The 110,452-nt window shown below is 74.5% G+C and carries 89 protein-coding genes and 2 pseudogenes; 53 read left to right on the top strand and 38 right to left on the bottom strand.

Annotated elements, in window-relative coordinates; translation table 11 throughout:
- Both ACFPZN_RS13000 and ACFPZN_RS12995 read left to right on the top strand, forming a co-directional pair.
- Positions 1 to 370, top strand: a pseudogene (locus tag ACFPZN_RS13000) (hypothetical protein); the annotation flags it as partial.
- 3 nt (positions 371 to 373) lie between these two features.
- A complete protein-coding gene (locus ACFPZN_RS12995) occupies positions 374 to 2,161 on the top strand; it encodes a TRAFAC clade GTPase domain-containing protein (protein ID WP_378282148.1) in 1,788 nt (595 codons plus the stop codon).
- Positions 2,162 to 2,182: 21 nt separating this feature from the next.
- On the opposite strand, the gene ACFPZN_RS12990 is transcribed toward ACFPZN_RS12995, so the two are convergent.
- Together ACFPZN_RS12990 and ACFPZN_RS12985 are read right to left on the bottom strand one after the other, a co-directional pair.
- Positions 2,183 to 3,001: an SAM-dependent methyltransferase gene (locus tag ACFPZN_RS12990; RefSeq protein ID WP_378282154.1), complete on the bottom strand. Its 819-nt coding sequence runs from the start codon at positions 2,999 to 3,001 to the stop codon at positions 2,183 to 2,185.
- A 5-nt stretch (positions 3,002 to 3,006) separates the two neighbouring features.
- Positions 3,007 to 4,335, bottom strand: coding sequence for a cytochrome P450 (locus ACFPZN_RS12985; RefSeq protein WP_378282147.1), 1,329 nt, complete (start codon positions 4,333 to 4,335; stop codon positions 3,007 to 3,009).
- Positions 4,336 to 4,602: 267 nt separating this feature from the next.
- On the opposite strand from ACFPZN_RS12985, the gene ACFPZN_RS12980 reads away from it, so the two are divergent.
- Genes ACFPZN_RS12980 through ACFPZN_RS12970 form a run of 3 tightly spaced genes read left to right on the top strand, consistent with a single transcriptional unit; the run spans position 4,603 to position 7,478 of the window.
- A complete protein-coding gene (locus ACFPZN_RS12980) occupies positions 4,603 to 5,229 on the top strand; it encodes a malonic semialdehyde reductase (RefSeq protein ID WP_378282146.1) in 627 nt (208 codons plus the stop codon).
- Positions 5,230 to 5,289: 60 nt separating this feature from the next.
- Entirely contained in the window at positions 5,290 to 6,549 is a 1,260-nt protein-coding gene (locus ACFPZN_RS12975; protein WP_465252305.1) for a multidrug effflux MFS transporter, read from the top strand.
- Between the two features lie 20 nt (positions 6,550 to 6,569).
- Complete coding sequence (locus ACFPZN_RS12970) at positions 6,570 to 7,478, top strand: LLM class flavin-dependent oxidoreductase (RefSeq protein WP_378282145.1); 909 nt, start codon at positions 6,570 to 6,572, stop codon at positions 7,476 to 7,478.
- Here the strand turns inward: ACFPZN_RS12970 and ACFPZN_RS12965 are convergent.
- Positions 7,475 to 8,086, bottom strand: a complete 612-nt coding sequence (locus tag ACFPZN_RS12965) for a TetR/AcrR family transcriptional regulator (protein ID WP_378282144.1) — start codon at positions 8,084 to 8,086, stop codon at positions 7,475 to 7,477. The genes ACFPZN_RS12970 and ACFPZN_RS12965 overlap by 4 nt on opposite strands.
- 103 nt (positions 8,087 to 8,189) lie before the next feature.
- On the opposite strand from ACFPZN_RS12965, the gene ACFPZN_RS12960 reads away from it, so the two are divergent.
- Together ACFPZN_RS12960 and ACFPZN_RS12955 are read left to right on the top strand one after the other, a co-directional pair.
- Positions 8,190 to 9,167, top strand: coding sequence for a phosphotriesterase family protein (locus tag ACFPZN_RS12960; RefSeq protein ID WP_378282143.1), 978 nt, complete (start codon positions 8,190 to 8,192; stop codon positions 9,165 to 9,167).
- 84 nt (positions 9,168 to 9,251) lie between these two features.
- Entirely contained in the window at positions 9,252 to 10,391 is a 1,140-nt protein-coding gene (locus ACFPZN_RS12955) for a S1C family serine protease (RefSeq protein WP_378282142.1), read from the top strand.
- A gap of 3 nt (positions 10,392 to 10,394) precedes the next feature.
- Here ACFPZN_RS12955 and ACFPZN_RS12950 read toward each other — a convergent pair whose 3' ends face one another.
- Genes ACFPZN_RS12950 through ACFPZN_RS12935 form a run of 4 tightly spaced genes read right to left on the bottom strand, consistent with a single transcriptional unit; the run spans position 10,395 to position 14,189 of the window.
- The gene (locus ACFPZN_RS12950) at positions 10,395 to 11,204 is read right to left on the bottom strand and encodes an SDR family NAD(P)-dependent oxidoreductase (RefSeq protein WP_378282141.1); all 810 of its coding nucleotides are present in this window, start codon (positions 11,202 to 11,204) and stop codon (positions 10,395 to 10,397) included.
- A complete protein-coding gene (locus tag ACFPZN_RS12945; RefSeq protein ID WP_378282140.1) occupies positions 11,201 to 12,430 on the bottom strand; it encodes a cytochrome P450 in 1,230 nt (409 codons plus the stop codon). Before ACFPZN_RS12945 ends, ACFPZN_RS12950 begins: the two co-directional genes overlap by 4 nt.
- The gene (locus ACFPZN_RS12940; RefSeq protein ID WP_378282139.1) at positions 12,427 to 13,395 is read right to left on the bottom strand and encodes a phosphotriesterase family protein; all 969 of its coding nucleotides are present in this window, start codon (positions 13,393 to 13,395) and stop codon (positions 12,427 to 12,429) included. The genes ACFPZN_RS12945 and ACFPZN_RS12940 overlap by 4 nt, the downstream gene beginning before the upstream one ends.
- Positions 13,392 to 14,189: a phytanoyl-CoA dioxygenase family protein gene (locus tag ACFPZN_RS12935; RefSeq protein ID WP_378282138.1), complete on the bottom strand. Its 798-nt coding sequence runs from the start codon at positions 14,187 to 14,189 to the stop codon at positions 13,392 to 13,394. The genes ACFPZN_RS12940 and ACFPZN_RS12935 overlap by 4 nt, the downstream gene beginning before the upstream one ends.
- A 153-nt stretch (positions 14,190 to 14,342) precedes the next feature.
- On the opposite strand from ACFPZN_RS12935, the gene ACFPZN_RS12930 reads away from it, so the two are divergent.
- Complete coding sequence (locus ACFPZN_RS12930; RefSeq protein WP_378282137.1) at positions 14,343 to 16,628, top strand: FdhF/YdeP family oxidoreductase; 2,286 nt, start codon at positions 14,343 to 14,345, stop codon at positions 16,626 to 16,628.
- Between the two features lie 40 nt (positions 16,629 to 16,668).
- Positions 16,669 to 17,349, top strand: a complete 681-nt coding sequence (locus tag ACFPZN_RS12925; RefSeq protein WP_378282136.1) for a DUF1707 SHOCT-like domain-containing protein — start codon at positions 16,669 to 16,671, stop codon at positions 17,347 to 17,349.
- 6 nt (positions 17,350 to 17,355) lie between these two features.
- On the opposite strand, the gene ACFPZN_RS12920 is transcribed toward ACFPZN_RS12925, so the two are convergent.
- The 3 genes from ACFPZN_RS12920 to ACFPZN_RS12910 all read right to left on the bottom strand — a co-directional run bounded on the left by ACFPZN_RS12920 (position 17,356) and on the right by ACFPZN_RS12910 (position 20,691).
- Positions 17,356 to 18,123: a hypothetical protein gene (locus tag ACFPZN_RS12920; protein WP_378282135.1), complete on the bottom strand. Its 768-nt coding sequence runs from the start codon at positions 18,121 to 18,123 to the stop codon at positions 17,356 to 17,358.
- An 89-nt stretch (positions 18,124 to 18,212) separates the two neighbouring features.
- Positions 18,213 to 19,646 carry an amidase gene (locus ACFPZN_RS12915; protein WP_378282134.1) on the bottom strand — a complete coding sequence of 478 codons (1,434 nt, stop codon included), beginning with the start codon at positions 19,644 to 19,646 and terminating at the stop codon, positions 18,213 to 18,215.
- 40 nt (positions 19,647 to 19,686) lie between these two features.
- The gene (locus ACFPZN_RS12910) at positions 19,687 to 20,691 is read right to left on the bottom strand and encodes a D-2-hydroxyacid dehydrogenase (protein WP_378282133.1); all 1,005 of its coding nucleotides are present in this window, start codon (positions 20,689 to 20,691) and stop codon (positions 19,687 to 19,689) included.
- 271 nt (positions 20,692 to 20,962) lie between these two features.
- On the opposite strand from ACFPZN_RS12910, the gene ACFPZN_RS12905 reads away from it, so the two are divergent.
- The 6 genes from ACFPZN_RS12905 to ACFPZN_RS12880 all read left to right on the top strand — a co-directional run bounded on the left by ACFPZN_RS12905 (position 20,963) and on the right by ACFPZN_RS12880 (position 26,406).
- On the top strand, positions 20,963 to 21,445 hold the full coding sequence (locus tag ACFPZN_RS12905) for a DUF3830 family protein (RefSeq protein WP_378282152.1): 483 nt from the start codon (positions 20,963 to 20,965) through the stop codon (positions 21,443 to 21,445).
- Between the two features lie 13 nt (positions 21,446 to 21,458).
- Complete coding sequence (locus ACFPZN_RS12900) at positions 21,459 to 22,220, top strand: maleate cis-trans isomerase family protein (RefSeq protein WP_378282132.1); 762 nt, start codon at positions 21,459 to 21,461, stop codon at positions 22,218 to 22,220.
- 180 nt (positions 22,221 to 22,400) lie between these two features.
- Positions 22,401 to 23,174 (top strand): maleate cis-trans isomerase family protein, encoded by a 774-nt coding sequence (locus tag ACFPZN_RS12895; RefSeq protein ID WP_378282131.1) that lies wholly within the window; start codon positions 22,401 to 22,403, stop codon positions 23,172 to 23,174.
- Positions 23,175 to 23,190: 16 nt separating this feature from the next.
- On the top strand, positions 23,191 to 23,844 hold the full coding sequence (locus ACFPZN_RS12890) for a GntR family transcriptional regulator (RefSeq protein ID WP_378282130.1): 654 nt from the start codon (positions 23,191 to 23,193) through the stop codon (positions 23,842 to 23,844).
- Positions 23,845 to 23,936: 92 nt separating this feature from the next.
- Entirely contained in the window at positions 23,937 to 25,190 is a 1,254-nt protein-coding gene (locus ACFPZN_RS12885) for an aspartate aminotransferase family protein (protein ID WP_378282129.1), read from the top strand.
- Positions 25,191 to 25,266: 76 nt separating this feature from the next.
- The gene (locus ACFPZN_RS12880) at positions 25,267 to 26,406 is read left to right on the top strand and encodes an acyl-CoA dehydrogenase family protein (RefSeq protein ID WP_378282128.1); all 1,140 of its coding nucleotides are present in this window, start codon (positions 25,267 to 25,269) and stop codon (positions 26,404 to 26,406) included.
- On the opposite strand, the gene ACFPZN_RS12875 is transcribed toward ACFPZN_RS12880, so the two are convergent.
- The 4 genes from ACFPZN_RS12875 to ACFPZN_RS12860 all read right to left on the bottom strand — a co-directional run bounded on the left by ACFPZN_RS12875 (position 26,403) and on the right by ACFPZN_RS12860 (position 36,103).
- Positions 26,403 to 31,160, bottom strand: a complete 4,758-nt coding sequence (locus ACFPZN_RS12875) for an HAD-IC family P-type ATPase (RefSeq protein WP_378282127.1) — start codon at positions 31,158 to 31,160, stop codon at positions 26,403 to 26,405. The genes ACFPZN_RS12880 and ACFPZN_RS12875 overlap by 4 nt on opposite strands.
- 194 nt (positions 31,161 to 31,354) lie before the next feature.
- Positions 31,355 to 32,512, bottom strand: coding sequence for a CaiB/BaiF CoA transferase family protein (locus ACFPZN_RS12870; RefSeq protein WP_378282126.1), 1,158 nt, complete (start codon positions 32,510 to 32,512; stop codon positions 31,355 to 31,357).
- 112 nt (positions 32,513 to 32,624) lie between these two features.
- Positions 32,625 to 34,541 (bottom strand): hypothetical protein, encoded by a 1,917-nt coding sequence (locus tag ACFPZN_RS12865; protein ID WP_378282125.1) that lies wholly within the window; start codon positions 34,539 to 34,541, stop codon positions 32,625 to 32,627.
- Positions 34,542 to 34,642: 101 nt separating this feature from the next.
- On the bottom strand, positions 34,643 to 36,103 hold the full coding sequence (locus ACFPZN_RS12860) for a carotenoid oxygenase family protein (protein WP_378282124.1): 1,461 nt from the start codon (positions 36,101 to 36,103) through the stop codon (positions 34,643 to 34,645).
- 235 nt (positions 36,104 to 36,338) lie between these two features.
- Between ACFPZN_RS12860 and ACFPZN_RS12855 the strand changes: the two genes are divergently transcribed.
- Positions 36,339 to 38,066, top strand: coding sequence for a serine/threonine-protein kinase (locus ACFPZN_RS12855; protein WP_378282123.1), 1,728 nt, complete (start codon positions 36,339 to 36,341; stop codon positions 38,064 to 38,066).
- On the opposite strand, the gene ACFPZN_RS12850 is transcribed toward ACFPZN_RS12855, so the two are convergent.
- Positions 38,056 to 38,244: a hypothetical protein gene (locus ACFPZN_RS12850; protein ID WP_378282155.1), complete on the bottom strand. Its 189-nt coding sequence runs from the start codon at positions 38,242 to 38,244 to the stop codon at positions 38,056 to 38,058. The genes ACFPZN_RS12855 and ACFPZN_RS12850 overlap by 11 nt on opposite strands.
- 18 nt (positions 38,245 to 38,262) lie before the next feature.
- Between ACFPZN_RS12850 and ACFPZN_RS12845 the strand changes: the two genes are divergently transcribed.
- Together ACFPZN_RS12845 and ACFPZN_RS12840 are read left to right on the top strand one after the other, a co-directional pair.
- Positions 38,263 to 38,904, top strand: a complete 642-nt coding sequence (locus tag ACFPZN_RS12845) for a C40 family peptidase (protein WP_378282122.1) — start codon at positions 38,263 to 38,265, stop codon at positions 38,902 to 38,904.
- Positions 38,905 to 38,999: 95 nt separating this feature from the next.
- Positions 39,000 to 39,938 carry a DUF5996 family protein gene (locus ACFPZN_RS12840; protein WP_378282121.1) on the top strand — a complete coding sequence of 313 codons (939 nt, stop codon included), beginning with the start codon at positions 39,000 to 39,002 and terminating at the stop codon, positions 39,936 to 39,938.
- Between the two features lie 22 nt (positions 39,939 to 39,960).
- Here the strand turns inward: ACFPZN_RS12840 and ACFPZN_RS12835 are convergent, their stop codons facing one another.
- From ACFPZN_RS12835 to ACFPZN_RS12820, 4 genes are read right to left on the bottom strand one after another with little or no spacing between them, the layout of a single operon-like run.
- Entirely contained in the window at positions 39,961 to 42,192 is a 2,232-nt protein-coding gene (locus tag ACFPZN_RS12835) for a transglutaminase TgpA family protein (protein ID WP_378282120.1), read from the bottom strand.
- Positions 42,153 to 43,298 (bottom strand): DUF58 domain-containing protein, encoded by a 1,146-nt coding sequence (locus ACFPZN_RS12830; protein WP_378282119.1) that lies wholly within the window; start codon positions 43,296 to 43,298, stop codon positions 42,153 to 42,155. The genes ACFPZN_RS12835 and ACFPZN_RS12830 overlap by 40 nt, the downstream gene beginning before the upstream one ends.
- Positions 43,299 to 43,311: 13 nt before the next feature.
- Positions 43,312 to 44,313 carry an AAA family ATPase gene (locus tag ACFPZN_RS12825; protein ID WP_378282118.1) on the bottom strand — a complete coding sequence of 334 codons (1,002 nt, stop codon included), beginning with the start codon at positions 44,311 to 44,313 and terminating at the stop codon, positions 43,312 to 43,314.
- A gap of 3 nt (positions 44,314 to 44,316) precedes the next feature.
- Positions 44,317 to 46,296 carry a hypothetical protein gene (locus tag ACFPZN_RS12820; RefSeq protein WP_378282117.1) on the bottom strand — a complete coding sequence of 660 codons (1,980 nt, stop codon included), beginning with the start codon at positions 46,294 to 46,296 and terminating at the stop codon, positions 44,317 to 44,319.
- A 411-nt stretch (positions 46,297 to 46,707) separates the two neighbouring features.
- Here ACFPZN_RS12820 and ACFPZN_RS12815 point away from each other — a divergent pair, with 411 nt between their 5' ends.
- The 6 genes from ACFPZN_RS12815 to ACFPZN_RS12790 all read left to right on the top strand — a co-directional run bounded on the left by ACFPZN_RS12815 (position 46,708) and on the right by ACFPZN_RS12790 (position 55,278).
- Positions 46,708 to 47,472 (top strand): M50 family metallopeptidase, encoded by a 765-nt coding sequence (locus tag ACFPZN_RS12815; RefSeq protein ID WP_378282116.1) that lies wholly within the window; start codon positions 46,708 to 46,710, stop codon positions 47,470 to 47,472.
- Positions 47,473 to 47,719: 247 nt separating this feature from the next.
- A complete protein-coding gene (locus ACFPZN_RS12810; protein WP_378282115.1) occupies positions 47,720 to 49,015 on the top strand; it encodes an SWIM zinc finger family protein in 1,296 nt (431 codons plus the stop codon).
- On the top strand, positions 49,012 to 50,610 hold the full coding sequence (locus ACFPZN_RS12805) for a DUF5691 domain-containing protein (protein ID WP_378282114.1): 1,599 nt from the start codon (positions 49,012 to 49,014) through the stop codon (positions 50,608 to 50,610). Before ACFPZN_RS12810 ends, ACFPZN_RS12805 begins: the two co-directional genes overlap by 4 nt.
- Entirely contained in the window at positions 50,607 to 51,719 is a 1,113-nt protein-coding gene (locus ACFPZN_RS12800; protein ID WP_378282113.1) for an ATP-binding protein, read from the top strand. The genes ACFPZN_RS12805 and ACFPZN_RS12800 overlap by 4 nt, the downstream gene beginning before the upstream one ends.
- Positions 51,716 to 54,091: a DUF5682 family protein gene (locus ACFPZN_RS12795; RefSeq protein ID WP_378282112.1), complete on the top strand. Its 2,376-nt coding sequence runs from the start codon at positions 51,716 to 51,718 to the stop codon at positions 54,089 to 54,091. The genes ACFPZN_RS12800 and ACFPZN_RS12795 overlap by 4 nt, the downstream gene beginning before the upstream one ends.
- A complete protein-coding gene (locus tag ACFPZN_RS12790; RefSeq protein ID WP_378282111.1) occupies positions 54,088 to 55,278 on the top strand; it encodes a VWA domain-containing protein in 1,191 nt (396 codons plus the stop codon). Before ACFPZN_RS12795 ends, ACFPZN_RS12790 begins: the two co-directional genes overlap by 4 nt.
- An 8-nt stretch (positions 55,279 to 55,286) precedes the next feature.
- Here the strand turns inward: ACFPZN_RS12790 and ACFPZN_RS12785 are convergent, their stop codons facing one another.
- Complete coding sequence (locus tag ACFPZN_RS12785) at positions 55,287 to 57,026, bottom strand: serine/threonine-protein kinase (RefSeq protein WP_378282110.1); 1,740 nt, start codon at positions 57,024 to 57,026, stop codon at positions 55,287 to 55,289.
- Positions 57,027 to 57,188: 162 nt separating this feature from the next.
- On the opposite strand from ACFPZN_RS12785, the gene ACFPZN_RS12780 reads away from it, so the two are divergent.
- Genes ACFPZN_RS12780 through ACFPZN_RS12770 form a run of 3 tightly spaced genes read left to right on the top strand, consistent with a single transcriptional unit; the run spans position 57,189 to position 59,627 of the window.
- Positions 57,189 to 58,205 (top strand): DUF6777 domain-containing protein, encoded by a 1,017-nt coding sequence (locus tag ACFPZN_RS12780; protein ID WP_378282109.1) that lies wholly within the window; start codon positions 57,189 to 57,191, stop codon positions 58,203 to 58,205.
- Between the two features lie 28 nt (positions 58,206 to 58,233).
- Positions 58,234 to 58,644 carry an ArsR/SmtB family transcription factor gene (locus ACFPZN_RS12775; RefSeq protein WP_378282108.1) on the top strand — a complete coding sequence of 137 codons (411 nt, stop codon included), beginning with the start codon at positions 58,234 to 58,236 and terminating at the stop codon, positions 58,642 to 58,644.
- Complete coding sequence (locus tag ACFPZN_RS12770; RefSeq protein ID WP_378282107.1) at positions 58,641 to 59,627, top strand: cation diffusion facilitator family transporter; 987 nt, start codon at positions 58,641 to 58,643, stop codon at positions 59,625 to 59,627. The genes ACFPZN_RS12775 and ACFPZN_RS12770 overlap by 4 nt, the downstream gene beginning before the upstream one ends.
- Before the next feature lie 57 nt (positions 59,628 to 59,684).
- On the opposite strand, the gene ACFPZN_RS12765 is transcribed toward ACFPZN_RS12770, so the two are convergent.
- Together ACFPZN_RS12765 and ACFPZN_RS12760 are read right to left on the bottom strand one after the other, a co-directional pair.
- Positions 59,685 to 60,605: an amidohydrolase family protein gene (locus ACFPZN_RS12765; protein WP_378282106.1), complete on the bottom strand. Its 921-nt coding sequence runs from the start codon at positions 60,603 to 60,605 to the stop codon at positions 59,685 to 59,687.
- 70 nt (positions 60,606 to 60,675) lie between these two features.
- The gene (locus ACFPZN_RS12760) at positions 60,676 to 61,689 is read right to left on the bottom strand and encodes an alpha/beta hydrolase (protein ID WP_378282151.1); all 1,014 of its coding nucleotides are present in this window, start codon (positions 61,687 to 61,689) and stop codon (positions 60,676 to 60,678) included.
- Positions 61,690 to 61,852: 163 nt separating this feature from the next.
- Between ACFPZN_RS12760 and ACFPZN_RS12755 the strand changes: the two genes are divergently transcribed.
- Positions 61,853 to 62,887 carry a diacylglycerol/lipid kinase family protein gene (locus tag ACFPZN_RS12755; protein ID WP_378282105.1) on the top strand — a complete coding sequence of 345 codons (1,035 nt, stop codon included), beginning with the start codon at positions 61,853 to 61,855 and terminating at the stop codon, positions 62,885 to 62,887.
- A 64-nt stretch (positions 62,888 to 62,951) separates the two neighbouring features.
- Entirely contained in the window at positions 62,952 to 63,656 is a 705-nt protein-coding gene (locus ACFPZN_RS12750; RefSeq protein ID WP_378282104.1) for a maleylpyruvate isomerase family mycothiol-dependent enzyme, read from the top strand.
- Positions 63,657 to 63,669: 13 nt separating this feature from the next.
- Here the strand turns inward: ACFPZN_RS12750 and ACFPZN_RS12745 are convergent, their stop codons facing one another.
- Together ACFPZN_RS12745 and ACFPZN_RS12740 are read right to left on the bottom strand one after the other, a co-directional pair.
- Positions 63,670 to 64,281: a PadR family transcriptional regulator gene (locus tag ACFPZN_RS12745; RefSeq protein ID WP_378282103.1), complete on the bottom strand. Its 612-nt coding sequence runs from the start codon at positions 64,279 to 64,281 to the stop codon at positions 63,670 to 63,672.
- 55 nt (positions 64,282 to 64,336) lie between these two features.
- A complete protein-coding gene (locus ACFPZN_RS12740; protein ID WP_378282102.1) occupies positions 64,337 to 65,224 on the bottom strand; it encodes an oxidoreductase in 888 nt (295 codons plus the stop codon).
- A gap of 108 nt (positions 65,225 to 65,332) precedes the next feature.
- Here ACFPZN_RS12740 and ACFPZN_RS12735 point away from each other — a divergent pair, with 108 nt between their 5' ends.
- Positions 65,333 to 66,001 (top strand): helix-turn-helix transcriptional regulator, encoded by a 669-nt coding sequence (locus tag ACFPZN_RS12735; RefSeq protein ID WP_378282101.1) that lies wholly within the window; start codon positions 65,333 to 65,335, stop codon positions 65,999 to 66,001.
- Between the two features lie 21 nt (positions 66,002 to 66,022).
- On the opposite strand, the gene ACFPZN_RS12730 is transcribed toward ACFPZN_RS12735, so the two are convergent.
- The 3 genes from ACFPZN_RS12730 to ACFPZN_RS12720 are packed head-to-tail and all read right to left on the bottom strand — an operon-like array spanning position 66,023 to position 70,514.
- A complete protein-coding gene (locus ACFPZN_RS12730; RefSeq protein ID WP_378282100.1) occupies positions 66,023 to 66,415 on the bottom strand; it encodes a hypothetical protein in 393 nt (130 codons plus the stop codon).
- Between the two features lie 29 nt (positions 66,416 to 66,444).
- Positions 66,445 to 68,655, bottom strand: a complete 2,211-nt coding sequence (locus tag ACFPZN_RS12725; protein ID WP_378282099.1) for a DUF4132 domain-containing protein — start codon at positions 68,653 to 68,655, stop codon at positions 66,445 to 66,447.
- Positions 68,652 to 70,514, bottom strand: a complete 1,863-nt coding sequence (locus tag ACFPZN_RS12720) for a DUF4132 domain-containing protein (protein WP_378282098.1) — start codon at positions 70,512 to 70,514, stop codon at positions 68,652 to 68,654. Before ACFPZN_RS12720 ends, ACFPZN_RS12725 begins: the two co-directional genes overlap by 4 nt.
- Positions 70,515 to 70,645: 131 nt before the next feature.
- On the opposite strand from ACFPZN_RS12720, the gene ACFPZN_RS12715 reads away from it, so the two are divergent.
- The 6 genes from ACFPZN_RS12715 to ACFPZN_RS12690 all read left to right on the top strand — a co-directional run bounded on the left by ACFPZN_RS12715 (position 70,646) and on the right by ACFPZN_RS12690 (position 76,136).
- Complete coding sequence (locus ACFPZN_RS12715) at positions 70,646 to 72,115, top strand: flavin-containing monooxygenase (RefSeq protein ID WP_378282097.1); 1,470 nt, start codon at positions 70,646 to 70,648, stop codon at positions 72,113 to 72,115.
- 21 nt (positions 72,116 to 72,136) lie between these two features.
- Positions 72,137 to 72,916, top strand: coding sequence for an SDR family NAD(P)-dependent oxidoreductase (locus ACFPZN_RS12710; RefSeq protein WP_378282096.1), 780 nt, complete (start codon positions 72,137 to 72,139; stop codon positions 72,914 to 72,916).
- A gap of 91 nt (positions 72,917 to 73,007) precedes the next feature.
- Positions 73,008 to 73,970 (top strand): DMT family transporter, encoded by a 963-nt coding sequence (locus tag ACFPZN_RS12705; protein WP_378282095.1) that lies wholly within the window; start codon positions 73,008 to 73,010, stop codon positions 73,968 to 73,970.
- Positions 73,971 to 74,000: 30 nt separating this feature from the next.
- A complete protein-coding gene (locus ACFPZN_RS12700) occupies positions 74,001 to 74,939 on the top strand; it encodes an NAD-dependent epimerase/dehydratase family protein (RefSeq protein ID WP_378282094.1) in 939 nt (312 codons plus the stop codon).
- Positions 74,940 to 74,948: 9 nt separating this feature from the next.
- Positions 74,949 to 75,269 carry a GroES family chaperonin gene (locus tag ACFPZN_RS12695; protein ID WP_378282093.1) on the top strand — a complete coding sequence of 107 codons (321 nt, stop codon included), beginning with the start codon at positions 74,949 to 74,951 and terminating at the stop codon, positions 75,267 to 75,269.
- A gap of 81 nt (positions 75,270 to 75,350) precedes the next feature.
- On the top strand, positions 75,351 to 76,136 hold the full coding sequence (locus ACFPZN_RS12690) for an SAM-dependent methyltransferase (protein ID WP_378282092.1): 786 nt from the start codon (positions 75,351 to 75,353) through the stop codon (positions 76,134 to 76,136).
- A gap of 20 nt (positions 76,137 to 76,156) precedes the next feature.
- Here the strand turns inward: ACFPZN_RS12690 and ACFPZN_RS12685 are convergent, their stop codons facing one another.
- Both ACFPZN_RS12685 and ACFPZN_RS12680 read right to left on the bottom strand, forming a co-directional pair.
- Positions 76,157 to 79,198: an AAA family ATPase gene (locus tag ACFPZN_RS12685; RefSeq protein ID WP_378282091.1), complete on the bottom strand. Its 3,042-nt coding sequence runs from the start codon at positions 79,196 to 79,198 to the stop codon at positions 76,157 to 76,159.
- Positions 79,195 to 80,346, bottom strand: coding sequence for an exonuclease SbcCD subunit D (locus ACFPZN_RS12680; RefSeq protein WP_378282090.1), 1,152 nt, complete (start codon positions 80,344 to 80,346; stop codon positions 79,195 to 79,197). The genes ACFPZN_RS12685 and ACFPZN_RS12680 overlap by 4 nt, the downstream gene beginning before the upstream one ends.
- Before the next feature lie 106 nt (positions 80,347 to 80,452).
- Between ACFPZN_RS12680 and ACFPZN_RS12675 the strand changes: the two genes are divergently transcribed.
- Both ACFPZN_RS12675 and ACFPZN_RS12670 read left to right on the top strand, forming a co-directional pair.
- Complete coding sequence (locus tag ACFPZN_RS12675) at positions 80,453 to 81,142, top strand: RibD family protein (protein WP_378282089.1); 690 nt, start codon at positions 80,453 to 80,455, stop codon at positions 81,140 to 81,142.
- Positions 81,135 to 81,620, top strand: a complete 486-nt coding sequence (locus ACFPZN_RS12670; RefSeq protein WP_378282088.1) for a cytidine/deoxycytidylate deaminase family protein — start codon at positions 81,135 to 81,137, stop codon at positions 81,618 to 81,620. The genes ACFPZN_RS12675 and ACFPZN_RS12670 overlap by 8 nt, the downstream gene beginning before the upstream one ends.
- Before the next feature lie 22 nt (positions 81,621 to 81,642).
- Here the strand turns inward: ACFPZN_RS12670 and ACFPZN_RS12665 are convergent, their stop codons facing one another.
- Positions 81,643 to 82,275 (bottom strand): mycothiol-dependent nitroreductase Rv2466c family protein, encoded by a 633-nt coding sequence (locus ACFPZN_RS12665; RefSeq protein ID WP_378282087.1) that lies wholly within the window; start codon positions 82,273 to 82,275, stop codon positions 81,643 to 81,645.
- 151 nt (positions 82,276 to 82,426) lie between these two features.
- Between ACFPZN_RS12665 and ACFPZN_RS12660 the strand changes: the two genes are divergently transcribed.
- Entirely contained in the window at positions 82,427 to 83,860 is a 1,434-nt protein-coding gene (locus tag ACFPZN_RS12660) for an aldehyde dehydrogenase (protein ID WP_378282086.1), read from the top strand.
- Between the two features lie 15 nt (positions 83,861 to 83,875).
- On the opposite strand, the gene ACFPZN_RS12655 is transcribed toward ACFPZN_RS12660, so the two are convergent.
- Complete coding sequence (locus ACFPZN_RS12655; RefSeq protein ID WP_378282085.1) at positions 83,876 to 84,814, bottom strand: AMP-binding protein; 939 nt, start codon at positions 84,812 to 84,814, stop codon at positions 83,876 to 83,878.
- A gap of 64 nt (positions 84,815 to 84,878) precedes the next feature.
- Positions 84,879 to 87,356, bottom strand: coding sequence for an ATP-binding protein (locus ACFPZN_RS12650; RefSeq protein WP_378282084.1), 2,478 nt, complete (start codon positions 87,354 to 87,356; stop codon positions 84,879 to 84,881).
- Positions 87,357 to 87,525: 169 nt separating this feature from the next.
- Here ACFPZN_RS12650 and ACFPZN_RS12645 point away from each other — a divergent pair, with 169 nt between their 5' ends.
- From ACFPZN_RS12645 to ACFPZN_RS12615, 7 genes are read left to right on the top strand one after another with little or no spacing between them, the layout of a single operon-like run.
- The gene (locus tag ACFPZN_RS12645) at positions 87,526 to 88,752 is read left to right on the top strand and encodes a hypothetical protein (protein ID WP_378282083.1); all 1,227 of its coding nucleotides are present in this window, start codon (positions 87,526 to 87,528) and stop codon (positions 88,750 to 88,752) included.
- Positions 88,749 to 89,303, top strand: coding sequence for a hypothetical protein (locus ACFPZN_RS12640; protein ID WP_378282082.1), 555 nt, complete (start codon positions 88,749 to 88,751; stop codon positions 89,301 to 89,303). The genes ACFPZN_RS12645 and ACFPZN_RS12640 overlap by 4 nt, the downstream gene beginning before the upstream one ends.
- Positions 89,300 to 90,001 (top strand): hypothetical protein, encoded by a 702-nt coding sequence (locus ACFPZN_RS12635; protein ID WP_378282081.1) that lies wholly within the window; start codon positions 89,300 to 89,302, stop codon positions 89,999 to 90,001. Before ACFPZN_RS12640 ends, ACFPZN_RS12635 begins: the two co-directional genes overlap by 4 nt.
- On the top strand, positions 89,998 to 93,141 hold the full coding sequence (locus tag ACFPZN_RS12630) for a coiled-coil domain-containing protein (protein ID WP_378282080.1): 3,144 nt from the start codon (positions 89,998 to 90,000) through the stop codon (positions 93,139 to 93,141). Before ACFPZN_RS12635 ends, ACFPZN_RS12630 begins: the two co-directional genes overlap by 4 nt.
- 26 nt (positions 93,142 to 93,167) lie before the next feature.
- Entirely contained in the window at positions 93,168 to 96,557 is a 3,390-nt protein-coding gene (locus ACFPZN_RS12625) for a hypothetical protein (protein WP_378282079.1), read from the top strand.
- Positions 96,558 to 96,610: 53 nt separating this feature from the next.
- Positions 96,611 to 98,176, top strand: a complete 1,566-nt coding sequence (locus ACFPZN_RS12620; protein WP_378282078.1) for a serine/threonine-protein kinase — start codon at positions 96,611 to 96,613, stop codon at positions 98,174 to 98,176.
- Between the two features lie 14 nt (positions 98,177 to 98,190).
- A complete protein-coding gene (locus ACFPZN_RS12615) occupies positions 98,191 to 99,756 on the top strand; it encodes a serine/threonine-protein kinase (protein WP_378282077.1) in 1,566 nt (521 codons plus the stop codon).
- A gap of 10 nt (positions 99,757 to 99,766) precedes the next feature.
- On the opposite strand, the gene ACFPZN_RS12610 is transcribed toward ACFPZN_RS12615, so the two are convergent.
- Positions 99,767 to 100,420: a TetR/AcrR family transcriptional regulator gene (locus ACFPZN_RS12610; RefSeq protein ID WP_378282076.1), complete on the bottom strand. Its 654-nt coding sequence runs from the start codon at positions 100,418 to 100,420 to the stop codon at positions 99,767 to 99,769.
- A gap of 96 nt (positions 100,421 to 100,516) precedes the next feature.
- On the opposite strand from ACFPZN_RS12610, the gene ACFPZN_RS12605 reads away from it, so the two are divergent.
- Together ACFPZN_RS12605 and ACFPZN_RS12600 are read left to right on the top strand one after the other, a co-directional pair.
- Positions 100,517 to 101,326 carry a TauD/TfdA dioxygenase family protein gene (locus tag ACFPZN_RS12605; RefSeq protein ID WP_378282075.1) on the top strand — a complete coding sequence of 270 codons (810 nt, stop codon included), beginning with the start codon at positions 100,517 to 100,519 and terminating at the stop codon, positions 101,324 to 101,326.
- Positions 101,327 to 101,401: 75 nt separating this feature from the next.
- The gene (locus ACFPZN_RS12600; RefSeq protein WP_378282074.1) at positions 101,402 to 101,755 is read left to right on the top strand and encodes a hypothetical protein; all 354 of its coding nucleotides are present in this window, start codon (positions 101,402 to 101,404) and stop codon (positions 101,753 to 101,755) included.
- A gap of 38 nt (positions 101,756 to 101,793) precedes the next feature.
- Here ACFPZN_RS12600 and ACFPZN_RS12595 read toward each other — a convergent pair whose 3' ends face one another.
- Positions 101,794 to 102,729 carry a phosphotransferase gene (locus ACFPZN_RS12595; protein WP_378282073.1) on the bottom strand — a complete coding sequence of 312 codons (936 nt, stop codon included), beginning with the start codon at positions 102,727 to 102,729 and terminating at the stop codon, positions 101,794 to 101,796.
- Positions 102,730 to 102,907: 178 nt separating this feature from the next.
- On the opposite strand from ACFPZN_RS12595, the gene ACFPZN_RS12590 reads away from it, so the two are divergent.
- Positions 102,908 to 103,507 carry a hypothetical protein gene (locus ACFPZN_RS12590; RefSeq protein ID WP_378282072.1) on the top strand — a complete coding sequence of 200 codons (600 nt, stop codon included), beginning with the start codon at positions 102,908 to 102,910 and terminating at the stop codon, positions 103,505 to 103,507.
- A 330-nt stretch (positions 103,508 to 103,837) separates the two neighbouring features.
- Here the strand turns inward: ACFPZN_RS12590 and ACFPZN_RS12585 are convergent, their stop codons facing one another.
- Positions 103,838 to 104,221 (bottom strand): ATP-binding protein, encoded by a 384-nt coding sequence (locus ACFPZN_RS12585; protein ID WP_378282150.1) that lies wholly within the window; start codon positions 104,219 to 104,221, stop codon positions 103,838 to 103,840.
- Positions 104,222 to 104,359: 138 nt separating this feature from the next.
- Here ACFPZN_RS12585 and ACFPZN_RS12580 point away from each other — a divergent pair, with 138 nt between their 5' ends.
- The 3 genes from ACFPZN_RS12580 to ACFPZN_RS12570 all read left to right on the top strand — a co-directional run bounded on the left by ACFPZN_RS12580 (position 104,360) and on the right by ACFPZN_RS12570 (position 105,721).
- Complete coding sequence (locus ACFPZN_RS12580; RefSeq protein ID WP_378282071.1) at positions 104,360 to 105,172, top strand: helix-turn-helix domain-containing protein; 813 nt, start codon at positions 104,360 to 104,362, stop codon at positions 105,170 to 105,172.
- Positions 105,172 to 105,363, top strand: a complete 192-nt coding sequence (locus tag ACFPZN_RS12575) for a DUF397 domain-containing protein (RefSeq protein WP_378282070.1) — start codon at positions 105,172 to 105,174, stop codon at positions 105,361 to 105,363. Before ACFPZN_RS12580 ends, ACFPZN_RS12575 begins: the two co-directional genes overlap by 1 nt.
- Positions 105,364 to 105,442: 79 nt before the next feature.
- Entirely contained in the window at positions 105,443 to 105,721 is a 279-nt protein-coding gene (locus ACFPZN_RS12570) for a DUF397 domain-containing protein (RefSeq protein ID WP_378282069.1), read from the top strand.
- Positions 105,722 to 106,073: 352 nt separating this feature from the next.
- Here the strand turns inward: ACFPZN_RS12570 and ACFPZN_RS12565 are convergent.
- Positions 106,074 to 107,137: pseudogene (locus ACFPZN_RS12565) on the bottom strand (IS701 family transposase); the annotation flags it as partial.
- Positions 107,138 to 107,215: 78 nt separating this feature from the next.
- The gene (locus tag ACFPZN_RS12560) at positions 107,216 to 108,034 is read right to left on the bottom strand and encodes an NmrA family NAD(P)-binding protein (protein ID WP_378282068.1); all 819 of its coding nucleotides are present in this window, start codon (positions 108,032 to 108,034) and stop codon (positions 107,216 to 107,218) included.
- Between ACFPZN_RS12560 and ACFPZN_RS12555 the strand changes: the two genes are divergently transcribed.
- Complete coding sequence (locus ACFPZN_RS12555; protein ID WP_378282067.1) at positions 107,990 to 109,441, top strand: serine/threonine-protein kinase; 1,452 nt, start codon at positions 107,990 to 107,992, stop codon at positions 109,439 to 109,441. The two genes, ACFPZN_RS12560 and ACFPZN_RS12555, sit on opposite strands and share 45 nt — an antisense overlap.
- A gap of 4 nt (positions 109,442 to 109,445) precedes the next feature.
- Here the strand turns inward: ACFPZN_RS12555 and sigJ are convergent, their stop codons facing one another.
- Complete coding sequence (sigJ, locus tag ACFPZN_RS12550; protein ID WP_378282066.1) at positions 109,446 to 110,348, bottom strand: RNA polymerase sigma factor SigJ; 903 nt, start codon at positions 110,346 to 110,348, stop codon at positions 109,446 to 109,448.
- Positions 110,349 to 110,452 lie beyond the last annotated feature (104 nt).

Below are 110,452 nucleotides of genomic sequence, written 5' to 3'. Positions count from 1 at the left end.
GCTGCTGGCCGCCGCCGCGGACCGGCTCACCCGCCGCGGCCCGCGGTTCCGGGCGGCGCTCCTGGCCGGGCTGGCCGGCCCGGAGCGGTCCCGGCTGGCCGGCCTGTGGACGGCGGCGCTGCCCGGCCGCGCCCGGTCCGGCCGCTCCCCGGTGCGCGGCGCGGAGATCGCGCGGCGCAACGAGCTGATCGAGGTGGTGCTGCTGCTGCGGCGTCGCGGCGTCGCCGAACCCGCGCTGGAGACCTGGGCGCGGGCGGCGGCCGCGCGCTGGCTGTCGGCGCGGCAGCTGGACGCGCACTTCGCGGGCGACCGGGAGCTGCGCGCCGCCCTCAAGGACCTGGTCGCCGAGGCGCGGGGACGGGGTGAGTGAGGGATGCATCCCGTCGTCCTGCTGCTCCTGGCCGCCGCCTGGGTGGGCGCCATGTGGCTGGGGTTCGCGGTCGTGTTCCCCGTGCTGTTCCCCGCCACGCTCGTCATCGCGGGCGCCGCCGCGCTCGGCCTGTACTACCTGCACGCGTGCCGCACCCTGGGGCCGTCCACCGCGAAGGGCCCCTCGCCCGTGGCCGAGCCCGAGATCTCCTACCGGCACTACCTCCTCTCCCAGGTGTGGTGGGACTGGTGGGCCATCGCCCGTACGGTGGTCCCCCGCGTCTGGAAGACCGCCTCCGGCATCGTGGTGACCCTGACCAAGACGCTGATGGGCGGGCCCTGGGGGTTCTTCGCCCTCCCCATATGGCTGGCCCTCTGCGCGGGCATAGCCGCGGCCGCGATACCGGCCGCCGCCATAGGCGCGGCCCTCACCGTCCTGTACGGGGCGGTCGCCGCCGTGGGCCTGGCCACATGGCTGGTGTGCGTGTTCGTGCTCGCCGCGGTGGAACGCCTCTCGATGGCCTACGCGCGCATCCTGCAGACCTGCCCGCACCCGTTCTGCTACGAGAAGATCGCCCTGCCCGTGTACGAGTGCCCGGGGTGCGGGGCGCGGCATCCCCGCCTCACCCCCGGCCCGGCGGGCGCGTTCCGGCACGTGTGCCGCTGCGGCGCCCGCCTGCCCACGACCGTGTTCCTGGGGCGCTTCCGCCTGGCCGCGTACTGCCCGCACTGCAACGGCCGCCTCCCGGAACGGATCGGGCGCGTACGGGTGGAGCCGCTCCCCTTCGTGGGCGGCCCCGCCGCGGGCAAGACGACGTTCATGATCCTCGGCATCCGCGCCCTGCACGTCCGTGCCCAGGCCCTGGACGGGCGGCTGGCGTTCGTCGAGCAGCGCCACGCCCAGGCGTACGCGATCGCGATCGAGGAGTTCCAGCGCGGCGGCCGTCCCGCCAAGACCGGGCCCGAGCTGCCCCTGGCCACCATGGTCGACATCGACCTGCCGGGCCGCGCCCGCAGGATCCTCTACCTGTTCGACCCGGCCGGGGAGCACTACACCGGCGCCACCGAGGTCGAGTCGCTGCGCTACCTCGACCACGGCGAGGCCCTGCTGTTCGTCGTCGACCCGTTCGCGCTGCCCCAGGTCCGCGCCGCCCTCACCGCCGAGGAGCGTGACCGCGTCGACCGTTCGGCGGCCTCCTCCGACGAGGACCCCGCCGACACGCTGCAGCGCGTCCTGAACGGCCTGCGCTCCCGCCCCGACCGGGGCCGCCAGAAGCGGGTGGCGGTCATCGTCACCAAGACCGACCTGCTGGCCGCCACCGAGATCGGCCGCGTCCCCGGCCGCGACGACGCCCCGGAGGGCGAGAGACTCGACGGGGACGGGGCGCTGCGCGCCTGGCTCGACCACGTCGGCCTCGGCAACACCGTCCGCGCCCTCGACCAGGTCGCGGGCGAGGTCCGCTACTTCGGCTCCGGGCTGGCCACCGACCCCGACGGCGTGGCCGACCTGCTGGCCTGGGCCTCCGGCCTGCCCGCCGACCGGAGGCAGCCCGCCGGCGCGGACTCCGCCGCGGATCGGGGCGCGGATCCCGGCGGCGAGCTCCCCGGCACCGCGCCGCTGCGAGCGCCCTGGCCGGTGCGCGGCCGCGACGCCACCCGCGTGCCCGCCGGATACCAGGCGGGCCGCTGGGCCGTCCTGGTGGGGCTGTCGGTCCTCACCGTCGCCACGCTGACCGGCGCGGTCGTCGCCGCCGCCGAACGCTTCCCGTTCCCGTACTGGGCGCCCTTCTGAGGCCCTCCCGGCGGGACGGGTTCAGCGGCGGCCGACGGCGGCGAACAGGAACGTCCCGGCCGGGTCGACCGCGTGCGCCGGATCGTCCGGGCCGCCGTCCGGCCACCACTCCGGCGCGTACACCAGGCCCGGCTCCTCCAGCTCGAAGCCGTCCATCAGCACGGCGATCTCCGGGCGGGAGCGCAGCGCGATCGACGCCGTGGACGCGTCGTACACGGTCCGGGCCGTCCCGGCGGCCTCGGGCCGGTTGCCCTCGCTGGTGACGTGGCTGAACACCAGCGCGCTGCCGGGCGCCATGCGCGCCCGCAGCAGCCGCACCACGCCCGCCGGGTCCTGCTCGTCGGTCACGAAGTGCAGCACCGCCAGCAGCAGCACCGCCACCGGCTGGGAGAGGTCGATCAGCTCGCGCGTCGCCGGGTCGTCCAGGATCGCCTCGGGATCGCGCACGTCGCCCTGCACGACGGTCACGCCCGGCGCCGAGGCCAGCAGCGCCCGCCCGTGCGTCACCACCACGGGATCGTTGTCGGAGTAGACGACCCGCGCGCCGGGGTCGACCTCCTGCGCGACCTCGTGCACGTTGGGCCGGGTCGGCAGCCCCGACCCGAAGTCGACGAACTGGCGGATGCCCGCCTGGGCCAGCCGCCGCACCGCGCGCCGCAGGAACGCCCGGTTCTCCCGGACGGTGATGAGGGTCTCCGGCGCGGCGGCCAGCAGCCGCTCGGCGGCCTCCCGGTCGGCGGCGTAGTGGTCCTTGCCGCCGAGCAGGTAGTCGTAGATGCGGGCGACGTTGGGGACGCTCGCGTCGACGCCCGCGATCGTCCCGCCGCCCCGCTCCTCCATCGCCGTCACCGGACCGCCGCCCCGCCGGCGTCGACCGGGACCTCCACGGGCCGGTGGATGACCGCCTCGCCGATCCACGGGACGGCCGTGGCCGGGCCCGCCAGGCGCAGCCCCGGCAGCCGGGTCGCCAGCGCCCCGAACGCCTCCTGCAGCTCCATCCGGGCGAGGTTGGCGCCCAGGCAGTAGTGCGGGCCGTGGCCGAAGCTGAGGTGGTGCCGGCGCGCACCGTCCAGGCCGCCGTCGGCGTCGCGCTCGCCGGCGAACCGCGTCACGTCGAAGCGCTCGGGCTCGGGGAAGATCTCGGGGTCCAGGTTGCCCGCGGGCAGCAGCAGGAACACCGCCTCGCCGGCCTCGACCACCCCGGCGCCGAGCTCGACGCGCTCGGTCATCCGGCGCAGCACCCCGTAGCCGCCGGGGCCGTCGTAGCGCAGGATCTCCTCGACCGCCGCCGGGACCAGGCCGGGGTCGGCGGCCAGCGCCGCCCACCGCTCGGGGTGGCTCAGCAGCCGCAGCGCGCCCCGGGAGATCTGCGCGGCTGTGGTCTCGTGCCCGGCCAGGATCAGCCCGAACACCAGGCCGACCAGTTCGTCCTCGCTGAGCCGGTCGCCCTCGTCGCGGGCCTGCACCAGGACGTCGATCAGGTCCTCGGGGCCGTCGCCGGAGCGCCCGCGGTGGTCCGCGACCAGCTCCGCCGCGTACCCGGCGAACTCCATCGCGGCGACCATGCGGTCCTCGGCCGAGGCGTCGGCGGTGGACAGGAACAGCTCCGTCCAGCGCCGGAACCGCGGCTGGTCCTCGGCCGCCACGCCCATCAGCTCGCAGATGACCAGGCTGGGCAGCGGGAAGGCGAAGGCCTCCACCAGGTCGACGGGGGCGGGCCCGGCGGCGATCCGGTCGACCAGCTCCGCGGTGATCTCGCGGACCCGGGGCCGCCAGCCCTCGATCTGGCGGGGCGTGAACGTCCCCGACAGGATCCGCCGCAGCCGGGTGTGCTCGGGCGGGTCCTGGTTGAGGATGGAGGTCGGGTTGTCCTCCAGGCTCATGCCCTTGGTCAGCCGCGGGGCGCCCTCGTAGCGCAGGTTGCGGCTGGCCGCCGAGTGCGCCAGCACGGTGCGGATGTCGTCGTGCCGGGCGATCGCGCGGATCCGGTCGCCGCTGGGCAGGGTGAGCGGCGCCAGCGGGGCGGTCGCGTGCCGCTCGGCGAAGCGCGGGGACGGCGGTCCCAGCTCGCCCGGCGGCAGCTCCGGCCAGGCCCAGCCCAGCCGGCCCGCGGCGGGGATCGTCGCGTGCGGGTGGTGCGCCTGCTCCGGCACGCCCTCTGACTGCGGGGGCATCGCGTTCCTTTCACCGTCGGTCAGCCAGGATCCTATGACGATCACCATGCCCCCCGTCCCGGCCGAACCGAACGGCGCTCGCGTGGTTTTGGCCACTTGAGGACGCCTTGCTCGATGTCCGAGATGCCCCGGATGTGACGCACCCCACTCCCTGACGAGGCAGATAACGGACCGTCATCCGGTTTCACCCCAGTGGGACCTGGACCGACGCGGAACGGCGCGTCCTGCCCCGGCCCGGTCCCGGGAACGCGACAGAGAGGTGACGACATGGCGACCGCGCCCGACGAGACCCGGCCGGCCTCCCCCCACCCGATCCTCGACGAGGCGGCGCAGGACCTGCTGTTCCGCGAGGCCCGCACCGCCAACAGCTTCACCGCCGAGCCGGTGACCGACGAGCAGGTGCGCGCCATCTACGAGCTGGTCAAGTGGGGTCCGACCGCGATGAACAGCCAGCCGCTGCGGCTGGTGCTGGTCCGTTCCGCCGGGGCCCGCGAGCGGCTCCTCCCGCTGATGTCCGAGGGCAACCGCGCCAAGACCGCCTCCGCCCCGCTGACGCTGATCGTCGCGGCGGACGGCGACTTCCACGAGCACCTGCCGGCCACCTTCCCGCACCGGGCGGACGCGCGGGAGTCGCTGGCCGCGCACCCGGGACGGGAGCGGATCGCGCACTTCAACGCCAGCATCCAGCTCGGGTACCTGATCCTCGGCATCCGCGCGCTCGGCCTGGCCGCCGGGCCGATGGCCGGGTTCGACGCGGTCGGCGTGAAGAAGGAGTTCCTGGGCGACACCAACCAGGAGCCCGTCGCCGTGGTGAACATCGGCCGTCCCGGGCCCGACGCCTGGTTCCAGCGCAACCCGCGCCTGGACTACGAGCAGGTCGTCACCACCATCTGACCGGTCCTCCCGGTCCCTCCCCCGACGCTGCCCCCTCCCCGACGCTCGACGGAGTTGCCCATGTCGCAGGCGGTCTCGCGCCCCGGTCCCCCGGCGACGCGCCCGGACCAGACCGCGGACGCCACGCCGGGCCGGCCGCTGCGGATGATCTTCATCCTGGGCGCGCTGACCGCGGTCGCGCCGCTGTCGATCGACATGTACCTGCCCGCGCTGCCGCAGCTGACCGAGGACCTGTCCACCGACGCCGTGCGGACCCAGCTCACCCTGACCGCCTGCGTGGTGGGCCTGGCCGTGGGGCAGGCGATCGCCGGGCCGCTCAGCGACGCCTTCGGCCGCCGCCGCCCGCTGCTGATCGGCGTCGCCGCGTACGCGGTGGCGTCCCTGCTGTGCGCGCTGGCGCCCACCGTGGAGACGCTGATCGCGCTGCGGCTGGTGCAGGGCGCCACCGGCGCCGCCGGGATCGTGATCGCCCGCGCGATCGTCCGGGACCGCTACGACGGCGCCGCCGCGGCCCGGTTCTTCTCCACGCTGATGCTGGTCAACGGGCTGGCGCCGATCCTGGCGCCGGTGCTGGGCGGCCAGCTGCTGCGCGTCACGCCGTGGCCCGGCGTGTTCGCCGTGCTCTCCGGGATCGGGGTGGCGCTGTTCCTGGCCGCCCTGGCGGGGCTCCCGGAGACCCTGCCGGCCGGGTCGCGCGCAGGCGGGGGCGTGCGCGCGACCCTGGCCACCTTCCGCGGGCTGCTGGCCGACCGGGTCTTCGCCGGGTACGCGCTGGCGCTCGGGCTGTCCTTCGCCTCGATGTTCGTCTACATCTCCGGCTCGCCGTTCGTGCTGCAGGACCTGTACGGGCTCTCCCCGCAGGCGTTCAGCCTGGCGTTCGGGATCAACGCGGTCGGCATCGTCGCCGCGGGCCAGGTCGGCGGGCGGCTGGCCGGGCGCGTCCCGCTGCGGCGGCTGCTGGGCTGCGGGGTGGCGGTGGCCGCCGCGGCCGCCGCCGCGCTGCTCGCCGCCGTGCTCGCCGGGGCCGGGCTCGCGATCGTGCTGCCCGCGCTGTTCCTGGTGGTCGCCGCACAGGGGATGGTCCTGCCGAACGCCACGGCCCTCGGCCTGACCGGACGGCCGCCGCGGGTGGCCGGCAGCGCCTCCGCGCTCCTCGGCGTCGCCCAGTTCGCCATCGGCGGCGCGGCGGCGCCGCTGGCCGGGCTCGGCGGCACGGGCACCGCGGTCCCCATGGCCGCCGCGATCGCCGCGCTGGTCGCCGGCGCCGCCCTGGCGGCCGGGATCGTCGCCCGTCCCGCAACGGTTGCGTCACAGGACTGACCGGTCGTACGGTCGGTAGGGTGATCGTCAGAATCGGCTTCATGCCCGCGCCCGCCCCGCCCGACCGGGACGACCTCACCGCCTTGGTCCTGGGACTGGAGCGCGAGGGGTTCGACTCGCTGTGGGTCTCCGAGCGGCCCACCGGCCCCGCCGGCGACCCGGTCGTCGCCCTCACCTACGCGGCGGCGCTCACCACCCGGATCAAGCTCGGCACCGCGGTGATGGCGCTGCCCGGCCGCCCGCCCGCGCTGGTGGCGCAGGAACTGGCCTCCCTCGACCTGCTCTCCGGGGGACGGCTGCTGCCCGCCTTCGGGCTCGGCGTCCGCGGCACCGCCGAGCAGCAGGCGTTCGGCGTCCGGCGCGAGGACCGCGCCGCGATGCTGGAGGAGGCGCTGCCGCTGCTGCGCCGCTTCTGGGCCGAGGACGAGGTCACCCACCACGGCGCCTTCTACGACTACGACGGGCTCCGCCTCACCCCCAAACCGGCCGCGCGGGGCTTCGACGTGTGGCTGGGCGGCGCGTCCGACGCCGAGCTGCGCCGCACCGGGCGGCTGTCGGACGGCTGGCTCGCCTCGTTCACCACCCCCGCCGAGGGGGAACGCGGGCGGCTGCTGATCCGGCGGACCGCCGCCGAGGCCGGACGGGAGGTCGAGGAGGAGCACTTCGGCGCGGTGATCCCCTACCGCCGCGGGCCCGTCACCCCCGAACTGGAGCGGCGGCTGTCGGGCGCCGCGCGCCGCGTCCACGGCCCCGCCTCGCCCGACGACGTCGCCCCCGCCCTGGAGGACCTGGAGCCCCACCTCAAGCGGATGGTGGAGGCCGGGCTGTCGAAGTTCGTGCTGTTCCCGCTGGCCCCGGTGCGGGACTGGGACGCCGAACTGGCGGACGTGCGCGACGCCGTCCTGCACCTCCAGACCCGCAAGCCCTAATCGCCGGCCGGGCGGAGCGCGGCGAGCACGAACGCCGAGACCTCCTCGGCCAGCTCGGCCGCGCTCTTGGGGCCGTCCGCGCGGTACCAGTGCGGCAGCTGGTTCACCATGCCCAGGGCGACGATCGTGACCGTGTCGGCCGACGCCCCCGCCGCGAACACCCCGTCCCGCTGGGCACGTTCCACCAGCTCCCGGAACCGCACGTGGTAGCGGCGCCGGTCGGCCCGCACCGCGTGCATCCGGTCGTGGTCGAGCCGGTGCATCTCGCGGGCGAACACCTTCGCCTCGTCGACGTGCTCGGCGGTGCTCTCGATCAGCTCGATGATGATCGCCCGCACCGTCTCCGCGGGCGGCCGGCCCGCCGCCAGCGCCCGGTCCAGATCGGCCAGCTGCCGGGAGATCAGCGAGTGGTAGATCTCGTAGAGCAGGTCGTCCTTGGAGTCGAAGTAGTGGTAGAGCGCGCCCTTGGTGACCTCGGCCGCCGCCACGACCTCCTGCACGGAGGTGCCGTCGAAGCCGCGCTCGGCGAACAGCCGGACGGCGGCGTCCAGGATCCGCCGCTCGACCGCGCTCCGCCGGACGGCGGCGGCGCGCTCCGGTCCCGCCATGCTCTCGTGTCCCTCCATTGACGACCGCCGCGGCCCGGTCTTAGCTTGCCAGGAAAACCGACCGGTCGGTACGGCCCCGCCGTCCCCGAGGAGGCCCCGCCCCATGCCCTCAGTCGAGACCGCCCGCGGACCCGTCGACACCGGCTCCCTCGGCCGCACCCTGATGCACGAGCACGTCTTCGTCCTGTCCGCCGAGCACGTCGCCAACTACGGGGCGGGCTCCTGGTGGGACGAGGAGGAACGGGTCGCCGACGCGATCGCCAAGCTCCGCGAGCTGACCGGCCGGGGCATCACCACCATCGCCGACCCCACCGTGTGGGGACTGGGCCGCTACATCCCGCGCATCAAGCGGATCGCCGAGCAGGTCCCCGGCCTCAACATCATCGTCGCGACCGGCCTCTACACCTACAACGACGTGCCGTTCCAGCTGCTCTACCGCGGCCCCGGCACCCTGCTCGGCGGCCCCGACCCGCTGGTCGCCGACTTCGTCCGCGACCTGACCGAGGGCATCGGCGACACCGGCGTGCGGGCCGCCTTCCTCAAGTGCGCCGTCGACACCCCCGGCATGGTCCCGGGCGTGGAACGGGTGCTGCGGGCCGTCGCCGCCGCGCACCGCGAGACCGGCGCGCCCGTCACCGTCCACACCGCGAGCTCCGCCGGGACGGGCCGGCCCGTCGTCGACCTGCTCGGCAAGGAGGGCGTCGACCTGGGCAAGGTCGTCATCGGCCACGCCGGCGACTCCAACGACCTCGACTACCTCAAGGCGCTCGCCGACACCGGCGCCCTCCTGGGCATGGACCGCTTCGGCCTGGACGCCTACAACTCCACCGCCGAGCGCGCCGGAACCGTCGCCGCCCTGTGCGCGCAGGGCTACGCCGACCGGATGGTGCTCAGCCACGACGCCAGCTGCTACATCGACTGGTTCGGCCCCGACCCCGACGGCCTGCGCGGCATGGCCCCCAACTGGAACTACCGGCACATCAGCGACGACGTCCTGCCCGCGCTGCGGTCGCTGGGCGTCACCGAGGCCCAGCTCGACCAGATGCTGGTGGAGAACCCCCGGCGCTACTTCTCCCCGTAGAAGATCGGGAGCGCCCGGCGCGGGTAGATCGTTCAATGTGACGACCACCTGAGGTGTCACCGGCACGGCCGGAGGAGGCACGGAGTGGACCAGACCCCCGAGCGCCGGGGACCGGGCGGCTGCGCCGGATGCCTGCTGATCCTGGCCGTCCTCGCCGCGATCGTGGCCGTGCTCGCCGGCCGCCCGCTGCTGGAGGGCGGCCCGGAGGAGGCCGCGCCGCCGATGCTGACCGCGCCGGCCTCGCCGTCCCCGGCCCGGACGGGCGACGCCAGGCCCTCAGGCCGGCGGCCCGGCGTCGTCAACATCGACACCGAGCAGGGCCTGCGCATGACCCGCGCCGCCGGGACCGGCATCCTGCTGGACGGCTCCGGACTCGTCCTCACCAACAACCACGTCATCCAGGGCGCGACCCGGATCCGCGGCACCGTCACCGACAACGGCCGCCGCTTCACCGCCGACGTCCTCGGCTACGACAAGTCCGGCGACATCGCGGTGATCCGGCTGCGCGGCGCCGCCGGGCTGCGCCCCGCCGCCTTCGGCGACTCCACCCGCGCCGTCCCGGGCGACCCCGTCACCGCGGTCGGGAACGCGGGCGGCAAGGGCGGCTCCCCCCGCGCCGTCACCGGGACGATCATCGCGCTGGGCCGGCAGATCACCGCCACCGACCAGAGCGACGGCAGCGCCGAACGGCTCACCGAGATGATCGAGACCGACGCGCCCATCCGCCCCGGCGACTCCGGCGGCCCGCTGCTCAACTCCACCGGGGAGGTCATCGGCGTGAACACCGCCGCCTCCGCCGGGTTCCAGATGGAGCAGAACGGCGCGCAGCGCGGCTTCGCGATCCCGTCCAACCGCGCGCTGACCGTGGCCCGCCAGATCCAGCGCGGCGAATCCTCCCCGACCGTCCACATCGGCAAGACCCCCATGCTCGGGGTCGAGGTCCGTTCCGTGGGCCCGCGCTCGACCGGCAACCCCACCCCGGCCCCCGCCGCCTCCGGCGCCCTGATCTCCGGCCTCATCCCCGGCGGCCCCGCCGAGGCCGCCGGCCTCCGCCGGGGCGCCGTCATCGTCGCCCTCAACGGGCGCCCGGTCGTCTCGCCCAGCGCCCTGACCGACCTGCTCCTGCTGCACCGGCCCGGCGACACCGTCCAGGTGGCCTGGACCGACACCGACGGCCGCAGCTACACGACCCCCGTCCTCCTCGCCGAAGGCCCTCCCCAGTAGGGATCAGCGGGTGAGGCGAGGGAGGGCGGCGGCCTGGCGGATGGCGTGTTCGGGGCGGTGGGCGGTGGTGCCGCCGTCGATGACGATGGTCTGGCCGGTGATGCAGCGGGCCTCGGCGGAGGCCAGGAAGGCGACCAGGGCGGCCACGTCCTCGGGCTCGCAGGCGTCGGGCAGCAGCCGTTCGGCGGCCTTCTCCGCGAGCCGGGCGGGGGTCATGGCGCGGCGCGCCGCCTCGGTGAGGACCAGGGCGGGGGCGACGGCGTTGCAGCGGATGCCGCGCGCCCCGTACATCGTGGCGACGTAGCGGGTGAAGGAGACGAGGCCCGCCTTGGCGGCGCCGTAGGCGGCGTGGTCGGTGTCGCCGACCAGGGCGGACACCGAGGTGGTGTTGACCACGGCCGCGCCCGCCTCCATGTGCGGGACGGCGTGCTTGACGCACAGCATCGCGCCGCGCAGGTCGACGGCGAAGGTGCGGTCCCAGACCTCCACGTCCATCTCGGTGAGGTCGAGGTCGCGGCCGTAGACGTCCGGTGACAGGACGGCGGCGTTGTTGTGCAGGACGTCCAGCCGGCCGTGCGCCGCCAGGGCCGTGGCGACCATGGCGCGGACGTCGTCCTCGTCGCCGACGTCGGCGGTGGCGGCGCGGGCCGTGCCGCCGTCCTTCACGATCAGCGCGGCGGTCTCGGCGGCGGTGTCGGGGTCGACGTCGGCGGCGGTGACGGCGGCGCCCTCGGCGGCCAGGCGCAGGGCGCAGGCGCGTCCGATGCCGGAGCCTGCCCCGGTGACCAGCGCGGCGCGGCCGGCGAACCTCATCGCTCGTCCCACTCGACGGGGAGGGACTCCAGGCCCCGGCCGACCATGCTCCTGCGGTAGGCGGGGGCGGCGCCCGGGGCGAGGCGGAGGGTGGGGAGGCGGGTGGTGAGGCGTTCGAAGGCGATCTCCATCTTGAGGCGGCTCAGCGCGGCGCCCACGCAGTGGTGGACGCCGTAACCGAACACCATGTGCTCGCGGGCGTTGGGACGGCGGACGTCGAAGCGCTCGGGGTCGGGGAAGACGGTCTCGTCGTGCCCGGCCGAGTCGGCGTGCAGGAGCACCTGGACGCCGGCGGGGATCACCGTGCCGTGCAGGGTCACCTCGCGGGTGGTGGTGCGGAAGCTGCCCAGGCTGGCGCCGTCGGCGCGCAGGCTCTCCTCGATCATGCCGGGGATCAGCGCCGGGTCCGCGAGGAGCTCCTCCCACACGTGGCGCTCGCGGAGCAGCCGGTGGACGGCGTTGGACAGCCCGTTGGGCACGGTGTCGTTGCCGCCCAGCAGCAGCGCGCTGATCGTCTCGACCACCTCGCGGTGCGAGAGGTCGGTGCCGATGAGCCCGGCCATGAGGGAGACGAAGTCGTCGCGGGGCTCGGCGCGGCGCTCGCTGACCAGGCGGTCGACGTAGTCGAGGTACTTGAGGAAGTCCTGGGCGAGCTCGCGCTGGCGCTCGGGCGGCTGCGGCGACAGGAACAGCTGGAACCAGGACGTCACCCAGTGCTTGACGCGCTCCTCGTCCTCGGGCGGGACGCCGATGAAGACGGCGGCGAGGCGGGCCGAGGGCAGGTGGGCGATCGCGGCGGTGAAGTCGGCGCCGCCCTCGGGGACGACGGCGTCGAGGACGGCGTCGAACTCGGCGCGGAACCGGTCCCCGAGGCGGGCGACGGCGCGGGGCGTGAACGCGCGGGAGATGGCCCGCCGCATGCGGGTGTGCTTGGGCGGGTCGACGTTGGCGGCGAAGTCGTCCAGGAACGAGCGGTGCTCCCCCAGGGACTCCTTGACCTCGTCGGTGAGAGTGCGGGAGATGGTGAGGGAGCCGATGCTGGAGTAGGTCTCGTGGTCGCGGTAGGCGGCGCGCACGTCCGGGTGGCGGGTCAGCACCCACATCCGCAGGTGGTCGCTCCAGAAGACGGGATGGTCGTGGCGGAGGCGCCGCAGGAACGGGTAGGGGTTCGCGACGTGCCACTCGGCGGTGACGTCGAAGTCGGCGGCGGTCTCGGGGACGGTCACGGACGGCCTCCGGTGAGGATCGCTCGGGGGTTGGCGACGAGCATCTGGTGGATCTGGTCCTCGGTGACGCCCGCGGCGCGCAGGGCGGGCAGGACGTCCCGGGAGATGTGCAGCAGGTGGTAGTTCGGGTGGCGCCGTTTCACGACCTCGACGTCGAAGCGGTCGTTGAAGCAGTAGGAGTCGTGGGAGAGGACCATGCGCCCGGCGTGGCCGCGCTCGCACATGGCGGCGACGGTGGCGACCCGGTCCTCGAACGAGGTGAACTCGATACCGAAGCGGTCCATGCCGAGGTAGGAGCCGCCCGCGGCCAGTTCTTCGAGGTAGCCCAGGTCGGTGGAGTCGCCGGCGTGCCCGATCACGACGCGGGACAGGTCGACGCCCTCTTCGGCGAGGAGTTTCTGCTGGTCCAGGCCGTTGCGGGTGGCGGACTCGCTGTGCGTGGTGATCGGCACCCCGGTCTCGCGGTGGGCGCGGGCGACGGCGCGGATGACCCGTTCGACGCCGGGCGTGATGCCCTGGCGGCCGGTGGCGCACTTGAGCATGCCCGCCTTGACGCCGGTGCGGCCGATGCCCTCGGTGATGTCGCGGACGAAGAACTCGGCGAGCCGGTCGGGGCCGCCGAAGAGGGTGCCGGGGCCGCGGTTGCCGAAGTAGGGCGGCAGCGCGTCGTAGGTGTAGAGGCCGGTGGCGGCGACGATGTTCAGGCCGGTCTGCTCGGCGACGCGCTGCACGGCGGGGAGGTACCGGCCGAGCCCGATCACGGTGAGGTCGACGATCGTGTCGATCCCGGCGGCCTTGAGCTCGTCGAGCCTGGCGGCGGCCTCGCGGGCGCGGGCCTCCAGGTCCCAGCCCTCGGGGATGTCGGGCCAGTTCCACAGGATCTCCGGGCTGAGCCCGAAGATGTGCTCGTGCATCAGGGTGGCGCCGGGGTCGGCGATCGGCCCGCGGACGGTCTCGACGCTCATGACGCCTCCACGACGGGGAAGAGCGGATGGTCGAACGGCTCGTTGACCGTGAGCCCGAGGCCGTCGGTCTGCCCGTACGGGGCGCCGGTGTAGAGGGCGGCGGCGTCGAAGTAGGTCGCGGTGAACGACAGCCGAGGCCGGTCGCGGCCGTTGGCGGGGGCGCCGTGGATCACCAGGCTGCTGTGCACGGTGGCGTCGCCCGCCGCCATGTCGAAGGGCGCGGACAGCTCCAGGTCGGCCAGCCAGGGGTGCTGGCCGAGGGCGTCGTCCCCCTCGCGGACGAAGCTGCGGCCCAGCGGCCCGTAGAGGTGGGAGCGCTCGTAGAAGCGCAGGGCGCCCATGTCGGCGGGCACCTCGTCGAGGGCGAGCCAGACGGTGAGCATCGCCGAGCGGTCCATGGGCATCCAGGGGAAGTCCTGGTGGAAGACCGTCGCGCCGTGCCCGTCGGCGCCCGCCGGCTCCTTGATCAGGAGGTTGGTGACCTGGAGGCGCACCGCGTCCACGCCGACCAGCAGCCGGGTGACGTTGCGGGCCAGCGCCGGCGCCGTGGCCAGGGCGCCGAACGCCTCGTCGTGCCGGGCGATGTCGCGGTCCTGGCCGAACGCCCGGTCGACGAAGCCGTTGCGGAAGGCGCCGCGGCGGGCGGCGAGCCGTTCCAGGGCGCGCTCACGCAGGCCGGCGACGAAGCCGGGGTCGACCAGGCCGGGCAGCCGGGCCCAGCCGCGTTCTCGGAAAGCGGCGACCTCCGCGCCGGTCACCTCGCGTACGGGGGCCTGCAGAACCGGTACACCCATGGGCGCCGTCCCTCACACCGAGTCCCTGTCCTGTCGGGACGGTAACGCCACACCACCATGGCGAGCAAGCGCTTGGTATCAGTGTCGGCGTGCCGAGCACGGCACAACGGATGCGACAGTGGAGGACGCGCACGACCACGGAGGGTGGGTGACATGAGCCGGAAGGCCCCTCAGGAGGACTTCGACGACAGCGGCCTGCAGGTGACCGGGCCCAAGGACTGGGCGGCCGGGGTCCCCGGCGTCACGGCCGCGCTGCGGCAGTCCTACGACCAGATGGGCGCCGCCCGCACCGCGCTGGCCCTGCTGCGCGTCAACCAGAAGCAGGGCTTCGACTGCCCCGGCTGCGCCTGGCCCGAGGGCGACAAGCGGCACCTCGCCGAGTTCTGCGAGAACGGTGCCAAGGCCGTCGCCGAGGAGGCCACCACCCGGCGGATCACCCGCGAGTTCTTCGCCCGCCACAGCATCACCGAGCTGGCCGGGCGCAGCGACCTGTGGCTCGGGCAGCAGGGGCGGCTGACCGAGCCGATGCTCAAGCGCGCCGGGTCCGACCACTACGAGCCGGTGGCCTGGGACGAGGCGTTCGACCTGCTCGCCTCCGAGCTGAACGCCCTCGCCTCCCCCGACGAGGCCGTCTTCTACACCTCGGGCCGCACCAGCAACGAGGCCGCCTTCGCCTACCAGCTGTTCGTGCGCGCGTTCGGAACCAACAACCTCCCCGACTGCAGCAACATGTGCCACGAGTCGTCCGGCTCGGCACTGAACGAGACGATCGGGATCGGCAAGGGCTCGGTGCTGCTGGAGGACCTCCACAAGTCCGACCTGATCTTCGTCGTCGGGCAGAACCCCGGCACCAACCACCCCCGGATGCTGTCGGCGCTGGAGGAGGCCAAGAAGGCGGGCGCGCGGATCGTCGCCGTCAACCCGCTGCCCGAGGCCGGGCTGATGCGCTTCAAGAACCCGCAGCGCCCCTCCGGGGTCACCGGGCGGGGCACCGCGCTGGCCGACCGCTACCTCCAGATCCGGCTGAACGGCGACCTCGCCCTGTTCCAGTCGCTCAACCGGCTGCTGGTGGAGAAGGACGCGATCGACCACGCGTTCATCGCCGAACACACCGCCGGCTTCGAGGCCCTCAAGGAGCACCTGACCGGCCTGGACTGGGAGGAGGTCCTGGAGGCCACCGGCCTGACCAGGGCCGACATCGACGCCGTCCTCGGCGACGTCCTGGGGGCCGAGCGGATCGTGGTGTGCTGGGCGATGGGCCTCACCCAGCACCGCAACGCCGTCCCCACCATCCGCGAGGTCGTCAACTTCCTGCTGCTGCGCGGCAACATCGGCCGTCCCGGCGCGGGCGTGTGCCCGGTGCGCGGGCACTCCAACGTGCAGGGCGACCGGACCATGGGCATCTTCGAGCGCCCGGCCGCCGCGTTCCTGGACGCCCTGGCCGCGGAGTTCTCCTTCGAGCCGCCGCGCGAGCACGGCCTCGACACCGTCGAGGCGATCCGGGCCATGCGGGACGGCCGGGCCGGGGTGTTCCTCGGCATGGGCGGCAACTTCGTCCGCGCCACCCCCGACTCCGCCGTCACCGAGGCGGCGATGCGCCGGCTCCGGCTCACCGCGCACGTGTCGACCAAGCTGAACCGCTCCCACACCGTGACCGGGGAGCGGGCGCTGATCCTGCCGACGCTGGGCCGCACCGAACGCGACGAGCAGGCGGCCGGCGCGCAGTTCGTGTCGGTCGAGGACTCCATGGGCATGGTGCACGCCTCCCGCGGCCGCCTCGCCCCGGCCGGGCCGAAGCTGCTGTCGGAGGTCGCGATCGTCTGCCGCCTCGCCCGCGCCGCGCTCCCGGCCTCGGGCATCGACTGGGCCGCGATGGAGCACGACTACGACGTGATCCGCGACCACGTGTCGCGGGTCGTGCCCGGCTTCGAGCGCTTCAACGAGCGGATCCGCGAGCCCGGCGGGTTCACGCTGCCGCACGCGCCGCGCGACGACCGCCGCTTCCCCACCGCCACCGGCAAGGCCAACCTCACGGTGAACGGGCTGGAGGTGCTGCGCGTCCCGGAGGGGCGGCTGCTGCTCCAGACCGTCCGCAGCCACGACCAGTACAACACCACCGTCTACGGCATGGACGACCGCTACCGGGGCGTCAAGGCCGGCCGCCGCGTCGTGTTCGTCAACCCCGATGACCTGGCGGCGCTGGGCCTGGCCGACGGCGCGACCGTCGACCTGGTGTCGGAGTGGTCCGACGGCGTGGAGCGGCGGGCGACCGCCTTCCGGATCATCTCCTACCCGACGGCGAAGGGCTGCGCGGCGGCCTACTTCCCCGAGACCAACGTGCTCGTCCCGCTCGACAGCACCGCCGACATCAGCAACACCCCCACCTCCAAGTCGATCGTCGTGCGGCTCGAACCGGCGGAGGCGGCGGGCACGGCCTGACCGGTCGTCGCGGGGCCGGACGCTGTTCTAGGCTCGGGCCATGACAGCGTCCCAGTCCCCGGCCGAGCCCGAAGGCGCCGGCTCCCCGTCCCACTTGCCAGAGCTGCGCGCCTCCGACGCCGACCGGGACCGCGTGGCCAACGTGCTGCGCGACGCGGCGGGCGAGGGGCGCCTCACCCTGGAGGAACTCGACGAGCGGCTGAACGCGGTCTACTCGGCCAGGACCTACGCCGAGCTGGAGCCGATCACCCGCGACCTGCCCGTCCCGGACGGCGCCCCCGCCGCCCCGGTCGCCGCCCACCGGGCCGCCGGACCCGCGGCCGACGCCCCCAGCTGGAAGACCGGCTTCGGAATCCTGGCCGCGTTCCAGCGCCAGGGCGTGTGGACGGTCCCGAAGAACTTCACCGCGTTCGCGTTCTGGGGCGGCGGCAAGATCGACCTGCGCGAGGCCCGGTTCGCCGAGGGCGAGGTCCGGATCCGGGCCTTCGCGATCATGGGCGGGATCGAGGTGATCGTGCCCGACGACCTGACCGTCCACGTCAAGGGCCTGGCCATCATGGGCGGCTTCGACCAGCGCGCCAGCGGCCCCGGCACCCCCGGCTCCCCCAAGGTCATCGTGTCCGGCCTGTCCTTCTGGGGCGGCGTCGACGTCAAGCGCAAGGCCCGCCGCGAGCAGAAGAAACTCCGCAAGGAGCAGCGGCAGCAGGGCGAGATCGAGTAGTCCGTCTCATCGCGGGGGCGCGAGCTTGCTGCCGGGGTAGGGGCTGAGGAGGGTCTCGCGCCAGGGGCCCTCCAGGTACTGGCGGGCCGTCTTGCGCCAGCTGATCAGGCGGTGGTCGGGGTCGGTCTCGTCGTCCATGCCGAGCGCGGCGTCCCGGGCGCGCTGGAGTTCCAGGTGGGCGTCGATGTCGGTGCCCCAGAGGGTCACGGCCTCGGTGTCGCAGAACTGCACCTCGTACGAGCCGACCAGGCGGTGGCCGTGATCGGCCAGGATCGGGGCGCGTTCGCGGCGGACGGCGTCCAGGTAGTCCAGCGCGGCGCCGGGGCGCACCTGGGCGCTCTCGAAGAGGTAGAGCGGGGCGGCGTAACCCTCCGCGAGCAGGTCGGCGACGGCGGGCGAGCCGGGGGCCGCGCCCAGCGGACGGGAGAACGCGCCGTGCCGCAGGTCGTCGATGTCGGACAGGAACAGGTTCTTCTGGACGTCGTCGTAGATCTCCAGCATCTGCCGCCAGCCGCCGTCCCAGCCGCCGTGGCAGTCCCACAGGGTCACCACCTTGAACTGCGGGTGGCCGGTGATGCCGACCGCGTAGAAGGCGCCGACCAGGTCGATCTCGCGGGAGCGGATCGACATGCCCGCGGTGAGCTCGTGCGCGCCCGCCTCCAGCCGGTCGTCCTCGCGCTTGTACTCGGTGAGCCAGCGCAGGTACTCCAGCGGCCTGCGCGAGTTCATCGGGTGGAACTCGACCTCTTCGAGCAGGTAGATGCCGCGGCGCATGAAGCCTCCCAGACCCGACCCAAGCGGTTGCTTGGTCGGGACACTAGCCGCCCCGGCGCGCCGCTACAAGACCGAGTCACACGGGCCGGCTACACGGGCAGCGGCGGCCGGCGGCCCTGCCAGGGGCGGGCCCGCTCGAAGGCCAGGCAGGCGTCCAGCACCGGCCCGTCGGCGTGCCGCGGGCCCACGACCTGCAGCCCGACCGGCAGCCCGTCGGCGGTGAACCCGCACGGGACGCTGGCCGCGGGCTGCTGGGTCATGTTGAACGGGTAGGTGAACGGCGTCCACCCCGTCCAGCGCTCCTTCCCGGCCCAGGGCCCCTCCGGCGGCGCCACGCGGCCGGCCTCGAACGCCGCGATCGGCATCGTCGGGGTGAGCAGCAGGTCGTACTGCTCGTGGAAGCGGCCCATGATCCGCCCCAGCTCCATCCGCCGGGCCGTCGCGTCCAGGTAGTCGGACGCCGAGTACCCCGCGCCGAGGTCGCAGACCTCGCGCAGGCCCGGGTCGAGGGCGGCGCGCTCCTGCGGCCCGAGGTGCTCGACCACCTTCGCCGCGCCCGCGAACCACAGCACCTCGAACTCGGCCACCGGGTCGTCGAAGCCCGGATCGACCTGCTCCACCTTGGCGCCCAGCTCGGCGAAGACCTCCACCGCCGCCTCCACCAGCTCGGCGACCTCGGGGTCCACCCGCGCGAACCCCAGGGTCGGGCTGTAGGCGACGCGCAGCCCGGACACGTCCCCGCGCAGCGGCGAGAACGGCGCGTGCGGCGGCGCCAGCGCCGACCAGTCCCGGCTGTCGAACCCGGAGATCACGTCCATGAGCAGCGCCGCGTCCTCGACCGTCCAGGTCATCGGGCCGACGTGGGCGAGCGTCCCGAACGGGCTGGCCGGGAAGTGCGGCACCCGGCCGTAGGTCGGCTTGAGCGCGAACGTCCCGGTGAACGAGGCCGGGATGCGCACCGAGCCACCGCCGTCGGTGCCCAGCGCCAGCGGGGCCATCCCCGCCGCCACGGCCGCCCCCGCGCCGCCGCTGGAGCCGCCCGGGGTGCGGGAGAGGTCCCACGGGTTGCGGGTGATCCCGGTGAGCGGGGAGTCGGTGACGCCCTTCCACGCGAACTCCGGCGTGGTCGTCTTGCCGACCGGGACCGCGCCGTGCTCGTACAGGCGGGCCACCGAGGGCGCGTCGTCGGGCCACCGCTGGCCGGGGCTGATCGAACGGGAGCCGCGCAGCGTCGGCCGCCCCCGGGTGAGCAGCACGTCCTTGATCGACACCGGTACCCCGTCGAGCAGCCCCGACGGCTCCCCGCGCCGCCACCGCTCGGCGGACGCGCGCGCCGCCTCCAGCGTCCACTCGGGCTCGACCAGGCAGAAGGCGTTCAGCTCGGGATCGGCCCGCTCGATCCGGGCCAGCACGGCCTCGGCGGCCTCGACCGGGGACAGCGCGCCGGTGCGGTAGGCGGCCAGCAGCTCGGTCGCGGTCAGGTTCGCCGGGTCCGCGGTCCCGGTGCCCTCGGTGCCGGTCATCGATTCCCCCCAGGGGTAGCGGCGGTGGTCAGCGCGGTGGTCAGGAGGAGGCCGGGGCGCCCGAGCCGACGTAGCCGAGGCGCTTGTCGACGACGTTGCGCAGCGGCCGGCCGTGGACGCGGCGGTCGAGGTTGTCGGCGAACAGCCGGACCAGTTCGTCCCGCCAGCCGACGATGTCGCCCGACATGTGCGGGGACACGATCACGTTGGGCAGCTCCCAGAGGGGGGACGGGGACGGCAGCGGCTCGTCCACGAAGACGTCCAGCGCGGCGCCCGCGATCTCGCCCGTGCGCAGCGCGCCGACCAGGTCGTCCTCCACCACCAGCGGCCCCCGGCCGATGTTGATCAGCCGTGCGGTGGGGCGCATCGCCCGCAGCGCGGCCCGGTCGATCATGCCGCGGGTGCGGTCGGTGAGGGGTGCGGCGAGCACGGCGTAGTCGGCCTCGGCCAGCGCCTCGTGCAGCCGGTCGTCGGGCAGCACCTCCCCCAGGTCGGGATCGCCGGACCGGGCCGTGCGCCCGATCCCGCTCACCCGCAGTCCCGCCGCCGTCAGCGTGCGGGCGATGGCCCGCCCGATCGGGCCGGTGCCGACGACGACCGCGCGGGCGCCGGCGATCGGCTCGGTCTCGCGGTGCCGCCACACGCCCTCGGCCTGCAGCCGCAGGGTGGTGTGCAGGTCCTTGGCGAAGCAGAGCACCAGTCCGAGGACATATTCTGCGATGGGCCGGTCGAAGACCCCTCGCGAGTTGGTGACGATGGTCTCACTGTCGACCAGGGCAGGGAACAGCAACCGGTCCACCCCGGCACTGGCGATGTGCACCCAGGGCGGGGCGTCCTCGGCGGGCCAGGCGGCGGCGACCGCCTCGGTCCAGAAGTCGTACACGAACAGCACGTCGGCCCCCGGGAGCGCCTCCGCCAGGCCGTCCTCGCGGACGTAGCGCACGTCGGCGGCCCGCTCGACCGGCTCCATCCCCGGCGGCCGCGCGTCCCCCCGGAGCACCACCACCTGGGGCGGCCGGGAGGTAAGTGGCTGGGCAGGCTCCATCGGCTCACTCTCTGGGGTCGCTCAATTAACTAGAACGCAACGTGGGGAGGCATTGACACGCTAGGAAGCCTTCGTAGGATTGTCAACAATCAGCGCGGGGCATCAAACCACCGGGTCACTCGCCAGGCGGCCCGCGTTGATCGTGCTGCAAGACCGTCGCAACCGTTCCAAGGCCAGGGCGGATCCCAAGGCGCTCTAATCGAAAGAGTCCTCTCGGGTGAGCGACGCGTCGCCCACCCCTGTGCCCGGGGAGGCCGGCATGCCCAAGCTCATGACCATCACGCTCGAGCGCCGTGGCGTCTCCTGCGTCGCGGAACTGCTCGAGAAAGACGCCCCCAGGACGTGCGAGGCGGTCTGGGAGTCCCTCCCCCTCGGGGGCGAGGCCTACCACGCCAAGTACGCCCGCAACGAGGTCTACACGATGGTCGAGCGGTTCACCGACGAGGCGGTGGGCCAGGAGAACCCGACCGTGACCCCGATCCCCGGCGACGTGGTGTTCTTCGACTTCCACGGCGGCATGCTCGACCGCGGCTTCAAGGAGGAGAAGAACATCCACGAGCTGCCCGGCGTGATCGACCTCGCCATCTTCTACGGGCGCAACAACCTGCTGCTCAACGGGGACGTGGGCTGGGTGCCCGGCAACGTCTACGCCACCATCGTCGAGGGCCTCGACCGCATGGCCGAGGCGTGCAACGACGTGTGGCGCTCCGGCGGTGTCGGCGAGCGCCTGGTGTACGCACGGCACGGCGGCTGAGCGGCGGCCGGGGATGGCATTCGACCCCCAGCTGATCGTCGGGCCCGAGCTGACCGCCCAGCACGGCATCGGCGTGGTGGCCCCGTTCGACTTCGCGCTCGACCGGGAGCTGTGGCGCTGGACGCCCGACGACGTTTCGCTGTTCATGACCCGGCTCCCGTACGTCCCGGTGCCGGTCACGGTGGAGATGGCCTCCGCCCTGTCCGACCACTCGATCGTGCGGCAGGCCGTCCGCGACGTGCTGGCGCCCGAGCCGCTGGCGGTGGCCTACGCGTGCGCGTCCGGCAGCTTCATCCGGGGCGCGCGGGGCGAGCGGGAGCTGACCCAGGCGATGCTGACGGCGGGCGCGCCCGCCGCCACGACCAGCTCGGGCGCCCTGGTGGAGTCGCTGCGGCTGCTGGACGTCGACCGGATCGCGGTGGTGACGCCCTACATCGACAGCGTCACCGACCGGCTGGTGTCCTTCCTCGGCTCGCACGGAGTCGGGGTGGTGTCGTCGGTCGGCATGGGCCTGCTCAACCACATCTGGAAGGTCGGCTACGGCGAGGTCGTCGAGGCGGTCTCGGCGGTCGACCGCCCCGAGGCGGAGGCGGTCTTCATCAGCTGCACCAACGTGCCGACCTACGACATCATCGCCCCGCTGGAGCGGATGATCGGCAAGCCGGTCCTCACCGCCAACCAGGTGACCATGTGCTCCGCGCTGCGGGCCATGGGCTGCCAGGCGGCCGGCGAGGGCCAGTGGCTGGTGCAGCTGGGCCGGGCCACGGCGGCCTGACCCCCTGACCAGGGCCTGAACAGGGCCCGGGCGGGGCCCCGCGCGGATGGGCAGGGGGACGGCCCGGCCGGTGCCCGCACCGGCCGGGCCGTCAACGCGAGCCCAACCGCGGGCAAAAGATCGGAAATGTTAGGATTGTCAACAATCTGAATCTGCACCCGGATTCGGAGCGGAGGACGGATGGCACCCACGGCGCCCGCGATCGGATTCCTCTACCCCGGCTACTCGGCCGAGGACGACTATCCGGTCATCGAGAAGATGCTCGGCGACGTGCGCCTGCCGGTCGTGCACACCCTGATGCGCGAGGACGCGCACCGCGTCGACGCCCTGCTGGACGTGGGCGGCGCCGACGTGCTCTCGGAAGGGGCGCGCGCGCTGGCGGGGCTGGACGTGCGAGCGGCCGTCTGGGCCTGCACCAGCGGCAGCTTCGTGTTCGGCTGGGACGGCGCCGCGGGCCAGGTCGAGGGCGTGCGGGAGGCCGCCGGCGCACCCGCGTCCAGCACCTCCTTCGCCTTCGTCAACGCGGCCCGCCATCTCGGCCTGCGCCGGGTGGCGGTCGCGGCCACCTACCCGGCCGACGTGGCCGAACGGTTCGTGGACTTCCTGGGACGCGCGGGCATCGACGTCGTCGCGCTGTCGTGCCGCGGCATCATCACCGCCGCCGAGGTCGGCACGCTCGGCCGGGACGAGGTGCTCGACTTCGTCGCGGCCAACGACCATCCCGACGCCGAGGCCGTGCTGGTGCCCGACACCGCGCCCGCCAACCAGGTGAGCGTCTGGGAGGGCCTGCGGCTCGCGGCCGGAAGCGGCGACGGCGCCGCGTCCGCGCTGCGCCCCCGCACGGGCCTGGGCCGGCTGTTCGCGGCCGGGCTCGACGCGGGCTCCGCGGCCGCCACCGCCGTCCCCTGGGAGGCCGGGCCTCCGGTGCCGGGTGCGCACCGTCCCACGCTATGAGAGAGGGGCCTTGCGCATGGGCCGATTGGGCGAGCTGGAACCCGTCCCCCGCAAGTCCACCGTCGAGATCGTCTACGACGAGCTGCGCTCGGCGATCCTGTACGGCCACCTGGCGCCCGGCGAGCAGCTCGGCGAGGCCGAGCTGGCGGGCCGGCTGGGCATCAGCCGCGGCCCGCTGCGCGAGGCCATGCAGCGGCTCGTCCAGGAGGGCCTGCTGCACAGCGAGCCGCACCGCGGGCTCTTCGTGATCACGTTGGACGAGGGGGACGTCGAGGACGTCTATCTGGCCCGGCTGGCCATCGAGCGGGCCGCCTGCACCCTCGTCATGGACCGCAACCGCGGCGAGGCGGTGGCCCGGCTCACCGAAGCGCTGGAGCACCTCGTCGAGGCCGCCCGCGAGCGCGACCGGGTGAAGATGAGCGACGCCGACCAGGCGTTCCACGAGGTCCTGGTCAGCTCCTCCGGCAGCGCCCGGCTGGAGCGCATGTCCCAGACCCTGCTGGTCGAGACCCGGATGTGCCTGAACGCCCTGCAGGACACCTACCCCGAGCCCGGAGAACTGGTCGATGAGCACCGGCGCCTGGTCGACGCCATCTCCGACGGCGAGGAGGAGCGCCTGCTGCGCCTCATCGAAGACCACATGACCGACTCGATCAAACGCCTGGCGTGACGAGAACACAGCTCATGGTGAGGGTGGACAAGGCGGGGCCCCGCGTGTTGCCATAGGCTGCAGATTGTCGACAATCCTACTGGGAGGACCGGATGGCTCAGCTGTCTCCCGTGCTCAAGCAGGCCACGCCCGTCCTGGCGGAGCGCGGCGAGGGCGTGTACCTGTACGACGAGGCGGGGCGCCGCCACCTCGACTTCACGGCGGGGATCGGCGTCACGAGCACCGGCCACTGCCATCCGCGGGTCGTCGCGGCCGCCCAGGAGCAGGTCGCCACGCTGATCCACGGCCAGTACACGACGGTGATGCACAAGCCCCTGCTGCGCCTGACCGAGCGGCTGGGCGAGGTGCTCCCCGAGGGCGTCGACTCGCTGTTCTACATGAACAGCGGCAGCGAGGCGGTGGAGGCGTCGGTGCGGCTGGCCCGGCACGTCACCGGGCGGCAGAACATCCTGGTCTTCCAGGGCGGCTTCCACGGCCGGACGATGGGCGCCGCCGCGCTCACCACGGCGGGCACCAAGTTCCGCGCGGGGATCGGGCCGCTGATGCCGGGCGCCGTGGTGGCGCCGTTCCCGCAGGCCTACCGGTACGGCTGGAGCGAGGAGGAGGCGACCAGGTTCGCGCTGCGCGAACTGGACTACGTCCTGGCCACCTCGGGTGCGCCGCAGGACACGGCGGCGTTCCTGGTCGAGGCGGTCCTGGGCGAGGGCGGGTACATCCCGGCGCCGCCCGCGTTCCTGCAGGGGCTGCGCGAGCGCGCCGACCGGCACGGGATCCTGCTCATCCTCGACGAGGTCCAGACCGGCTTCGGGCGCACCGGGAAGTTCTGGGGCCACGAGCACGCGGGCGTCCGGCCCGACGTGGTCGTCACGGCCAAGGGGCTGGCCAGCGGGTTCCCGCTGTCGGCGATCGCGGCGCCGGCGGCGCTGATGGAGAAGGCCTGGCCCGGCTCGCAGGGCGGCACCTACGGCGGCAACGCGGTGGCGTGCGCGGCCGCCCTGGCGACGCTGGACGTCATCCAGGAGGAGGGCCTGGTGGAGAACGCGGCCGAGATGGGCGCCCGCCTCCAGGACGGCCTCCGCAAGATCGCGGCCGAGCACCCGGCGATCGGCGACGTGCGCGGGCTCGGGCTGATGCAGGCCAGCGAGTTCACCGCGCCCGGCGGGGAGCCGGACGCGGGCGCCGCGCAGCGGGCGCACAAGGCCGCCGTCGACCGCGGCCTGCTGCTGCTCACCTGCGGCGCGCACGGCAACGTGGTCCGCATGATCCCGCCGCTGGTGGTCAACGGCGACCAGGTCGACGACGCGCTGGCGCTGTGGAGCGAGGCGGTGGCCGAGGCCACCGCCTGAGCGGGCGAGCGGGCGCGGGGCTCCTCTGTTAGATTCCGAACCCCGTTCTGGTTTCCAGGTCCGGAGGAGCCCCACCATGAGCCCGTGGAACACGCCCGAACGCGTCGCGCTGCGCCGGCTGGTGCGCGACTTCACCGTCCGGGAGATCGTGCCGCACCTGGCCGCCTGGGAGGACGCCGGGGAACTGCCGCGGGAGCTGCACCGGAAGGCGGCGGCGGCCGGGCTGCTGGGCGCGGGGTTCCCGGAGGAGGCCGGCGGCGGGGGCGGCGACCTGTTCGACGCGATGACCGTCGCCGAGGAGCTGATCCAGGCGGGCGGGTCGGGCGGGGTGGTGGCCTCGCTGTTCACCCACGGGATCGCGCTGCCCCACATCATCGCCTCGGGTGACGAGGACCTGGTCGAGCGGTTCGCGCGGCCCACGCTGGCCGGGGAGAGGATCGGGGCGCTGGGCGTCACCGAGCCCGAGGCCGGGTCGGACGTGGCGGGCCTGCGCACCACCGCCGTGCGGGACGGCGACTCCTACGTCGTCAACGGCGCCAAGCTGTTCATCACCTCGGGCGTGCGGGCCGACTTCGTGACCACGGCGGTGCGGACCGGCGAGCCCGGGTACGGCGGGATCTCGCTGCTGGTGATCGAGAAGGGCGCCCCCGGGTTCGCGGTGTCCAGGTCGCTGAGCAAGATGGGCTGGCTGTGCTCCGACACCGCCGAGCTCGCGTTCACCGACGTGCGGGTGCCCGCCGCCAACCTGGTCGGCGAGGAGGGCTCCGGCTTCGTGCAGATCATGCGGAACTTCGTGACCGAGCGGCTGTCGCTGGCCGTCCAGGCGTACGCGACGGCGCAGCGGTGCCTGGACCTGACGCTGGAGTGGGTGCGGGCCCGGGAGACGTTCGGGCGGCCGCTGTCGTCCCGGCAGGTGGTCCGGCACAAGCTCGCCGAGATGGCCCGGCAGGTGGACGTGGCGCGCGCCTACACCCGCGGCGTGGCCGAGCGGCACGCCGCCGGCGAGGACGTGCTGACCGAGACCGCCTACGCCAAGAACACCGCCGTGTACGCGGTGGAGCACGTGGTGCACGAGGCCGTCCAGCTGCACGGCGGGATGGGCTACATGCGCGAGTCGGAGGTGGAGCGGCACTACCGGGACGCGCGCATCCTGGGCATCGGCGGCGGCACCAGCGAGATCATGAACGAGATCGTCGGCAGGCGCCTGGGCCTCTAGGAGCCGGGCCTCCAGGAGACGCCGGCCCGGTCGGCGAGCGCCTTCAGCGGGGCGCCCAGCAGCGGGGCGGTGGCGGCGGCCGCCGCGGAGCCCAGGACGATCGACCAGGCCACCGGCCCCAGCGGGGTGCTGCCGAAGAAGTGGCTGACCCCCGGCGTCTCGATCACCGCGGCCAGCACCAGCAGCGAGGCGGCGCAGGTGGCCAGCACCGCCGGGCTGCGCCATCCGGACTGCAGGGTCTGCGCGAGCTGGGTGATGACCAGCGCGGCCAGGCCCATCGTCCCGGCCCGCCGGCGCCGTCCGGTGAACCGGCCGAGCTGCCAGGCCAGCACGGCGCCCAGCGCGGTCACCACGCCGCGGGCCGCGATCGCGTCGTACATCGGGTCGCCGAGCGCGCCGGCCTTGGGCGGGGCCGCCGGATCGCCGGCCGCCGGGTCGCCGTCGCCGTCGGGCGGGGCCAGCGCCACGGCCAGCGCGGGCATCATGTCGGTGAGCATGTTGACCAGCAGCAGCTGCCGGGTGGTGAGCGGCGCCCGCCCGCCCAGCGCGGTCCCGTAGATCGTGAAGGCGACCTCGCCGGCGTTCCCGCCGACCAGGATCGAGACGGCGTTGCGGACGCTCTGCCACAGCGCGCGGCCCTCCAGCAGCGCCGCCACGATTCCGGGCAGGTCGCCGCCGCGCAGGATCAGGTCGGCCGCGAACGGCGCGGCCCGCGAGTCGCCGCTGGACAGCCCGATGCCCACGTCGGCGAGCCGGATCGCGGCGGCGTCGTTGGCGCCGTCGCCGGTCATCGCCACCACCCGCCCGGCGCGCTGCAGCGCCTGCACGATGCGGACCTTGTGCTCGGGGGTGACGCGGGCGAACACCGAGGTCGCGGCGATCCGCGCGGTCCGCTCGCGGTCGCTGAGCCGGTCCAGCTCGGCGCCGGTCAGGGTGCGCTCGGGATGCGGGACGCCCAGTTCGGCGGCCACCGCGCGGGCGGTGTCGGGATGGTCGCCGGTGATCATCGTGACCCGGATCCCGGCCGCGGTGAGCGTGCCGATCGCCTCGGCCGCGTCCGGGCGGGTCGGGTCGGCGATGCCGACGAACCCGACCAGCACCAGGTCGGCGGTCTCCGGCAGCTTCTCGGCGTCCTCCAGCCCGCCGGGACGGGCCTCGGCGACCGCCAGCACGCGCAGCCCGCGGCCCGCCAGGCGGTGCACGGTCCGTTCGACGGACGCGCGCCGCCGCGCCGTCATGGGCTCGGTGTCGCGCCCGGCCCCGGCGCGGGCGCGGGCGACCAGGCGGTGGCAGCGCGGCAGGACGACCTCGGGGGCGCCCTTCACCGCCAGGTACGCCTCGCCGCCGTCGCGGCCGGTGGCGGCCGAGTAGCCGCGGCTGGGCTCGAACGGAGTCCGGTGCAGCGGCTCCCACTCCGGGTCCCCGCCGAGCCGGGTCTCGGCGGCGTCCAGGACGGCCCGGTCGGTGGCGTGCTTGACGCTCCCGGCCGCGGGGTCGGGGCAGGCGCGGGCCGCGACGGTCAGGACGCGGCGGCCGAGCGGGCCGTCCAGTCCGGTGCCGCGCAGCGGGCCGCTGGCGCGGGTGACGCGCAGCCGCCCCTCGGTGAGCGTCCCGGTCTTGTCGAAGCACAGGGTGTCGGCGCGGCCCAGCGTGCCGAGCGTCCGGGACGAGCGCACCAGCACGTCGCGGCGGGACAGCCGGCGGGCGGCGGCCAGCTGCGCGACCGTCGCCACCAGCGTGAGCCCCTCGGGCACGGCGGCGACCGCGACCGCGACCCCCGAGGAGATCGCCTGCCGGGCGGAGACGCCGCGCAGCAGGCCCAGCACGCTGACCAGGCCGCCGCTGAGCCCGGTCACCGGCAGCGAGATCCGGGTCAGCTCGTTCAGCTGTGCCTGCACGCCGGTGGGGGCGGCGCCGCGGCCGGCCAGCGCGGCGGCCCGGCCCGCCTGGGTGGCCTCGCCGGTGGCGACCACGACCGCGTAGCCGCGGCCGGCGAGCACGGTGGTCTGCTCGTACAGCATGCAGCCGCGCTCGTCGAGGTCGGCGCCGGGCACGGCGGCGAGCGACTTGGACACCGGCAGCGACTCGCCGGTCAGGCTCGCCTCGTCGACCTCCAGGTCCTCCTCGGCCAGCAGGCGGGCGTCGGCGGGCACCACGTCGGAGGGGCCGACCGCGATGACGTCGCCGGGGCGCAGCTCGGCGGCCGGGATGACGTCGTACGGGGCCCATCCGGTCCGGCCGTCGAGGGTGAAGTCCCAGGCGCGGGGGTCGTCCGCGTGGTCACCGGTGCGCACCCGGCGGGCGGGGGCGCGCTGGCCGAGCAGCAGGCCGCGCAGGGCGCGCTCGGCGCGGGCCCGCTGCACGCCGCTGATCAGCGCGTTCCCGGCCATGACGCCGCCGACCAGCGCGGCGTCGACACCGGACCCGACGACGGCGGACGCGGCGGCGCCCAGGACCAGGACGGGCGTCAGCGGGTCGCTCAGCTCGTGCCGGACGGAGGCGGCGACCTCGCCGAGCGCCCTGACCGGCGGCGCGGCGCGCAGCGGCGCCGGCAGCGGTCCCGGCAGCAGCCGGGTGCGGGGAGGGGCCTCCTCGGCGGCCATGGCGCCGCGCAGGCGCAGCGCCTGCTCCGCGGCGGTGACCGGGTCGAGCGCGTGCCACTGGATGCGGGGCAGCGGCCTCGGCGCGGGCCGGGTCGCCAGCCTGCGGGCCGACAGCAGCCCGCCGAGCATCGCGACCAGTGCCGCGCTGTAGACGGGGGCCAGGTCGAACGCCGAGGTCGCGCGGCGCCCGGTCAGCACCAGCAGGACGCCGAGGGACGAGCCGCCGAGGGCCAGCCGCACCGCGCGCCGGCTGCCCTCCCTGGCCGCGCCGACCGCGATCAGCACCCGCCAGGCCTGGTCGAGCCCGCCCGTGCAGATCAGGTCGGCGCCCCAGCAGGCCGGGGTGCCGCCGTCCACCGGACCGGCGGCGGAGACCCCGACGGACACGTCGGCGGCCAGCGCGGCGCCCTGGTCGGAGGCGGTGACGACCAGCACGCCCTCGCCGTCGCGCTGCAGCGCGCGGACGTGGTCCAGCAGCGGGGTGGCGGCGTCCAGCGCGTCGTCGGCCAGGGGCAGCAGATCGGCGGTGGAGACGTGCTCGGTCAGCAGGACGCGGGCGCCGCCGTCCCGCGCCGCGACCAGCAGGGACTCGGCCAGCGGGGCGAGCCTGCGCCCCACCAGCGCCTCCCCCAGCACGCCGCCCTCGGGTCCGAGCACGCGCAGCCGGAGGCCGCCGGGATCGGCCGGGGTCCCGACGGTGCCGCGGGTGCGCTCCAGCCGCCAGCCGTCCGTGTCGGGGACGCCCTCCAGCCCGGGGTCGACCTCCAGCAGCCGGGACGCGGCCCGCCACACCGCGGCCCCGTCGGCGGAGATGATCTCCGGTTCGGGGCCGCACAGCGCGGCCGAGTCCAGGACCACGGCGGTCATCCGGTCGAGCCGCCGGTAGCAGCGGCCGTCCATCGGGACGATGCCCTGGCGGGCCAGCGCGCGGCCGAGACCGGAGGCGAACGCGCGCCGGCCGCTGTGGGCGGCGCGCGGCACCATCGCCAGCAGCACGTCGGCGGCGGCGCCGGGGTCGCGGCCGAAGCCCGCCACGCCCGCCGCTCCGACCAGCGCGGCGATCGCGGAGCGGTCGGCGCAGGTCTCCACCGGTCCGGGCGGCAGCGGCTCGGGCCGGGCGGGCCGGTGCGGGGCCTCGGTGGGCAGGCCGCCCCCGGACAGGCTCTCCTCCCAGCGGCTCCAGGCGGCCCGCTGGGCGTTCGCCTCGGCCAGCTGGACGCCGTGCTGCAGCGCGGCCACGGCCAGCGAGGACGGCTCCTGGGTGAGGGCGTGCAGCGCGGCGTTCGTCACGGCGAGGACCAGGTCGGTGCCGTGCGGCCCGAGCCGGTGCTCCAGCCGCCTGCGCAGCCGCGGCTGGCCGTCCAGCCAGACCACGGCGACCCGGGTGGCGCGCGGCCACCGGGGCAGCCAGACGAACCGTCCGGCGATGGCCAGCGCGAACGCGGCGCAGTCGGAGGCCAGCGCGATCGTCTCGACGGTGGCCGGCGCGAGGTCGCCGGGATGGCTCTCCATGGGGAGGGTCGTGTCGGAGACCTGGTGCTCCTGCTCCACGGCGTCGATGGCGTCGAGCACTTCCTCCAGGGTGATCTGGTCCTCGTCGAACGCGGTGAGGACCTCGCCGGTGACCGCGTTGACCTCCGCCCAGTGGACGCCCTTGAGCCGGCGCACCGCCTTGGTGGTAGCGGCGCGCAGCTCGGCGCCGGCGGGGGTACGGGTCGCCGGGTGGCCGCGCAGCTCGATGTAGGCCCTGCCCTTGCGGGCCCAGACCCGCCGCCGGGTCCGGGGGCCGATCAGGTTCGCCAGCTCGGCGCGCTCCACCAGCTCACTGAGCGCGGACGGAAGGGGCGGATGCGGTACGCGGGGGCGGGGCACATGGGGGCGTGGCACGCGGGAGAGCCCGGCGGAGGCCAGCCCGGCGGTCCGGGAGGCGGCGCCGCCGACCAGCCCGGCCGTTCCGGAGACGGGCCCGGACGCCGGCCCCGTCGCCAGCCCCGTCGCCAGCCCTGTCGCCAGGCCGGCGGCCAGTCCGGTGGCCAGCGCGGTCGCTTCTGAGGCCGTCTCGGCGGTCAGGCGCGCGGTACCGGAGGCCAGGCCGGCGGCATGGGCCGTCGCACGGGGCACGAGACGCGCCGCCGACCGGAGCACTCCCACCGCGTCACCCTCTCACCGCGCCGCCCGTTCGCAGCGTCGCCTGCTCGCAGCGCCGCCCCACGATCACGGGGCGATGCTGACGGCCCGTACCCCGGGCGGGCGGGACGACACCGGCGGGGAGCGGAATTTACCGAGTGGCGGCAATGCCCCGGCGGGCGGGCGGCGGCCGGGGCGCGGACCGGCCGCCGGGCCGGTCAGCTCTGCACGACCGCGCCGCTCGCCAGCAGGCCGTCCACGTCGTCGAAGCCGAGGTCGGTGAGCACGTCCCGGGTCTGCCCGCCCGGCAGTGCCGGGACCCCGTCGGTCTCGGCCGCCGTGCGGGAGAACCGCGGCGCCGGGGCGGGCTGGTGCGTCCCGCCGCTCTCCAGGAACACGCCCCGCTCGGTGTTGTACGGGTGCTCGGCCGCCTCCTTGAGGGACAGCACGGGGGCCACGCAGGCGTCGCTGGGCAGGAAGATCTTCGCCCACTCGTCCCGGGTCCTGGTCTTGAAGACGGCGGCGAACCGCTCCCGCATCTCGGGCCAGCGCTCCTGGTCGAACTGGCCGGGCAGGTCCGCGGCGCCCTCCCGGTCCTCCAGGCCGAGCAGCCGGACGAACTCGGCGTAGAACTGCGGCTCGATCGCGCCGACCGCCACGTGCTTGCCGTCGGCGGTCTCGTACACGTCGTACCAGGGCGTGCCGGTGTCGAGCATGTTGACGCCGCGCCGGTCCTGCCAGAGGCCGCCGGCCAGCATCCCGTGGATGAAGGTGGACAGGTGGGCGGTGCCGTCGACGATGGCGGCGTCGACCACCTGGCCCTGACCGCTGGTGCGCGACTCCAGCAGCGCCGACAGCACGCCGACGACCAGGTACATGCTGCCGCCGGCGAAGTCGCCCAGGAGGTTCAGCGGCACCTGGGGCGGGCCGCCCGCGCGGCCGATGGCGTGCAGCGACCCGGTGATGGCGATGTAGCCGATGTCGTGCCCGGCGCTCCTGGAGAGCGCGCCCTGCTGGCCCCAGCCGGTCATGCGGCCGTACACGAGCCGGGGGTTGCGGGCCAGGCAGTCGTCGGGGCCGATGCCGAGCCGCTCGGTGACGCCGGGCCGGAAGCCCTCGATCAGGACGTCGGACTTCTCGATCAGGCCGAGCACGACCTCCCTGCCCCGCTCGCTCTTGAGGTCGACGGCGATCGAGCGCTTGCCGCGGTTGCTGAACTCGGTGCCGCCGGTGGTCTGGCCCTCCCTGACCGCGGAGGGGCGGTCGACCTGGATCACGTCGGCGCCCAGGTCGGCCAGCAACATCGCGGCGAACGGACCCGGCCCGATCCCGGCCAGCTCGATCACCCGTACTCCGGACAGCGGCCCCTTGCCCATCCCAGACCCCTTTCACCGGGCCCCACGGCCCGGCTGAATCCTATTCGGTGCCTCCTCAGTGTGCACGATGGGCGTAAGCGGCCCCTGACCGGGCGCCCGGTTCAGCGCCGGCTCACGGCGCGGGCCGGGCGGTGAGGGTGACGGGCCTGGCCGGACGGCGCTCGGGGTCGGGCGGGACGGCGTACAGGAGCCGCGACTCCACCCGGCTCATCTGGAACGGCCCCTTCGCCTGAGGCGTGAGCCCGCGGGCCGCGGCGGCGACGTAGTGCCACTCGCCCAGGGCGGACCGCCGCCAGGTTCCGGCGACCGGCCGCCGCGGGTCGCAGGCTCCGGTGGGCTGGACGGTCTTCTGGACCAGGAGGGCAGCCTGCCCCGTCGCCCCGCCCCCTCCGGGGCCCCCGCTCCCGGAGGAGACCATGCTCGTGCAGACCCACTGAGCCCGCCCGCCTTCAGGGGGCAGCGGGCCCGACCAGAACTCCCAGGCCGTCGCCTCCGGCACGGGCCGCCGGGGATCGGGCGCCGTCAGGCACGCCACGCGCTCCCAGACGCTCAGCCCCTCCTCCGACAGCCGCGCGGGCTTCACCGGCTTGGCGGGCATCGCGGCGGCGGTGCCCTTCTTCGGGGGCGCGGGAACGGCGTACTTGGGCGAGCGGTGCGCGAGCACGACCGGGCGGGGACCGCCGAACTCACCGATGGTCCGGGACGCGCCGTCGCTCTCCAGGTTCAGCACCGGGCCGCGGCCGCAGCGCGGCCGGGACGGGAGCGGCGGGGTGAGGCCCTCGTACGTGACCACCCTGACCCCCGCGAGCGTCTCGGCCCTGTCCCAGGGGGCGAGCAGGTACCGGCCCCCGCCGACCGCCATCGGGCTCGACGGCTCCCTGCCGGCGACCGAGACGGCGAGCCGGTCGTCCGCCCCGGTGTAGCGGCCGACCCGGTCGCCGTGCCGCAGCAGCGCCACCGGACGGCCGTCGACGTGGCCCGCGAAGAGCAGTTGCGGATCGCCGCCGCCCGGTCCGGTGCGCCCGGCCTTGGCGGCGGCGGCCCAGGCGCGCAGGGCCCGGTCGGTGAACTTCCTGTCGCGGACCAGGCCGCCCCGCGCGGGCCAGACGTCCAGGCTGTGCGGGGCCCGCCGCCAGGCGTCCGCCGCCGCGAACCGCAGGCTCAGGTCGTGGGCGTCCGCCGAGGAGGTGCCGCCCAGGAGCCGTCCCGCGGCGCCGGTCTCGCTCAGCACCAGCGCGCCGACCAGCACCGCCGTCAGCGCCACCGCGACGCCGATCGGGATCGGCGTCCGGCCGCGGGCGGAACCCGCCCGGGGCGGGGCGAACGGATCGGTCCCCCGCCGCCGCGGGGCGGCCGAGGGCGGCAGGCCGCGTTCCGGGGCCGGCCGCCCGGTCCCGCGTCCGGGCACCGCCGTCAGGGCCGCCTCCCGGGACCGCTCCTCGGCCGCCCGGATCACCGTCCAGGGGTCGGGGACGCGGAGCTCGGCGAGCTGGTCGCGCACCTCGTACCGGGGCCGCTCCGCCACGTACAGCAGCACGTAGGCGAGCCGGACCCGCGGCTCCAGCGTCGAGAGCATGGCGGTGAGGGACGGGTCGGGCAGCCGGGCCGGCATCGAGCGCAGCCAGGGGCCGAGGCCGATCTGCCGGCGGCGGGACGGGCGCATCGCCTGCCGCAGCACCCGGGTGCGGCGCCGCGCCCGGCCCCGCTCGCGGCCGAGCCCGCGGCCCGGCCCCCATCCGGCGGTGCGCTCGACGATCCGGCGGGCCAGCGCCAGCCGGTAGATCCGCTTGCCCTTGCCCGGGAGGACGAAGTACACCAGCCGGACCAGCTCGCGGTACTCCGCCTCCGCGTGCGCCCTGGCGCCGGTCCCGGAGCCCTGGCCCCGGCCGGCGCCCGGTGCGGCCCGCCGGGCGCGCCTCCGGCCGGTGCCGCGGCCGGCTCGGCCGCCGGCGCCGGGCTTCGGGCCCGGCTCCGGACCCGGCTCCGGGCCCGGCTCGGTGCCGGGCTTCTCCTTCGCATCGTTGCGCATCGCGTCCGCTCCCCGAATAACCGGCAGATGCGAACCAGACATTAAGCAGCGCAACGGCCGCCCAGCACCGGAATTGACGGAACGATTAACCAGGCCGGGCGTTATTTCCCACTATGGGCGACGCGTTCGGTGAACGCGCCATGGAATCCCATGGGAATGTGATGACGCAGGCCGAGCACCGCCACCGGATCGGCCTCCACGTCCCGGGCGTCGAGGACGAGCAGCCGCGAGCGGTGCCCGCCCGGGTCGTAGGCGAGGGCGAGCAGCCAGCCGTCGCCCTCCGGCGCGTCCGGTGCGCGCGGCGCGAACACGGGCTCGCCGGGCATGTGCCCGGCCGGCAGTTCATGGACCTTGCGCTCGCCGGTGACGTGGTCGAAGGCGTGGATCCCGATCCGGTCGTCCGGCGAGCCCGGGCGGGTGCGGCCCGCGAAGTAGGTGTAGCGGTGGGGACTCCCGGCCTGGCGGACGTCGGCGTGCGGCAGCTCCAGCGGCAGGGCGCACAGCTCCTCGCCCTCCACGCGCCCGCTCTCCGGCGACACGCGGTACCGCATCAGCGCGCACCCCCACGGGAAATCGCGGGTGCGGAAATCGCGGAACGCGGTGGCCACCCCGTCCCAGTCGGCGAAACGCACGAATTCCACCACGATGTCGTCGCCGTCCTCGAACGCGTTGACGAAATGGAATCCCAGCAGCGCCTCGTGCTCGATCACGCGCGCCCTCCCGCCGTCGCGCGGGACGATCGTGAAACAGGTGGGGCGGTGCGGCTCGTACCGCAGCGCTTCGCTGATCGATTTCGTCCCCAGCAGGATCCCGGCCGCCTTGGGGACCACCGGGTTGATGACGAAGACCAGGTGGCGGCGGGTGAGGGCGAAGTCGTGGTTCCACGGCGTGTACGGCAGCGGGACGCGCGGCAGGTGGTGCAGGGCCCCGTCCGGGTCGACCCGGTAGCAGCGCAGGCTGCGCGCACGGGTGAAGTCCATGCCGAAGTTGAACAGCTCCCCGGTGTCCGGGCAGCGGGAGGGGTGGGCGGAGAAGGCGGCGGGCACCTTCAGCCGGCCGCCGAAGGAGTACTCCCCCAGCGTCTCCAGGCTGTCGGGGTCGAGCCTGAACGGACGGCCACCTTCCCAGAGCGCGAGCAGCTTCCCGCCGTGCAGGACGACCCCGGTGTTGGCGACGTTGGAGGGAGGCCGGAACATGTTGGCGAGCATCCCGCCGGGGCGCTGCGTCCCGATCCCCCTCAGGCCGACCCTGCCCTTCTCCTGCCCGTACCGGTAGTGGCGGGTCCGCACGTAGCGGTTGCGGTAGCGGACGCGGCCGTCGCCGGGGAAGGCGAACATCGACAGCATCCCGTCGCCGTCGAAGATGTGGTCCAGGAGGCTCTCGCCGACCTGCCACCGCCCCGGGCCGTTGCGGTAGAGGGTGCCCCTCAGGCCGTCGGGGAGGGCGCCTCCGATGTCGTCGATCTCGTAGTCGTGCTCGTCCTCCAGCGCCTCGTACACCCGGTGCCACGGGTGGTGCCCGCCGTGGCCGGTGGCGCCGGACTGCCCGGCGGGTGCCGTCACGGTCCCTCCTGGTTCCTGCGGAGACGGGTGCCGTCGTTTGAACGGCTGCTTGCTCGGTAGCGGCAGCGTGACACGCGCGGCGCCCGTATTCAATATCAGGTCCAATAAGTTCCCGGGCGCCCCGTACTACCCTGGTGCCCCTGGGGAACCGCCGCCGGCGGGCCCGCGTCGAAACCGGCGGACCACCCCGAATCCCCCCGAACGCCCCTCCCGCCCGCGAAGGATCCGCGCCGCCATGACCGAGGACGTCCCCGGCTACCGGGTGCTCGAACAGGTCGGCGAGGGCGGCTTCAGCGTGGTCTACCGCGCCCGGCAGGAGCGGCTGGACCGGATGGTGGCGCTCAAGGTCCTGTCGATCAGCTCGGTCGACGACGGCGCCATGCGCCGCTTCCAGCGCGAGTGCAAGATCACCGGTCGGCTGTCCGGGCATCCCAACGTGGTGACCGTGCTCGACACCGGCACCACCCGCTCGGGCCGCTCCTACATCGCGATGGAGTACTTCGAGCAGGGCGCGCTCAGCGACCGGCTCGCCCGCGAGGGGCCGCTGCCGCTCGCCGAGGTGCTGCGGATCGGCGTGAAGATGGCCGGGGCGCTGGCCGCGACGCACGAGACCGACGTGCTGCACCGCGACGTCAAACCGCAGAACATCCTGGTGTCCCGGTACGGGGAGCCCGCGCTGGCCGACTTCGGCATCGCCCGGCTGGTCGACTCCTTCGACGCCTCCCACACCCAGGCGTTCACCCCGCACCACGCCGCCCCCGAGGTGCTGGAGGGCCGGCCGCCCGCCGTCGGCGCCGACATCTACTCCCTCGGCTCCACGCTGTACCAGCTGCTGGCCGGGCGCCCCGCGTTCAAGGGCCCGGCGGGCGAGGGCATCGCGCAGCTGATGCTGCGGATCCTGAACGAGCCTCCGCCGCCGATCGGGCGTCCCGACGTGCCGCCGCCGGTGGAGGAGGTCATCGGCCGCGCGATGGCCAAGGCGGCCGAGCACCGCTTCACCGACGCGGTGGAGTTCGCGCGGGCCCTGCAGTGGCTGCAGAACGAGCTGGGGCTGCCCGTCACCGACGTGACGCACAGCGGGTCCGGGACGGGCGCCGCCGGGCCGCCGCGGCCTCCCGGATCCGGGTCCGGGTCCACGTCCGGGTCCACGTCCGGGTCCCTGTCCGGATCGCTGTCGGGATCGGTGTCCGGGTTCGGGTCCGGGTCCGGGGAGGCGCCGCAGGCGTTCACCCATCCCCGCCCTCCGGCCGTGCCCGACTGGGCGCCGACGATGCCGGGCCGCGCGCCGTCCACCGTCGAGCCCGCCGCGCCGCTCTCCCCCTGGCACCCCGCCGCGTCGGCCCAGCCCGCCCTGCCGCAGCCCGCACCGGCGGACGCCCCGCCGCCCGACCCGCACAACTGGCCGCCGCCTCCCCAGCGCGAGACCGGCGACAAAGACACCGGCGGGAGCGGCGACGGGCCGCGCCGCGGGCTCGTCATCGCCGCCGCCGTCGCGCTCGTCGGCGGTGTGGCGCTGGGCGTCGGCGCCCTGGCCCTGCGCGGCGGCCCCCCGCAGGACCCGCAGACCGGGGCCCAGGCCCCGCAGCCGTCCACCGGCCCCGGCGCGCCCACCGGCGGCGCGCAGCCAGGGGACGGCCAGGAGCCGATCTCGGCGGCGCAGCTCCAGGCGACCCGGCCGCGCGGCGTCAGGGTCAAGGGGCTCGGCAGCCGGGCCGTCCTGACCTGGACCGTGCCTCCCGCCGCCCGGCAGCTCCCGATCATCGTCCAGACGATCCCGGCCGGGAGCACGACCACCGTGTCCGCCGGGAAGGGCGCGCGGACGGCCACCGTCACCGGTCTCGACCCGAGGACCGGCTACTGCTTCCGGGTCGGTGCGCTGCTGAGGCTGAACCAGGGCAAGCCCGCGACCATGTCGTGGTCCAAACCGCCGGTCTGCCTCCGCGACGCCCGCGTCACGAACTGACCGGTCGGTCCTTCCCGGCCCCGGTCGTGCCGTCTCCCTCGGCGACCCGCTGATGCAGGCGTTCCCTGATCTCCTCCGGGGTATAGGCACGGCGGCGCCGCTCCGCCCGGGCGATCACCGCCCCGGTCGCGGCGACACCCACGAATCCGGCCACTCCCAGCACCTTCCACCACCGCATCCGCCTAGGGTAGCGATCATGTCCGGTACGAGCATCGGCCTCGAGCAGGCCGCCGACCTGACCCGCACCGGCGACGTCTGGCTCTTCCGCGGGCGCGCCCCGGCGGATCGGGCGATCCAGATGACCACCAACAGCCCCGTCAACCACGTCGGGATGGCGATCGTCATCGACGACCTGCCCCCGCTGATGTGGCACGCCGAGCTGGGCCGGTCGCTGCGCGACCTGTGGACCGGCGGCCACCACCGCGGGGCGCAGCTGCACGACCTGCGCGAGGCGGTGGTCGTCTGGGGGAACCGGTACGGCCAGCGGGCCTGGCTGCGGCAGCTCGACCCGCCGCCGACCCGGGAGATGGAGAACGCGGCGCTGAAGGCGGTGGCGCGGCTGGACGGCACCCCGTTCCCGTCCACCTCGCGGCTGGCCACGCGCTGGCTGCGCGGCCGGGTCCCGTTCCGCCGCCCGGCCGAGCGCGATCCGAACCTGGAGACCGCGTTCTGCGCGGAGATCGTGGCGGTGACGTACCAGGCGATGGGGCTGCTGCCCGGCGGGCGCCGCCCCAACTGGTTCGATCCGGGCCGGTTCTGGAGCGGCGACGACCTCGACCTGGAGATGGGCGCGCGGCTGGGCGGCGAGATCGGCGTCGTCGTCCCGCCCTCCCGCTGACCCCGGGCGACCGCGCAGGGCAAGAACCCTCAAAGGGGGCATCGAGGCCGGACCAACTCCCCTGCAACCGGCGGCGGCGTGGGTAGGGGCACGGCATGAGCGACGCGCTGCCGGCCCTGCCCTTGGAGGCATGGGAGCCGACCAAGAACACCCTGCACCTGTGGACGCAGATCGTCGGGAAGATCCAGCTCGCCTCGGCGCCGCCCACCAACCACTGGTGGCACGCCACCTTCCGCGTCGACGAGCACGGGTACCGCACCGGCCGGATGGTCCATGACGGCGTCGCCCTCACCATCTCGTTCGACCTGGTCAGACATCGCCTGCTGGTACGGACGGCGGACGGCGAGCACTCCCTGCCGCTGTACGACGGGCTGTCGGTGGCCCGCTTCCACGACGACCTGTTCGCGCTGCTGCGGGAGCTGGGCGTGCACGTCAGGATCAGGGCCAGGCCGTACGGGGTGCCGATGACGACGCCGTTCCCCGAGGACACCGAGCACGCCTCCTACGACCCGGCCCGCGTCGAGGACTTCCGGCGGGCGCTGGAATGGGCGGACGAGATGTTCCTGGAGTTCCGCGGCTGGTTCGGCGGCAAGGCCAGCCCGGTCCAGCTGTTCTGGCACAGCTTCGACCTGGCGACCGCCCGCTTCTCCGGCCGCCGGGCGCCCGAACTGGAGGACGCGGACGCGGTGGCCCGCGAGGCCTACCGCGACGAGGTCATCAGCTTCGGGTGGTGGCCGGGCGACCCGTCCACGCCCGCTCCGGCGTTCTACTCCTACACCCACCCCGAGCCCGCGGGGCTCACCGGCCGCCCGCTGCGGCCCGCGGCGGCGCGCTGGGACGCCATGGGCGAGACGCACCAGGCGCGGCTGGACTGGGACGTCGTGCGCGGGTCCGCCGACCCGCGCGGCACGCTGCTGGAGTTCCTGCAGAGCGCGTACGAGGCCGGCGCGGTCACCGCGGGCTGGCCCCACGAGCTGCTCCAGTCGAGCTGGTGTCCCGAGCGGGGCCGCGTCCAGCACGCCCACGCGGGCTGACCCGGACGAAGCGAAAGAGGCGTCAGAGCGGTTCGGGGCGGTCGCGGCGGAGCGAGCGCGGGTGCAGGCGGCGCCGCAGGCGGCGGAGCCTGCCCGCCTTGGCGGTGACGAGGCGTCCGAGCCGGTCGGTGTGCTCCCATGCCTGGTCCGCGGCGTACGGCTCGGGTGGGGACGGGGCGAAACGGGTGCGGTTCACCAGGTCCGCGAGGGGGCGCAGGTGGTCGAGCGCGGCGTCGCCCAGGCGGCCCGCGCCGAACCGGGCGACCTCGTGCGCCGTGAGGGTGCGGGTGGCGGCCAGGCCCACATCACCGAGATGCTCCAGGGCCTGGCGCCAGGCGCCCGCGATGCGCGCGGCCGGGGGGCCGTTGCGGCGGCGGCGCCGGCGCAACACCGGGACCAGCAGCACCGCGAGGACGTAGGCGGCGGCGAGCAGCCCCGCGAGGGACGCCGCGTACACCCACCAGGGCAGGGGCGGCTCACTCGCGGCAGGAGCCGCCGGGGCCGGGGTCTGCGGTGTCTTGCCCGGACCCCCTCCGCGTTGCTGCGCGGCGGCGTTCTGCTGGAGCCGCTCCAGCTTCTGCTGGGTCTCCCCCGCCGCGACCGCGTCGGAGTCCTTGGACTGGCCGGAGCGCTGCGGCGTGGGGTTGAACGGCACCCAGCCGAGCCCGTCGAACTTGACCTCGGGCCACACCATCACGTCCCCGGCCCGCATGTCCCGCGCGTTGCCGGAGGGGCGTCCGCCGCTGAATCCCACCATGATGCGCGTGGGCAGGCCGAGCGTGCGGGCCAGCACGGCGTAGGAGGCCGCGAAGTGCTCCGGGGTGCCGCGGCGGCCCTCGGAGAGGAAGTAGTCGAGCTGGCGGTAGCTGTGCCCGGGCGGGGCGGTCACGTCGTACTTGGCGTAGGACTTCAGGTGGACGGCCAGCATCGCGGCCCGCTGGATGGGCGAGACCGCGCCCGCCGTGGCGCCCTGTGCGAAACGGCGGAACTCCTCCAGTTGCACGGGCGGTTTCGTCGCGCCGGGCCCCCAGGGGAGCTGGAGCGCCGCGCGCGCCTCCGCGTCCTGCGCGATCCCGGCCGCCGCCAGGTCACCGGCGTCCCATTCGCGGATCTCGGAGGTGACACGGTAGGACTGCCCGTTCCGCAGCGGCCGCGCGGCGGCCAGCGCGCCGCTGGCCGGATCGACGACGACGCCGAGCCCCTCCACGCGGCGGGGCCGGTCGGCGGCGGGCACCCACACGCCGGGCAGGTCCCGGATGGTGATCCGCTGCGGCGCCGTGCGGACCGTCCCGTCCCCCGCGTCGCCGCCCGCGTCCGGCGCGGCCGGGACCCGGCTCCCCGTCGGGGCGAACCGGGCGGTGGACGACCAGGTCACCCCGTCGAAGCGGTCCAGCACCGCCAGCCGCACGTTCTCCCGCCGGGACGCCTCCACGCTGAACAGCACCTGGTCGGGGGTCAGCAGCCAGCCGCCGACCCGGTCGAGGGGGCTGATCCCGTCCCGCTGCTGCGGCGGAGGCGCCTGGACCTGCTCGCGCGGGTCGTACGGGTCGGCGCTGACCGGCACGTACGGCGCGGCCAGGAACGCCACGGCGCCCAGGGCCGCGGCCGCCGGGACACCGACCAACAGCGGGCGCCACCCGGCCCCTCCGCCCTCGTCCGACCGGATCAGCGCCAGGACGGCGATCAGCACGACGGCCGCCGCGGCCGGTCCCAGGTTGGAGCCCGGACCGTCCACGCCCAGCAGCAGCGCGGCGCCGAACACGGCGAGCGCGGGCAGGCAGGGCGCGGCGCGCAGCGAGGTCCGCAGCGCCAGCTCCGCCGACCCGAACGCGGCCAGCCAGACCAGCACGTGCACCAGCAGCAGGAACTCGGGCTCGGCGGGCGCGGGCAGCAGCGTGGTCAGGATCGACTTCCACGACCGCAGCACGCCCTCGCGCATGGCCTGCGGCAGCGTCCCGTCCGACAGCGCGGGCCGCAGCACGGTGACGGCGGCCGTCCCGGCCCAGGCCGCCACCGTCAGCACCAGCGCGATCCACAGCGGCCACGGCCTCCCCGACTTGCGCGGCCCCGACAGCAGCCCGGACAGCAGCGTCGGGACGGCCGCCGCGACCCCCGCCACCGGCAGCACCGGCCCGAGACCGAACACCCGGTGGAACGCCAGCCCCGCCACCGCCGCCAGCAGGGCGGTCACCACCAGGGACAGGTAGCGCCGGATCATCGCCCGCGCCCCGCCGCCCGTCCCAGGGTGTTCCACGCCGACGCCAGGCCGTCCAGGTCGCCGAAGTCGACCAGGTGGACGCCGGGCGGCGCGGACGCCGCCTCCCCAGGCCGCACCCGCAGCACCACCACCCGATCGAACCGGCCCCGCACGGCCGCGATCCGCCCCAGGTCCGCGCCGCCCGACGCCACCACGACCAGCGACCCGCCGGCCCGCACCCGCCGAACAACGTCGACCGTGGAGCTCGGCCCCTCGGCCATGGCCACGGCGGTGAGCCGGTCCAGCAGCACCTCCAGGTCGTCGGGCCCGCCCCGCGTCTCGGCGACCGGCCCGCCCCCGGTAAGGATCCGCACGGGGAAGTTCGCCGCGGCCGCGCCCGCCGCGACCGACGCCGCCGCGTCCACCGCCAACTCGAAGTCGTCGGGGTCCGCCCACGCCTCGGGACGCGCCTCCAGCACCACCGTGGTCGTGGGCAGGCTCGCGTCCACCAGGCGGCGCACCATGAGCGTCCCGGTGCGCGCCGACGACTTCCAGTGGATGTGCCGCATCTCGTCGCCGACCACGTATTCGCGGAGCGCGTGGAAGGTCGCCGTGCCCGCCGGGGACCGGTCGCTGGTCGGCCCCTCCAGGTGATGGGCGCGCCCCGACGGCAGCAGCGCCAGCGGCACCGTCCTGGGACGGACCAGAAGCGTCTGGGGCGACCCGTACTCCCGGACGCGGCGCGCCAGGCGCAGCGGGTCGGCCCGGACGAGCCGCAGCGGCCCCACCGGGATCTCGCCCCGCCGACCGGTCGGCAGCCGGTAGGTGACCGTGCGCCTGCCGCGCGGCCGGAGCCTGGGGATGTCCACCGCCACCTCCGCCGCCCCGGCCGCGTCGTGGGCGGTCAGGCCGCGCACCCCGGCACGGCCCGCGTTCGTCACGTGCAGCACGCCGACGGCGGGCTCACCCCGGCCCACCTTCAGCGGCGCGATCTCCCGGTCCACCTCCAGCCGCGGCCGCGGCAGCGTCCACAGCACCGCGCCCGCCACCGCCACCAGCCCGGCCACCGCCAGCATCGCCGGCTCCGGATAGCCCAGCCACCAGCCCGCCGCGTACAGCACCGCCGACACGGCCGCCGTCCCCCGGCCCAGCGGCGTCAGCACGTCGTCACCGGGCTCAGTGGACGGGGGCGGGCTGCGCGGCCTGCGGCGTCGGCACGCTCGCCAGCACCTCGCCCACCACGTCCCCGCCCGTGCGGCCGCGCAGCTCCGCCTCCGGCGTGACGATCAGCCGGTGCGCGATCACCGGCACGGCGAGGGCCTTCACGTCCTCCGGCACCAGGAACGACCGGCCCGCCGCCGCGGCCCGCACCCGCGCGGCGCGCAGCAGCGCCAGGCTCGCCCGCGGGCTCGCGCCCAGGCGGAGCTCCGGATGGTCGCGGGTGGCCGCGACCAGGCGCACCACGTAGTCGTACAGCGGCGGCGCCACGTGCAGCCGCTCGGCGAACTCCACCATCCGCGCCACGTCCTCGCGGCCCGCCACCGGCGCCATCTGGTCCAGCGCCGCCCCGGTCGGCGCCCCCGCCAGCAACGCCACCTCCGAGCGGTGGTCGGGATAGCCCATCGAGATCCGCATCAGGAACCGGTCGAGCTGGGCCTCCGGCAGCGGGTACGTGCCGTCCATGTCCACCGGGTTCTGCGTCGCGATCACCATGAACGGGCGCGGCACCGGATGCGGCGTCCCCTCCACCGTGACCCGCCGCTCCTCCATGACCTCCAGCAGCGCCGACTGCGTCTTCGGCGACCCCCGGTTGATCTCGTCGGCCACCACCAGGTTCGCGAAGATCGGGCCCGGGTGGAACTCGAACGCGCCGCTCCCCTGATTGAAGATCGACACCCCGGTGATGTCGCTGGGCAGCAGGTCGGGGGTGAACTGGACGCGGGTCCACCGGGCGTCCACCGACGCCGAGATCGCCCGGGCCAGGGTCGTCTTGCCCACGCCCGGCACGTCCTCCACCAGCAGGTGCCCCTCGCCCAGCAGGCAGATCAGCGCCAGCTCGACCTTCTCGCGCTTGCCCCGGACGACCTGCTCGATCGTCCCGGCCAGCGCCCCGAACAGCTGCGCGAACCGCCCCGCCACCGCGTCGGCGTCCACCGCCCCGGGCTGATTCTCCGTCATCGCTCAGTTCTCGCACTCGTAGAGGGGCAGGTTCGGGAAGGAGCCGGTCCGCGGCGTCGTCATCAGCCCTTCGTGGAGGTAGCCGATGCCGCCGTTCCACTCGATCCGGTTCCAGACGTCGCTGGAGTAGTTCGTCTCGGTCTCCGTGTAGGTACCGCCGCGCACCTGGCAGATGACCATGAGGTCGCGGTACTCGCCCCGCGGGATGCTGCCGATGCTGGTGGTGCCCTCCTGCCGTGGTGCGGGCCGGATCAGGGTGTTGGTCTCGTTGTTGTTGGCGTTCTTGTACATCCGCCTCGGGTAGGCGAGGTCGACCTCGGTGCTGGCCTGGGCGGGGGCGGTTCCGGCGCCGTTCTGGGCGGTGAGGCGGAACTGGTGCTTCTGGTCGTTGCGCAGGCCGACGACCGTGTGCGGGCTGGTCACCGGGGTGGGCGCTCCGCCGTCGACGCTGAGCAGGTATGTGACGCCCGTGCCCTGGCCGTCCCAGGTGAGCACCGCGCTCTTGTTGCGCGGCGCGCCGGAGAAGCCGGCGGGCGTGCCGGGCAGCGTGCAGGGGCGTACCGGTGCGCTCGCCAGGGACGACTTCTCGGCGTTCCTGCCGTTGGCGTCCTTGTACTGGACGGCGACCGTGAAGCTGTAGGTCTTGTTGCAGCTGCCGCCGGTCACGGTGAACTGGTACGGGCCGCCGGCTCCGACGCGGGCCGGCCGCACCTGGAGGCCCGCCGTGTCGCCCTTGAGCGCGTACCCGGCGGGCCTGCCTCCCACCGACGGCCGGAAGGTCACGCGCATCCCGCCGTTGAGGGGGTCGACGCGGACGTTCTGCGGTTCGGACGGGGTGCCGTCGCGGGGCGGCGGGGCCGGGGGCGTGCCGGAGTCGCCGCCGCGTCCGGCTCCGCCCTGGTCGGCGCCCTGGCCGCCGTCGCCGGGACGGGCCTGGGTCGGGATGGGGCGGCGCTGCCCGCCCGGGACCCGGTCGTCGTACTTCTGGATGCGCTTGGCACCCGGGCGTCCCAACTCGACGGCGAGGGCGAGCGCGCCGGCCGGGTCGTTCGCCCACAGGAACCCGTCGCGGACGACGACCTCGATGCCGCCGCCGGGCCGGGTGACCTGCATGGGACGTTCCCAGTCGCCGGTGTCGGTGTTGAACACCAGCAGCCGCCCGGTGGAGCGGTCGGGCAGGTAGACGCGGGGGCCGAGCACGTTCGGGGGCTCGAAGCGGTGGCTCGGCAGCCGCAGCGCGATCGGGCTGACCTGGCCCACCTGGGTGTTCAGCAGGAACAGCGAGCCGCCGGTGCCCAGCATCGGGACGATGTGGCCGTCGGTGGCGGCCGGGACCTTCACCCCGCCCGCCCGGGCGGCCTGGGTGACGGTCGGCGGCAGCGCGATCTTCTGGACGCCCTCGCTCCGCACGATCGAGGCCGTGGCGCCGCTGCTGTTGATCGCGACCGGGGTGCCGGCGGCGATGGCGAGGGCGATCCGGTCCCCGGCGCCGCCGACGGGCACGGGCCGCCCCTGCCGCCCGCCGTGGAAGGGGACGAGCCGCCCGCTCTGCGGTTCGGGGACCCACAGGTTGCCGGCGGCGTCCATCCCGGCCTGTCCCAGCGGCGGGGTCAGCGCGGCGGGCTGCCCGACGGCCGAGAGCCGCACGGGGTCGATCTGCTGGACGGTGCCCTTGGCGGGGTCGACGGAGTAGGCGGCGCCGGATCCGACGAGCACCTGGAGCCCGACGCCGCCCAGGGCCCGGCTCTGCTCGACCTTGAGCTGCGAGGGGTCGATCCGGCTGACGACGCCGGTGGTCTCGTCCACGAGCAGGACGGTGCCGCCGTCCTGGACGACCTTGATCCGGTGGCCGCGCATCTGGGGGATCACGGCGGTCCGGCCGTCGACCTTGCCCGCGGGCCCGTTGGCGTGCACGACCATGCCCTTGGCGGTCGCGGTGAGCCACGCCCCGACGTCGGCCAGGCGGTACGTGGAGCTCGCCATGCCCACTCCGTACACAAGGGCGCTCACGCAGAGTACGCCGACCAGGCCGATCGCGATCTGACCGGTGACCCGGTCCCGCCGCAGGAGCCCCCGGAGGGGGCTCGGCGGCCGCTGTGAGGATCGGTCCCCGCTCAATCCCCGCCACCCTTCCCCGCGCTGCGACTTCGGCGCGAAGGGCACACTAATGCGTTCGAACACCACAAGATAACCGTGGCCACCCTGATCCGCCCGGTGAACGGCGAGACTCCCGCGACGGGACAGGACCCGCGCAGCCCTGACAAGTGACGCACATCACACATTCGCATACGTAGCGCGAAGAACCGAACGCGGACGTTACACCGGACGTCCTAACCTGGGGCAGCGCGCTGCCTGCGGCGGCGCTGGGGCCGGCGCGGCTAAGGACGACACGAGGTGGACGTGGACACGGTAAGCATCGCCGACTTGTGGGACCGGGTGACGGGGACGCAGCCCGACCCGCCGTGGTGGCTGGTCATCCTGGCCGCCCTGATCGCGCTCGCCGCCGTGCTGCACGGCCCGACCTGGCGGGTGGCCCGCAACGTGGTCACGATCGCGCACGAGGGCGGGCACGCGCTGATCGCGCTGGTCACCGGGCGCAAGCTGGACGGGATCAAGCTGCACTCCGACACCTCGGGCGTCACCGTGTCGCGGGGCAAGCCGCACGGCCCGGGGATGGTGTTCACCGCGATGGCGGGCTACCTGACGCCGCCGCTGCTGGGCCTGCTGTTCGCGGGGCTGCTGGAGGGCGGCCGGGTCACGCTGATGCTGTGGTTCTCGCTGGCGCTGCTGGCCGCGATGCTGATCATGATCCGGAACGCCTACGGGGTGCTCTCGATCGCCGTCACCGGGGCGATCATCTTCGGGGTCTCGTGGCTGGGCGGGGACAAGACGCAGGCGGGCTTCGCCTACCTGGCGGCGTTCTTCCTCCTGTTCGCGGCGGCGCGGCCGGTGGTGGAGCTGCAGCGGATGCGGGCGCGGCACATGGCGCCCAGCTCCGACGCCGACCAGCTGGCGCACCTCACGCGCGTCCCGGGGCTGGCCTGGGTGGGCCTGTTCGGCGTGGTCGCGCTGGGGGCGCTGCTCATCGGCGGCCTGATGATGACGCCCGACTCGGACTCGCTCCCCGACGTCCCCAGGCCGCCCGGCATCTCGGGCTGACCCGGGCGTGCGCTGTGTCTCAAAGTCCCGGCCTACGGCGCTCGCCTGGCGGCGCTGGTCTTATCGGCTCTCGCCTACCGGGCCTGGGCGAGCGCGGCATCGCTTCGCGATCTGCCCGGTGACGCTCGCCTCCGGCGTCGCCCCACCGGCCAGGTAACGCGCTCGCGCGATACCTGGGGCTCTTCGAGACGGACGCCAGCCCCCCGCGGGCGCGCGGATGTCCGACCCCGCCGATAGTTTCGACACTGTGAGCGATCGATGGGGCCGCGAGCAGGTGCTCGGGCTCGCGCCGGACGCGGCGGCGGCCAAGGCGGCGGGGGGCGTCGCCAAGCCCGCCGGATGGACCGGCACGGGCTGCGACGACGACGCCGTGTGGGGCGAGTGCAAGGGCAGCGGCACGAGCGCCTACCGGGCGTCGGCCGACCTGACCGAGCCCGCGTTCCGGTGCTCGTGCCCGAGCCGCAAGTTCCCCTGCAAGCACGCCCTGGCCCTGCTGCTGCTGTGGAGCGAGGGCGCCGTCGGCGCCGGGCCGCGCCCGGCCTGGGTCGCCGAGTGGCTGGAGCAGCGGCGGGAGCGCGCGGAGAAGGCGCAGGTCCGCAAGGAGGCCGCCGCCCCCAAGGCGAAGGACCCCCGGACGGCCGAGCGGCGCGAACAGCGGGTCGACGGCGGTGTCGCCGAGCTCGACCAGTGGCTGCGCGACCAGGTGGCGCACGGCCTGGCGCAGGCCGAGAAGGCGCCCTACAAGCTGTGGGACGACGCGGCGCGGCGGCTGGTCGACGCGCAGGCGGGCGGGCTGGCCGGGCAGATCAGGGCGCTGGCGGCGATCCCCCGGCAGCCGGGCTGGCCGGAGCGGCTGCTGGAGGAGTACGCCCTGCTCCGCCTGCTGGTGCGGGCCCACCAGCGGCGCGCCGAGCTGCCCGCGGCGCTGCGGGAGACGGTCCGGTCGCGGATCGGGTTCACCGTGCAGCAGGAGGACGTCGTCCGCGACGGCGAGCGGGTCCGCGACCGGTGGTGCGTGACCGGTTCGCGCGACATCGCGGTCGACCAGCTCACCACCAGGCGGGTGTGGCTGCGCGGCGCCGCGACGGGGCGGCCGGCGCTGGTGCTGTCGTTCGCCGCGCCCGGCCGCCAGCTGGACTCCTCCCTTCCGGTGGGCACGCGGGTCGACGCCGAGCTGGCCTTCTACCCGGGCGCGCAGCCGCTGCGCGCCCTGGTCGCCGAACGGCACGGCGCGGCGGCCCCGGCGGCGCCCGCCGGCTTGGCGGTCGGTGGTTTCCTGGAGGAGTACGCGGCGGCGCTGGAGCGCGATCCCTGGCTCGACCGCTGGCCCGCCGTGCTGGCCGGGGTGCGGCTGGCCCGGGCCGGCGACGGGCTGCGGGTGGTCGACGGCGCGGGCGACGCGCTGCCGCTGCTGCCGTCCGACCCGTGGCGGCTGCTGGCGGTGTCGGGCGGGCGGCCGGTGACGCTGGCCGGGGAGTGGACGCCGCGGGGGCTGTGGCCGCTGGCCGCCTGGGACGAGGACGAGGGGGTCGTGATCCTGTGAGTGCCTGGAGCGAGCACGTCAGCGCCGCGCTGCTGGGCACCGGGCGCCGCCCTCCCCCGCCGCTCCCCGAGGCCCCCGCCGCCGCCGAGACCGGGCCCGAGCCCGGCGCCGGGGGCGATCCGGCGGGCCGGCTGCTCGACCAGGCGGCGGTCCTGACCGTCGCCCGCCGGGCCGGGCGCCTGCCGCTGGCCGGCACCGACCCGATCGCGCCCGCGCCCCAGGAGGACGCCCCGGTCGTGCCGCCCGCGGCGGCGGCGCGGCTGGCGCGGATCCTCGGCGGCGAGCAGATCCGGGTGCTGCCCGAATGGCTGGAGGCGGCCGCCGGCCACGGCCGCCGCGTCCCGTCCCGGCTGCTGCCCGAGCTGCTGGAGCGGGGCCGCAGCGACCGGGTCCTGCGCCCGGCGATCGCGCGGGCGGCCGGCCGGCGCGGCGTCTGGCTGGCCCTGCAGAACACCGACTGGGCCTACCTGGTCGGCTCCGGCGACGACCCGGGCGGCGACGCCGAGGTCTGGCTGACCGGCACGCGGCAGCAGCGGGTGGCGTACCTGACCCGGCTGCGCGGCACCGACCCCGCGGCGGCGCGGGCGGCCCTGCGGGAGACGTGGTCGAGCGAGCCCGCCCCCGACCGGGCGGCGTACCTGGCCACCTTCGACCACGGGCTGTCGGCGGCCGACGAGGAGTTCCTGGAGGACGCCCTGGAGGACCGCGGCAAGGACGTCCGGCAGCTGGCCTCCGACCTGCTCGCCCGGCTGCCGCGCTCCGGCTACGGGCGGCGGATGGCCGTGCGCGCCCTGGCGTGCCTGCGGCCCGAGACCCGGCCCGCGGCGGGCGGCGGCGGCCGCGCCCGCGACCAGACGTGGATCATCGTCGAGCCGCCCCGCGCCCACGATGAGGAGCTGGCCAGGGACGGCGTGCCGTTCCACCCGACCGGGTCGTTCGCGCCGGGGCGCCGGGCCGGCGGCCCGATCGGCACCCAGGCCGCCTGGCTGCGCGAGATCCTCGCCCGCACCCCGCTGTCCACCTGGACGGAGCTGTTCGGGCTGCCCCCGATGGAGATCGTCTGCCTGCCGGTGGGCGCCGCGGCCGCCGGGCCCGACGGCCGCGGCGCGCGCGACCTGCACATCGGCTGGGCGCGGGCCGCGCTGCGCCAGCGCGACGTCGGCTGGGCCCGGGCGCTACTGAAGGGCGGCGTCGTCGTCGACGAGCCGGAGGCCCTGGCCGACCTGCTGGCCGTGCTGCCCGCGGCGGAGCGCGACGCGGCCGCCGCCGACCTGATCCGCTGGGTCGAGGGCCAGCCCGACCTGCAGCGCGTCCTGGAGCGGGTCCCCGGGCCGTGGACGGGCGCGCTCGCCGACGCCGTCGTGGCCACGATCGCGGTCGCCGCCGAACGCCCGTCCCACCGGCACGAGCACACCCTGACCCAGCTGTGCCGCCTGGCCGACCAGCGGCTCTCCCCCGGCACGGCCCCCCGCCTGGAGGCCCTGGCCGGCGGCGCCGGGCAGGACGGGTCGCAGGCCGCCGCGCCCCGCGCCCTCACCGAACTGATCGGCACGCTGCGCTTCCGCCACGACATGCTGAAGGAGCTCCACCAGTGACGACTCCGTCCTCGCCCGGGACGTCCTCGCCCGCGGCGGTGCTGCGCCCGCACGCCGAGCAGCTGCACGCCGATGAGCTGGCCCGGCTCGCCGAGCACGACGACCGGCCCCGCCCGCCCGGGTGGCGGCTGTCGCCCTGGGCGGTCACCACGTACCTGATGGGCGGCGGGCTTCCGGACGGCTCGGAGGTCACGCCGAAGTACGTGGGGCCGCGCCGGCTGATGGAGGTCGCGGTGGCGACCCTGGCGACCGACCGGGCGCTGCTGCTGCTCGGCGTGCCCGGCACCGCCAAGACCTGGGTGTCGGAGCATCTTGCCGCGGCGGTGTCGGGCGACTCCACGCTGCTGGTGCAGGGCACCGCGGGCACGGCCGAGGAGGCCGTCCGGTACGGGTGGAACTACGCCCGCCTCCTCGCCGAGGGCCCCTCGGAGCGGGCGCTGGTGGAGAGCCCCATGATGCGGGCGATGCGGCTGGGCTCGGTGGCCCGGATCGAGGAGCTGACCCGCATGCCCGGCGACGTCCAGGACACGCTGATCACCATCCTGTCCGAGAAGACGCTGCCGGTGCCGGAGCTGAACACCGAGGTGCAGGCCACCAAGGGGTTCACGGTGATCGCCACGGCCAACGACCGCGACCGGGGCGTCAACGAGCTGTCCAGCGCGCTGCGCCGCCGCTTCAACACGGTCGTGCTGCCGCTGCCGGAGTCGGCCGACGACGAGGTGGAGATCGTCTCCCGCCGGGTCGACCAGATCGGCACCGCGCTGGAGCTGCCCGAGACCCCGGCCGGGCTGGAGGAGATCCGCCGCGTGGTCACGGTGTTCCGGGAGCTGCGCGGCGGCGTCACCGGCGACGGCCGCACCAAGCTCAAGTCGCCCAGCGGCACGCTCAGCACCGCCGAGGCCATCTCCGTGATCACCAACGGGCTGGCGCTGGCCGCGCACTTCGGCGACGGGGTGCTGCGGGCCGCGGACGTGGCGGGCGGCATCGTCGGCGCGGTCGTCCAGGACCCGGTGTCCGACCGGGTGGTCTGGCAGGAGTACCTGGAGACGGTGGTCCGGGAGCGCCCCGACTGGCGCGACTTCTACCGCGCGTGCAGGGAGGTGTCGTGACGCGGGTCTCCGCGACCGACTCCACAGGGCCCCGGGTGGAGATCTACGGAATCCGCCACCACGGCCCCGGCTCGGCCCGCGCCGTACGGCGGGCCCTGGAGGAGTTCAAGCCGGACGCCGTGCTGATCGAGGGCCCGCCCGAGGCCGACGCCATCGTCGGGCTCGCCGACGACGACGGCATGGTGCCGCCGGTCGCGCTGCTGGCCTACGCGCCGGGCGGCTCCGGCGGCTCCGGCACGGAGGCGCCCGCCCGCGAACGGCAGGCCGCGTTCTGGCCGTTCGCCGAGTTCAGCCCCGAATGGCAGGCGATCCGCTACGCCCTGGCCGCCGGCGTCCCCGTCCGGTTCTGCGACCTGCCCGCCGCCCACCAGCTCGCCGTCCCCCCGGAGGCGGAGGATCTCCCGGCCGCCCCGGACGAGGAGTCCCCCGAGGGCCAGGACGAGACCGTTGATCAGGAAGGGGACGGGGAGGACGAGCGGGAGATCCGGCTGGATCCGCTGGGCTGGCTGGCCAGGGTCGCCGGGTACGACGACGCCGAGCGGTGGTGGGACGACGCCGTCGAGCACCGGCACGACGGCCCGTCCCCCTTCCCCGCGATCGCGGAGGCGATGACCGAGCTGCGCGACCGGGTGGCCGAACTGCCCGCGGAGAGCCTCGCCGGGCTTCCGGACGGCTACCTGCGGCGCGAGGAGCAGCGCGAGGCGCACATGCGCAGGACGCTGCGCCGCACCCTCAAGGAGGGCCGGGAGCGCGTCGCGGTGGTCTGCGGCGCCTGGCACGTGCCGGCCCTCCGCCGGAAGGTCCCCGCGGCGCACGACGACCGGACGCTGCGCGGCCTGCCCAAGGCGAAGGTCGCGATGACCTGGGTGCCGTGGACGCACGGGCGGCTGACCGGCCGTTCCGGGTACGGGGCGGGCGTGCGCTCCCCCGGCTGGTACCACCACCTGTTCACGGCGGCGGACCGCCCGATCGAGCGCTGGCTGACCGAGGCCGCCCGGGTGCTGCGCGCGGAGGACCTGCACGTCTCCTCCGCCCACGTGATCGAGGCGGTCCGGCTCGCCGACGCCCTCGCCGCGCTGCGCGGGCGGCCGCTGGCGGGGCTGGACGAGGTCACCGAGGCCACCCGGGCCGTGTTGTGCGAGGGCGCCGAGCTGCCGGTGGAGCTGATCCAGCGCCGTATGGTGGTGGGCGAGCGGCTCGGCGCCGTCCCCGACGGCACCCCGATGGTGCCGCTGCAGCGCGATCTGAAGGCCGAGCGGAGCCGGCTGCGCCTCACCGAGTCCGCGCTGGAGAAGGAGCAGGACCTCGACCTGCGCAGGCCGATCGACCTCGCGCGCAGCAGGCTGCTGCACCGGCTGCGGCTGCTGAACGTCGACTGGGGCGTGCCGCAGGAGGGCGGAGGCCGCGCCAAGGGCACCTTCCGGGAGACCTGGACGCTGATGTGGCGGCCGGAGTTCGAGGTCGAGCTGATCGAGGCGAGCGCGTGGGGCACCACCGTGCTGGGCGCCGCCACCGCCCGCGCCGAGGCCATGGCGGCCGGCGCGGCGGCCCTGTCCGACCTGACCTCGCTGGCCGAGCGCTGCCTGCTCGCCGACCTGGGCGCGGCGCTGCCCGGCGTGATGGGGGCGCTGGCCGACCGGGCGGCCCTCGACTCCGACGTGGCGCACCTGATGTCGGCGCTGCCCGCGCTGGTGCGGGCGCTGCGGTACGGGGACGTCCGCGGCACCGCCACCGGCCCGCTGCGCACCGTCGTCGACGGCCTGGTCGTGCGGATCTGCGTCGGCCTGCCGACCGCGGTCGCCGGTGTCGACGACGACGCCGCCCGCGAGCTGCTCGGCCACGTCGACGCCGTGCACGGGGCGCTGTCCCTCCTCGACGACGCCGCGCACACCGAGCGCTGGCGGCGCGCCCTGGAGGGCGTCGTCGACCGGCGTGACCTGCACGGGCTGCTGGAGGGGCGGCTGACCCGGCTGCTGCTGGACGCGGGCCGGCTGCCGGACGTGGCCGACCGGATGGCCCGCTCGGTGTCGGTCGGCGCCGCGCCCGAGCGCGCCGCCGCGTGGGTCGAGGGGTTCCTGTCGGGCGGGGGGCTGATCCTCGTCCACGACGACGACCTGCTCCGCCTGGTGGACGGGTGGATCGCGGGCCTGCCGGGCGAGTCGTTCACCGACGTGCTGCCGCTGCTGCGCCGCACGTTCGGCGGGTACGCGGCGGCCGAGCGCCGCACGATCGGCGAGCGCGTCCGCGGTCTGGGGGCGCCGGGCGGGCCCCGGTCCCGTTCCGGCGGCGAGCGGGACGACCGCGACCCGGCCCGCGCCGGACGCGCCGCCGCGACGGCCCTGCACATCCTCGGCTGGAAGGCTTCGGCATGAGCGCGCCCGCGAGCGGCCCCGGGGACGGCGACGAGCGCCTCAGGCGGTGGCGGCTGGTCCTCGGCGGGGAGGGCGGCGCCGACGGCACCGGCGTGCGGCTGGAGGGCGCGGAGGCGCGGATGGACGGCGCGCTGGAGAAGCTCTACGGCGCCGGTGCCGAGGGCGGGTCCCGTCCGGGGCGGCGGAGCGGCGGGCTGGGCGACTCGGCCCCGACCGTGGCGCGCTGGCTCGGCGACATCCGCTCGTACTTCCCGTCCACGGTCGTCCAGGTCATGCAGAAGGACGCGATCGAGCGGCTCAACCTGACCCGGCTCCTGCTCGAGCCGGAGATGCTGGAGGCGGTGGAGCCGGACGTCCACCTGGTGGGCACGCTGCTGTCCCTGAACCGGGTGATGCCCGACCGGGCCCGCGAGTCGGCCCGCGCCGTGGTCCGCGCGGTGGTGCGGGAGCTGGAGCGGCGGCTGGCGCAGCGGACCCGCTCGGCGGTCGGCGGCGCGCTGGACCGCTCGGCCCGCGTGCTGCGGCCCCGGCGCCTGGCCGACGTCGACTGGGACCGCACGATCCGCGCCAACCTGCGGCACTACCTGCCCGACCAGGCCACCCTGGTGCCGGAGCGGCTGATCGGGTACGGCCGCCGCAGGCGGGCGGTGGAGCGGGACGTGGTGCTGTGCGTCGACCAGAGCGGGTCGATGGCGGCGTCGGTGGTGTACGCGAGCGTGTTCGGCGCGGTGCTGGCGTCGATGCGGTCGCTGCGCACGTCGCTGGTGGTGTTCGACACCGCGGTGGTGGACCTCACCGACCAGCTGCACGACCCGGTGGAGCTGCTGTTCGGCACGCAGCTCGGCGGCGGCACCGACATCAACCGCGCCGTGGCCTACGCGCAGGGCCTGATCGCCCGGCCCAACGACACGATCTTCGTGCTGATCAGCGACCTGTACGAGGGCGGGGCGCGCGAGGAGATGCTGGGGCGGGTCGCCGCGATGACGGCGGCGGGCGTCCAGGTGATCGTCCTGCTGGCGCTGTCGGACGAGGGCGCGCCCGCGCACGACCACGACAACGCGGCGGCCCTGGCCGCGCTCGGCGTGCCCGCGTTCGCCTGCACGCCCGACGCCTTCCCCGATCTGATGGCCGCCGCGGTGGAGCGCCGCGATCTCAAGGAGTGGTCCGAGCGCGCCCGGTCATCGTGACCGCGGGGTCATCGTGATCTCAGGCCCATCGCCAGGAGCACCACGACCAGCGCCGTGACCGCGGCGTAGAGGGCGAGGTCGGCCGGTCTGACCACCACCAGGGCGCTGAGGGCGCCCCACAGCGGGACCCTCAGGACGCGGACGAGCAGGACCGTCCACGCCGCCGCGCGGCTCCCCCGGAACGCCAGCACCACGCCGACCAGGGTGATGATCGCCAGCAGGACGAAGGAGGCGCTGATCACCAGGAGCCACTGCCCCTTGGGCCCCTTGGTCAGCTCGGGCTGTGCGACGAGGAGGGCGAGGGAGGCCACGTCGATCACCGCCAGCAGCGCGGCCAGCAGCAGCCCCGTCACCACCGGCACGCTGCGCCGCAGCCGCCGGAGCCGCCGGGCGGGCGCCTCCTGCGCCCCGGCCCCGGCCTGCCCCCGGCGCCGGGCCTTGGCTTCGGCCTTGGCCGCCTTCTTGTCGCGCCGCTTCTCCGGAGGGGCGGACGCGGTGCCGGGCTGCCCGCGTTCGCCGACGCCCTGGCCCGCGGCGTCCGGGTATCCGCCCTCCGGCGGGGGCGCCGGCGGAGGCAGGCCGACGCCACCGGCCTCACCCCACCCGTAGGGCTGCCCGGCGGGGGCCTCGTCCCATTCGGTCGGGTAGGCGGCGGTGGGGCGTTCGGCGCCGGGAGGCCGGCGGCCGCCCTCCCGCGGCGGGGCGTCCCGGTCGCTGGCGGCCGTGTCCCCCGAGGTCAGGCGGTCGGTGTCGCGCGCGTCCGGATGGTCGCGCCGCTGCATCGGCACGCCCGGCGCGAAGCCCTCGCGGTCGCGCCCGCGCTCGGGAGCGTCCCTGCGGCCCTGCCGGGGCACCCCGCCGGTCCCGCGGTCGACTTCGGTGGATTCGGGTGGGTTCACGGACGGTGACGGGGGGACGACCGGTGTAACGGGATGAGCGCCCGAGCGCTCGCCCAGGAGCCAGAGGAGGGCCGTCTCGGCGGAGGGACGGGCCGTGGGGTCCTTCTGGAGGCACGCTTCGGCGACCTCGCCGATCTGGGCGGGAAGGATCGAGATGTCGGGGGTGTGATGCATGATCCGGTACATCACGGCGGGCAGGGGACCGCCCGCGAAGGGGTCGCGCCCGGTCGCCGCGAAGAGCAGCGTGGCGGCCCAGGCGAACATGTCGGCGGCGGGCGTGATGTCGGTGCCGGTGAACTGCTCGGGGGCCATGTAGGCGGGCGTGCCGACGATCTGGCTGGTGACGGTGGCCCCGGGCTCCAGGGCGCGGGCGATGCCGAAGTCGATCACGCGGGGCCCGTCGGGGCCCATGAGGACGTTCTGCGGCTTGAAGTCGCGGTGGACGATCCCCGCCCGGTGGATGGCGGTGAGCGCGGTGACCGAGCTGATCGCGAGGCGGTCGAGGTCGGCGCCGGCGCGCGGGCCGCGGTCGTGGACGAGCTCGCGCAGCGAGGGCCCGGGCACGTACTCGCTGACGATGTAGGGCTGGTCGCCCGCCATGTCGGCCGCCAGCATCTGCGCCGTGCAGAAGCCGGCGACCCGCTGGAGGAGCGAGAGTTCGCGCACGAAGCGGGCGCGCGAGCCCGCGTCCGCGAGCACCCGGGCGTGCAGGAGCTTGATCGCCACCTGGCCGGAGCCGGACAGGGGACGGCCGAGATAGACCACCCCCTGGCCGCCGGTCCCGAGCCGGGCGAGTATCTCGTAGTCACCGAGCCGGACCGGGTCGGCCCCGGTCAATGGAAGCGTCATCGCCGGCCACCCCCCGCTTGCGAAAGTACGCGAATTTGACCAGGCACAAAACGCGCCGCCGTGGCATCAAAGAGTATAGGTTCGGCCGGCCACGGGCGGGAGATGAGGATGCCGGAGATCAATTGCAGAATTCTTGCGCGGGCGGCACTTCCGGTGCTGCTTGTGACGACCTTCGTCGCGGGCGGCTGCGGGGAGGCCGGCGCGACGATCACCAGGTTGACGGTGGGCACGCCGGGGCCCGATCCGTACGTGCTGGCGGCCGGGACGGACCGGCAGGACGTCAAGCCGAGCCGGCGGGCCGGCGGCACCGAGAACGGCGACATGCCCGGCCTGTACGGGGGCACCCGGCAGTCGGCGAGCTGCGAGGCGGGCAAGCTGGTGGCGTTCCTGCAGGCCAATCCGCAGAAGGCGGCGGCGTGGGCGAAGGTGCACGGGCTCGCCGCCGGGGACATCCCGCGGTACGTGCGGGGCCTCACGCCGGTGCTGTTGCGGGTGGACACATTGGTGACCAATCACGGCTACAAGGACGGCAAAGCCACCCGGATCCAGGCGGTGCTGCGCGCCGGAATGGGGGTGTTGGTGGACCAAAAGGGCATCCCAGCCGTGAAGTGCAATTGCGGCAATCCGCTGACCCCACCGGAAAAGAAGATCTCCCCGGGCAAGGCCGAGTACAAAGGCGCGTCCTGGCCGGGATTCAGCCCGGAGACGGTGACCAAGATCCGCAGTACCTCGGCGGTGGGCTCCTTCGTCCTGGTGAACCCGGACGGCACGATGGCGTTCGACCGGCCGGCCGCGACGGCGGGGGGCGCCGACGGGCCGCCGCAGGCGGTGCCGTCGCAGGAGTCGCCCGCGCCGAGCCCGGGCGGGTCGGGCACCCTGGAACCGGGCACGCCGCCGGGTCCCGGGGGGCCGTCGGAGGTCCCCTCGGGCGGGCCGGGCAGCGAGTCGCCGGGCGGCGGGACGCCGCAGCCGGGCCCGGAGCAGCCCGGCGGCGGCCAGCCGGGCGCACCGGGCGGCGGGCAACCCGGCCAGCAACCCGGCCAGCAGCCAGGCCAGCAGCCAGGCCAGCAGCCCGGTCAGCAGCCCGGTCAGCAGCCAGGCCAGCAGCAGCCCCAGCAGCCCCCGCCGGCGTCGCTGGTGACTCCGGGGACATGGGAGGAGGCCCCCGCCTCGTCCTGAGCGCGCGCCGTACGCTACATTTGCACATATGAGCGGTGCTTCAGACGTTAGGGTCGCCGACGCGGCGGCCGCCCCGGCCGACGCCTGCGCGGTCCGGGTCGTCGACCCGGCGAAGGTCACCATGGTGACCGCCGCGATGCCGGACGGCGAGGTGATCGCCGAGCTGGCGCAGGTGTTCGGGCTGCTGTCGGATCCGGGGCGGCTGCGCGTCATCACGGCGCTGCTCGAGGGCGGCGAGATGTGCGTGTGCGACATCGCGGCGGCCTGCGGGCACAGCGAGTCGGCCGTCTCCCACTCGCTGCGCCTGCTGCGCGCCAACCGGGTGGTGCGGGTGCGCCGCTCCGGGCGCCGCGCCTACTACCGGCTGGACGACTCGCACGTGCGGATGCTGCTCGATCTCGCCCTCGCCCACGTCGGCCACCGCGAGGAGGCCGGATGAGCGGGGGGCACGGCCACGGGCACGGGCATGGGCACGGGCACGCGGTCTCCCCCAACGCGGACCGGCGCTACCTGGCCGCCGCGCTCGCGCTGATCCTGGCGTTCATGACCGGCGAGGTGGTCATCGGGCTGGTGGCGCGGTCACTGGCGCTGATCTCCGACGCCGCGCACATGATGACCGACGCGTTCGCGATCGCGCTGGCCCTGATCGCGATGCGGATCGCCGCCCGCCCGCCGCGCGGCGGCTACACCTACGGGCTGCGCCGCACCGAGATCCTGTCGGCGCAGCTGAACGGGCTGACGCTGATCCTGCTGGCCGCCTTCTTCGTCTACGAGGGCGTGGAGCGGCTGATCCACCCGCCGGAGGTGGCCGGGCAGCTGGTCTTCTTCACCTCGCTGGCCGGGATCGCGGTGAACGTGGCCGCCACCTGGCTGATCAGCAGGGCCGACCGGCGCAGCCTGAACGTCGAGGGCGCCTTCCAGCACATCCTCAACGACCTGTACGCGTTCATCTCCACGGCCGTCGCCGGGCTGGTGGTCTGGACGACCGGGTTCGCCCGTGCGGACGCGATCGCCTCGCTGGTGGTGGCGGGGCTGATGCTGAAGGCGGGGTACGGGCTGCTGCGCGACGCGGGGCGGGTGCTCATGGAGGCGGCCCCGGCCGGGCTGGACCCGAGCGAGCTGGGCGCGCGGCTGGCCGAGCGGCCCTGCGTGGAGGAGGTCCACGACCTGCACGTGTGGGAGGTCAGCTCGGGCTACCCGGCGCTGTCGGCGCACGTGCTGGTGGAGCCCAAGGGCGACTGCCACGCGGTGCGGCGCGACCTCCAGGAGCTGCTGCGGTCCTCGTACGGGATCACCCACACCACCCTTGAGGTGGATCATCTCGACGACGACTTCCACTGCGAGGACCCGCACGGCCCCCGCCACGTGCCCGTGAACCCCGAGCCGCACGAGCACGCCGGCGACAGCCGCTGCGGCCACTGAGCACGCGGCGCTCGCTGAGCACGCGGCGCTCACCGAACACGCCGCGGGACGCGGCGCTCAGCTCAGCGGCGGCGAGATGTCGAGGAGCTTGAGGGCGGCGTCCCAGCAGACGGCGCGCAGCCAGTCGTCGCCCAGGTCCAGGCGGGCGAGCGCCTCGAGCTGGTGAGCGTACTCGTAGGGGATGTTGGGGAAGTCGGTGCCGAGCAGGATCCGGCCGTCCAATCCCAGGTCGCGCAGCCGCGGCAGCATCTCGGGCGGGAAGACGCCCAGGCCGCCGAAGAAGTCGGTGAACGCCATCGTGGTGTCCAGGTGCACCCGCTCGTAGCGGTCGGCCAGATCGAAGAACCCCTCGAACTCGGGGGCGCCCAGATGGGCGATGATCGCGGTGAGCCGCGGGTGCCGGGCCAGCACCTCGCCGAACGGCCCCGGCCCGGTGAACCCGTTGGCGACCGGCCCGGATCCGGCGTGCACGACCACCGGGACGCCGGCGGCGGCGAGCAGCCCCCACACGGCGTCCAGTTCGCGCACCCGCGGGTCGAACCCGCCGACCTGCAGATGCACCTTGAAGATCTTGGTCCCGGCGTCGATGGCGCGGCGCACGTAGCCGGCGGCCCCCGGCTCGGGGAAGAAGGTCGCGGTCGGCACGCACTCGGGGACCCTGGCGGCGAAGCCGGCCGTCCACTCGTTCAGGGCCTCGGCCATGCCGGGCTTGTGCGGGTAGGCCAGCGAGGTGAACGCGCGGACGCCCAGGCCGCGCAGGTGCCCGATCCGCTCCTCCTCGGCGATCTTGTAGCGGATCGGCCACTCGTGCCCGACCAGCGGCCCCGCCGAGTCGAAGTACTCCCAGACGCGCGACATCAGCCGGGGCGGCATGAAGTGCACGTGCACGTCGATGAGACCGGGCAGGCCGAGCGCGCGCCAGAACGCGGGGACCTCGCCGTCGGAGCGCGGACCGGCGGCAGAACGGGATTCAGTCACACTGCCGGAGCCTATCCGTCGCAGTTCACGGCCGGGGCGGCTCGGCCAAAAAAACCGAGCAAGCGATCGTTCAAGTGACGTCGGCCAGCAGCAGCGGGAGCGCGGCGCGCAGCTCGCGGCCCCAGTACGGCCAGCGATGGGTGCCCTGGTAGAAGTGCGTCGCGGCCGGGATGCCCAGCCGCCTCAGCCTGCCCGCGAACTCCAGGCCCACCCGGTGGGCCACCGTCTCCAGCACGTCCGGCCCGGAGCCGGGCCAGGGCCACGGATCGCAGGGTCCCGGGGTGCCGTCGCCCGAGCTGATGTAGAGGCGCACCCCGGCGAGCCGGTCGGCAAGGTCATGCGGGTTGTGCTGCCGCCACACCACGCGCTGCTCGCGCGGATCGCCCCACAGGTCGGTCCAGTCGGCGGCCCGGCCGCCGCCGATCGCGACGCCCAGTTCGACGAGGTCGGGCACGTCCAGGCCGCGCTCGTCGCGGTGCAGGGTGTTGAGCGCCCCGCTGAAGGACGCGGCCGCCCGGAACAGCCCGCGGTGCCGCGCCGCGTACGCCAGCGCGCCCGTGCCGCCCATTCCGGCGCCCGCAATGGCGCGCGCCGTTCCCGCGCCGTATCCGCGTTCCAGGATCTGACAGAGCTCGGTCAGATGGAACGTTTCCCACATCGGCGGCCCGCCTTCGCCGCGATTCCACCAGTCGGAGTAATTGCCGAAGCGGCCGCCGTCGGGCATCACCACGAGGGCGCCGTGGCCGCCGGCGACCCGTTCCAGCGCGGTGCTGGCCGTCCAGGAGGTGTGGTCGCCGCCGCGGCCGTGCAGCAGCCACAGCGCCGGCCAGGTCCGCCCGGCCGCCACCGCCGCCCGTGACCAGCCCCCCGGCAGCAGCAGCCGGACCCGCGCGACCCCCGCGAGGGCGGGCGAGCGGACGGCGAGGTCCAGCAGCCGCGGGCCCGCCCGGCGCTCGCCGACGACGGTGGCGCCGTCGTCCGAGCCGGGCGCGGCGGGGGGCGCGGGACCGTCCGGGGCGATGGACGCCACGAGCGCCGCCATTCCGGCGATGAATCCCATGCTGAACAGACCGTGCCGCCACATGCCCACGCCCCGGACTTTTCCCTGCCGCCTTTACCGGGGAATATCCCCAGGTTCGGCGCCGGTTCAACGCACGGTAACGGAATATAAAATACCTGCGCCGGAGGCCGGGTACGGGGCGCCCGGTAGGGTGTGCCCGGGTGCTGGAGGGAGACGACCGGTCGAGATGCGGAGCAAGCCGGAGCTGCAGTCCGCGATCCGTGCGGGCGGGCGCGCGGTCCTGGTGATCAACGCACGCTCCCGCCGGGGCCGCCGGCTGTACGGCACCGCCCGCCGCCTGCTGGCCGAGGCCGGGCTGGAGTTCGCCGAGGTCTTCCCGGTGGTCGAGCCCGACCGGCTGAACGAGCTGTTCGACGACGTGCTGGCGCTGGAGCCCGACCTGGTCGTGGTCGGCGGCGGCGACGGCACGGTCGCCGAGGCGGTCGGCCATCTGACCCACCGCGACATCGCGCTCGGCGTGCTCCCGCTGGGCACCACCAACAACTTCGCGCGCAGCCTGGAGCTGCCGCTCGACCTGCCCGGCGCGGTCGCGGTGCTGCGCGACGGCAAGGTCGCCGACGTGGACGTCGGCTGGTTCGAGGGCACCACCCCCGAGAACGCCGACAAGACCGGGGACGCCGACAAGACCGGGAACGCCGAGGCCACCGGGAACGCCGGGGACGCCGCGCCGCCGGACGATCCGGCCAGGCACATCTTCGCCAACATGGTCAGCCTCGGCCTGTCGGTGCACGTCGCCGAGCGGGTGCCGCACGAGCTCAAGCGGGTCCTGGGCCAGGCCGCGTACGCGCTGACCGCGGCCCGGCTGCTGCCCCGGCACGAGGCGTTCAAGGCCACGATCCGGATCGGCGGCGAGACCTACGAGATGGACACCCACCAGCTGAACGTGGCCAACGGCGCGCACCACAGCGGCCGGCGCATCGCCCGCGACGCCAGCCCCGACGACCGGCTGCTGGCGGTCTACCGGCTCGGCGACCGGCGGCGGCTGCGGCTGGCCTCGGCGACCGCCCGGCACGTGCTCACCGGGAAGTGGCGGTCGCTGGACGAGGACGCCTTCCTCACCACCGACCACGTGCGCATCGAGACCGATCCGCCGCTGAACGTGGACGTCGACGGCGAGATCAGGGGCCGCACCCCGGTGACGGTCCGGCTGCTCGGCAACGCGCTGCGGGTGGTCGTCCCGCAGTCGTTCGTGGACACCTGACCCGCACCCGCCCGCACCCGCGTGGCGGGCGTTCACTTCCGCCGGGACCGGGCAGCATAGCCGCATGAACGCCGAGATCCTCCAGGGGCTTGACCCCTTCGACATCTTCGACGCCGAGGCGCACCGCCTCGACGCCTACTTCGCCTCGCTCACGGCGCCGGACTGGGACCACGCCTCGCGCTGCGAGGGCTGGTCGGTGCGCGACGTGCTGGCTCACCTGGCCGGCGAGGAGCTCTACAACCACGCCTGCCTCGACGACGACCTCGACGGCCTGTTCGCGGTGATGCAGAAGGAGGGCGTCGACGACGTCGGCTCGTTCAACGAGTGGTGCGTGCGGCAGCGGCGCGACCTGCCGGTCGGCGAGGTCATGGAGGAGTGGCGCCGGAAGAACGGCGAGACCCGCCGCCGGATGCGCGCCCTGGGCGCGGGGGCCGACCTCCCCACCCTGGCGGGCCCGTACCCGGTGGGCCTGCAGACCTTCCACTACGCCTCGGAGTACGCCACGCACGCCGACGACGTGAAGGTGCCGGTGGAGCAGGGCGAGGAGCCGGACCGGACGGCCTGGCGCGCCCGGGTCGGCCTGTTCGCGCTGGACGAGCAGGACTCCCCCGTGCTGGTGGAGGGGATCGCGGGCGGTTTCCGGGTGGAGCTGGACGACGAGACGGCCGAGCTGTCGGCGGCCGACTTCGTGGACGCCACGACCGGGCGGCTCTCCTCCGACCACGGGCTCGACCCGGAGCTGCGCGACGCCCTGGTCTGCCTGGCCTGACCCGGCCGCCCGATCACCGTCCCGGCCGAAACGCGGCCTCGGCCTCGGGCACGGGTTCGCCGGCCATGACGTACGCGCCGCCGCGCAGCCGTCCGATCAGCCCGCGCGTCCACTCGGCGGCGGTGTCGGCCGAGTACACCCACCAGTCGAGAAGCTCGCCGAGGTGGCCGAGCGGCGGCGCCTCGCCGCCCGGCGCCCGGGCCTCCTGGAGGTGCGGCGCCACCGAGGCGCGCCATCCGGCCAGGCCCTCCAGCCGCCGTTCGAACAGCGCGATCGCCTCCGCGCGGGGCAGTTCGGTGAGGAACCCAAGCGCGGCCGACAGCAGCTCGGGGCGCCGGACGTCCACCTCGACGACGGCGGCGCGCAGCAGCCGGAAGAACTCCGCTTCGCCGCTCTCGGTGATCTCGTAGTCGGTACGGGGCGGCCCGGCGTCGCTCTCGGCCACCTCGTGCGCGCGCAGCAGCCCCTCCTTGGCCAGCTGCTTGAGCGCGTGGTAGATCGACCCGGGGTTGACGTTGGCCCACTCGTCGGACCCCCACGACAGCAGCTCCCGGCGCACCTCGTACCCGTGCGCGCGCCCGAACGAGCGCACCCCGCCGAGCACCAGCAACCGCGTCGCCGACATCGTCCCCCCTGCCCGTCCCGTGGCGTCCGGATCAGGACAGGGTATGCCGTCGCCGTCAGGCGGCGGGGGTCTCCGCGATCTCGGCGAGGACGGCCAGGTCCTCGCCGGTCAGGTGGAGGTCGGCGGCGGCCACGTTCTCCTCAAGGTGCGCCGGGGACGAGGTGCCCGGGATCGCCAGCATGGCCGGGGACAGCGCCAGCAGCCCGGCCAGCAGCACCTGGGGCACGGTCGCGCCGTGCCGGTCGGCGACCTCCTTCAGGCGCGGGTGGTCGGGGATCCCGAACCCGCCGAGGGGGAAGAACGGCGCGTAGGCGATGCCGTCCCGCGCGCACAGCTCCAGCAGCGCGGAGTCCCGCGGCCGGGTCAGGTCGAACCAGTTCTGCACGGCCGCGACCGGCGCGATCGCGCGGGCCTCGGCGACGTGCCCGGCGGTGACGTGGCTGACCCCCAGATGGCGGATGAGGCCCTCCTCGCGCAGCCCGGCCAGCACCTCGAACCGTTCGGCGATCGACTCCTCGGCGGACGGCGGTTCGAGTCCGCCGGGGCGCAGGTAGACCAGGTCGAGCCGGTCCAGGCCCAGCTCGGTCAGGTTCCGCTCCACCTCGGCGCGCAGCTCGCCGGCCTCCATCTGCCCGGTCGGGACCGGATCGTCCGGCCCCTTCTGCGGCCCCACCTTGGTGGCGATCACCAGGCCGTCGGGGTACGGCGCCAGCGCCTCCCGGATCATGTCGTTGGCGGCCAGGTCGCCGAGGAAGTAGAAGGCGGCGGTGTCGATGTGGTCGACGCCCAGGTCCACGGCCCGGCGCAGCACGTCCAGGCTCCGCCCGCGGTCGGCGGCGGGTCCGCCGGGGGCGCTCGCCGGCAGCCGCATGGCGCCGAATCCCAGGCGGGAGACGCGCAGGTCCCCGCCGAGCTCAAAGTGACGGTTGATCGTTTCGCTCATGGCCCCACCCTGCCGCGCGCCGGGCCCGGTCCCGCGCCGCTGGCAGCTTGCTGCCAGTCCGCCTCCGGGTTTGACCGTTTCGCCGGGCGCCGAGCAGACTGGACGGCGATGAGCCCCGACCAGGACCGGAACGTGACGCTGCGCGGCGAGGTGGAGCTGGCCGAGCGCGCCGGCCACCTGTTCGGCTACGCGCGGGAGGAGTTCGTCTGCGCGGCCGTCGATCCCGACACCTGGGTGATGCCCGCCGTGCGCGACCAGATCCTCGCCTCCCGCTGGGAGCCGCCGCGCGAGCTGCGGGTCTGCAAGCTCTACAACCCGCGGGCGCTGGCCGACGAGGAGTCCGAGCGGCGGCTGCTGGCCATGGCGGGGCGCGGGGTGGAGGTCCGGATCTGCCCGACCCGGCTGCCCCAGGAGACGATCATCATCGACCGGCGGGTCGCGGTGCTGGCCGGGCCGCCCGTCCAGGGGCAGCGCACCTACACGGTGGTCCGCTCGCCGGAGGTGGTCAAGAGCGTGCGATCGCTGTACTGGGCGACCTGGGAGTCGTCGATCGCGCTGGCCGAGTTCCGGCGCGGCCGGCCGCCGGCGCTGAGCGAGCAGAGCCGGGAGATCCTGCGGCTGCTGGGCGAGGGCTTCAAGGACGAGACGGCCGCGCGCCGCCTGGGCCTGTCGCTGCGCACCTACCGGCGCCGGGTCGCGGAGATCCTCGTCCTGCTGGACGCCGACTCCCGCTTCCAGGCCGGGCGCCGCGCCCACGAGCTGGGCCTGCTGAACTGACCGGGCCGACCGCCCGCGCGGTCAGCCGCCGACCAGCTGGACGAGCCGGATGAAGACCAGCTCCGGGTCTCCGGCCAGGTCGACCACCTCGTCCAGCTCCTCCACCTGCCGGTCGCCGGCGAGCATGAAGAAGCCGTTGGACAGGAACGCCCGCTCGGCGACGGCGGCCTGCCGCTCCCAGTCCAGCCGGCGCGGCTCGCGCGGCCGGTGGCCGTTGAGGTCGGCCTCGGCGTCCGTGGGCTGGACCAGGCCGGTGAAGCGGCGGCCGGGCCGGGCGTTGTGCCGCGCGACCTCCTCGCGGACCCGCAGCCGGATCAGCTCGCGCGCCGTCATGCTGCCGGGCAGGTCGCCGACCTGGAAGGAGGCCAGCGCCTTCCCGGTCGCGGTCTCGTCGCGGAAGGTCACCGCGGGCATGGCTCACACTCCTGGATCGCTCGGATCGTTCAGGCGCCCCGCCCGAGCTGGGCGAGGATGGTCGGGTCGGTGATCGTGGTGTCGGCGGCCAGCAGGAACGCCTTGCTGAGGATCAGCGCCAGGCGCTCGTCCTCGAACGGCAGGAACACCTGCGGGCCCGTGCCCTTGCCGCTCGCGGGGACGATGCACAGGTAGGAGGCGTCGGGCTCCATCAGGATGTTGCCGCTGCCCAGATGGATCCTGTACGTGCGCAGGTCGCCCCGCACCACCAGGAAGCGGCCGTCCAGCTCGCACCGTCCCGCGATCTTGGTGCGCGGGAGGATCCGGGCCAGCGCGTCCCGCCGCACCTCCGCGCTCGCCGTCAGGGCGCCGAAGCCGGCCTCCCGCCAGTACGCCCAGTGCCGCTCCTCGCCGCGGTCCTCCCAGTCCGGGTCGGCCGCGATCGAGGTGACGCCGACGAACAGGTCCACGTCCCGCATCGCCTCGCTGAACACCACGGCGGGCACCTCGGCCAGCGGCGCCTCGCGCCAGGCCCCGCCCTCCCGCCGGGTCATCCTGACCTGGTCGGTCGCGGCCAGCTCGCGCTCGCCGTCGTACTCGGCGTACTCGTGGTGGAAGATCACCCGCCACTCCCCCGACGCCAGCGTGCGGTGGGCGGCGTCGTGGTCGCCGCCGTCCCAGGGCCCCAGCAGCCGGCTCTGCCAGCCGCGCGCCCGGAACAGCGCGAACAGCCGCCGGTAGTGGACGATGTGGGCGGCGAACCGGTTGGAGTAGACGCGGGTCTCCTCCTCGGCCGGGGTGAGCACGTAGATCTCGCGGAACGCCTGCTTGAACGGCTGCCGGAGCCGCCGCTCGGTGATCACGTCGCGCCAGGCGCGCACCTCCTCGGGCGCGGACCGGATCGGATGCCAGAGGCGGACGCGCCCCGCCTCGCCGAGCTCCGCGGCCTCGTCCGGAAGCGCCGCGCGCCACTCGCCCGGCGCGACCTCGAACTCCCAGATCAGGCGGCGGGTCATCGGACCGGCGAGCGGATGGGCGGCCAGGCGCTCGCGCCACTCGGCGTACGGCATCGCGCTCTCGCCCGCGAACCCGCCCTCCAGGGCGCGGGCCAGGGTGGTCAGGTGGGCGCGGACCCGCTTGACCAGGTCGCGCAGGTCCTTGACGGCCGCGGCGTGGTCGCGGCGCACGGCGGCGGGCACCGAGCGCAGCGGCCTGCCGCCCGGCCCCCGCCACTCCAGTTCCGCGCCGTCGCCGGTGACGGTGACGACGGCCTCGTGCTCGCCGAGCGGGGTCCGGTGCGTCCCGTCGGCGGCGAAGCCGAGGGCCGGGAGGCGCAGCGCGACCTCGGCGCGCTCGGCGAGCGCGGCGTCGATCCTCTTGAGCATCTTGTCGAGCTGCTTGGGGACGCCGCCGTGCCGCGTGATCGTGCGGGCCGTGCGCAGCGAGGTCGCCAGCTCGGGGGTGGGGAGGTCCTGGGCGGCGCGGGCCAGCTCGTACAGCAGCGCCTGGGAGGGCAGCGTCTTCGCGGCGGTGGGCGCGACCGCGACGCCGCGCACGATCCGGTCGAGCAGCTCCGGCAGCCACGGCTCGTCGCGGGCGAGGGCGACGCGGGCGGCGCGGCCGAGCGAGGCGACCTCGTCGGCGCCGAACGCCTTGTCGGCCTCGTAGGGGATCTCGCCGGACCGGACGGCCTCGACCCGGTCGCCCGCCGGCTCCAGGACGGACCGCGCGAAGCCGGCGTAGCCGTGGTCCGCCAGGCGTTCCGACACGTCCGGGAGCGGGCTGAGCGGGGTCCACCAGCGCTCGTCGCACGCTTCGGCCAGGAGGGCGTACCCGGTGGCGTCCCATCCGGCCACCAGCCGGAGCTCCTCCCGCGCGATCGGGCCGCACCCCTCCTCGGCCAGGGCGGCCGCCTCGGCGTGCAGGTCGGGCCCGGCCAGCCTGGCGAGACCGAGCAGCGCGAACGGCCGGGTACCGTCCCAGCCCGCGTCCAGCGCCCGGCGAGCGAGAACTCGGGCGGGCCCGGACAGGCCCTCGGGCCAGGGGCCGGTGCAGCGCACCAGCACGCCCAGCGCCGCGCCCAGCTCGCGCGGGCCCGCCCGGTCCGAGTCGGCGGCCAGGTAGGAGAGGAACCGTTCGCAGGCCGCCGGGCCGAAGGTCGGATGCCGGTCCCTGGCCACGCCCTGGAGCAGGGCCTGCGGGGAGTAGCCGTCGCCGGGCTCCGCGGTCTCCCCGGTCACCGGTCCCCCTTGATCTGGCGGATGATGGTGTCGTCGGTGATCGCGGTGTCGGCGGCCAGCAGGAACGCCTTGCTGAGGATCAGCGCCAGGCGCTCGTCCTCGAACGGCAGGAACACCTTCCCCGTGGGTGCGGGGCGCGACGCGACGACGCACAGGTAGGAGTCGTCGGGCTCCATCAGGATGTTGCCGCTGCCCAGATGGATCTTGTACGTGCGCAGATCGCCCCGCACCACCAGGAAGCGCCCCTCGATCGAGCACCGCCCGGCGATCCTGGTGCGCGGGACGATCCTGGACAGCGCGTCCCGCCGCACCTCCGCGCTCGCCGTCAGCTCGCCGAAGCTCGTCTCCCGCCAGTACGCCAGGTGCCGGTCCTCGCCGCGGTCCTCCCACTCCGGGTCGGCCGCGATCGAGGTCACGCCCACGAAGAGGTCCACGTCCCGCATCGCCTCGCTGAACACCGCGGCGGGCACCCCGGCCAGCGGCGCCTCCTGCCAGCGGCGGCCGTCGCGCCGCTCGAAGCGCACCTGGTCGGTCGCGGCGTAGGCGGGCGCGTGGTCGAAGTCGTCCTCGGCGTGCTCGTGGTAGAAGACCGCGCGCCACCCGCCCTCCGCGAAGACCCCCTTCGCCTGCCCGTGGGCGCCGTCGTGGTGCCGCCCGAGAAAGTCGGACTGCCAGCCGCGCTCCTTGAACAGCGCGTACAGCTGCCCGTACCGGACGATGTGGGCGGCGAACCGGTTGGAGTAGACGCCGGTCTCCTCCTCGGCCGGGGTCAGCAGGTAGATCTCGCGGAACGCCTGCTTGAACGGCTGCACCATCGCGTTCTCGTCCACGAACGCCCGCCAGGCGCGGACCTGCGGCGCCGTCGCCCGGATCGGGTGCCACAGCCGCACCCGCGCGCCGGGCTCCGGGCGTGCGAGCTCGTTGCCGTCCACGGTCACCAGCACCTCATCGGCCGGCGTCGCCGCCCGCCACACCCCGTCCCGGCCCTCGAACTCCCAGATCAGCCCGCGGGTGACGACGCCGGTGAGCGGATGGTCGCGGTAGTGCCGGCACCACTCCCCGTACGCCCAGTGGCGGTCGGCCGACAGCAGCCCCTCGACGCGGGCGCGCTCGCCGGCGAGCGTGCGGCGCACCTCCTTGGTGACCGTCTTCAGCTCCCTGATCCCGGCCGCGTGGGCGTCGTCGCCCTTGAGCGAGGCGGGCACCGACCGCAGCGGGCGGCCCTCCGCGCCGGTGAACGTGCACCGCACCGTCCGCGGGTCCTCGATCGTCAGCACCGCCTGGTAGCCGCCGATCCGGCGCTCCAGCGAGCCGTCCCGGTCCAGGCCGTGCCTCGGGACGCCGCGTTCGAGGAGCTGGCCGGGCGTGATCCCCTGCAGCGCGGCGGCGGCCTGGATCGCGGCCTGCACCTGCTTGCGCGCGCCGGGGTAGCGCAGCTCCTTCTCCAGCCCGCGCAGCGCGTCCAGCGCCGCGGGGTCGCCGAACGCGCCGAGCGCGTTGATCGCGGCGTTGGCCAGCGCGGCGTCCCACACCGGCTCCGCGGTGACGCAGCCCGCGCGGCGGATGACGGTGACGAGGTCGTCCAGCGCGGCGGCCTCGCCGGTCAGCGCCGCCGCCCACACGTAGCCGCGGGCGCTCTCGTCCTCGACCAGAACGAGGGCGGTGCCGCGGCCGGGGACCCCCCTGTTCGGCCCCGGCAGATCGGTATGGGCGTACCCGCGCACGGTGGCCAGCACGTGCTCGCGGATCTCCGCGGTCCGCAGCAGTTCGCGGGTGCGCTCCCGCCAGCGCTTCCCGGGGCGGGGGGCCTGCAGCTTGGCGAGGTGCTCGTCGAGGCCCGGGGGGTTGTCGTTCGGCATGCGGAAGATCTTGACATGCGGCAGGGACAGAACCGGGGTTTCCTCACAACCGCGTGGGAACGGGCACTGTTCAACCGTCCGGGCGGCACCTACGCTCGGGACAACGAACAGAACCGGATTCGGGACGGATGATGGGCGCTCCGCACGACGTTGTGATCATCGGCAGCGGTTTCGGCGGCATCGGCATGGCGATCCGGCTCGTCCAGGAGGGCTTCGGGGACGTGGTCGTCCTGGAGAAGGCCGCCGACCTGGGCGGCACCTGGCGCGACAACACCTACCCCGGCGCGGCCTGCGACGTCCCCTCCCACCTCTACTCCTTCTCCTTCGAGCGCAAGACCGACTGGAGCCGCCGCTTCCCGCCGCAGGAGGAGATCCTGGACTACCTGCGGGACTGCGCCCGCGAGTACGGGATCATGCCGCTCATCCGGTTCGGCACCGAGGTCACCGAGGCCCGCTTCGACGAGGGCGCCGGCCTCTGGCACGTCGCCACCAGCCGCGGCGACACGCTCTCCGCCCGCGTCCTGGTCTCGGCGTGCGGCCAGCTCAACCGTCCCGTGCTGCCGGACATCCCGGGCCGCGAGACCTTCACCGGCGCCTCCTTCCACTCCGCCCGCTGGGACCACGGCGCCGCCCTGGACGGCCGGCGGGTCGCGATCGTCGGCACCGGTGCCAGCGCGATCCAGATCATCCCCGAGATCGCCGCGCGGGCCCGGCACCTCACCGTGTTCCAGCGGTCCGCGCCGTACGTCATCGACAAGCCCGACCGGATCTACCGGGGCTGGGAGAAGGCGCTGCTGAGGTCCGTCCCCGGCCTGCACGAGCTGAGCCGCGCCCGCATCTACGCGCTCTACGAGTCCCGCGCGCTCGGCTTCATCAAGTACCCGAAGCTGATGGACCTGCTCTCGCGCCGCTTCCGCGCCAACATGCGCGACCAGATCGCCGACCCCGCGCTGCGCGCGACGCTCACCCCCGACTACCCGATGGGCTGCAAGCGCATCCTCATCTCCAGCGACTACTACCCGGCGCTCGCCGAACCCCACGTCGACCTGGTCGCCGACCCGATCGAGCGGGTCACCCCGTCCGGGGTCCGCACCGCGGACGGCCGCGACCACGAGGCCGACGTGATCGTGTACGCGACCGGCTTCGCCGCCTCCGGCTTCGTCGCCCCCATGAAGATCACCGGACGGGACGGCCGCGAGCTGAACGAGGAGTGGCGCGAGGGCGCCCTCGCCCACCTGGGCATCACGGTCAGCGGCTTCCCCAACCTGTTCCTGCTGTACGGCCCGTACACCAACCTCGGCCACAACTCGATCATCTACATGCTGGAGTCCCAGATCCGGTACGTGCTGGGCTGCCTGCACGCCATGCGGGACGCCGGCCTCGACTGGATCGAGGTCCGCCCGGACGCGCAGGACGCCTTCGGCCGCGAGATGCGCGAGCGGCTCCGCTCCACCGTGTGGGACTCCGGCTGCACGAGCTGGTACATGACCGAGGACGGCAAGGTCGTCAACAACTGGCCGGGCTTCACCTTCGCCTACCGCCGCGCCACCCGCCGCCCCGACCCGCGCCACTTCCGCGCGCGCCGCACTGCCAACCCCTAGCCGCCCGTCTAGGCTCGGGGCATGCCGACCGCTCTCATCACCGGTGCCACCGCGGGCATCGGCGCCGCCTTCGCCCGCCGCCTGGCCTCCGACGGATTCGACCTGGTGCTGCTCGCCCGCGACGGCGACCGGCTCGACCGGACCGCCCGCGACCTGCGGGACGAGTACGCCGTCCGCACCGAGCCCCTGATCGCCGACCTGTCCGCCGAGGACGGCCTCGCCGCCGGGGAGGACCGCTGCCGCCAGGGCGTGGACCTCCTGGTCAACAACGCCGGCTTCGGCAACAAGGGCACCTTCCTCGACGTCCCCGTCACCGACGAGATCACCATGCTGAAGGTGCACTGCGAGGCCGTGCTGCGCCTCACCCACGCCGCCCTCCCCGGAATGCTGGAACGCGGCCGGGGCGGCGTCGTGAACGTCTCGTCCGTCTCGGCGTTCGCCACCCGCGGCACCTACGGCGCCTCCAAGGCCTGGGTGGTGTCGTTCAGCCAGGGCGTGGCCCAGGACATCGCCGGCCGTCCCGGCGGCGACCGCGTCAAGGTGATGGCCCTGTGCCCCGGTTTCGTCCACACCGAGTTCCACGACCGCGCCGGCATGGACACCTCGTCCATCCCCGGCTTCATGTGGCTCGACCGCGACAAGGTCGTCGACGCCGCCCTCCGCGACCTGCGCCGCGGCGTCCAGGTCAGCGTCCCCAGCCCGCAGTACAAGGCCATCGTCGGCGTCAGCCGCCTCATCCCCCGAGAACTGGTGGGCCGCCTCTCCAACAAGACAGGCCGCAAGTACGGCCCCCAGCGCTGACTCTTGTCACGGGGTGTGGGACAGGGCACGGTGGAGGCGTCGGCGAGGGGGCGCCGGCTCCCACCCCGTGCTGTCCCGTGAAAGGCCTCCGATGGGTCGCGACCTCGGTTATGCCGCCCTTGCCCTGCTCTCCACCAGCGCCTACTACGTGGCCTTTCTCGTGTTCCGGATCGCGGCGGGGCGGATGCCGCCGTTGCGCGGGAGCCGGCCGTTCCACGCGGCGTGGCACATGGTGACGGATCCGGTGTGGTTCTCCGGGGGGCTGATCCTGTTCCTGGGGCTGGCGTACCAGGTGGTGGCGTTCACCGCGATGCCGCTGTCGGTGGCGCAGCCGATCTTCGCGATCAGCCTGGTGTTCCTCGTGGTGTACGCGGTGTGGTTCCTGGGCGAGCGGTTGAACGGCCGCGAGTGGTTCAGCGTGGCGCTGTTCGTCCTCGCGACGGTCCTGATCGGGCTGTCGTCGGGGTCGGAGCGGCCGCTGGAGGCCGAGGCCACGCTGGTGGAGACGTTGAAGGCGCCGTGGCTGATGCTCGCGGTGATGGCTCCGGCGCTGGTCGTGGCGGCGATGGTGTGGCTGGTCGGGGACCGCCGCGCGGGCGGGAGGCATGCCCGGAAGCTGGCCGGGGTCGCGTACGGGATCGGGGCGGGGGCGTGCGCCGGGCTGGCCGAGGCGGGGATCCGGGGGATCTCGCTGGTGTACGAGGACACCGGCGACCTCGTGAGCGTGCTGGTGTCGCCCTACCCGTACCTGACGGTGGGCATGGCGGGGCTCGCGCTGATCCAGCTGCAGATCGCGCTGCAGCGCTGCCGGGTGGCGATCGTGGCGACGGTGCTGACGGTGATCGGGCGCGCGTACCTGGTGCTCAGCAGCATCGTGCTGTTCGGGGAGGACTGGCCGCAGGACATGGGGCCGTTCCTGCTGCGGGCCGGGGGGCTGACGCTGGCGCTGATCGCGCTGGCGAGCTTCCCGCGGTACGAGGAGCCCGAGGCGGAGGAGGCGGCCCGGGTGCGGCGGGCGCCGGCCGCGCGGCCGGCTCGGTCCCCATTGCTCTGATCGCGTTGCCCGCGGGCCTTCCGTGCCGGAATGCTGGGGCGCATGCGGGTGCTGGTGACGGGTGCGGCGGGATACGTGGGGTACGCGGTGGGGCGGCGGCTCCTGGCGGCGGGGCACGAGGTGACGGGGCTGGTCCGGGGCGCGGACCGGGTGCTGCCGCCGGGCGTGCGGCCGATCATCGGTGATCTGCTCGATCCGGCCGGGCTGGGCCCGGTGCTGGACGAGCCGTACGACGCGGTGTGCCATCTGGCGGCGCTCACCCGGGTGCGCGAGTCGTTCGCCGAGCCGCTGCGGTTCTTCACCGCCAACGTGCAGGGGACGGTCAACCTGCTGGAGGCGCTGCCGCCGTCGGTCGCCGGGATCGTGTACGGCTCGACCGCCGCCGTGTACGGGACGCCCGACCGGCAGCCGATCCCCGAGGAGCAGACGCCCGCGCCGACGAGCCCGTACGGGGCGTCGAAGCTGGCGGCCGAGCAGGTGGTGCGGTTCCACGCCCGTGCGGGGTCGGCGGGCGCGATGGTGCTGCGCACGTTCAACGTGGCGGGGTCGGTGGACGGGCGGCCCGATCCGGACGAGACCCGGCTGATCCCCAAGGCGCTGGCGGTGGCCGCCGGGACGGCCCCGCATCTGGAGATCAACGGTTCGGGCGGGGCGGTCCGCGAGTACCTGCACGTGGACGATCTCGCCGCGGCGCACGTGCGGGCGCTGGAGACGGTGCGGCCCGGCGACGAGCGGGTCTACAACGTCGGCAGCGGGGCGGGCGCGTCGGTGCTGGAGGTGGTCACGGCGGTGGAGGAGGTGACCGGGCGGGCGGTGCCGACGGTGCGGCGCCCGCCGCAGCCGGAGCCGCCGCTGCTGGTGTGCGACGCGCGGGCGGTCCGCCGCGAGCTCGGCTGGCGGCCGGTCCGCTCCGCGCTGCCGGAGATCATCGGGGACGCGTGGGCCGCCCTGCTCTCCGCGGGCGGATAAAATCCGAGCGTGCCCGAGCCCAAGTTCGAAGTGCAGATGCTCCACGACCGCGTCATGATCAAGGTCGAGAAGGAGGCCGGAGAGCGCCGCAGCACCGGAGGCATCGTCATCCCCGCCACGGTGGAGCAGTCCAACCGCCTGGCCTGGGGCGAGGTCTGCGGGGTCGGCACGCACGCCCGCACGGTCAAGGTCGGCGACCGCGTGCTGTTCCATCCCGAGGACCAGTACGAGGTGGAGATCCAGGGCGAGAACTACCTGGTCATGCGGGAGCGCGACCTGCACGCCATCGCCAACGAGCGCCCCGAGCACGGCACCGGCCTGTACCTGTAGCCGACATTCGTCAGCGCTGCGTACTGTAAAAGTCGCGCTCCGATGCCAAGATGTGATGATCCCGCGGACCAGGTAAGGATCATGACAGAGCGCGACCCGCACGGCCTGAGCGGCCCCGCCAGCTCCCGCATCTACGATTTCTCGATCGGCGGGAAGGACAACTACACCTCCGATCGTGAGGCCGCCCTGGAGGCCTTCGCGGCGTTCCCGGCGGCCCGGCACCTGCCGCGCGAGAACCGCAAGTTCATGCGGCGCGCGGTGCGCTTCCTGCTGGAGGCGGGGGTCCGGCAGTTCATCGACGTCGGCTGCGGCCTGCCCGGGAAGGGCAACGTGCACCAGGTGGCGCACGCGGTCGATCCGGACGCGCGGGTGGTCTACGTCGATCACGACCCGGTCGCGGTGGTGCACTTCCAGGCGCTGCTGCACGCGCTGCCGACCGCGATCGCGGTGCACGCGGACGCCCGGGAGCCGGAGGGCATCCTGAACCATCCGGAGGTCGCCGCGCTGATCGACTTCGACCGTCCGGTGGGGGTGCTGATGATCAGCGTGCTGTGCCATCTGCGGGACGAGGAGGGCCCGGAGGCCGCCGTGGGCGCGTTCCGGGACGCGGTCGCGCCGGGCAGCCACCTGGCGCTGTGCGAGTTCACCGACGAGAACCTGACCGCGCGGGAACGTTCCGTCAGCGAGGAGCTGACCCGGCGGAACGGCGTCGTGGTCACCTTCCGGTGCCGGGAGCGGATCGCCGGTTTCCTGGACGGCTTCGAGCCGGTCGAGCCGGGCCTGGTGTACGCGCCCGAGTGGCGGCCTGACCGCCCCTACGACGAGCCCACCGGCTGGCTGCTGGCGGCGGTCGCCCGCAAGGTCTGAAACGCGGCCCGGGGCCGGAGTCAGACGACGATCGCCGCCGTGGACCCGGCGCGGGCCTTGGCGATGCGGAGCTGGGCGGGGATGCGGGCGCGCAGTTCGGCGACGTGGCTGACGATCCCGACGGCGCGGCCACCGTCGCGCAGGCCGTCCAGGACGTCCATGACCTCGTCGAGGGTCTCCTCGTCGAGGGTGCCGAAGCCCTCGTCGACGAACAGGGTGTTGATCTCGGTGCCGCCGGCCTCGGCGGTGACGACGTCGGCGAGACCGAGCGCGAGCGCCAGCGAGGTGATGAACGACTCGCCGCCCGACAGCGTGACCGGGTCGCGCTGCCGCCCGGTCCAGCCGTCGACGACGCGCAGGCCGAGGCCGCCGGCGCCCTTGGCGCGGTCGCCCGCGGCCTTGTCGGTGGTGTGCTGGAGGGCGTACCGGCCGGCCGACATCCGGTCGAGGCGCTCGTTGGCCGCGTCGACGACCTGTTCCAGCCGGGCGGCGAGCACGTACGCCGACAGCGACATGCCGAGCCGGTTGGCGGCGGACTTCCCGGACGCGAGCCCGGCGAGGCGTTCGGCGACCCGGTGGCGTTCGGCGGCGGGGCGCCAGGCGCGGACGGCGCCGTCCAGTTCGGCGCGCAGCTCGGCCAGGCGGTCGCAGCGGCGGCGGGCCTGCGCCACGGCGCTCACGGCGGCCTCGCGCGCGGACTCGGCGAGCTCCACGGCCGCCTCCAGCGCGGGCAGGTCGGGGGCGGGCGCGGCGGCCGCGGCCTTGAGCGCGGGGTCGGCGAGGGCGGACCGGATCGCGGCCTCCTCGTCCTCGAAGCGGCGGACCCGGTCGCGCAGGACGGCCTGGTCCTCGTCGGCGAGGGCGGCGGCGGTGACCTCGGCGGGGTCGCGGAAGCCCTCGTTCGCCGCGGCGGCCTTGGCCTCGGCGCGGGCGGCGGCCAGCTCGCCGGCGGCCCGGTCGGCCTCCTGCAGCGCCCGGACCGCCTCGGCGAGGCCGTCGGCCTCGCGGCGCAGCCGCTGCGCGCGGGCCTCCAGGGACGGGTCGTCGCCGCGGGCCGCGTCGAGCTCGGTGCGCAGCCGGGCCTGCTCGGCGACCAGCTCGCCGTCGCGGGCCCGGTTCGCGGTGAGCGCCTGGGCGATCTCGTCGCGGCGCTCGCGGGCCTGCTCCAGCTCCCGCTCGGCGCGGTGCACGGCGTCCTCCAGCCGTTCCGCCTCGGCCGCGGCGGCCACGGCGGCGGCAAGGGCGCGCTCGGCGTCCTCCAGCTCGGCGGCCAGCTCGGCGACGCCGGTCTCCTTGACCTCCTCCAGCATCGCGTCACGTTCGGCGCGCAGCGACTCGACGGCGCGGGAGGCGTCCTCGCGCCGCCGCTGGGCCTGGTCGTAGGCGGACTCGGCGCGGGCCTCGTCGTCCTCGCCGATGAGCGCCCCGAGGGTGGACGCGGGCCGGGGGTGCTCGGTGGAGCCGCAGACCAGGCAGGGCTCGCCAGGTTTCAGGTCGTCGGCCAGGGCCGCGGCCATGCCCTCCAAGCGCGCCTGGCGCAGCTCCTGGAAGCGCTCGCGGGCCGTCTGGGCGGCGTCGACGGCGGCGCGGTGCTCGTCCTCGGCCTGCCCGAGCCGTCCGAGGACCTGGTCGCGGCGCTCGGCGAGACCGAGGCGGCGCCGCGCGTCCTGCACGGTGACTTCGGCGCCGGGACGGACCGCGGCGGCGATCCGGGCGTCCTCGTGGGCTGCCCGCCGCTGCTCGAGCACCGCGGGCAGTTCGTCGAGGGACGCGGCGGCCCGCGCCTCCTCGGGCTCCAGCCGCTCGCGCTCGGCGGCCAGGCGGTGGCCTTCGGCGGTGACCTGGGTGAGCCGCTGGGCGACGGCGCGCTTGGCGTCGAGCGCGGCCATGTCGTCGCGGCGCGACCGCTCGGCCTTGGCCAGGACGTCCTCGGCGGCGCCGGGCCCGACCAGCGCGGCGACCCGGGACCGGGCCAGGCCCGCGCTGTCGTGGGCGCTCTTGGCGCGGTGCGTGCGGTCGGTGAGGTTGCGGACCAGCGGGACGACCCGGTCGGCCCGCGCGGCGGCGTCGAGCCGCGAGGTGAGCCGGGAGCGCTCCTCGGCGCCCTCCTGGAGGACGTCGCGGCGGCGCAGCGCGTCGGTGTGACGGCGGCGCGCGTCGACGAGGCCCCGGGCGTCGTCGTAGGCGGCGCGCGCCGCCTCCACACTCTCGGCGGCCCCGCCCAGCAGCTCCTGGGCCGACCGGCGCACGTCGTGGTGCTGCCCCGCCAGCTCGGCCGCCCACGCGGGCAGCGCCTGGATGTCGCCGAACGGCTCGTCCGGCTCGGCGGCGGGCTCGCCCCGGCGCGGCCGCGGCACCGGCCCGGACGGCCGCGGAGCCGTGCGCGGGGGCGGGGCGCCGGTCGTCTCGGCGATCCGGTCGGCGACCGACTCGGCCGCCGCCCGCAGCTCGGACGCGTCGCGCCCGGTGGCTGCGCGGCGGTCGGCCAGCCACTTCTCGACCTGGGTGTAGACCTCGGCGGCGAACAGCCGCTCCAGGACCTTGCGGCGCTCCTCGGCGCCCGCGCGCAGGAAGGACGCGAACTCGCCCTGCGGCAGCATCGCCACCTGGCAGAACTGCGCGGCCGTCATGCCGAGCAGCTGCCCGATCTGGTCGCCCGCCTCGTCCAGCCGCGTGGACAGCGCGATCCACGCGCCGTGCTCCAGCTCCTCCAGCAGGACCTTGGCCTTCTCCTGGGTCGTGCCGGAGCCGCGCAGCTTGGGACGGTCCCACGCGGGCGACCGGTGGATCCGCAGCCGCCGCCCCCGGATCGTGACCTCCAGCATCACCCGCGGCGCCGTGCCCGCCGCCGCGTGGTCGCTGCGCAGGCCCTTCACCGCGTTGCGGGCGCCGGGGACCTGCCCGTACAGGGCGAAGCAGACGGCGTCGAGCACGCTGGTCTTGCCCGCCCCGGTCTGCCCCTGGATGAGGAACAGCCCGGCGTTCGACAGCGCGTCGAAGTCGATCTCCTCGGTGCCCGAGAACGGCCCGAACGCCGTGATCTCCAACCGGTGCAGTCTCATAGGAGCGCGTCCCTCTGCCGGCAGCTCTCGAACGCCTCGTGCAGCAGCTCCCGCTCGGCCTCCGACGCCGCGGCCTCGCCCATCTCGGCGACGAAGTCGCCCGCGATGTCGAGCTCGGAGCGCTCCCTGACCCGCTCGGACCAGGTGCGGGCGTCCTCCCCGGAGCCGCCCTCGGGCTCGAAGCCGAGCACCAGGGCGTGCGGGAAGCGGCGGCGCAGGCGCTCCATGGCCGAGGACGGGCGGCGCGGGTCGGTGAGCGTGATCTGCAGCCAGTGGTCCCGGTAGGTCTCGTAGCGCGGGTCGGTGAGCAGGTCGTCGATCCGGCCCCGGACGCGGGCGACCCGGCGCGGCACCGGCGCCTCCACGAACTCCGACCGCAGCGCGGCGCCGCCGGCGCCGCCCTGCTCCAGCTCGATCAGCCAGGAGCCCTTGACGTGCCGCTCCTCGGAGAACGAGTAGGCCAGCGGGGAGCCCGAGTAGCGCACCCGGTCGGTCATCCGCTGCCGCCCGTGCAGGTGGCCGAGGGCGGCGTAGTCGACCCCGTCGAACACGCCGGCCGGGACGTTCGCCGCGCCGCCGACGGAGATGTCGCGCTCGCTCTCGCTGGGCTCGCCGCCGGTGACGAACGCGTGCGCCATCACCACCGAGTGCAGGCCCTGCCGCCGCCGCGCGTCCAGGTCGGCCCGGACGCGGCGCATGCCCTCGGTGAGCGCGGCGGCGTGGCTGCGCTCGTCCAGGCTCCACGGGTGGCGGACCAGCTCGGGCTCCAGGTAGGGGATGCCGTAGATCGCGGCGTCGCCGACGACGACGGGCTCCCCCACGCGGGCCGGGTCGGTGCGGATGTGCACGCCCGAGTCGTCCATCAGCGCGGAGCCGAACCCGAGCCGCTGGACCGAGTCGTGGTTGCCCGCGATCAGCACTACCCGGGCCAGCTCGCGCAGCCTGACCAGGGTCTCGTCGCACAGCCGGACGGCGTCGACGGCGGGCAGCGCGCGGTCGTAGACGTCGCCGGAGACCAGCACGCACTCGACCCGCTCCGCACGCACGGTCTCGACCAGGTGGTCGACGAAAGCGGCCTGGGCCGCGAGGAGGCCCTCGCGGTGAAAGGATCTGCCGAGATGCCAGTCGGAGGTGTGGAGGAGTCGCATGTCGCCAGACACCCTAGGCATCACCTCCGACACATCCGGCGCAGAAACGCCGTGGTTCCCCGAACCGGCCGAATGCGGCGCGCCGGGGTGCGCGTAGGGTGGCTGCGTGAGCGAGCGTCCCCAGGTGCTGCTGAGCTGCGCGATGTCGGTCGACGGGTACATCGACGACGCGAGTCCCGAACGGCTGCGGCTGTCGAGCCCGGCCGACTTCGACCGGGTGGACGGGGTCCGCGCGGCCTGCGACGCCATCCTGGTCGGCGCCGGCACGGTCCGCCGCGACGACCCCAAGCTGCTGATCCGCTCGGAGACGCGGCGCAAGCGGCGGGTGGAGCGCGGCCTGCCGGCCGACCTGACCAAGGTGACGGTGACGGCCGGCGGCGACCTCGACCCGGACGCGCGGTTCTTCACCACCGGCGAGTCGCCCAAGCTGGTGTACGCGCCGCCGTCCGCCGTGCCCGCGCTGGCCGAGCGGCTGGGCGACCGCGCCGAGGTGGTCGGCGCGGGCGACCCGGTGGACTTCGCGGTGATGCTGGCCGACCTGGCCTCCCGTGGCGTGCGGCGGCTGATGGTGGAGGGCGGCGGCGAGATCCACACCCGCTTCCTCACCGCCGGGCTGGCCGACGAGCTGCAGCTGGTGGTGGCGCCGTTCTTCATCGGCGACCCGTCCGCGCCGCGGTTCGCGGGGCCGGGGGTGTTCCCGCAGTCGCCGGGGCGCCCGATGCGGCTGGCCGAGGCCACCCGGATCGGCGACCTGGTCCTCCTGCGCTACCTCCTCAACGGCAACGGCCGTGGATGACCTGCGGTGGCTGCGGCTGGCGTGCGATCTGGCGCGCCGCTGCCCGCCGTCGGCGACCGCGTTCTCGGTGGGCGCGGTGGTCGTGGACGCGAGCGGGTCGGAGCTCGCCCGCGGCTTCTCGCGCGAGGACGATCCGCGCGACCACGCCGAGGAGTCCGCGCTCGGCAAGGTCGCGCGGCGGCACGGCGGCGCGGCGCCCGCCGACCTGACGGCGCTGCCCGGGACGGGCCTGGCGGGCGCGACGATCTACACCTCGCTGGAGCCGTGCGGCGAGCGCTCCTCGCACCCGACGCCGTGCGCGGATCTGATCGTCGCGGCGGGCCTGCGCCGGGTGGTGTTCGCCTGGCGGGAGCCGCCGCTGTTCGTGCCGGGCGCGGGCGCCGGGGTGGACCGGCTCCGGGCGCACGGCGTGGAGGTCGTGGAGCTGCCCGAACTGGCCGGCCGGGCCCGCGTGCCCAACGCGCACCTGCTCGGCTGAACGCGTTCGCCCCGGCCTCCCGTCAGCGGTAGTCGGGCTCGGCGTGGGGCGCGCCCTTGAGCTCGTGGAACCCGCCGACGGCGGAGACCAGCACCGTGCCGTCCCAGAGCCGCCCGGCCTCCTCGCCGCGCGGGATGCGGGAGACGACCGGGCCGAAGAAGGCGGTGCGCGCGCCGTCCCCGGCGGTCGCCTCGATGATCGGGGTGCCGACGTGGTCGCCGACCTTGGCGATGCCCTCGGCGTGCGAGGCGCGGACGGCGGCGTCCCAGGCGTCGGTCTCGGCGGCCTGGGCCAGGTCGCCGGGGAGCCCGGCCTCGGCGAGGGCGTCCGGGACGATCCGCGGGTCCCAGGTTCCGGCCTCGTGGACGCGGGTGCCGAGCGCGGTGTAGTAGCGGCCGAGGGCCTCCTGGCCGTGGCGCTCGGCGACGGCGGCGCAGATCCGCACGGGCAGCCACAGGTAGCCCTCGGGGTCGCCCTCCGGGTCGTCGTCGCGGTGCTCGTTGAGCACCGACAGGCTCAGGACGTGCCAGCCGATCTCGAACCCGCGCACCCGGGCCGCCTCGAGCAGCCAGCGCGAGGTGATCCAGGTGTACGGGCAGGAGGGGTCGAACCAGATGTCGGCGCGCTTCGTCGCCGGGGGTTCTGTCCGTCGCATCGGCCCAGGATGGCACCACCCGGGCGGAACGGGCATGAGACGCAAGTCTCGTTCTCCCTTGCCAATCCCCGGGGGAGGCGTGCGATGCTGTGACCGAGCAGGACCAAGCAAGCACTCGGTCAAAGACTTTCCCGCGCGGAGGTGCGGCAGCATGCGCGAGCACGATCGGCTGTTCATCGGCGGCCAGTGGACCGCCCCGGCCGGAACCGGCACGATCAACGTCCTCTCGCCGCACACCGAGGAGGTCGTCGGGCGGGTCCCCGACGGCCTCCCCGCCGACATCGACGCCGCCGTCGCCGCCGCCCGGCACGCCTTCGACCACGGCCCCTGGCCGCGCATGGCCCCCGCCGAGCGCGCCGAGATCCTGGGCCGCCTGTCGGCCATCTACGCCGAGCGCCAGCAGGCGATGGCCGACCTGGTCACCGAGGAGATGGGCTCGCCCATCCTGTTCTCCATCTTCGGGCAGGCCGCGCTCCCCCAGATGGTGCTGCAGTACTACGTCGACCTGGCCGCCTCCTTCACCTGGGAGGAGGAGCGTCCGGGGATGCTGGGCCCGGTGACGGTCACCCGCGAGCCGGTCGGGGTGGTCGCGGCGATCTACCCGTGGAACGTCCCCCAGTTCACCCTCATGATGAAGCTGGCCCCGGCGCTGATCGCGGGGTGCACGGTGGTGGCCAAGCCGTCCCCCGAGGCGCCGCTGGACGCCTACCTGCTGGCCGAGTGGATCGAGGAGGCCGGGCTGCCCGAGGGCGTGGTCAACTTCGTCCCGGCGGGCCGCGAGACCGGCGCCTACCTGGTCGAGCACCCCGGGGTCGACAAGGTCGCCTTCACCGGCTCCACCGAGGCGGGCCGCCAGATCGGCGCCGCCTGCGGCCGCCGCCTGCGCCCCGCCACCCTCGAACTGGGCGGCAAGTCGGCGGCGATCATCCTGGAGGACGCCGACCTGCCCTCCACCATCGAGGGCTTCAAGATGGCCTCGCTGATGAACAACGGGGAGGCGTGCGCCGCCCAGACCCGCATCCTGGCGCCGCGGTCCCGCTACGACGAGGTCGCCGACGCGCTGGCCGCCATGGTGTCGGGCCTGAACGTCGGCGACCCCGCCGACTACGGCACCGAGATCGGCCCGCTGGCCGCGCGCCGCCAGCAGGAGCGCGTCGAGGGCTACATCCGCGTCGGGCAGGACGAGGGCGCCAAGCTCATCACCGGCGGCCTGGACCGTCCCCACGACCGCGGCTGGTACGTCGCCCCCACCCTGTTCGGCGACGTCGCCAACGACATGCGCATCGCCCGTGAGGAGATCTTCGGGCCCGTGCTGGCGCTGCTGCCCTACGACGACGAGGAGGACGCGGTCCGCATCGCCAACGACAGCGACTACGGGCTGGGCGGCTCGGTGTGGACGGCCGACGTCGACCACGGCGTGGAGGTCGCGCGGCGCATCCGCACCGGGAGCTGCGGCGTCAACCTGTACGTCCTGGACCCGAACACCCCGTTCGGCGGCTACAAGGACAGCGGCCTCGGACGCGAGCTCGGCCCCGAGGGCCTCTCCCCCTACCTGGAGCACAAGGCCATCCCGCGTCCGGCGTGACCCCGGCGCCCGGGGTCAGCCGAGGAAGGTGACCGCCCAGCCGTGGCGTTCCCGGCAGGCGCGCACGACCTCGGGCCCGGTCGGCCCGGTGACGAGCAGCCTCACCTCGCGGGCGGCCGCCAGCGGCGCGGTCTCGAACGCGAGGGCCCGCAGCTTGGCGGGCCCGGCGACCGCGAGCGTCGCGCCGTGCGCCTCGACGGCGGCGAGCAGCGCGGCGGCGCCGGTGTCGTGCACGCCCGCGAACGTCGCGCCCTGGGCCAGGCACAGGTCCATCAGGCCGAGCCAGGTCGGGGGCGTGCAGTCGTCCGCGCAGCAGGCGACCACGTCCTCGGGGACGATCCCGGCCGCGCCGCCCAGCCGGTACAGGTCGGCGAGCCGGTCGGCGTGGGTGAGGTCCTCGGGCGGTTCGCTGAGCCGCAGCCCGACGTCGTGCAGCGGGTCGATCATCGCGGCGGGGGGAGCGGCGCCGCCGTGGTCGTCGACGAGCCGGGCGAACGGCGTGGCGCCCGGCAGGTCGCCGAACGCGAACACCTGCCGCACGTAGGCGCGCTCGGTCGCGGCCAGCGCCAGCACCGCCTCCTCCCCGGAGCCGGTCATCAGGAACCGGGCGCCGCACTCGTTCATCAGCCGGGCCAGCTCGGCGGCGGAGGCGTGCGCGGGCAGCGGGGCGGGCACGGCGCCCACCGCGGTCACGGCGTGCACGGCCAGCGCGGTGTCGCAGGGGTCGGCGAGGTGGATCGCGCCGACGTCGCCGGGGCGGACGCCGTACCGGGCCAGTCCCGCGGCGGCGGCGGGCACGACCTCCGCGAACCGCGGGTAGCCGACCGACCGGCCCGAGCCGATGAGCGCGGGCCGGTCGCGCCGGGCGGCGGCGTGCCTGAGGGCGGCCTCCATGACGGTCCCGGTGACCGTGATCTCGGAAACGGCCGGCAGGCCGGTGTCCCGGTCGAACATGGCCCGACCGTACGACGCCGCGCCCCGCCCCACATCCGAAGATGTGTGTAGTCGGGTGTGTACGTCACCCATTCCTCACCGGGCCGGGTCCGCAGTCGAGCCGGTCGACCGCCCACGCGGCGACCTGGGCGCGCGAGCCGAACCCGAGTTTGGCCAGGATGTTGGTGACGTGCCGTGCCACGGTCGCGGGGCTGATGACCAGTTCCGCGGCGATGGCGCGGTTGCTGAGCCCGCGCGCGACCAGCTGCGCGATCTCCCGTTCCCGCGCGGTGAGGACGCTGGGCGGGGTGACGGGCGGGGTGACCGGAGCGGCGGGCGCGGCGGGCGCGGCCGCCGCCGTCCCGGCGGGGTCCGGCTCGCGCAGCGCCCGCCCGGCCGCCTCGTCGAGCGTGGCCGCCCGGCCCTCCGCCCACAGCTGCGCGACCAGCGGCTCGCCCAGCTCGCGGCGGAGCGGCTCCAGTTCCCGCTCGAACCGCGCGCCCGCGTCCGGTGCCCGCCCGGCCGCCTCCCGCAGCGCCGCCGCCGCGCCGCCCAGGAACACCGCCCCGGCCGGGTCGCCCTCCCGGGCCGCCAGTTCGGCGAAGGCGTCCAGCGCGCGGGAGATGTCCAGGCGGATGCCGGTGGAGCGGCTCAGCCGCAGGCTCTCGGTGAGCGCGGCGCGGGCCGCGCCAGGGTCGTCCTGGTCGAGCGCGACCCGGCCCAGCCCGGCCAGCGCCCGCGCGAGCTCCGGGCGCGCCCCGATCTCCCGCAGGATCGGCAGTGCCTCGCCGTAGTGCGCGCGGGCGGCGGGCCGGTCGCCGCGCGCCTCGTCCAGCCGGCCCAGCCCGATCAGCGCGTGCGCGGCGCCCCACAGCTGCCCGATGCCGCGCATGGTCTCCAGCCCCGACTCCAGCGGCTCGCGCGCCTCGCGCAGCCGCCCCTCCCGGATGCGCAGGTAGCCGCGCGCGATCGACCCGTACGCCCGGTTCCACTCCTGCCCCGGCTGCGCGGCCAGCGCGTCGGCCTCCGCCAGCCGGGCCGCGGCCTCCGCGAGCCGTCCCGCGCGGGTGTCGGCCTCGGCGAGGGTGACCAGCGCGGTCGCGGTCATGAAGTCGTCCCCGGCCTCCCGGCACGGTTCCAGCGCCGCCTCCGCGAACGCCCGCGCCTGCGCGAAGTCGCGGCCCCCGACGGCCAGCTGCGCGCGCCCGGCCAGCGCCGGACCGCGCACGGGCGCGGGCAGGCCGTCGCCGCGCTCCAGGAACCGGTCCGTCCACTCAGCCCACTCGGCGGCCTGGCCCCGCACGATCCAGTACGTCCGCAGCGCGGTGCAGATCCGCAGGCCCTCCTCGATGTCGCCGTTCTCCAGCGACCAGGACAGCGCGCCGCGCAGGTTGCCCAGCTCGGCGTCATAGCGGCGGAACAGCTCGACCCGGGCGGCCCACGGCGCGGCCTGCTCGGCGATGCCGATCTCGCCGTGGCGTTCGGCGGCCTCCAGCAGCGCGTCGCGGTGCCGGGTCCGCACCGCCGCGGCCTCGCCCGCCGCGTCCAGCCGCTCGGCCGCGTACCGGCGGACGCTGTCCAGCATCCGGAAGCGGACCTCGCCGGCGACCTCGGCGCCCACCGTCACCAGCGACTTGTCGACCAGCGCGGCCAGCAGGTCCAGCACCTCGTCGGCGCCGAGGACCTCGTCGGCGCACACCGCCTCGGCCTGCTCCAGCGTCCAGCCGGAGAAGGCCGCCAGCCGGCGCAGCAGGACCCGCTCCTCCTCGCCGAGCAGCTCGTGGCTCCAGTCGATCGCGGCGCGCAGCGTGCGCTGCCGCGGCGGCGCGGTGCGGTCGCCGGCGTTCAGCAGCCGGAACCGGTCGGCCAGCCGGTGCGCGATCTGCTCGGCCGACAGCACCCGCACCCGGGCCGCCGCCAGCTCCAGCGCCAGCGGCACCCCGTCCAGCGCCCGGCCGATCTCCTCGACCGCGCCGCCGCCCGCGGTGAAGTCGGGACGGGCCGCGCGGGCCCGCTCCTCGAACAGCCGGGCGGCCTCGGCGGGCTCCAGCGGCGGCACCCGCCACACCGTCTCCCCCGCCATCCGCAGCGGCTCGCGGCTGGTGGCCAGCACCCGCAGCCGCGGGCAGCGGGCCAGCAGCGCGCCGGTCAGCCGGGCGGAGTCGGCGACCAGATGCTCGCAGTTGTCCAGGACGAGCAGCACCTGCCGGCCGCGCAGCGCGTCGGCCAGCGTCTCCGGCAGCGGCCGCCCGTCCTCCTCGGCCACGCCCAGCACGGACGCGACCCTCCTGGCGACCGGGTCCGGCGGGCCGTGCGCGGGCAGGTCGCCCAGCTCGGCGAGCCACACGCCGTCCGCGTACGCGCCGCGCAGGGCGTGCCCGAGGCGCACGGCCAGCCGGGTCTTGCCGATGCCGCCGGTTCCGCACAGCGTGACGGCGCGGACGGTCTCCAGGAGCGCGCGCAGGTCGGCGAGGTCGCGCTCGCGTCCGATGAAGGGGTCGGGTTCGACGGGCAGATTGGTTCCGGCGGCGTCGCCGCCGGTCGTGCTCTTGAGCGGTGTCATGCGTCCACAACTGTTCAACTGTTCAGATGGGCGGCCCGTGACTTCCCCGTGTGGTGTCCCGAGTGTGGCACCGCCGCACCTGCTGCGTCCCTGGTTTGACAGGTATTGACGAAGCGTCCAGTGGCGCCGATTCCACGTTGGGGGCCGTGTGGCCGTACCGTAGTGCGCCGTGTCCCCCACCTCAGAGAACGCGGCCGGCGGAGCCGGCGCCGCCAGCCTCGACGACGTGCTGGTGGGCGAGGCCGTGCTCGGGGTCTACCGGCAGATGTTCGCCGCGCTGGCCCGCGACAGCGGCGCCGTGGTGGACGATCCGGAGCTGGTGGACGTCGCCGAGACGCTCCTGGCCGCCTTCGCCGACGCGGGCGAGGAGGGGCTGAGCCGCGAGCAGATGCGGTACGTGTGCCGCCGCTACTCCACCGAGGTCTTCGAGAACCGGCTGCGCGTCCTCAAGGGGCTCGGCGCGATCCGCGAGGTGTTCCCCAAGCCCAACCAGCTGCGCTACCGGGCGTCGTTCACCAGCGTCGTCGGGCTGATGTTCGTGCGGCGGATGATGCTGGACGGCGGGCAGAGCGAGATGCACCGGCTGCTGGCGCTGGAGCAGCTGAATGTGGCCGACCCGCGGATGACGGCGAAGCAGGCGCGGGCGGGGGCCGAGGGGCTGGCGCGGGCGTTCCGGCTGTGGAGCGTGGAGCTGGTCACGCTGACCAACGGCACGATCGAGGAGCTGCGGGAGCAGGCGCCCAAGCTGTGGGGCACCGAGGAGATCCTGCGGCGGGCCGAGCGGCTGCACGGGGCGATCCTGCGGCGCTGGCCTGAGCTTGACCGGGCCTGCACCGACCTGCGCGCGGCCATCTACTCCTACGGCGACGCCTCGCGGCGCGCGGCGTCGCGGCTGTCGGACTCGGCGGGCACCACCCGCAACCTGACGCTGCTGCCGCCGGAGACGTGGCGGACGTTCGCGCGGACAGCCTCGCGCGAGGAGCTGGCGGGGATCCTGGACGGGTTCGTGTTCGACGCGGCGGCGCCGTGGCACGAGCCGTCGGCGGTGGTGACGGCGGTCGAGGACGGCCCGCGCACCACGCCGCCGCGTCCGGCGCCGCCGCGCGCGTCGCTGCCGGACCGGGGCCTGTCGGACGACACCGGCGGCGACGCCGCGGCCGTGGAGCGGCTGCGCGGCGTGGCCGAGCAGGTGCTGCGGGGCCGTGACCGCGTGGCCGTGGAGGAGGTCCTCGCCCAGGACTGGGTGGCGGCGCGGCGGCTGCTGTCGGATCTGTCGTCGGTCAACCTGCATCCCGAGCTGCCCTACCGGCTGGTGTGGTCGGACGGCCTGCACGCCCGTCCCGACGGCGTCCCGAGCTGGGTCACGCCGGGGGTCTTCGAGAGGACGGGCCCGTGACCGGGGAGTTCGCCGCCGGGGTGGATCCGGAGGTGCTGGCGCGGGCGCGGGCCCGCGTCATGGGGCCGGCGCCGGTCGCGGTGTCGGAGCCGATGCCGGCCGGGATGGCGGGGGCGTCGGACGGCGAGCGCGTGTGGCCGCTGCCGTCGTGGCCCGACGGGGCGACTCCGGCGCTGCTGGAGGAGTACGAGGTCGCGCCCGTGCCGCTGGACCGCACCGGGCAGGCGCGGCGGGTGCTGGCGGCGGCGCTGCGCTGCTGCTGGACGCGGCTGGACGACGCGCCGTGGCCGGGTGAGGCGGCGGCGGTCGCGGCCGTGCTGGAGGTGTACGCGGGGATGTCGCGCGGCGATCCGGAGCTGGCGCGCCGCTGGGCCACCGGTGAGCTGCGCCGGCTGGCCGACACCGGCTGGCTGCTGCTGGACGAGGCGGGCGGGACCGTCCGGCCGGGGCCGCGCGTGGCGCTGTGGCGGGAGGAGTCGCTGGCCTCGCTCCGCGATCTGCTGCGCCGCCTCCCGCAGCCGCCCCCGGAAGAACCGGAAGGCAGCGGATGAGCGGGGAGATGTTCGAGCCGCTGCTGCGCTCGTACGACGAGCGGCGTCGGGCGGAGCTGGTGGCGGCGTACATGGCGGTGGAGCACGCGGCCGAGCCGGTTCCGGAGGTGCGGTTCGCGGCGCTGCGCGAGCCCGCGCTGCGCCGCACGCTGGAGGAGATGCTGCGGCTGGGCGGGCGGACGCTGGTGCGGTCGAGCCGGTCCGGGGGCCGCGGCGGTCCGTCCGCCCGCGGTGACGGGACGGGGTGGGTCTCCGGCTACCGGGACGACGTGGCGGCGGTGCTGGGCGCCGATCCGGACTGCGTCCTGCCGGTCGAGGACCGGGCGGCGCTGGTGCTGGTGCTGATCCACAGTGTGGCGATCCCGCGGGCGGCGGGGCTACTGGCCGACGACGCGTGGACCTCGACGTACCCGGCTCCGCTGGAGGAGCTGCGGCGGCGGTCGCAGCTGCCGGTCGGGGAGTTGGAGGCGTCGCTGCGGCGGCTGCGGACCGCGGGGCTGGTGGCGCAGGTCAAGGGGGCCGGGGAGGAGGCGGGCGGGTTCGTGCCGGGGGCGCAGTTCCACCGGCTGACGCCCGTCGCGCGCCGCCGCCTCCAGGAGGAGCTGATCCTGGCCGCGGGGCCGGACTCGCCGCTGGCCGCGGCGATCCGCGCCCGCCGCCGGGGCCGGGAGTTCGACGACGTTCGGGGGAGCTCATGACGGCCGTGCTGGAACCGGAACCGCTGCTGCCGGGGGTCGCGGCGGCGCGACCGGCCGGGGACGACATCGTCGGCGACCGCACGCTGGTGGCGGTGCAGGCGGTGAACATCTCGCGGCTGTCGACGCATCCGGTGCCGACCGTGCCCGGGACGCTGATCGTGGTGGCCGGGCAGGGGCCCAAGGACTCCAACGGGGCGGGCAAGTCGTCGTTCATCGCGGCGATCACGGCGCTGCTGGGCGACGAGCAGTGGCGGTTCGCGTCGGGCGCGCGGGCGGTGGCGGAGCTGCTGTTCAACGCGGAGCTGGCGGCGCAGGGCGACAGCCAGTGGGCCAGCGCCGACCACGGGTACATCGTCGGCGTCTTCGACCACGCCGACGCCGAGCCCGTCCGCGCCGAGCCCGCCGACCCCGAGGAGGCCGACCCCTATGACGGCCCGCTGACGGTGTGGCTGCGGGTGAACGTGGACGCGCCGCACCTGGAGATCCGCTGGCAGCCGGGCGTGCATCTGGCGGCGGCGCCGTCGGAGGCCGAGCGGGTGGCGCTGGCCGACCGGCTGTGGGCGGGGCTGCCGCGCAGCGCGGGCCGCCGCGACCTGGTCGCCAAGGACCTGAACCGGGTCCTGTACGGCGGGAAGGTGCGGTGCGTGTCGTTCCTGTCGACCTCGGTGCGCTCCAAGGTCGCCACCAACCTGCTGTCGCAGCCGCTGAACGAGATCACCCCGGAGCGGATCTTCAGCGCGATCGCGGCGCTGACCGGGCTGGACCGGGAGCTGGAGGCCGAGCGGACCTCGCGGGCCGAGGAGCACCGGGAGCGGGCGCGGGCGGCGGAGGCGGCCGAGCGGCTGGCCGGGTGGGAGGGCGAGGCGGCGGCGCTGCTGAAGACCTTCGACCGGCGGGACCGGGCCCGGGACGCGGTGGCGGGGGCGCAGCGGTTCTGGCGGACGCGGCAGGCGCGGCTGCTGGTGGACGCCGCGGCGGCCGACGCCGCGCACGCGTCCGGGCAGGAGCGGCTGCGGCAGGAGAACGAGGAGGCCGTCGCGGCGATCCGCGCGGCCGAGAAGGAGATCGAGCAGCTCACCGGCGGGGCGCTGGAGGAGCGGCTGGCCGAGGCGGGCGCGGCGCTGGCCGACCTGAAGGGGCAGGCCGACACGCTGGGCGCGGACAAGGCGGTGGCCCGCAACCGGCTGGAGGAGCTGCGCCACCAGGTGTCGGCGCTGGAGGAGCGGCTCCGGGAGGCCGACGGCCGGGACGTGGACGCGGCGTCCCGCGAGCTGGCCGAGGCGGAGGCGCGACGCGACGAGGCGCAGCAGCGGTTCGGGATGGCCAAGGGCGCCGTGGCGCGGGCGGAGCGGGCGGTGGCCGCTGCCGAGGCGGGCGAGAGCAGCGCCCCGGCGCAGATCCGGGCGCTGGCCGGTGCGGGGATCGCGGCGGTCGGGCTGCTGGACTCGGTGGAGCTGGCGCCGGAGGTCCGGGACCGCTGGGAGGCGGCGCTGTGGCCGTACCGGGAGGCCGTGGTGGTCGGCCCCGGTGATCTGGACGGCGCGGCGGAGGCGCTGGCCGGGCTGCCCGGTTCGATGATCGTTCCGGCGGACGCGGAAACGGCCGGTGAGGCGGGCGGCCACCCCGAGGGGGTGCGCTGCGTCCGGCCGCTGACCGGGTTCTTCACCGCGCTCGACGGCGGGGACGGCACGGGCGTGGTGATCGTGGGCGGTTTCCCCGAGCCGGTGACCGGCCGGGAGGCGCGGATGCGGGCGGCCCGCGCGGCGCTGGAGGAGGCCGGGGAGGCCCTCGGCGAGGCGCGGCGCGGGGCCGAGGACGCCGCCGCCGACGTGGCGGTGGCCGGGCGGCGGCTGACGGCGGCGCGCGCGGCCTCCGAGCTGCAGGCGGTGCGGGAGCGGATGGTGGAGCTGCGCGAGCGGCTGGAGGAGCTGGCGGGCGGCGAGGCGCGGCTCGGCCCGCGCCTGGGGGCGGCCGAGCAGACGCTGCGCCGGTTGCAGGCCAAGGCCGACACCCGGGCCCTGGAGGTCGACCGGCTGCGCGGGCGGCGGGAGGGGCACGAGCGCGAGCGCGACCGGATCCGCTCCGCGTCCGCCGAGCTGGCCGACCGGCGCGCCGAACTGGGCCTGGCCGAGCTGGAGAAGGACTGGGGCGGGTCGCGGGAGGGCGCCGCCGAGTGGCTGGCGACGCTGGACGCCGACGAGGGCACCTGGACGCCCGCCGAGTGGTGGCACAGCGCGGAGAAGCACCTGTCGGAGGCGCTGCGGCACGTGTTCCCGGAGGGTCCGTCCGACGAGGACATGCCGGAGGAGATCCGGTTCCTGCTGCGCGAGCGCACCGACGGGGAGGGCCGCCGCACCGAGCGCGAGCAGTCCACCTTCCCCCGCCTGGTGAAGGCGCTGGAGGGCTACCTGCGGCAGCAGGAGGACTACGAGCGCCACCAGCGGCGGCAGATCGAGGTGCAGCTGGCGGGCCGCCGCACCGACCTGGAGAAGGCGCAGAAGGGCGCCGAGGAGGCGGCGGGCGCGGCCGAGGCGCACCGCACCGCGCTGACCGCCGCGATCTGGGCGCGGCTGCAGCGGGTGTCGGAGGAGTTCGAGAAGCTGGACGTGTCCTACGGCGGCTACGGCGCGACGCTGGAGTTCCCGACGCCCGAGCCGCCCGGCGACCCCGAGCAGGAGTGGCGGTGGCGGGTCACGCCGAAGTGGCGCCGCTCGGACGGGCAGCGGTACGTGCCGTACAACCGGCGGGCCAACACCGCGCTGATGGACGAGAAGGCGGTCAAGCTGGTGTGCGCGGCGGCGCTGGCCAGCTCCGGCGGCGGTCGCCTCTGCCTGGTCCTGGACGAGCTCGGCCGCAACCTGGGCAAGGAGCACCGCAAGGAGGCCGTGGCGCTGTTCCGCAAGATCGGCGAGACGCACGGGATCACGGTGATCGGCGCGCTGCAGGACGACATGGAGCCGTACGCGATCGACGCGTGCGGCCAGTACGTGAAGCTGCGCCGCTCGTCGGACACGATGCCCTACAACGAGCCGCCGGTGGTGGTCGGGTACGACGAGCACGCGGCCCGGGTGCGGATGCTGGCGGCCCAGGTCACCGCCGCGCGGCCCGCCGAGGACGCGGATATTCCAGATGAATCCTGATCGCTGATCCGGCAGTATGGCGCGGCATGCGCGCCGACGAACTTCTCGCCGAGATCGAACCGCTGGCCTACTCCGCACGCTGCCGCCGCCTGGCGGACCTGCGCCGGATCGCGGGGTCGGCGGAGTTGCGCGACCTGCTGGACGAGCTGGACGGTCGCGGCCACTACGAGCGTTCGCTGGCGCTGTTCGCCGCGACCGCCGTGCGGGACGAGGCGTCCATCGCGCACATCGCCCGGACGATGCGCGACCCGGCCACCGACCTGGCGTTCGACGCGGTGCGCTGGGCAGTACGCCTGGGGGCTCCGCCCGAGCCGTTCGAGGAACTGCTGCGGGACGCCCCCTCGGCGCTGCGCGCGGCCGCGTACGAGGCGGTCCGCCGGTATCGGCGCGCGGATCTGGCCGAGCGGCTCATCGACGGCGTCGCCGAGCTGTGGGGCGCGGCCGAGGCGGCAGCGCTGCTGCCGGCCTGCGGTGAGGAGGCGGTGCGGGAGCGCCTGGACGGCCTCGCGCACGCCGTGCCGAACTGGAAGTCGCTCGGCACCGCCCACCCGGACGTCGTACTCGACTACGCCGAGCGCCAGCTGGAGCGGACGCCCGACAACTTCCGCGGCTACTGGTGGGCCTGGCACGGTCCGGGCGTCGCGGCGGCGGTCCCGCACGACCCGGGCCGCGTGCTCGCGCTGCTGGAGCGCCACTGGGGCGAGGAGCCGCCGCCCTACACGCTGGTGCCGCGGCTGGGCGAGCTACTCAAGGCCGACCCCGAGCGCACGCAGCGGCTGCTGCTGGCCAAGGAGCACCGCAGGCATCTGCCCGGCCTGCTGGTCCCCCGGGCGGTGCGCGAGCGGCTGATCCGCCTCGGCGACCTGGACGAGGCCGCGTTCGCGCGCGCCGTCCGGGAGAACACGCACGCCCTGACGCTGCTGCTGAAGGCGGCCCCGCCGTCCCGCCGCGACGAGCTGTTCACGGCGGCGATGACGGGCGTGGACCTGTCCACCGCCGAGCTCGACCAGGGCCTCATGGAGGTGCTCCCGCACGCGGCCCGCGCCCGCGAGGCCCGCCGGACGCTGGGCCTGACCCGGGTCGCCCAGGACCACCGCAAGGTCTGGTACCTCACCTCCTTCCTCCCCTACGACGAGGCGCTGCCCGTGCTGGGCGGGCTGACCCGCAGGCCGGACGCCGACGAGCGCGCGACCGGCTACCAGCTGCTGATCATGTGCGCCGGGCGCGCCCGCTCCCCCGAGGTGCTGACCCGGCTGCTCGACCAGGACCTCGGGCGGCTCCGCAACGAGCAGGACCCGGTGCGGCTCAGCGCCCTGAGCTCGCTCGCCGCGCTGCCCACCGCGATGCTGCGGGCCGCGCACGTCCCCGCGTTCGCCCGCATGACCGGCGACGCGCTGACCGCCCGCGACTGCTCGTACGGGACCCGCGACCAGCTGACCCGGCTCGCCGTCGCGCTGTGCCGCCAGGGCGCCGCCGACGCCGGCGCCGAGCTGCTGGAGCTGGCGTTCGACATGCTGCGCAGGCTCGCCGGACAGTCCGGCACCCTGCGGCTGGGACGGCTCCGCGACGGCCTGCCCAAGGGCCGGGAGCTGGCCCTCGGCCGCGCCCTGGCCGCGCACCTAGACAGGTCGGGTGCCCGGGACGACCACCGCCTCGTACTCGCCCTCGCGCGGGCGCTGCGCGACCGCGCGGCCGGGGTCCCGGAGATCCAGCAGGGCCTGGAGCGCGCCCTGGACGCCCGCGACGACGGCGTGATCCGGGAGGCGATCGGGCTCTGGCTGGCCGCGCCGCGCGCCCGCGCCGAGCGCGTGGGCCGCGTCGTGGAGAAGGACCCGTCGACCGTCCTCATCCCGGCCGTGTTCAACGCGATCGCCCGCGACCGCACCGACCTCCTGAACGTGGCGCTGTCGGACGAGGCGCCGCCCGGCCGCTTCCGCCACCCCGACGTCCGGTACGTACCGCTGGCGGACCCACCACTGACCCGCCGCTGGACCGGCCGCCAGCAGGAGGAGTACCGGGACCTGCTGCACCGCATCGCCGCCAGTTCCGCCACGCCCACGAGCGAGCGCGGCCGGGCCGTCTCCATCGTCGCCCGGGTACCCGGCGCGACGCCCGACGACCTGCGCCGCTACTACGACCCCCACCTGCGCGCCTACTTCGAAGAGGACGACGCCTACCTGTCCCGGCTGGCGCTCACCTCCTCCGTCTGGCTGGCCGCGCCGGGCGAACTGCTGCCCGACCTGCTGGACCTGGCCTCCTCCGACGACGCGCACGTGGCGATGTACGCCGCGAGCCGGGCCACCCGGTTCGTCGCGCCGTCCGAGCTGACCGCCCTGCTGGCCCCCGTACTCACCGACGGCAAGATCACCGCGCGGAAGGAGGCGCTGCGGATCCTGCTGCGCAACCGGGTGCCGGACGCGATGGGCGTGGTCGCCGCGGCCTGGGACGATCCCGGCCAGCACCGCGACGTGCGGGCGGCGATCGCCTCGGCCGCCCGCGACCGGCTGGACGACCCGCGGGCGCTGCGGATCCTGGAGGAGGCCGCGCGCGGCCCCCGCGACGTGGCCCGGCAGGTCATCGACGCCCGCCCGTACATGGTCGAGGAGAAACACCGCCCGCGGTTCGCCGAGCTGGTCCTGGACGTCGCCCGCTCGGACGACCCGGAGGCGTCGACGTCCGCGCTGCCCTGGCTGCACATGTGGGCGACCTACGCGCCCGGCGTCCCGGCGCTCCTGGCCGGGCACCTGACCGACCTCGACCGGACCGGCACCTGGGACTCCGCGTTCGGCTCCCTCTTCCAGTGCGTCCAGGCCGGACACGGCCTGGAGGAATTGGCCGCAGCCGTGCAGAACCTGGCCGCCGCCCGCGACGCCCGCGACGCCGAGGCCGAACGCGACCTGCCCGCCGCGCAGCGCCTCGCCTCGATCGTCGGGCACGCCCGAACCAGCCACGGCATGAACCGCGCCCAGAACGAACCCGTCGTCCGCGCCCTCGACGGTTGCCTCCCCGAGCCGCTGGCGTCCGAGCTCCTCGCCGCCACGCTCCCCTGGGACGCCCCGGACGCCGAGGCGCGGCTGGACGCCCTCGCCGCCCGGCCCATCGGCGGCGCCTTCGCCGTCGAACGGGTCGCGCGCTCGCTCGCGTTCGGACGCCACGTCCTGGACCTGGACGAGGGCGTCGCCCCCTGGTACCACGGCGCACTGGAGCCGGGCCCCGAGGCGGCCCTGCCGCACGCCGTACGACTGGCCTCCCGCGACGACCTGGCCTCCGGCCTCTTCGCCTGCGCCCTGGCCGACACGCAGGGCCCGCGCGCGGGCTGGCCGGAGGAGTGGAGGGCCGTACTCCGCCGCCTGCGCGTCCACCCGAACCCCGACGTGACCTACGCGGCGCGCACCATTCTGACCGCGGAGGAATGAACCCGCGCTCCCCTCCGAGCGTCACACGCACCGACGAGCGGTGGGGAGGGCGCGTGAGCGAGTGGTCGGTCTCCGGTTTCAGCGAGGTGCGCGAATTGGGCCGCGGCGGCCAGGGCCGGGTGGTCCTGGCCCGCCACGCCCGCGCGGGCACCCCCGTGGCCATCAAGTACCTCCCCGCAGAGGCCGACCCCGACAGCCGGGAACGCTTCCGGCACGAGTCGCAGATGCTCGGCCGCGTCACCCACCCGCACGTGGCCCGCCTCTACCGCCTCGTGGAGAACGACAACGGCATCGCCATCGTCATGGAGGCGGTCAACGGCGTCCCCCTCACCAAAATCCTCAGCCACCACCGGACGCTGGAACCCGAGGCCGCCCTGACCGTCCTGAAAGGCTCACTCCTCGGTCTGGCCGCCGCACACAACGCGGGAGTCGTCCACCGCGACTACAAACCCGCCAACGTCATCGTCCCGGCCGACGGCCGCAGCAAACTCATCGACTTCGGCGTAGCCGTCTACTCCGGAGAAGGCAGCTTCGCCGGAACCCCCTACTACATGGCCCCCGAACAGTGGCGCGGCGAACCGGCCACCCCCGCCACCGACGTCTACGCCGCCACCTGCGTCTTCTACGAATGCATCACCGGCCAACGCCCCTACCCGCCCGGCGACCGCGCCGCCATCAGGGCCGGACACCTCAACACACCCGTCCCCGTCGAACACGTCCCCGAGAAACTGCGCGAACTGGTCGCCCGCGGAATGGCCAAGGACCCCGCCGAACGCCCCGACAGCGCCGAAGCGTTCGTCGAGGAACTGGAGGACGTCGCCCGCACCACCTACGGCGTGGACTGGGAAACCCGCGGCATGCGCGCCCTCGCCGGAGGCGTCGTCGCCCTGGCCGCACTGCTCCCCCTGACAGCCGCCGGGCTGGCCTCGGCCGGAGGCGCCGCGACCACGACGGCGAGCACCGGCGTGATCGCCGCCCTCGGCACCAAGGCCGGCGTCGCGGTCGCGGGCACCGCCGTCGCCACCGCCACCGTGGGCGGCGGCGTCGGCGTCTACCAAGCCACCCGCCCCGAACCCGTCGAACGCCCCGCGGCCTCCACCGTGAGCCCGAGCCCGCCGGGCAAGCGGCTGGACCTCGGCGACTTCTCCATCACCACTCCCCTGACCTGGCGCGTCACCCGCATGAGGGGAGAACTGGGCGGCTACGAGATCCGGGTGCCCGGCACATGCTCGCGCACGGAGTACCGCGGCGAACTCTGCCCGGAGATCAAGGTCCTCGGCCGCCAGTGGATCAACCCGCCTGGGGACGCGCACATCGAGAGCTACCAGCCCGACTACGAGTGGCACCCGGGAACCGACCCGTCGCACGACTGCCCGCCCCGCCCCATGCTCCCGGCGGCAGGCCAAGGCCGCCTTCTCAAGAAGAGCTTCGTCAAGGTCGGCGACCGCACGGCCGAATACCGCGAATGGCGGATGCAGTGCGGTGACTTCACCGCGCGCCCGGTGAACGTCTTCTTCGTCCAGCGCCTGTGGTACCTGCCGACCTCGCGCATCCTCATCGTCGACGAATGGGACACCCCCGGCCTGGCGCAGATCCTCGCCCGCGCCCAATGGACCTGACGAGGAGGCGACCGGTGACCGACTGGCAGGTACGCGGCTTCAAAGAGGTCCGAGAACTGGGCCGCGGAGGCCAAGGCCAGGTGGTCCTGGCCCGCCACGCCAAGGCCGGAACCCCCGTCGCCATCAAGTACCTCCCCGCCGAAGCCGACCCCGACAGCCGAGAACGCTTCCGGCACGAATCCCAAATGCTCGGCCGCGTCACCCACCCCCACGTCGCCCGCCTCTACCGGCTCGTGGAGAACGACAACGGCATCGCCATCGTCATGGAGGCGGTCAACGGCGTCCCCCTCACCAAGGTCCTCGCCCACCACCGAACGTTGCAGCCCGAGGCCGCCCTGACCGTCCTCAAAGGCTCACTTCTCGGCCTGGCCGCCGCACACAACGCGGGAGTCGTCCACCGCGACTACAAACCCGCCAACGTCATCGTCCCCGCCGACGGCCGCAGCAAGCTCATCGACTTCGGCGTCGCCGTCTACTCCGGAGAGGGCAGCCAGGAGGGCACGCCGTATTACATGGCCCCCGAGCAGTGGCGCGGCGACCCTGCGAGCCCGGCCACCGACGTCTACGCCGCCACCTGCGTCTTCTACGAATGCATCACCGGCCAACGCCCCTACCCACCCGGCGACCGCGCCGCCATCAGAGCCGGACACCTCAACACACCCGTCCCCATCGAACACGTCCCCGAGAAACTGCGCGAACTGGTCGCCCGCGGAATGGCCAAGGACCCCACCGAACGCCCCGACAGCGCCGAAGCGTTCGTCGCGGAGTTAGAGAACGTCGCGAACAAGGCGTACGGACCGACCTGGGAAACCCGCGGCACCCGCGCACTCGCCGGAGGCGTCGTCGCCCTGGCCGCGCTGTTCCCCCTGACCGCCGCCGGGCTTGCGTCGGCCGGAGGCTCCGCGACCACGACGGCGAGCACCGGCGTGATCGCCGCCCTCAGCACCAAAGCCGGCATCGCGGTCGCAGGCACCGCCGTCGCCACCGCCACCGTGGGCGGCCGCGTCGGCGTCTACCAGGCCACCCGCCCCGAACCCGTCGAACGCCCCGCAGCCGCCACCGTCAGCCCCAGCCCACCGAGCAAGCGCCTGAACCTCGGCGACTTCTCCATCACCACCCCCCTGACCTGGCGGGTCACCCATATACCGGGAGGACTGGGCGGATACCGGATCCACTTGCCCGGCCGATGCATGCCCGATGAATCCCGCAACGAACTCTGCCCTGAGATCTGGGTGTTCGGCCGCCGGTCGATCGACCCGCCCGTGGGCGCGGGCTTCGAGAGGTATAGGCCCGACTATGCGTGGCACCCGGGAACCGACCCGTCGCACGACTGCCCACCACGCCCTAGCCTTCGGGCGGTAAGCGGTGAACGCCTGCTCAAGAACAGTTTCGTCCAGGTCGGCGACCGTACGGCGGAGTACCGCGAATGGCGGATGCAGTGCGCCGACACACGCCTCCGGCCGGTGAACGTCTTCTTCGTCCAGCGCCTGTGGTACCTGCCGACCTCGCGCATCCTGATCGTCGACGAATGGAACACCCCGAACCTGACGCAGATCCTCGCCCGCGCCCAATGGACCTGACAGGGGGCGATCACGCTCGTCGGCGGCCCGCGGGGGTGTGCGGTGCGGTGAGCAGTCCGACCATGCCGTCGATGAGGTCGTTCGCGAACAGGGCCTCGGTGAGGCCGTCGCGCCGCCGGTCGCCGGTCCGGACCTGGCGGTTGGCGATCACGTGCACCATCAGCTCCATGGCCATGGAGAAGCGGTGCTCACGGATGGGTTCGGGGAGGTCGGCGAGCGCCGCCTTGATGCCTTGGGCGACCAGGGCGGCGCTGATCGCGTCGGTCAGCGTCGCGGTGTAGGCGGCCCGCAACTCGCTGCGGTGGGACATGAGCCGGGCGAGGAACACAACGTAGTGATGCGCCTGCGGATCCAGGTCGAGCAGTGGCCGGGCCATGGCTTCGACGAGACCGCGCAGGTCGTCCTGCCGGCCCTCGCCGCGAAGCCGTTCGAGAAGCTCGAGCCTGCGGGCGTTGATCGCCGGCACCCGGTGCTCGAGGACGGCCCGGATCAGCGCCGCCTTCGAGCCGAAGTGGTACTGCACGGCGGCGGGGTTGCGATGGCCCGCCTCACTGCCGATCTGGCGCAGGGACACGCCGTCGATGCCATGGACCGCGAAGAGCCTTTCCGCCGTCTCGATCAGCTCGACGGGACTTCGTTCCCGGACCGACGGTCGCCCTGTCACACCCCGCATCCTCTCATGCGGCGCCCAGGGCGCCGTTGACACCTTTCTCCAACACATGTTTGTATTTAAAACATCTGTTATAGAGAGGAGGGCCCGATGGACGTGGTGGCGATCGCGGGTCGGTTCGAGGTCCGGCCGTTCGCCGGACGGGTCGGCGCGGAGATACGAGGGACGGACCTGCGCCGGCCGCTGGATGCGGAGGCGGTCCATGAGCTGCGCGAAGTGCTCGCGCGCTGGGGCGTGGTGGTGTTCCCCCGGCAGCAGCTGGAGCCCGCCGGTCACCTGGCACTCGCCCGCCTGCTCGGCGAGATCCGAACGCCGCCCGACTACCTGCCCACTCTCGAAGACGACGGATTCCCCCAGATCGGGGTCATCAGCACGGCCGACGAACGCACGGCGGCCGCCGACACGTGGCACGCCGATGTCACCTGGGCACCGGCGCCGCCCCGCTACTCCGTCCTGCACATGCGGGTGCTGCCCGAGACGGGCGGCGACACGATGTGGGCCAGCCAGATCGACGCCTACGACCGCCTGTCAGAGCCGATGAAGCGGTTCCTCGAACCGCTGACGGCGGAGCACGGTCTGGGAGCGGGAGCGGTGCACGCCGTGCACCCGGTCGTGCACCGGCATCCGATCACCGGCAGGCGGGCGCTGTTCGTCAATCCGACGTTCACGCGGCGGATCGTCGAGCTGACGAGCGCGGAGAGCAGGTCCGTGCTCCGGACGCTGTACGAGTCGATCACCGTGCCCGAGGCCGTGTGCCGGTGGAGGTGGTCGGTGGGAGACGTCGCGATCTGGGACAACCACTTCGTCCTGCACTACGCGATCAACGACTACGGGCCGGCCGCCCGAAGGATCCACCGCGTCGAGGTCGAGGGCCGTCCGCTGCTCCCCGCCGCCGTCTAGGACCGGCGACACGGCGTTCCTTCCTGTGACGGCGCCCCCTTGCGCACCGGCCCGTCGTCGCAAAGGATCACTCCCGTGCGCAAACCGAAGACCGACGTAGCGGCCCAGCTCAAGGCGGTTCAGGTGCTGGCCGAGCTGCTGGCCCAGGACCTGCCGCCCACGGCCTGGAGCGTGTACGCCCGCTCCCCGGCCTGCCTCCACGGAAATGTCGAGCACTCAGGCAGCGATACACCGGACGGCATCGGCGCCGCCCACGACGAGATCGAGCAGTGGGCCCGGTTCCTCAAAGTGGACGTGGTCACGCGACAGAACGCACGGCGCGAGACCCTTCATCTCCTGGCAGAGGGCGTCCACAAGGGCGTCGAGATCGAGGTGGTCGCCATCGTCCCCGACGACGGCGGCGCCTGGCGCGAACGCCTCGGGAGCTGACGCTCACAGGCACACCGGTCTCGGCGGGGCCGGCCGTTTCACCGCTCCCGGCAGTCCCGTGCAGCTCGGCCAATGCCGGTGAGGGCTTCCGCCAAGAGCATGCGGTGTCCCTCGGCCGCGGCGTACTGGGCGAGGGCTGCGCAGAGGAACACGGCCAGGACACGGGCGGCCAGTTCACGCTCGGGAGGCACCGGGCGTCCATAGGCCTCCAGCAGCACGGCACGGGCCGTACCGGCGAAGGCCCCGTACGCCAGGGACAGGTCTACCGCCGGGTCGGCCAGGCAGACATCTCCCCAGTCGATGACCCCGGCCGCTATCCCATCGTCACCGATCATGAGATGGCGCGCGTGCAGATCGCCGTGGCACACCGCGGTTCCGCCGGGCGGCGGCGCGCCAGGGGCGGCGTCCAGCAGTGCCCACGCGGCCGGGTCGGGTTCCCATAGCCCCTGCTCCGCCAGCGCTTGGAGCCTCGTCCGGGCCAGGCCCGCCCGGTACGGTGCATCGCCCCTGCGCAGAGGGTCGCTGGGCAGGTCGACGCGCGGGACCAGGACGGGATCGTGCAGCGCACGCAGGAACCTTCCGGCCCCGGCCGCCGCCCGTTCCCGCGCGCCGTCGCCCGGTCCGGCTTCGGCCAGTTCGCGTCCGGGCACCATCCGGGCGCCCCAGAACGGCCAGGGGAAGTCGGGCGACCCGCCTCGCGCCACGTACTCCGGTGCGGGGATCGGCAGCGGCAGCCTGGGGCCCAAGACGGGCAACGCGGCGATCTCCCGTTCGATCAGGGGGACCGCGATCGAGCGGCGCGGGAAGCGGAAGACCCACTCGCCACCGGCCACGAACACGGTGTTGTCCCATCCGATGCCCAGCGGCTCCATCGCGACGCCGCGGAACTCCGGCAAGCGCTCCGCCACCAGCCGCGCCGCCAGGTCCGGACCGACCTCGTGCTCGGGTGCCCACTCCCGGGCGGTGGCGTCCATGGCAGGCGACGCTACCGATCCGGCGCACCACCCGCGAGCCTGCCGCGTCGACACCGGGGAGCGCGACGAACGCACGGCCATGCCCCAGGTTCATACCGTGCGGTGTTGAGAGGTCCGGAGAGCCGACGGGCCCGTATCCCCGATGGGATCCTGTCGTGGGCGGACGGAGGAGGCGGCCGTGCGGCGGTTCTTGAGATGCGTGGCGGCGGCGGGACTGCTGTCGCTGCTGGCCGCCGCGGTGTTCGGCATGTCGTGGGCGATCTTCGACGGGCCCGGCGGCGTACGGGGATGGGCGCTGATCCTGGCGTTCGTCCTGGCCGGTCTCGTGGTGCTGGGGCTATGGACGGTCCTGTTGATCAAGGCCGGGGCCCACCCCGGCGGCGTGGTCTTCGCCGGGCTCGTCGCCCTGTTCTTCACCGGGACCGTTCCGGCCGGGTTCAGCGAGTGGTTGCTGCACGAGCGCGGACGCTTCACCACCTGCCGGATCCTGACCATCACCGAAGAGGAGGGCTTCAACGGGGCCGGTACCGTCTACGCCCACCGGCTGGCCTGCGACGGCGGCGGGCCCTCCTCGATCACCCGGTCCGACCGCACCCTGCGGGTGAACCAGCACGTCCGCGTCCATTACGACCCCGAGGGGAGTTCGGACGAGGCAAGGCTGGCCGGTGACAAGGGGGCCATGGAGCACCGTCACATCTTCTTGCTCGGCGCCGCCGAACTCGGCCTGATCTTCCTCGCGTCCCTCCTCCTGGTCGCGACCGGTCGACCCGACCCGTGAGGCATGACGACGTCAGAACGTGTCCTCCTCCATGGCCCGCTCCCTCCGCCGTCACCTGCCCGACGGCGTCCTCGTTCTGAGCCTCGAACCGCGGCTCCCAGTACCGGACACCCGAGATGACGACCGGCCAGCCGGTCCGCCCCTAAACCGTGAACTCTCCGCCGAGTTCGCGCAGCGAGAGCGTCACCTCGTCCTCACCCAAGGACCTGCGGGCTGTGAGAACCACTGCGGCTCCGATCGTCACCTGCACTCGATCTCGCTTCGGACATCTCCCTTTCGCCACGGACGCCCGGAAGGTCACCCCACTTCGCCCCGTTCCGCCCGTCGGCCTCAGGGCTTGAGACGGGCCCACACCCACTTCCCGCCACTCGGGTCGGTGGTGTAGCCGGAGCTGACCGCGAGCGCGGTCACGATGGACAGGCCCCAGCCGCCGTTGTCGTCCCAGGCCTCGGGCGAGAGGTCGAGCGCGACGTGGGCGGGCTCCCTGGGGCACGGCGTGCGCTCGGACGAGTCCCACACGGCCATGAGGACCTCGTCGCCCTCCAGGCTCATCCGGTAACGGATCTCCCTGCCGGGCGTCTCGTTGATCGCATTGTTGATCAACTCAGATGCGATGAGGGCGGCATCGTCTGAAATATGCGCGCACCCCCATGAAGAAAGTCTGGCATTCATCAGAGTTCGGGCCAACCCGGCAGCAGCTGCGGATGCCAACATGGAAATAAGCAGACAATCTCGACCTGTCGCCACCATCCACCCACCTTTCTCCGACTTCTCCTTTTCCCCTTTAAGAATCACTTGCTCGGAGTAGGGTGTCGCGTATTAACAAACATCCCAAACATGGGAGGCGCCTCGATGTCCGCCGCCGACGACCTCGACCCATACTCCTCGCTCTACGCGTGGCTGGCCCACGACCTGCGGTTTTACCGGCAGAAACACGGCCTCACCGGCACACAGATCGGCAAGATCATCGGCTGCGTTCGGTCGCACGTTGCGAACCTGGAGGCGGGACGCGCCCGGATCGACATGTCCCAGGCCAAGGCCCTCGACGAACTGTGGGACACCGGAGGCCACTTCCAGCGGCTGCTCTGGTTCGCCCGCGCCGCCCACGACCCGGACTGGTTCCGTCAGAGCACCGAGTACGAGGCCAAGGCCAGGATCATCCGCATCTACCAGGGATTGCTCATCCCCATCCCGCTCCAGAGCGAGGACTACGCCCGCGCTGTTATCAGCGTGGGTCGGACGAAGGACGTCGAAGAGGCCGTCCAGAGGCGGATGAACCGGCAGGAGGGCATCCTCGGCGGCGAAGATCCGCCGTTGCTCGTGGTACAGCTCACCGAAGAAGCGCTCGACCGCCCGGTAGGCGGTGAGAGCATCATGAGAGCACAACTCCAGCGCCTGCTCGATCTGGGTGAGCAGCCGAACGTCATCATTCGCGTGATCGCGAAGTCCGAGGGCGCTCACCACGGCATGAACGGGCCCTTCCAGATCATGAGCCTTGAGAACAGGGATGTTGCGTACATCGGCGCCTTCGGGGGAGGGCGCTTGATTCAAGACCCTTCCGAGGTTCGCGATCTAGCCGTAGATTTCGAGATGATCGGGGCAAGAGCCTCGTCCGAGGACACCTCCCGGACCCTGATCGGGAAGCTCATGAAGGGATATGGCTGATGGCCCACTGGCGCAAGAGCACCTACAGCGGTGGCTCAAACGACGAGATGTGCGTTGAAGTTGCCCAGTTTTCCGGAGCCGTGAAGCTTCGAGACTCCAAAGATCCTGACGGAGAGCGGATCGCCGTGAGCGGCGCCGCGTTCGGCAACCTGGTGAAGAAGATCAAGGACGGCAACCTCGACCGAGGCTGACCCCGGTGTTTGAGTGGTGGCGAGGCGCCGACAAACCACAGCACCTCGCCACCAGCCGACCGGACACCAGGAGACCCCAATGACCGTCCAGTGGCGCAAAAGCTCCTACAGCGGAGGCGCGAAAGATGCGACGTGCGTTGAAGTCGCCTCACTCCCCGACGATCTCGCCTTGTCGTGGCGCAAGAGCTCCTACAGCGGTGGTTCAAGCGATGAGATGTGCGTCGAGGTGGCCGGGCTGCGGGGTTTGGTCGGGATCAGGGACTCCAAAGATCCCGACGGTGATCGGCTCGCCGTGAGCGGGGCAGCGTTCGGCGAGTTGGTGAAGAACATCAAGGACGGCGCACTCGACCGAGCCTGACCCCTGTGATCCGGTTAGGGTCTATTACTCCAGCCGCATTTAGTGGTCGATGAGGCGTCGTTGCCGCTGGTAGTGGCATCCTCGGGCGCGGGCTTGGTGGCGTCGTCGCCAGTGTGACCAGTGCAGATGGTGTTGGACGGGGTGCCAAGGCCGATGCAGGAGGGCGTGTATGCGGCGGATTTCGTTGACGGTGAGCGGGATCAGCACGCCCGGATCGTCCTCGTCCGGCCGGTAACAGGGCGATCGTCCCTGCTGTGGTGGCCCCCTGTGTGGCGAGGTCGTCGAGGTCCTCGCCGTGCCGGTGGTTGTGCCGGTCGCCGGGGTCGGGTGGGCGCCTGGCGGCTAGGAAGACCAGGTGGGCGTGGGCGACCATGGCCAGGGTGATGTGCCGGTACCAGGCGGTGTGCTTGCGGACCTGGTAGTGGTCCAGGCCGACCTCGTTCTTGGCTGCCTGGAAACATGCCTCCACGCTCCACCGGGCCCCGGCGCCCCACACCAGTTCGGGCAAGGAGACCGGGATGGAGCGCCGGGCCAGCACCCACCCGTGGCCGCCCTGCTGGCCGCCCTGCTGGCCGCCCTGGTGGTCGTCCTGGTGGTCGTCCGTCTGGATCCATGCCCAGTCGTAGAACCGGTGCCCCTTGGCGCCGGCCCCGCAGGAGTACCGCTGCCTTGCACCAGCGTCCATGGCGGCGAACGCGTGGTCGGCACGGGTCTTGTCCCGCCTCAGCCTGATCGGGTGATCGAAGAACACGGCGAACATCTGGTTCACCCCGCGGCTCCGGCAGCGTTCACGAAGGAGGGGTTGTCGCCGTAGGCCTCATCACCGGTGACCCACCCGAACACCAGCAGCGGATCGTCGCAGGCGCGCTCGATCATCCGCCACGCCAGCTCCGGCTTGGTAGCGAACACCGTCCCGTCCGGGACACCGGCCTCCGCCAGACGCTCCGGGCCGGCGAGCCGGGACTCCGGCGGATACAGCTCCCGGTCGATCAGCACCCGATCCTTGGCGGGGTTCACATATGAGCAGAACACCCCGATCTGACAGTTGGTGATCTTTCCCACGGTGCCGGTGTACTGGCGTTGCACCCCCGCCGACCGGCGTCCCTTGTTCTCAAATCCGGTGTCATCGACCACCAGCACCCCCTCCGGGAAAGCGAGCCGCTCGGCCACCTGCCACCGCAACGCGTTCCGCACCGCGTCGGCGTCCCATTTCGCATGGTTGAGCAGCCGCTGCATCCCGTCCGGCGTGACGTCCCCGGCGAACTCCGCCAGCGACCACCCGTTCTTGCGCTCCCGCCCGCTCAACAACCCCCGCAGATACGACCGGGCACGCAACCGGGGCTCGCTCCGCCTGAACGGTGCCGCCACCTGCGCGAACAACTCCTCGAGCCCATCGACCCACCCCGCAGGATCGATCTCCTCCACAGTGGGCGGCACGGCCACCGCCGATCATCTGGTTCAATCAGACCGAGATCGCCAAGCGTGGCTGGAGTATCAGCGGAAGGCTTCGGCGTTCTCCCGCGCCCATTGCGCGAAGGTCCGGGCCGGGCGTCCGAGGATCCGCTCGACGGTGTCGGTCACCGTGTACGCCTCCTTGGGCGGGTCGGCGTACCAGCCGATGACGTGGTCGATGGCCTCTTGGGAGGCGCCCGCCCGGCGCATCCGCTCGCGCGCCTGCTGTTCGGTCAGTTCCACGAACCGGAGGTCGCGACCCAGGGCCTCGCCCAGAACGGCCAGCTTCTGCGGCATGTCCAGGACCTCAGGGCCGGTCAGCACGTACTCCTTGCCGACGTGGCCGTCCTCGGTCAGCGTCCTGGCGGCCACGGCACCGATGTCGGCCTCATGGATCATGGCGCTGTGGGTGGCGCCGAACGGCTCGCGCACCACGCCCTCGGCCCGGACCGAGCCGGTCCACAGGAGGGCGTTGGACATGAACTCCTGCGGCTGGAGGGTGGTCCACGGCAGTCCCTCGGCCGCCACGGCCTCCTCGACCGGGCCCGGCTCGCCGCTCCACAGCATCGTCACATGCCCGACGCCCGCCTTGGTGGCCAGCCGCGCGATCTGCGGACCGGTGCGCAACGCAGCGCCGTCCCCAGCGTCAAAGGTGATCAGGTGCACGGCGGTCACACCCTCCAGCGCGGGTGCCAGGCTGTCGACGACCGCAAGATCGCCGGTTGCCACTTCCACGCCGTGAGGCAAGCCGGCGCCCGCGGGGGCACGAGTCAACGCCCGCACCCTGTGCCCCCCGCTGAGCAGCTCTTCGACCACATGACGGCCCACGTTCCCCGTGGCTCCGGTGACCAGGATGGTCATGACGTTCCTTCCGTCGTGGGATATCACCACGACGTTAGAACCTCAAGATCACTTGAGGTCAAGCGGCTCTCGGAGCGATCAGACCGAGATCGCCAAGTGCGGCTGGAGTACCGTGGACGATCTTGTGCTGGCGGGCCGTTACCGGTTGGGCTCGCTGCTGGGCCGGGGCGGGATGGGGGCCGTCTGGCGGGCCCGCGACGAACGGCTCGACCGCGAGGTGGCGGTCAAGGAGCTCCGCCTCCTCGAGGACCTGACCGACGACGAGCGGCGCACATGGATCGCGCGACTGGACCGGGAAGCACGTGCCACCGCAGGGCTGAAACACCCGGGCATCATCACCGTCCACGACCGGGTCACCGGCGAGGACGGCCCCCCTGGATCGTCATGGAACTGGTCCACGGACGCTCCCTGGAAGACCTGCTCCAGGCGGAGGGGCCGCTGCCACCCCAGCGGGTCGCGCGGATCGGCATGCAGGTGCTGGCCGCCCTGCGCGCGGCCCATCAGGCGGGCATCACGCACCGCGACATCAAACCGGCCAACGTGCTGCTGGAGAACGACCGCGTCGTCCTGACCGACTTCGGGATCGCGGCGGTCGACGGCGACGTGGCCCTGACCCGGACGGGCGTGGCCATCGGCACCCCCGCCTACATGTCCCCCGAGCAGGTGCGCGGCCAGGGCGCCACTCCCGCCTCCGACTTGTGGTCGCTCGGCGCGACGCTCTACACGGCGGTGGAAGGCCGTCCGCCTTTCAACGGGCCCAACGCGGGAGCGGTCTTCGTCGCTGTGGCGACCGAGGATCCCCCCTCCCCCGGGCGGGCAGGTCCCCTCGGGCCCACGATCATGGCCCTGCTGCAACGCGATCCGCGCCAGCGCCTGTCCCCGGAGCAGCTCCACGACGCGCTCGCTCGCCTTTCCCAGGCGTCCGCCGCACCGACGGCGGTGGACGCGGCGCCGCCCCGCCCTCCGTCACCGGGGCGCAGGCGGGCGGTGACCGCCGCCGTCGCGGCGCTCGTGCTGGTCGCGGGCGGCGCGACGGCGGCGTTCATGTGGTGGAGCGGGCCGTCGGACGAGGAGCGGCAGCGGGCCACCATGCGCGAGCTGCAGGCGCTCGGTAAACCACCGGGTCAAGGGAGGTCCGTCGAGCACCTCACCCCCGACAGGTGGCAGGTCACGCGCACCCTGTGCTTCGACATGCAGGACTGCGACGTCGACGGCCAGGTCACCGCCACCCGGACTTGGCTCACCGAGCAGCAGGGCGTGCGCGTGGTGGACACCGCCACGGGCAATTGCCTCAGCGTGAGCGGCTGCTACATCTCGGTCCGGACGGATCCGTCCCAGACGGTGTCGGGCGCGACGATCTCCAAGGCCACGGACGGCTCACTCGTCCTCACCTTCTACATCGGCTGAGGCGTCAGCCCAGGTCGGGGAGCCTGGCGAGCTTGTCCGGGTTGCGGACGAAGTCGATCGCGGTGATGAGCCCGGCGTCCACCGTGAACGCCATGACCGACACGCCGCCCTCGGTGTCCCGGATCACCAGGCCCGGGGCGCCGTTGACGCGGGTGGGGACGATGTCCATCGGGCCCGCGCGGCGGGCCTGGGCGAGCATGATGGGGGCCACCCGGGCGGCCACCCGCTCGACGTGCCGGAGTGTGATGACCTTGCCGCCGCCGTCGCCGCGCAGCACGACGTCGGGGTCGAGCACGGCGATGAGCCCCGGCAGGTCGCCGTTCTGGCAGGCGGCCGCGAATGCCTCGACCAGGTTTCGCTGCTCGGCTTCCGTCGCGGGCGTGCGCGGTCGGCCGTCCTCGACGTGACGGCGGGCCCTTGAGGCGAGCTGGCGCACGGCCGCCGGTGAGCGGCCGACGACCTCGGCGATCTCGGGGAAGGGGAGGCCGAAGACGTCGTGCAGCACGAACGCGGTCCGCTCGGCGGGTGAGAGCCGCTCCAGGACGACCAGCAGCGCCATGCTCACCGACTCGTCCAGCGTGACGCGGTCGGCCGGGTCGCTGGAGCGGGTCTCGACCAGCGGTTCGGGCAGCCAGGTGCCGACGTACTGCTCCCGGCGCGCACGCGCGCTGGTCAGGGCGTCCAGCGCCAGCCTGCTGACGGTGGTCGTCAGCCAGGCGGCGAGGTCGCGGACGACCGCCGGGTCGTCGAGCCCGCGCAGCCGCAGCCACGCCTCCTGGACGCAGTCCTCGGCCTCGGCCAGCGAGCCCGTCATCGTGTACGCCACGCGCAGCAACCGCGGCCGGTGGGCCTCGAAGGACCGCGCCAGCAGTTCCCCGGCGTCTCGTACTCCCCGTTCCGTTCCCATGCCCTGGTGACGACGCGGCCGGTCCGGGTGTGACACGGGCGCCGGCGTCACACCTCGGGAGGCTGCGTCGTCATCAGCCGAATGGATGACGACCTTCGGAGAAA

It is taken from the genome of Actinomadura rugatobispora, assembly GCF_042656285.1.
GTDB classification, from domain to species: Bacteria; Actinomycetota; Actinomycetes; order Streptosporangiales; family Streptosporangiaceae; genus Spirillospora; species Spirillospora rugatobispora.
Note: the sequence above shows the minus strand (reverse complement) of the source record. Positions and strands in the feature narration are given on the sequence as shown.

Coding starts and splice junctions, on each gene's coding strand:
- ACFPZN_RS12995 (WP_378282148.1), top strand. CDS start 374: ATGCATCCCGTCGTCCTGCTGCTCCTGGCCGCCGCCTGGGTGGGCGCC.
- ACFPZN_RS12990 (WP_378282154.1), bottom strand. CDS start 3,001: ATGGAGGAGCGGGGCGGCGGGACGATCGCGGGCGTCGACGCGAGCGTC.
- ACFPZN_RS12985 (WP_378282147.1), bottom strand. CDS start 4,335: ATGCCCCCGCAGTCAGAGGGCGTGCCGGAGCAGGCGCACCACCCGCAC.
- ACFPZN_RS12980 (WP_378282146.1), top strand. CDS start 4,603: ATGGCGACCGCGCCCGACGAGACCCGGCCGGCCTCCCCCCACCCGATC.
- ACFPZN_RS12975 (WP_465252305.1), top strand. CDS start 5,290: ATGTCGCAGGCGGTCTCGCGCCCCGGTCCCCCGGCGACGCGCCCGGAC.
- ACFPZN_RS12965 (WP_378282144.1), bottom strand. CDS start 8,086: ATGGCGGGACCGGAGCGCGCCGCCGCCGTCCGGCGGAGCGCGGTCGAG.
- ACFPZN_RS12960 (WP_378282143.1), top strand. CDS start 8,190: ATGCCCTCAGTCGAGACCGCCCGCGGACCCGTCGACACCGGCTCCCTC.
- ACFPZN_RS12950 (WP_378282141.1), bottom strand. CDS start 11,204: ATGAGGTTCGCCGGCCGCGCCGCGCTGGTCACCGGGGCAGGCTCCGGC.
- ACFPZN_RS12940 (WP_378282139.1), bottom strand. CDS start 13,395: ATGAGCGTCGAGACCGTCCGCGGGCCGATCGCCGACCCCGGCGCCACC.
- ACFPZN_RS12935 (WP_378282138.1), bottom strand. CDS start 14,189: ATGGGTGTACCGGTTCTGCAGGCCCCCGTACGCGAGGTGACCGGCGCG.
- ACFPZN_RS12930 (WP_378282137.1), top strand. CDS start 14,343: ATGAGCCGGAAGGCCCCTCAGGAGGACTTCGACGACAGCGGCCTGCAG.
- ACFPZN_RS12925 (WP_378282136.1), top strand. CDS start 16,669: ATGACAGCGTCCCAGTCCCCGGCCGAGCCCGAAGGCGCCGGCTCCCCG.
- ACFPZN_RS12920 (WP_378282135.1), bottom strand. CDS start 18,123: ATGCGCCGCGGCATCTACCTGCTCGAAGAGGTCGAGTTCCACCCGATG.
- ACFPZN_RS12915 (WP_378282134.1), bottom strand. CDS start 19,646: ATGACCGGCACCGAGGGCACCGGGACCGCGGACCCGGCGAACCTGACC.
- ACFPZN_RS12910 (WP_378282133.1), bottom strand. CDS start 20,691: ATGGAGCCTGCCCAGCCACTTACCTCCCGGCCGCCCCAGGTGGTGGTG.
- ACFPZN_RS12905 (WP_378282152.1), top strand. CDS start 20,963: ATGACCATCACGCTCGAGCGCCGTGGCGTCTCCTGCGTCGCGGAACTG.
- ACFPZN_RS12900 (WP_378282132.1), top strand. CDS start 21,459: ATGGCATTCGACCCCCAGCTGATCGTCGGGCCCGAGCTGACCGCCCAG.
- ACFPZN_RS12895 (WP_378282131.1), top strand. CDS start 22,401: ATGGCACCCACGGCGCCCGCGATCGGATTCCTCTACCCCGGCTACTCG.
- ACFPZN_RS12890 (WP_378282130.1), top strand. CDS start 23,191: ATGGGCCGATTGGGCGAGCTGGAACCCGTCCCCCGCAAGTCCACCGTC.
- ACFPZN_RS12885 (WP_378282129.1), top strand. CDS start 23,937: ATGGCTCAGCTGTCTCCCGTGCTCAAGCAGGCCACGCCCGTCCTGGCG.
- ACFPZN_RS12880 (WP_378282128.1), top strand. CDS start 25,267: ATGAGCCCGTGGAACACGCCCGAACGCGTCGCGCTGCGCCGGCTGGTG.
- ACFPZN_RS12870 (WP_378282126.1), bottom strand. CDS start 32,512: ATGGGCAAGGGGCCGCTGTCCGGAGTACGGGTGATCGAGCTGGCCGGG.
- ACFPZN_RS12865 (WP_378282125.1), bottom strand. CDS start 34,541: ATGCGCAACGATGCGAAGGAGAAGCCCGGCACCGAGCCGGGCCCGGAG.
- ACFPZN_RS12855 (WP_378282123.1), top strand. CDS start 36,339: ATGACCGAGGACGTCCCCGGCTACCGGGTGCTCGAACAGGTCGGCGAG.
- ACFPZN_RS12850 (WP_378282155.1), bottom strand. CDS start 38,244: ATGCGGTGGTGGAAGGTGCTGGGAGTGGCCGGATTCGTGGGTGTCGCC.
- ACFPZN_RS12845 (WP_378282122.1), top strand. CDS start 38,263: ATGTCCGGTACGAGCATCGGCCTCGAGCAGGCCGCCGACCTGACCCGC.
- ACFPZN_RS12840 (WP_378282121.1), top strand. CDS start 39,000: ATGAGCGACGCGCTGCCGGCCCTGCCCTTGGAGGCATGGGAGCCGACC.
- ACFPZN_RS12825 (WP_378282118.1), bottom strand. CDS start 44,313: ATGACGGAGAATCAGCCCGGGGCGGTGGACGCCGACGCGGTGGCGGGG.
- ACFPZN_RS12820 (WP_378282117.1), bottom strand. CDS start 46,296: ATGGCGAGCTCCACGTACCGCCTGGCCGACGTCGGGGCGTGGCTCACC.
- ACFPZN_RS12790 (WP_378282111.1), top strand. CDS start 54,088: ATGAGCGCGCCCGCGAGCGGCCCCGGGGACGGCGACGAGCGCCTCAGG.
- ACFPZN_RS12785 (WP_378282110.1), bottom strand. CDS start 57,026: ATGACGCTTCCATTGACCGGGGCCGACCCGGTCCGGCTCGGTGACTAC.
- ACFPZN_RS12775 (WP_378282108.1), top strand. CDS start 58,234: ATGAGCGGTGCTTCAGACGTTAGGGTCGCCGACGCGGCGGCCGCCCCG.
- ACFPZN_RS12770 (WP_378282107.1), top strand. CDS start 58,641: ATGAGCGGGGGGCACGGCCACGGGCACGGGCATGGGCACGGGCACGCG.
- ACFPZN_RS12760 (WP_378282151.1), bottom strand. CDS start 61,689: ATGTGGCGGCACGGTCTGTTCAGCATGGGATTCATCGCCGGAATGGCG.
- ACFPZN_RS12755 (WP_378282105.1), top strand. CDS start 61,853: ATGCGGAGCAAGCCGGAGCTGCAGTCCGCGATCCGTGCGGGCGGGCGC.
- ACFPZN_RS12750 (WP_378282104.1), top strand. CDS start 62,952: ATGAACGCCGAGATCCTCCAGGGGCTTGACCCCTTCGACATCTTCGAC.
- ACFPZN_RS12745 (WP_378282103.1), bottom strand. CDS start 64,281: ATGTCGGCGACGCGGTTGCTGGTGCTCGGCGGGGTGCGCTCGTTCGGG.
- ACFPZN_RS12740 (WP_378282102.1), bottom strand. CDS start 65,224: ATGAGCGAAACGATCAACCGTCACTTTGAGCTCGGCGGGGACCTGCGC.
- ACFPZN_RS12735 (WP_378282101.1), top strand. CDS start 65,333: ATGAGCCCCGACCAGGACCGGAACGTGACGCTGCGCGGCGAGGTGGAG.
- ACFPZN_RS12730 (WP_378282100.1), bottom strand. CDS start 66,415: ATGCCCGCGGTGACCTTCCGCGACGAGACCGCGACCGGGAAGGCGCTG.
- ACFPZN_RS12720 (WP_378282098.1), bottom strand. CDS start 70,514: ATGCCGAACGACAACCCCCCGGGCCTCGACGAGCACCTCGCCAAGCTG.
- ACFPZN_RS12715 (WP_378282097.1), top strand. CDS start 70,646: ATGGGCGCTCCGCACGACGTTGTGATCATCGGCAGCGGTTTCGGCGGC.
- ACFPZN_RS12710 (WP_378282096.1), top strand. CDS start 72,137: ATGCCGACCGCTCTCATCACCGGTGCCACCGCGGGCATCGGCGCCGCC.
- ACFPZN_RS12705 (WP_378282095.1), top strand. CDS start 73,008: ATGGGTCGCGACCTCGGTTATGCCGCCCTTGCCCTGCTCTCCACCAGC.
- ACFPZN_RS12700 (WP_378282094.1), top strand. CDS start 74,001: ATGCTGGGGCGCATGCGGGTGCTGGTGACGGGTGCGGCGGGATACGTG.
- ACFPZN_RS12690 (WP_378282092.1), top strand. CDS start 75,351: ATGACAGAGCGCGACCCGCACGGCCTGAGCGGCCCCGCCAGCTCCCGC.
- ACFPZN_RS12685 (WP_378282091.1), bottom strand. CDS start 79,198: ATGAGACTGCACCGGTTGGAGATCACGGCGTTCGGGCCGTTCTCGGGC.
- ACFPZN_RS12680 (WP_378282090.1), bottom strand. CDS start 80,346: ATGCGACTCCTCCACACCTCCGACTGGCATCTCGGCAGATCCTTTCAC.
- ACFPZN_RS12665 (WP_378282087.1), bottom strand. CDS start 82,275: ATGCGACGGACAGAACCCCCGGCGACGAAGCGCGCCGACATCTGGTTC.
- ACFPZN_RS12660 (WP_378282086.1), top strand. CDS start 82,427: ATGCGCGAGCACGATCGGCTGTTCATCGGCGGCCAGTGGACCGCCCCG.
- ACFPZN_RS12655 (WP_378282085.1), bottom strand. CDS start 84,814: ATGTTCGACCGGGACACCGGCCTGCCGGCCGTTTCCGAGATCACGGTC.
- ACFPZN_RS12650 (WP_378282084.1), bottom strand. CDS start 87,356: ATGACACCGCTCAAGAGCACGACCGGCGGCGACGCCGCCGGAACCAAT.
- ACFPZN_RS12635 (WP_378282081.1), top strand. CDS start 89,300: ATGAGCGGGGAGATGTTCGAGCCGCTGCTGCGCTCGTACGACGAGCGG.
- ACFPZN_RS12630 (WP_378282080.1), top strand. CDS start 89,998: ATGACGGCCGTGCTGGAACCGGAACCGCTGCTGCCGGGGGTCGCGGCG.
- ACFPZN_RS12625 (WP_378282079.1), top strand. CDS start 93,168: ATGCGCGCCGACGAACTTCTCGCCGAGATCGAACCGCTGGCCTACTCC.
- ACFPZN_RS12605 (WP_378282075.1), top strand. CDS start 100,517: ATGGACGTGGTGGCGATCGCGGGTCGGTTCGAGGTCCGGCCGTTCGCC.
- ACFPZN_RS12595 (WP_378282073.1), bottom strand. CDS start 102,729: ATGGACGCCACCGCCCGGGAGTGGGCACCCGAGCACGAGGTCGGTCCG.
- ACFPZN_RS12585 (WP_378282150.1), bottom strand. CDS start 104,221: ATGTTGGCATCCGCAGCTGCTGCCGGGTTGGCCCGAACTCTGATGAAT.
- ACFPZN_RS12580 (WP_378282071.1), top strand. CDS start 104,360: ATGTCCGCCGCCGACGACCTCGACCCATACTCCTCGCTCTACGCGTGG.
- ACFPZN_RS12575 (WP_378282070.1), top strand. CDS start 105,172: ATGGCCCACTGGCGCAAGAGCACCTACAGCGGTGGCTCAAACGACGAG.
- ACFPZN_RS12570 (WP_378282069.1), top strand. CDS start 105,443: ATGACCGTCCAGTGGCGCAAAAGCTCCTACAGCGGAGGCGCGAAAGAT.
- ACFPZN_RS12555 (WP_378282067.1), top strand. CDS start 107,990: ATGACGGCCCACGTTCCCCGTGGCTCCGGTGACCAGGATGGTCATGAC.
- ACFPZN_RS12560 (WP_378282068.1), bottom strand. CDS start 108,034: ATGACCATCCTGGTCACCGGAGCCACGGGGAACGTGGGCCGTCATGTG.
- sigJ (WP_378282066.1), bottom strand. CDS start 110,348: ATGGGAACGGAACGGGGAGTACGAGACGCCGGGGAACTGCTGGCGCGG.